Below are 115,343 nucleotides of genomic sequence, written 5' to 3' on the forward strand. Positions count from 1 at the left end.
CTGTTGGGGTAAAGGTGGCTGTCCATGTCGTACCTCCATCTGCTGAACTTACTGCGCTCAATGTGCCGTTCGCAATCGTTAAGTCTGCGTTCGTAAAGCCTGTTACGGCTTCTGAAAAAGTAATTGTTACTGTTGCGGTTTCGCCTGCTATCAATAAAGCGTCAGAGATTGCAACTGTAGCAGTTGGAGCAGAAGTATCAATAGTAATACTCAAGGCACCAGATGATGAACTGGTATTCCCCGCTGCATCTTGGGCAGTGGCAGTTATGGAATGGGAGCCTGCTGATAGCGCATTTGTTGTTATTGAATAGCTTCCCCCAGTGGCGGTACCTGTTCCAACTGATCCATCTACTGATGAGATAAGGGTTACAGTAGAACCAGACTCTGCCGTTCCTGCGATTGTAGGTGTATTATCATTTGTTAAATTATCCGAAGAAGAAGCACCTGTATCTGAGCCTGCAGACAAATCTGGAACGCTAGGTGCTGCAGGCGTATTTGCATCTATCACATCGGCATTCTGACTTATGGCAGTAGTAAAGGTATTTCCTGCTTTACCTCCCGAATCGGTTAAGGTTACACTAATTGGAATATTGCTGCCTGCCGCCACATCTGTACCTCCTTCAGTTACGGTAAAGGTTGCTGTATAGGTGGTATTGTTAGTCTTTGATAAGTTACTTAAAGTAAAGCCTCCAATGGTTCCACTTAAGCCTCCTGAGCCAGAGGTGTAATTGTCAGCATCTGCGGTTACTGTTATTGTAGCTGTTACTACGCTACCTACTTTCATTGTAGTATTGGGAATACTAACTGCTGTGATTGCTGGACCTACTGCACTAGAGATTACAGTTGTTGTATTGTTTGTGGCATCTACAGTGCCATCATTCACAACGACAGTAAATGTGGTTGTTTCTGATGTTGATGTTCTATTGTCAGTTGGGTTAAATACTAAGGCTCTCAGTGCTGTTTGCATTGCAGCTACTGTTTTGCTAGTCATTGTATAGGGGCCAGTTCCACCATTAGCTCCTGTAATCACTCCTTTGGCATTATTATCCAAGGTAATGGTAGCAGTAACATTATCACCATCGGCATCGGTTATGGTAATTGTTGAAAATGGAGAAATGGTCGCATTGTCATTTACGTTCTCACCTGCTGAAGCACCTCCAATAGTAGGGGCGGTGTTGGATGAAGGAGTCGCGATCATGGTTGCCCCCACACCGTCAAAAGCACTATTAGCAATAACTGCAGTATATGGCCCAGCATTAAAGGTTTGACCAGCAGTATAGTTTCCTGGCAAATTTTGAATAACAGTACCTGCGGGAATGGTCAACGTTTCTCCTGATGCAATAGTAGTAGAAGGAGCTAGGGAGAATGCAATCACCTCATCAGTTGTATGGATAAAAGGACCATATGTTGCAGCGTAAGTCCCCATGGCGTTTGCACTGCCCGATTTCCCTCCAGAAGTAGTGTAGGTAAGCCCAGTGGCTCCTCCAAATCCGCCTGAAGGAACAGAGTTGTACACATTTTTAATGATAACACTAAAGGCATTTTGAACATTTGAATAGTTTCCAGAAAACTGAAATGTAGCTGGTTGGTTTAAAACCATTTTCAATCGAAAATTTCCAAGGTCTCCTGGTTCAACACTAAATGTAGCATCCAACTGCTGTGCAGAGAGTTGAAACTGTGTAAAAATTAATAAGAAAAAAAACGCTGATAGATTAAGGAAGAATTGACAGAAACGAACTTTTAGCATGGTCTACTTGCATTAAAAACTATCCAATCACCATGACCGGAAAGAGTAAATGCTAAGAACATAGGTTATTGGAGAAGAACACCAAACTAAGGGCGGACAATAGGCGGACTACAAAACAGGACAAATAGCAGACTAAGCCAATTTTGAAAGGAAAACGAGCATTTCCTTAGCATCCTGAAACCCAAGCTTTTGTTTGAGTCGGTATTTTGCTCTGATTACGCTATCACTTGATATATTCAATAAAGCGGCTATTTCTTTGTTAGATAGATTAATTTTAAGGAGCGCCAGTAATCTCTGCTCGTTGGTAGACAATTTCACCTGTTTATCGGTTTCAATCAACGAGAAAAATTGAGGGAAAACAGCTTCAAAATAGAGAACAAATGCCGCCCAGTCTCTATCTCCCCTTACCGCATTATGCATCTTTTCAATCAGGCTATTAATGTCAGGATTATTACTCTGACCTTCATCGATTTTGATTTCTAACTCACCTGCCCTTTTCTCTAAGGTTTCATTCTTGGATAACAACTCCTCGGTATAGTTAGCAAACTTTTCTTTTTCCGATTCATAGTCAAGTAACTTCAGGGTCATTTCTTGTTGAGCAATAAGCTGGTCTTTTTCCTTTATTAAGAGCTTCGTTTTCAATTTATTTCGATTCCACATTGCCCAAAAAACCACCATCAGTAATACTACTGAAACAACTAAAATCACCTGTCTACTTTGGGATATCTTCAGGTTTTCTATCTCAAGTTGCTGTAATTCTATCTCTTGGTCACTTTTCATTTTCTCGAATTCAAATTCCTTTGTCATTCGTTCGTTATTCTTTTGATTTGTTTTAATCGAAATCGAGTCTTTCAAAGCGACATGTAGCTTGTAGTACTTTAATGCATTGTCATGATTTAAAAGAGACTCGTATGCATTGGATAGCAAAGCATACATTTCACTCAAAAGCGCATCATCCAAAAATGCTTTCTTCTCAAGGCCTCTGTTTAAATAAGTAATGGCTGACCTAAAATTAGAATCATCAATCATTAACTCACCTCTATTCTTTAAGACAACAGCCTGACTACGTTGGTTATTAAGTTCAGTCCATAACTGTTCTGCTCGGTCATAGTATTTGATTGCGTTCGGCAAATCCTTCAACTTGGCATAGGCATGCCCAATATTCATTACTAGGTTAGCCACTTGAGCCTTAGAGTCCAAACTCTCAAAAGTATTTAAGGCCTTTTGGAAGTATTCCAAGGCACTGCCATAATCCAATTTGAATGCACTAATGATACCTAAATTACCATTGATTTGGCCTATCCTGATTTTAGAAACTTCTGGGTTACCCTCAGCTAAACTTCTTGCCTCCAATAGAAATTTTTTTGCACTAGTGTAGTCTTCCAAAATTTGCTTAACTGAAGCAATATTGATAAGGTTAGATACTTCTAAGTCAATACTATTGATTTTTCTAGCGGCAGTGATTCCTGCAAAAGAAAGCTCTATCGCTTTGTCATAATTATTCTCTCTTATGTTGATAGCCACTAAACTTAAATTAGAATAAGCCAATCCATATTGAAAATCAATAGATTGTGAAACCTCTTTTGCTTGGTTTAGAATATCCTTGGCCTCTTGAAATAAAGACCTCTGGTTGAAAATTACTCCTTGATTGATCCAAGCCATTACTTTCCCTTCAGAATAACCTGTTTCTTCGGACAACTGGATTGCTTCAATCGACAATTCCATTGCTTCATCTGGGGTATTATACATCAAGCCCCGTGTTAGACCATTTATGGCATCGATCTTTTCATTACCATCAAGTAACGGAATTTGCCTTCTAATACTATCAATTCTAGCCTGTTGTGAAAAAAGGGTTAGAGATAGAAATGAAAAGATTATTATCCAATATATAGTTGTTCTTGACATGCTTTAAAGATTCCGAAATTAACAATAAGTCTACCGCAGTCAAAATAATTTGACAGAAGTAACATTTTCCATTTCCATATCAAAACTAGAATATTTGCACGCCTTTTATTCTTAGCGATATATAAGAAAGCCCCATTACTCAGCTTAGCAATGGGGCTTTCTCTATATGAAATAATAAGTTACTGACCTACAAAGAAAATTGAGTTGGCAACCAATAGTTTTCCGTTTTGCCAGAAGGCACGGAAAAGTGGGTTATCGGCCATGTATACAATAGCGCCTCTTCCGTAGCCTTCAACACCGAATACTACAGATTTGGCTAATCTTTCTTTGGCTTTATCACCAGCTACTCCACTTACGTAAGAATCTACTCCTTCAATAATTCCAACATTACCTCCATTAGCCAAATAAGCATAGCGGCTACTGTTGTTCTTCAGGGTGAAATAGTAATCAGGGTATCCAAATCCTAATGGGTGCGTATTGTCCATTTTTAACTTAAAGATTGCCCCTGGTAAACGAGAGCTCGCAAAAAGATCACTTCTATCGGCATAAGAGGTGAGTGCCTCCTTCTCTTTTTGCTCATCTGTTTTCTTATTTGCTTCCTTTTCGTCAGCATCGGTGGCGTAAGTTTTTAAGCTGAAGCCATCTTTGCCAGCAAAAGTATTTATAGATCTTTCGATCGCAATGATTTTTCCGCCTCCACGGACCCAACTTTTCACATCATCCATTCTGTTGCCGCTCAAAGCACTTCCGTAAGAACCGCTTGGCAATACTAAAGTGTTATACTTGCTGAGATCGATACGCCCAAAGTCGCTAACATCAACCATCGTGATTGGATAGTTTAGCTCTTGTTCCATGAAATACCAGAATTCGCCAAAACCAAGTGAAGAAACACCATCTCCCCTTAATACTAGAATTTTTGGAGCATTTAAGAACGGCACACCATTCGACCCAAAGTCTTTACCTGTTTCTACAAAAGTAGTTGGGGTAGAGGTAAGGTTTCTGTCATATTTTTTAGCTGCATCTTTAACAATGTCGTCAAACTTGCTGCCCATGTGGGTATTGCCCTTTCTGGTAATGATTAGCGTTCCAGGCGCATAAGAATTCCCTGCTACAGAGAAAGGCTGCTCTGCAAATCTTAACTTAATGTCGTTCTTAAGCAAATGGCCTAAAAACTTAGCATCTTCCAATGTTTCCCATTTCAACAAGTAAGCAGCTGGCTTACTCCCTACATTAATTTGACCTTGTGGCTTAGTGTATTTAGCTAGCTTTACATCCATTTTGGTTTCCGTGGCATAAGCATCTAACCCCATCATATAAGGAACAGCCCAAGCTGTTATGTCATAGGTATCGGAAGTACTGGCAAAAGTATTTGGTTCAAAGAAAGCCTGAACCAAAACCGCCTTAGGCTGAAAAGTACTAATGATGATATCACCGTTCTGAACACCAGCATTTTCATTTTTGCCTGTGAGGTAATTAAATGAAGACACTGCTTTACTTGATGAACCAATACCGTAAACAATTTTTTGGTTGTCTAAAAAGTCGGTTAAGTTTTTAAGTTTATCTGGATGATTTGTTCCCCTTACGATATAGGTTTTGTACTTCGCTTTAGGGTTGCTTACCGCTTTGTTAAAGAAGTTTCCGAATTCATCTACCATCTTTTCGCTATACTTTGAAGCTGTTTCTACAGTAGACATACCTGTGGTATAATGATGTGCAATGGCATCTTCTAACTTTAAAGTATCACCTTCTGCCGTCAAAATAGCCAAGTCACTACTTCCCTGCTCGTAGGTCATTCCTATTGCTCCGTTGTACATAGGGTAAGAATCTCCGTAGCTTGGATACAAAAGATCGAAGCTTTCTTTGGTGAAGAACAACCAGCCATTCTCGTCAAAATACTTAGCGTGGTTTTTACCAATAATCTCCTGAAAATCTCTTTGCCATTGAGTTACCTGGTCGTGAATTGGTTCTGCTGCTGGCGCGAAATAATATGGACTGTTGCTGCCCTGCTCATGGAAATCTACATGAATATGTGGCATTACAGTATTGTAGAATTTCATACGTTGTTGAGACTCTACTTGTGTTTGCCAAGCCCAATCTCTATTTAAATCGAACAAATAATGGTTTGCTCGTCCACCTGGCCAAGGCTCATTATGCTCAACGGCCTCTGGGTTTGGGTTGGCTGTTGTACCTGCTACTTGGTTGATCCAGTTAGAGTAACGATCGCGACCATCAGGGTTGATGCAAGGGTCAAAAATCACCACCGTATTTTTCAACCATTCTCTTGAAGTTGAGTTATCAGGCCTGGCAATTTCATAGAGCGTTTTCATGGCTGTTTCTGTAGAATTGGCCTCGTTACCATGTACATTATAACTTAACCAAACTATACCGATCTTCTTTCCAGAAGGCTCACCTTCCATCAACTTTGCTCTTTTCAAGTTATCGGTGCGAATGGTTTCCCAGTTATCAATATTTTCTTGAGAAGAAACAATAGCGGCCACTAATGGACGTAGCTCATTGGTTTGGCCGTACTGATGAATCTTGGCATTGCTTAATTGGTTAGTAACGTACTCATAATAGTCTACTACCTTATAATTAGGAGTAAACCGTGTACCTAATTTATATCCCAAAAATTCGTCTGGGCTTTTAAGCGATTGCGCTTGGGTTTGAAAAAGCGTGAATGCCAAAAGGCACAAACAAAGGAGTGTTTTTTTCATAAGTTGTAGAGTTAACAGCGAGGAATTTACGGCTATTTAGTTTGTACACAAAGCTGAATTTGGTAGTTGGTATCAAAAAATATTTAGTATCTCTCAAAATCATACTTTAGTAAAAGCATAGACACAATGGAACCCTATTCAATTCCGTTTAAAGTTGAGAATTGGCAAAACCAATAATATTTAGTATCTTATTTTTGTTTTAAAGAAATTATTATGAAAAGGCTTTTCTCTTTTACCCTCGTTTGTCTTTGCTTGAGTTATGAGTTGGATGGACAAAGCTCACTCAATATTGGAAGAGTAAACCCTTCTGGTGGGGTTGCTTCCACAACCCTTTTAGTTGGAGGTCATGAAAGTGAAGCAATCTCAAAAATTGAAGGCAATCCTTATCTTATTGATGAATTTTTGAGTACCGATATGGTGATAGAAGTAAATGGAAAGCAACAAAACACCAACTTCTATGCAAAGTTCAATATCTTTAATAACAATTTTGAAGTAAAGCACGAAGAAGAAATCAAGTATTTAGATGCCTCAATAGTTCGGGAATTCGAACATATGAAAGGGGATAAAAAGATTAAATTTATTCATGCTGGACAATTTCAAAAAGCTGGGTTTGATGGCGATGGATTTCTTCAATTGCTCTCAGAAGGTAAAGCTCAATTACTTTCTCAGGAGGCCGTTACCGTTACACAGGTGAGTAGAGGAGGGTTTGGCGTACCTGACGAAATAAGTGAAAAATTCTACCGAGAGAAATCCTACTTCATTTTAGTTTCCGATCAGTTCTACGAATTCAAATCCTTTACAAATAGTTCATTAAAAATCTTTGAAGACAAAACTGATCAAGTTAAAGAGTTTGTCAAGGCCAAAAAGCTAAAATTCAAAAATGAAGAGGACATTAAAAACATAGTAGATTATTTCAATAGCTTGTAAAATTTGAATATTGGGTCTAGTCAGAGTCAAATTATGCTTTGCATTCAAGTCTCATCTACGTTGCACTTTGAGCTTAGAGGATAAGTTAAAACATAGTTTAATGCAGGTTCTTGTTTTCGAATCAATTCCATAAGAATGAAACCTAGCTAATGAGTTTGTAAAAGTATTTTGGTTAAGATGTACTCTGTTTCATAAATAAAAAACAAATTTTTTAAGGAACAACCTACGATGTAGGAGCTGTCAATTAAACAGATCGCATACAGGGAACTCATCGTTTTTTGGAGATGCTCATTGGGCAGGTGTTCATTTCACCTCAACTACTTTAAGTTTGTAAAAAGTTATCAAGTCGGGTTCTTCTTCTAGTTTACTAATGTCTTGATGTGCCCAAAGAAAGCCCTCATTATCTGCCATATCGAAATAAGTTATTTTTTCAGGAAGACTCAGGTTGGAATTCATTCTGACTCCATTTTTCAAGATTAAGTGTTTTTGAGGATTGGCTTTTGAAATCTTTTCTCTAAAGTCGGGCGAATCAGGATCAAGGGCTTGAACATCTTTTAACTTTATTCCAGAAGAATAAATCAGTACTTCAAAATCACCAACCTTATAGAGTTTACTAATTTTCCCACTCCAATCTCTAGGCTCCATTTGCTCTTTAAAGCCTGCTTCCCCCATGGTATAGCCTTCAAACAAAATAAAGTTATCAAACGGAATGCGGATTTTCTCTACCAACTCTCCACTCGGAAGTGAGACTGTAAATAAGGAAGTATCATCTTCATAGGCATAGTAAAGCATATTTTCCCTTACATCAATCACAGGTTTCATAAAGTAGAAAGCCTTTCCTGTTGAAACATACCTACTATCGTCCGTAAGTCCACCAATCGGTTTGTACACTTCTTTATCTAAGTTCTCAGGAGTCAAGTTTTCTTCTCCAGCCAAATGAGGATCGACAATAGTCGCTACTTTGAATTCTTTATAAAACTCTGGCAAATGAGCTCCTAAATCTGTTTCTGGCCCCATATAAGCCAGTAATCTATTATGATCCTTTCCTTTGATTTCAAAAACCTGATTCAGACCCATATGAATCATACCTGAATAGTTTATGTGAGCTTTTGTTGACTTTCTGAAGTTGAAATCCATGTCGTAGGTTTTCACTTGTGTACGCCCCATTAAAGCAATTCCATCCTCATAAAATTCACCAGAGAGTAAGTAATCTCCCACGGCTTGTGGGTCGGCTGATGGCCGGTCCATAGTTTTAAGCACTTTACCTTCTGGGTTAAGTATGTACGCTACTGGAGGCCTAGTTTGATAGGCCAAAATTTCACCTGTTTCGTCCTTTACATCGGCAATATTTAAGCCTGAAGACAGGAGGTTAACTTGGACGGAATCGACAATTTTCAATTCGTAAGCAGCTAATACATCAGAAGCTCTTTCGCTTGACTCACTGCAGCTGACAGAAATTCCTAATATGAATAAGAGAAAAAAGTAAAGAGAGTATTTTTTCATAAAGTCAATTTCAACTTCGGAAATTACTTTATTTTCTTTCTAAAGAAAATAAAAGAAAGCACCTCTTATTCTATTAGCTCAAGTACTATCACTCTGGAGTACTTTCCTTTATCTCCTGAACCAAAAAACAAACGGGTTTCCGACATCTCTTCGAGTTCTAACAAATAATATTGAGATGCAAAATGATTGCCGCTAGTTTCACCTCTTCCGTGTTCTAAAATAAATTTGCCTGTGGTTTCGTCATAAAAATACTTTACAGTGGCTACTTGCTCGTCTGGCTCAGGCCAATAACAGCCCAAATCACCCAAAGTCACCTCTACTTCTTCTGAGTCGGCCTTAAAGGTGTAAACATCGTCCTTATAACAATCATTGAAATCACTCAATTGATTATGGCTGTAGTTTGCATAGTAAGCTGTAACTCGCCATGATTTCTCAGAATCGCCAAACACCATTTTTAATTGCTCGGCTGTAAACTTGATTTTTGGAGAATCATCATCGCTCTTACAAGCAGTAAAAACAATAATTGAAAATATGATCGCCAAGAAATATTTAGGTGCTTGCATAAAGGGTTCAAATTTAGGCAGTGGTTACCAAAGGTTATGCCATAAATCTTTCAATTGTAGCTTATCGCCTCCATCAGGAAACTGTTTTGCTTAAAAGGCCAAAATGAATTTCTCGATCTATAAAACACTTGTTCAAAAAAGTAACCCTAATTTTGATTACTAAAACCCACAACCGTGAACCGCTATTTCATTGCTATTCTTCCCTCTGAGCCTTTGGCTTCGGAGATCATGAAAGTCAAACAGTACTTTGTGGAAAAATATGGAAGTAAGGGTGCATTGCGGTCGCCAGCGCACCTTACCTTGCACATGCCCTTTCTATGGAAAGAGAAGAAGGAGGCTAAATTGATTGATTTACTTGCACAGACAACTAATGTAAATTCATTTAAAATTGAACTGGATGGTTTTGGTGCCTTTCCTCCTAAAGCAATCTTTATTAAAAATAAACCTTGTGCCGAACTAAGCTCATTTCAAGAACAACTTACTCGTTTTACTTGGCGTGAAATGAAGCTCTTTAATCCTACTCATAATCGAGGATTTCACCCGCACATTACTGTGGCTTTTCGGGATTTAAAGAAGGAAGGTTTTTATGAAGCTTGGCCAGCCTTTGAACACAAAAGTTTTGATGGCGAAATCGAAGTCAATTCTTTCTGGCTACTGAAACATGATGGCAAAGAGTGGCATCCATTTCAAGAGTTTGTTTTCAAACCTGAAGGTTAATTTCCGTAAGGAAGCACATATAAATAGACGGCTGCAAAGTGTAAGGCCGTTCCGCCCATTACAAAAATGTGCCAAATGGCATGATGATATTTTAGTTTGCGCATTAAATAAAAAACCACGCCTCCTGTGTAGCACAATCCGCCATAGAGCATCAGATTTACGGCATCTGGCGAAATCAACTCTGATAAACGTGAGAACAGGGTAAAGCCTAACCAGCCCATTCCCAAATAAGAGATTAGAGAAAGTGCTTCGAGTTTTCCAGTAAAGAAAATTTTGAAAATTGCCCCAGCAAAGGCAATTGCCCAAACCGCGATTAACACATTAATGCCCAGGGCTTCTTCGCGAAGCACCACCCAGCAAAACGGAGTAAAAGTCCCTGCGATTAGAACGTAAATGGCAATGTGATCTAACTTCTTGTATAATGATTTTCTATGTTGTGATTTAACGCTGTGATAAGCCGTTGAAGCGGTATAGAGCAGAATCATGCTGAGGCCAAATACAAAAAAGCTAACTAGCTTTTCTTCTGAGCTAGAAGGGGTTTTTAGTAATAAAAGTACAGTTCCAACAAGGGCTAATAGGGCTGCAATACCATGCGTCCAAGCATTTGCAAGTTCTTCTTCTGGCGAATACGCTTCTACATTACTTTTTGGTTCCATCGGGAAATTCTAGCGCTGTACCACAAAACTTACAGAATCGAGAAACTGCATCATGACCAGCTACATGGCAATTCGGGCACTTAATTTTCTTCATTTCTGCATTGTCTTTGGTAAGTTCTGCTGTTACAATACCAGTAGGCACAGCGATAATGGCATAACCCATAATCATAATGAATGAAGCAAGTGATTGGCCAATAACGGTTTGAGGGGCAATATCGCCATACCCCACAGTAGTGAGTGTTACTATGGCCCAATACATACTGACTGGAATACTAGTGAAGCCGTTTTCACCTCCTTCAATCATATACATGGCCGTTCCAGTAATCATTACTACTGTAATTACGGAACCCAAAAACACTGTGATTTTATGGCGACTGGCTTTTAAGGCACGTGCCAATTGTTCGCCCTCTCCTACGAACCGCCCTAGTTTTAAGATTCTAAAAACTCTTAACAATCTTAATGCTCGAATGATAAGTAGGTATTGCGTTCCTGTAAATACTAAACTGATATAGGCAGGTAATACAGCCAAAAGGTCAATAATGCCATAAAAGCTGAAAGCGTACTTTCTAGGGGTTTCGGAAACATATAACCTCAGAATAAACTCAATGGAAAAACCTATGGTAAGTACCCATTCCACGATTTTGAAAAGCGTGCCGTAATGCTGATTAAGTGACTTTACACTCTCTAAAATCACTGCTAGAACACTGATTACAATGGCCCAAAGTAAGGCCACATCAAAGGCTTTTCCAGCAGGAGTATCTGCTTCAAAAATTATGATATAGAGTCGTTGCCGAATACTTTTGGTCATACTCAAAAGTAGCAATTATTTGTAGATTCAAATATTCGACATCAGTTATTATAATGATGTGGTGTTATAATAAAAAAACCCTCTTGTCCCAATTCTTGATATAAAGGCATAAGAACTCTTCCGTCCAAATGAGATGTAACATCCTTCTCTTGCTCGACAGCCAAATGCTCTCCCTTTTTTATTTTCTGAAAATTGACATAACCCGGGTTCATCACAAAATCGTCTCGATTTATCAGTTTATGATGATACTGAATTTGAAACAAGCTTGCTCCATCGGGAGCGTATTTAGCCAAATTGCTTCTGCACTCGTCTTTATCCTCTAAATCATCTGGATCAATAAGCCCTGATTTGCACAGAAAAAGCCAAATCATGGCTTCATGGTTTTCTAACGATGTAAATGCATGGTGATGCCCAGCTTCAAAAGTAAAACCAGTAAAACCTTCATCCATGAAAAAATCGTTGAGCGACCAAGCAACGTGATTTGAAAAACCTACTACAGTGTGTACTGGAAATTGTTGCGCAAACCGATAGCTTTCGGCTTCGTCTGCCGCACTTATGTAAGGCATTGTTTGAGATGAGGTGGTATGACAATCCAAAAAGAACTTTTCCGAATATCTATCTAAATACGGTTCAATAGACTCGTACATTTCTTTGGCTTCCTTTTCCTCAGAAGTTTTTGGTTCTTTAATTAAAGAACGAATCCGTTTTTCTTCCCAAAGTCTGTTCAAATCTTCGTCTATAAAACGGACATCTGCCTGCAACGCTTTTATATTTCCTGTTAAAATCAAAAGAGTGCCTTTCAATTTGAGTTTAGCAAGTTCTATTTTTCGAAGTACTTTCTTGGCAGCGAAAACACTACTTGGTTCATTACCGTGAACGCCTGTGGTAATTACCGCCAACCTACTCGATTCTTTGTTTTCAATTTTACCTATTATTCTCTCCAACTTAATGTCTTCTATAAGTGGAGCAAAATGTACCCTTTGTTCTGTGTCGTTCATAACTCATTAGTTTTATGAGGACTCAAATTCACTTATCTTTTTTATGTCCTCTTCTAAAATAATCCCTGCTAACACACCTTTAACCATTACAGGCAAACAGTGGATAGCATTCTTCTTCATTAACTTTTTCACTTCATGAAAAGAGGTTTCTGGGCATACGCTAATAAAGTCCTTAAGCATTGCTTCTTCTACAGAACACTCTTTATCTAGTTTTTCTGAAATACTCGGTTTTGCTAAAATTCCGCACAATTTCCCTTTTTCATCCTCTACTGGTACATGGGTTAAATTCTTCCATTCCATTACCTGAAGTCCAAAGTCTAGCAAGTCGTGTTTCCTTATTGTCACAATATCAGAATCCATAATATCTTCAGCAGTTTTACTTTTAATCGGGCTAAAGTAAGCGTACTTCTTTGTGAGTATTGGCCATTCGTGTACGGGGCTTTCTAGCAAACAATTTTCTTTACAGAAAGAAGTAATGGTAAGTGATGCATCTGATACTGAAGCATTTTTCCTCAAGCTTCTAAAGCTGTTCAGCATCCAAATTGATCCTGTTTGCACCTTAGATACGCGAAGTTCTATTATGTTCAAGTACTTATCAATCGCATCTTTAGATACTCCTTTTTGTTGAAGTCCCGCTTTTGCCATAGGCAGTAAATGATCTAAAATTAGATCCTGAGCTGATATTAGTTTTCCTTCGAACCAACGAAACTGTGCTTCTAAGCCCCATTGTGCTGCCTTTGAAAAATTGGCGTGTACATCGTCAAAATCTAAAAGCTTCGAAAAGTTTTTAACATCTTTAGGACGACCTTCCATTAGTCCAATCCAAAAAGCAGCATTGGCAATCTCATCCACTAAAGTAGGCCCAGCAGGAATGTATCTGTTTTCAATCCTCAGGTGAGGTTTTCTTCCTTCTGTACCCAAACATGGGCGGTTCCAACGATAAACGGTTCCGTTATGAAATTTTAGAGATTCTAAAGAAGGCACCTCTCCGTTCTTCACAGTCTCCATTGAGTTAGTATCTGAACTGGTCATAACGAAAGCCTTGTAATTGGTAATATCACGCTTAAACAAATCAACAATTCCTTTGGTCACATAATTATCTCCAAAGGCGGCTCTTGGTCTTTCATTGATTAGATTTTTATAGGGCTTTCGGGTATCGGTGGTTTGGCCAAACAGGGCAATCCGGGTTTCGTGCCACAAGCGCTTTCCTAAAAAAATAGGGCTGTTTGTACAAGCCGCCATTACCGGCCCAGAAATTAACTGTGCCCAATTGTAAGCATTGGCAAAGTCTGGCGAAGGAATCTGTAAGTGGATTTGAAAGCTAGTAAAGGATCCTCCGTAAACTGTTGGGTTTTCTCTACTGATCAGCTGATCAATTCCTTCAATATGAAATTCATAGTTTACTCCTCTGCGCTGATTAATCAATTTCAGCATGGTTTTGTATCGCAAACTGGGAGATAGCGCACCCAAGCTCAAATCCGAATTTCGAAGAGTGGGCAAAATACCTGTCAGTAACACAGCGGTTTTTCGCTCTTGAGCTTTGGCCTGAATTACGTGTAATTTATCTTTTAACTGGCGGTGTAGCTGATCGAAACAACCGCCATGCAACTCAATAGGGTCGCTATTAATTTCTAGGTTAAAGCGTGCGTATTCCTCCACTACATCACTCCGATTCAGTTCATTGGCAATATCATTTCCTACCAATGCAGGACGGCATAACTCATTTACAATATCCAATTCTTGCTCGGAGCCAATACGCTGAATATCGTTTTCGAACCAATCTTCTCGCAGCATAAATTTCAATGCTTCAATGTCGTCAAGCACGCTTTTTTCAAAAGCCATATGCTGCTCCTGTGTTTTTATTTCTTGTAGGTGGTGCTTGTCCATAGTCGATGATTTTACTCTTTTAAAGAAAAATCCGTTCCAAGTCTCAGCTATTAAACTGAACTACCTACTTATCTTAATTTGAAATGAAATAGCCTAGTTTTAGTAGAAATGTATGTGACTATACTACAACATCTAGTTTGTGGAACGAGCGGAACAAAGTGTAGGGGATTGGGTAGTTTTTCTACATGAAAGACTTCCTTCCGATAAGCCATATACACTCTTTTAAGCCTTCTGGAGGTCAAATGAGCTACTTTTAAAGCAGCAATTCAAAACAAAAAAAGCCAAACCCGATTAAGGTTTGGCTTTGAAGCTTAATAAGAATTTATTCTTACCAAGTGATTCTATAATACTCTTTAGTTCCGTTTGGATACTTCCCCATCACAAAGAAATCCTTCGTTTTAGTGTCTATAATTTTCTGAAACTGCTCTAAGCTTGTAATGTCATCATCACCAACCTTGGTAACAACAAACCCTTCTTTTACCCCACTTGCTTTCCAAGCGCCTTCATTTAGTTTTGATACCTGAACACCGCTTTCAATTTTCAAGGTTCTTTTTAACTCCTTGGTCAAATCTTTAAATTCAGCTCCAGCTATTTCATAGGCTAGGGTATTTTCTGGAAAGTCTCTTTCATCTTCAAAAACCAACTCTGGCTCTGTTATATCTATTGCCGCCAAAGTTTCTTTATTCTGAAGTTTAAGGGAGGTTTCTTTATCATTACCTTTTCTCTTAAAACTGATAGAAACGGCATCACCCGGACGTTTTCTAGCAATTAATTCCTGTAACTGGCTCGTTGTTTTTACAAGCTTTCCGTCTACTCCTGTAATCACATCTTCTTCTTTCAGCCCAGCCTTATCTGCCGCGCCACCAGGGGAAACTCCCATAATACGAACACCCGAAAGCTCTACGGTACCAACACCATCTGCATCGCGAATAGTAACTCCTAACAAGCCTCTTCGTACCTCACCAAACTCCAATAAATCATCCATTACTTTTTTCACCAAAATGGACGGAACGGCAAAAGAATAGCCGCTAAATGTGCCGGTATTTGTAGCAATGGCCGTATTAATTCCAATTAGTTCGCCTTGAAGATTAACCAACGCGCCTCCACTATTTCCACGATTTACAACGGCATCTGTTTGTAAGAAAGACTCAATGCCGTAACGGTTATCGACACTACCTGCAATTAAGTTGATGTTTCTTGCCTTAGCGCTCACTATGCCAGCTGTAACTGTATTATTCAAATCGAAGGGATTTCCTACTGCCAAAACCCATTCTCCTATCTCCACCAGATCTGAATTACCAAAATCAATGTAGGGCATTGCTTGCGCCTTTATTTTAATTAATGCCAAATCAGTATCCGGATCGGCCCCTATAACTTCAGCTTTAAGCCTTCTGTTATCGTCCAACCTCACTTCAAGCTCATCGGCTCCATCTACAACATGGAAATTGGTGGCAATGTACCCGTCTTCTGAAATCAAAACTCCAGAGCCAGTCGACTCCCTAAATTTCATCCCATTTCGAAGCATTCTTCTCAATCGGCTGGAAGTTCCTTTTATCTCTTCTCTATTTGTAATATGGACTACGGCTGGAACGATTTTTCTGGAAGCTTCTATAAAATTCACTCCTTCTGGTACCGAATAATCGTGAGGTTCATCGCTAATTGGACCAAAACTAGTGGCTACGGAGTTAGATCGATTCAGAGAGAAAGAACCATTCACACCGTCTTCACCTCCCAAAAAACCAATCCCCAACAACACAACCAAGCCACCTAGCAGCGAAGAAGCTAACATACCTAGAATAAACTGTCTCTTACTCATAAAATCATGACTTTAACGTTTACCATTTCCGAAATCACTAACGCAATCTGAATACAGGTGTTCTAATTTATTCAATTTAAAGCAGTAATTAACTCCATTTAACAAAAAAAGAGCCCCGAAAACTCAGGGCTCTTCAATTACCAAAACCAAACTCAAACTACTTTACAGCTATTTTAGATTCTAGCTTCTTAGTCTCATCCTTTGGTATTCTCAACGATAAGATACCATTCTCATATGCTGCTTCAATTCCCTTTTCATCAATATTTTCTGGCAACTGGAAGCTCTTAAAGAATCTTCCGTATTCAGTTTGAATTGAAATGAAATTTCTCTCTTTATTTTCCTTTTCTAGTTTGCGTTCACCAGCAATGCTCAATTTGCCATCCTTTAAATCGATATTGAAATCGCTTTTACTAAAACCAGGTACTGCTACCTGAATCTCAAATTCTTTTGCTGTTTCAGCAATGTCTACTTTAGGTGAAAAGCCACTCTGACCTTTTTGAATAGATTCATTAAAGAATCGGTCAAAAAAAGCATCTACCGAGGTTGAACCAAACCATTCTGGATTTCTCTTAACTACGTTCATATCATTTATATTTTTAAGTTTCTGTTTCATTTCCATCCTTATAATTCAAAATTGTACCAACTCACTTTTTGATCAAAATCACGCCACTATGTCTTGTTTTGTGTTATAAATCTTTATTTTAAAGACATTGTGTCCGAAAAACAAAGTTTTTTGAGCGGTTATGCTGATAAGAAAAGAATCTCTATTTTTAACTTTTATGAGTTTATGAAAGCATCGCTTAGTAACAAGCTAAAGGCCTTTGGCCCAGGAATACTTTTTGCCAGTACTTGCATTGGGGTTTCACATTTGGTTCAGTCAACTAGAGCAGGTGCCGACTTTGGTTTTCAGCTGGTTGCCTTTATTCTGTTAGCCAATCTTTTTAAATACCCCTTCTTCGAATTTGGTTCTCGCTTTGCCGCAGCTACCAAAAAGAATTTACTTGAAGGCTATTTAACAGAAGGAAAATGGGTGCTGTGGATATACTTTCTATTGAGTTTAGCCTCTATGTTTACAGTTACCGCTGCCGTTACTTTTGTTACTGCTGGCATGTTCAACAACCTTACTGGAGTCACTTTAAACCCGGCTTACGTTTCGGGAATAATCTTGGTGTTTTGCACTTTAATTTTAGCGCTAGGAAAATACAGCATACTCGATACCCTACTGAAAGTAATAGGTTCAGTACTATTAATTTCAACTCTAGTTGCTTTTTTTGGAGCGCTTTCCAAGGGACAAGTAACACCCATGGAGAATTTTGTTCCGAAAGGCATGTTCGAGCGTGACAGCATCATTTTCATCATTGCCCTTATGGGATGGATGCCCACCGCTGTCGACCTTTCAACATGGAATAGCCTCTGGACTATTGAAAGAATGAAGCAAACTGGCTACACTCCCAAGTTAAAAGAAGTACTTGCCGATTTCAACTTTGGATATATCGTTACCGCAGTCTTAGCTGTTTGTTTTCTCACCTTAGGCGCAAAAGTAATGTTTGGAACAGGCATAGAGTTATCTGATAACTCAACTGTTTTCTCAGATCAAGTAGTAACGCTATACACTTCGGCACTCGGCAATTGGGCATATTTTATTATTGCAACCGCGGCATTCAGTGTTATGTTCAGCACCACCATCACAGTTGTTGATGGTTTTGGAAGAGCCATGGGAGAAACAACCCGATTATTGTTCTTCAAAAAGGCCGACTCAAAGAAAACTTATACATGGATGATGGTTATTGTATCAGCCATTTCGTTCCTTTTTATTCTACTACTTTCTGCCAACTTAAAAGACTTAGTCGATTTAGCCACCACTTTATCTTTTGTTATCGCCCCTGTTATTGCAATCATCAACTATAGAGTAATTACCTCTAAGCAGATTCCGGAAGAATATAAACCTGGAAAAAAACTGCTTCTGCTAGCTAAAAGCGGCATTGTCTTCCTTACAGTTTTCGCTATCATTTATATTGTAGTGTACTTCTTTTTATAATCTGTAAAAAATTTCAAGAAAGGTATTGGAATATATTTAACCAACCACTAATATTGCACTCCGTTTCGCAAGAAGAGCGAAAAGAAAACAGAAATTCCTCCTTAGCTCAGTTGGTTAGAGCATCTGACTGTTAATCAGAGGGTCCTTGGTTCGAGCCCAAGAGGAGGAGCTTAATTTAGAAGGGTCAGCGTTGCTGCTGACCCTTTTCTTTTATGGATACATTTAGCGTATATATTCTCTTTTCGCCATCCATAGACAAGTTCTATACTGGTTACTCTTCTAACATTGAAGAGAGAGTTCGTTTTCATAATGACATCAATAAAAACAGAATATGGACCAAAAGAGGCCAACCTTGGGAAAAGTTTCTTGTCATTGAAGGCCTAACTAAAAGCCAAGCACTCAAGATAGAAAAGTACATCAAACGAATGAAGTCCAAGAAATACTTACAAGAACTGCCAAACAACCTCAGTCTTGTAGAAGAATTAAAAGCTAAGTTCGGTTAGCGCATCTGATCCCGAGAACCGGGAAGGCACCTGGTTCGAGCCCAAGAGGAGGAGCTTAATTTAGAAGGGTCAGCAGCAATGTTGACCCTTTTCTTTTGTGGATAAATTAGAGAAGCTACTCATCGTTCTTTTACCCTTAAAGAAATACTCCCATATTTTTTTCGTTATTTTTGGGCAATGCAAAAATTCGTGCTCTTCATATTGTTAATTGTTGCTCCAGTATTCCTTGTTGCGCAAAACAAAAAGGAAAAAAAGGCCGAGAAAGCTAAGACTGAGGAAATTGACAAGCCCGACATTTCCATTGACCTAGATCCTGAAGACACCTTAGCCGATGTAGACCTGAAAGTCAAAAAGAATACTTTTTATGGTGAAAAAACTAAAAGGAGATGGACTGTCACTGAAGTTCAAGGCCGAAATCAAATTGAAGATTTTTATACCCTAAAAGAAGCCGTTGAAGTAGATGTGTATGCACCTATTGTATATGTTTATGATCATGACAAAAGACAAATAGCAAATGCAAAAACAAGGGCTGGATTGATTGAAAATGTGTTACATGGCCCTTACAAGAGATTAATTAATGATGTAGTGGTAGAAGAAGGCATGTACTTTCATGGTGTTAAACACGAAAGATGGTTAAACCTTGAAAGGGACCAAACCTTGAAAGACAAAGAGCATTTTTCAAAAGGCTGGTATAGAGATTCCGAAATCACCTATTACGATCCTGAAAAAACCAAAGTGAAAGAGGTAATCCCAATTCAATATGGAAAGAAAGAAGGCATGTACTACTACTTCTATGAAAACGGCAGAGTAGCGGTGCGCGGCTTCTATGAGTTTGATAAAAAAATTGGCATCTGGACAGAATACTATAACACAACCCGTGTAATTGCCAAACGCGAAATCCAGTTTCCACCAGATCCGTATCAAAAGCGTTTTCGAACTTATGTTAGAAAAGAATGGGACAGGTTTGCAAATCAGCTTTACGAATCGCCAAAGATAAAGTAAGAACTCTAGTAAAAAGCGTCTTGAAAATGCTCAATCTCTTCAAACTCTCCTTTCTTGTATATGGCTATAATATCAAAACGAATATCTCCTTGCCAGTTATCTTCGATCATATAAGCTTCCGCAGCTTGTAAAATAGATTGCTCTTGGCTTTTTGACACAAAAGTTTCTGGTTGCCCAAAGGCTTTGCTTGATCTAGATTTTACTTCCACAAAAATCAACAATCCTTCTCGTGAACAAATAATATCAATTTCAGACCTCTTGTATCTAAAATTCCTGTCTAATATCAGATACCCAGCACGCTCTAAAAACTCTACCGCTAAATCTTCTCCTTTTTTTCCAAACGATTGCATTGAATCAAAACAAGTCCTCCTTAATTTAGGCATTATAAAGATGATGTCAACACAAAACAGCAATGATGCTTCAATCCATTAATCCCACACAAACCAAATCATGGAGTCAACTCTCCGCGCATTTTGGAGAGATGACCAATAAGCACATGAAGCAGTTGTTTTTTGAAGACCCTGATCGCTTCCAAAAATTCTCAATTCAGTTCAACGACATTTTAATTGACTATTCAAAAAACCGTATTACCGATGAAACATTAGGTTTACTATTAAAACTAGCTGAAGAATGTCAGTTAAAGAATGCCATTGACTCTATGTTTTCTGGAGAAACTATTAACCAAACCGAAGGCAGGTCGGTACTTCATACTGCACTCAGAAATCAGTCTAACAAGCCAATAAATGTTGACAACAAAGACGTGATGCCTGAGGTTAGAAATGCTTTAGCCAAAATGAAGGCTTTTTCTGACAAAGTAACAGCGGGCAAGTGGCTGGGTTATACCGGGAAGCCAGTCAAGTACATTGTAAACATCGGTATTGGCGGCTCAGATTTAGGCCCCGTAATGGTCACAGAAGCGCTAAAGAATTATAACGTATTTGGTATTGAAACGCATTTTGTATCAAACATAGATAGCGTCAATATTTCGGAAGTTTTAACAAAGGTAAAAGCAGAAGAAACCCTCTTTATGATTGCCTCTAAAACTTTCACTACTCAAGAAACCATGACCAACGCCAATACAGCCAAAGCATGGTTTTTGAGTCAAGGAGGAAGTCGAGCCGACATCGCTAAGCACTTTATTGCAATTTCTACCAACTCAGAGTCTGTGGTAGAATTTGGCATAGACCCCAATAACATGTTTGTTTTTTGGGACTGGGTGGGTGGACGATACTCCCTTTGGTCGTCTATTGGGCTTTCCATAGCCTGTACTATAGGGTATAATAACTTTGAACAATTGCTGATTGGAGCATACGAAATGGATGAACACTTCCAGCAAACACCCTTCGATCAAAACGCACCCGTTATCCTTGCCTTGTTAGGCATTTGGTATACAAACTTCTTTGGAGCCGAAACAGAAGCAGTTCTCCCATACGACCAATACATGCATCGCTTTGCTGCATACCTTCAACAAGCGAATATGGAAAGTAATGGGAAGTCAGTAGATAGATCAGGTAAGAAAGTTAAATACCAAACCGGACCTGTTGTTTGGGGCGAACCTGGCACAAACGGTCAGCACGCCTTTTACCAACTTATTCATCAAGGCACTAAGCTAATTCCTTGTGACTTTGTTGCTCCTGCCATGAGCCATAAACCTATAGGTAATCACCATTCCATTTTACTTTCAAACTTCTTTGCGCAAACTGAAGCGCTTATGAATGGAAAATCTTACGATGAAGTCGTTGCCGAATTAGCTAAAACCGGAAAATCGGAAGCTGAGATTCAAGCAATAGCTCCATTCAAAGTTTTTGAAGGAAACAGCCCTACTAACTCTATATTAGTTAAACAGCTTACTCCAAAAACATTAGGTTCGTTGATTGCTCTTTACGAGCACAAAATCTTTGTTCAAGGTATCATCTGGAACATCTATAGTTTCGACCAATGGGGTGTAGAACTAGGCAAAGTATTAGCAGCAAAGATTCTTCCTGAACTAGATGAACAAACCAATGTACAAAGTCATGACAGCTCGACCAATGGCTTGATCAACACGTATAAAAAAATGATTCAAAATAATGACTGACAAAAAATACCTCTATCCGTTAAAATTTGACACCATTTTCAAAGAAAAAATATGGGGAGGAACAAAGATCAATGATGTTTTGGGCAAAGATTTTTCACCTCTCAAAAACTGTGGTGAAACATGGGAAATATCAGGGGTAGAAGGAAATCTCTCAAGAGTAAGCGATGGCCCACTTCAGGGAATGACAATTCCAGAAATTACCTCCATTTTTAAGGAAGACTTTGTTGGCAAAAAAGTCTATGAGAAATATGGAAACGACTTCCCATTGTTGATCAAGTTTATTGATGCCGCTCAAGACTTAAGTATTCAAGTCCATCCCAATGACCAACTGGCCAAAGAAAGACATAATTCACTGGGAAAAACTGAAATGTGGTATGTACTTCAAGCTGACAAAGGTGCCAAACTCATCAGTGGTTTCAACAAAGACACTTCTAAAGAGGAATATTTAGAATACTTAAATAACGGTAAATTATCAGAGCTACTAAACGAAGAGTCTGTTAAAGCCGGAGATGCTTTTTTCTTGCCTGCTGGCAGGGTTCATACCATTGGTAAAGGATTACTAATTGCAGAAATTCAGCAGTCATCAGACATCACCTATCGAATATATGATTTCGACAGAACAGATGAGGAGGGCAATAAGCGAGAATTACATACAGAAGAAGCCCTCGATGCACTTGACTACAATGTTTATCCTGATTATAAAATTCAAATACAAAAGAGCCTGAATGAAGTAGTGCCATTAGCAGAGTCTGAATACTTCCAAACCAACCTATTAGAGTTCTCTACTGGTATTATCCGCGAGCATTACAACAAAGACTCGTTCGTAATCTATGTATGTATTGAAGGAGAAGCAGAAATTACAACTTTGGGTCATACAGCAAAAATTAGTATGGGAAATACAGTTTTAGTGCCACAAAAGTTTCCAGAAGTACACATTAAAACAAATTCGGGCTTCAAAATGTTGGAAACTTACTTGCCTTAACCTATTTTTGAAAATGGCTGGAAAAAAGAATATGAAAAATTTCGAAGCCACCTTCTTAAACCTAAAGGATGAGACTGTGGCGAAGAAAGAGTTTCTGGCGCGAAATCATACTTCAGCCCTTAGAAAGGCCAACCGATTGATCACGAAAAACGTACGTGTATTATCTGTTGACCAAGTAGAGGCTTCTGAAGTATCAGCTTAAAAGTGTGTGTGTATAGCTGGATCGCGTAAGACATGAATATTCTAACAAATAAGGCTGTTGAGGTAATCAATCTGGGTGCAGAGGATTATCAACGTGTATGGGATTACCAGGAAACTGTTTTTAAGAAAACGGTCGATAGGAAAATTGAAAATAGAAAGCTTGAAAAAGCTGAATTACAGACTCTTACAGACAACTATCTTATTCTGTGTGAACATCCTCATGTCTATACTCTTGGCAAAAGTGGGTCTATGGAAAACCTGCTCTTAGATGAGCATGGATTAAAAAAGCATTTCGCGACATTTTATCGGATCAATAGGGGTGGTGATATTACCTATCATGGCCCGGGGCAACTCGTTGTTTATCCGATAATTGACCTCGAAAATTTCTTCACCGATATCCATAAATACTTGAGATATCTGGAGGAAGCAGTAATCCTCACTTTACGGGAATACGGCCTAAATACTGGTCGTATTGATGGGCTTACAGGTGTATGGGTAGATTTTGAAGAAAGCGCCCAAAACCCGCGTAAGATATGTGCAATGGGGGTAAAAACAAGCCGGTGGGTAACCATGCACGGCTTGGCCCTCAATGTTAACACTGATTTAAGCTACTTTGGGCATATAGTACCCTGTGGCATAGACGACAAAGAAGTCACCTCCTTAAACAAAGAATTAGGCCATAACGTAGACATGGCAGAGGTTCAGCAAAAATTAATTCACCATATTGCTGAAGTATTCCAAATGGATATTCTTTGAGAAAGCACTATAAAAAACTTGGCATTACCGTTATACCTGTCTTTTTGGTTGCACTACTCTATTTCATTTTCTCAACCTCCTATTCTACTCCAAAGTCATTAATTAATATCGCTAGTCATGAAAAACACCGTGGTGTTTGTTGGGTAGCTGGGTCAAGAGAAATTACCGAATCCGAAATAAAAGCATTGGTTGGAAAAAATGTCAATTGGATTTCGCAAACTCCATTTGGTTGGCAAAGTGGATATGATAACCCAGAGGTTAGAGGAAACCATAGACAAGTAGAGCAAAATGGCTGGTGGGGAGAAAGAGACGAAGGACTTAAATTAACCACCCATTATGCTAAAGAAAATGGCATTAAAACCATTCTGAAACCGCACATTTGGCTTCGCGATCAGGAAGGGAAATGGCGCGGTGAAATCAAAATGAAATCGGAAGAAGATTGGCAAAAATGGTTTTCAGATTACGAAGAATTCATGCTCCACTACGCTCAGGTAGCTGAAGACGCTAAAATGGAAATGCTATGTATTGGAACAGAATTACACCAAACCTGTATTGACAGAGAAGCTGACTGGCGAAGGCTTATCGCCAAAATAAGAGCTATATATTCAGGCCAACTTACCTATGCTGCAAATTTTGCCGATGAATATCAGGACGTTAAATTTTGGGATGCTTTAGACTACATTGGTGTACAAGCTTATTTTCCTCTAACTGACAAAGAGGATCCCACTGTGGAAGACCTTAGAGCAGGCTGGGCAAAACCACTCAAGGATTTGGAAGAGTTTTCAATTCAATACAATAAACCTATTCTATTTACAGAGGTAGGTTATAAGAGCACTAAGGATGCTGGAATAGATCCTTGGGAATGGCCACAAAGGATAGGCGCTGAAGAACGAGAAAAGATATTTTCAGAAGAGACACAGGCCAATGCTTATCAGGCACTTTTTGATGAAGTAATGGATGAACCTTGGTTTGCTGGTGTACACATCTGGAAATGGTATCCAAACTATGCCAATAGAAGAGGCTCGCGCGAATTCGATATAGATTTTACTCCCCAAGAAAAACAGGCCGAGCAGGTAATTATTGATGCCTTTGCTAAAATCAAATAAGCCAAGGGTTTTACCTCCACATTAGTAGTTTTGCATTCTCAAAAAGAGAGCTGCTTAATAATTTGTTATGAAAAAAGACATCTCGTTTCCAGAAGTAACTGGTGTTAAAATAGCTATTGCAAAAAGCACCAATAATTTAGGTGAAAGTGAATGGCATGCTTACCTCATCAATAAAAATTTGATTGAGTTAGACGATGTTCTTATCGTTTCGAAAGGTCTAGAAAAGGCCAATGGTGAAGGAAGAAAAACATCAACGCTAAGACATATTTTAGGAACAGTAAATGCTCAGAGTTCTGCGCCAATCGAAGCGATAAGTCCAGAAGTATTTTCTTTTCAAAACGAGTTTTGGTTAAGCTACTATATTGTTGGCGAGCTATTCGATAAGAAATTTATAGTTGCTCCCTTTAGCGAATTTGAACTACAGGACATTGAAGATCTGGGTCTTAAAGGGGTTTACGCTCAATAAACAGGTAGCCAAATTTTAAGTAGGGTATTGCCATCAATAAGCGTATCAGCTTAGTAGTGTTCGTAAGCAAACCCTCCTTTTTAACTGATCAAAGATAGTAAAGTACTTTTGTCAGTAAAGTTTGTTTACCGCTTCCAATTGCATACTTTCGACTGAGACTCGACTAGATAAGTTTGTTAAATTTTAAACAGTAGTTAAAAAAGAACTAATGGAACAATTTAGCCCGAACCGAAAAGAAAATGAGTCTGGTAGAGAGCAAATCAAAACCACCCCGCAAAAGCACAGCTCTACTTTACATGTAGAAGAAGCCAATCGTAAACGTGTATCTGTTAGAAGTATAATAGACGATCACTACAGACGAAATAGATAGTTGCTCGCTTTTCTATTTACAGTCTTCCTTTCTTCTTGTATCTACAATGTAGATGATCTTCCAACCCTTTTCTCCTTTAAAAAGCTGAAAAGAGTTTACACCGCAGTGCGAAAAGTTATCACCAAGGTAAAACTCGTAGGGTGTCCAAACGGAAGCCATTGGGCCATCAATTAAGATGTTACCAAATTCAATCCTTTCATCCCAAACCTGATCATGCGGAGTTCCAACTGCATTCAGAAATCCCTTCAGACCACCATCTCTGACCGCCATTTTTCCAGCCCTATCTTTGTCAATACTTTGCATAATAGCCTTATCCGCAAAAGCTGAGTGCACCATAGTGCTATCCCCTTTTCTCATTCCATTAAACATGGTCATAATCGTTTCCTTAATCATGACTTCGTCTGACTGCGCTTTAAGCGTTGTAGTTTGAGTTAAAGCCAGCATAATGAAGCTAACTCCTAGCGTAAATATCTTTTTCATTTTCTTCCTTTTCCAACAAGTTAAACATTCTATCAAAAATCCGTAACCGTCAGTAACCAATTAGGCCGCTTTCTTAGCATAATATTTAGGTCGAAAACGTTTTCGGTTTACCTTTGCACAAACAAGTGAAATGGCTGATCCTTACATAAAAGCGTTACACATTATTTTTATAGTCACCTGGTTTGCAGGGCTGTTTTATATTGTAAGGCTCTTTATTTACCAAGTAGAAGCTGCTGAAAAACCAGAGCCTGACCGATCCATTCTAGGTGCTCAATTAAAGTTAATGGCAAATCGCTTATGGTACATTATCACTTGGCCTTCAGCAGTACTTACTTTATTTCTTGGAAGCTGGATGATCATCAGCAATCCCGCAATGCTTTCGCTCCCATTTATGCAGATCAAACTCAGTTTTGTTTTGCTGCTTTATGTGTATCATTTCGCTTGCCATAAGCTATACAAGCAACTGCAAAACGACATTGTAAAATACACTTCTACCCAACTGCGTATTTTCAATGAAATAGCAACCATTATATTAATCTCAGTTGTATTTCTAATCGTATTGAAGAATGAACTCAACTGGATTAAAGGAACTATTGGCTTTATACTAGTAGCTATACTTTTAATGTTGGGTATAAGAATTTACAAAAGGATAAGGAATCAGAACGAAGAAAAGAAGTAGGCATGAAAAATCAATTGGCAGTTATCGTTTTAGTATTTGTATTCGGGCTTTCTGCCTGCAACGCGCAAAAAAAATCTAAACTCCCTATTTTAGGAAGAACCGATTATGTAGAAACCAACGGAACAATAGATACTGTTTATCATACCATTCCAAACTATAGCTTTGTTGATCAAGATAGCGTTGAGGTGACTCCTAAGACTTTCGAAAACAAAGTTTATGTGGCCGATTTTTTCTTCGGCACTTGCCCTACCATTTGCCCAATTATGAAACAACAAATGCTCCGTGTGTATGACCGATTTGGCGCAAATCCTGAGTTTGGAATTATATCTCACACCATAGATCCTGACCACGATACCGTAGCTTACCTAAAAGATTATTCTGAACGCATTGGTATTATGGATAACAAAGTATGGCACTTTGTAACCGGCAAAAAAGATGAAATTTATGAGTTGGGAACTGCGGCAGGATACATGGTTCAAGTAGGTGAAGATGAATCAGCTGATGGTGGCTACATTCATAGTGGTGCGTTTATTCTTGTAGATAAGGAGAGACGAATTAGAGGTTTTTATGATGGCACAGTGCCTGCAAAAGTCGATATACTAATGAATGACATCGACAGATTATTAAAAGAATACGAGGACGAATGAAAAAGCAACTATTCATCTTTGTAGTTTTTATAGGCTTAGCCACTGGCTGTTCAGGTAATAAAAAGGCTGATAGTGAAACGGCTAACGACACACTGGACAACTTTGACCAAAAGGAAACCCAATATTACTCCAACGGACGAAGGTTATACAAAACAATTTGTCAGAATTGCCACATGGAAAATGGGGAGGGGCTTGGAAAACTGATTCCTCCCTTGGCCAAGTCTGACTATATGAAAAACAATAGAGCAAACCTACCCAGAATAGTAAAGTATGGATTAAATGGCCCCATCACTGTAAATGGAATTGAGTTCAACCAACCAATGCCAGCTAACCCAAAATTAACGGATATCGAAGTAGCTGAAATTCTTACTTATGTAGGAAATACTTGGGGGAATGGGCTCGGCAGTTTTACTACCGAAGAGGTGATCAAAAGTATTTCAGAAGAGCAGTAAACTTAGTTTTTCAGAATTTCTTTAGCCTCTGCAATACTGCTATTAATATCTTCCTTCACCTTTTTTACTCTTTCGATTTCAGCATTAATAAAGGTCATTTTCTCCTCCTCAGTAGATTCATTATTCACATGAGGTGTAGAATTTGCACTCCATTCATTCATCCATTTCATCATCCCCTCTTGTGCTTTTTCTAAGTTCAAAGCAGCATCTCTGAGTTCATCTGGGTTTGTGCCACTAGCTACTTTTTCAAGTACTTTCTTTTTAAGAGTCATCAACTCCCCCATTTTGGGCATTACCTCATCGTGAATGGCAAAGACTTCAGTTTTCAGAGTTTCGAATTTGTCTTCCTTTTTAGCACACGCAAAAACAAATAAGACAATTACTAGCAACGAAATGGCTTTTTTCATAACAGTCATTAATATTGGGTAAAGCTAACTTCTGTAGTAATAAGCCCCAAGAAATTTCACAAAGAATGCTTAATAACTATCGTAAGCTAAACCAGCAAAAACGCCATCTTTCAAGATGTACATCAGTTTGTCTGGATCTTTCTTGTTCAAGGCCAGTTTGCCTCTAATTCTTATTCGTTTTGTAGTGTACTTGATTTGCTCCTTCATGGTAACTTCCATTACTGTTTCTGGCCCGCCAGATCCGCAAAAGAAACACTCACTAATAGGTAGTGAAGAAATAATCAATTGAGTAGGCTTAAACATTCCTTCGAAGGGAATGATATAGCCATCGACTTCTACCTCTTGACCTTCTACGGCTTGAATTTCCTTGCTGAAAACAGGGAGATAAACATCACCATATTCATCTTTAGAAATTTCATAGGTCACCTCTGTTAAGGTTTTCCATAATTTTGCTCCTGAAATTTTAGGCTCTTGGGCATTAAGCCCAGCAGAAACAACCGTCACTAATAATATTGTTAAAAATCTTTTCATATCATTCTTGTGCTAATACTTTCGAAATATCTGTTCTATACGCATTAAAGGCTGGTAAAATCGAAGCCAAAACGCCAACTCCTACACTTATAAGCAATACGTAAAACTCCCCCTTCACCAAAACCATTCCTGAAATACCAATCGCTTCAGATTTCTCATAAAGCCCAGTTAAGAATTCTACCAAACCATGGCCGAGTACAAAACCCAATGCGCCACCAATTGTAGTAATAATGATGCCTTCAAAAATTACATGAACAAACAATTTGGTTTTTGAAGCACCCAGCGATCGCATAATGGCCAAGTCATACTTCCGGTCTTTCAGGGCATTGTAAAGAGAAATAAAAATGCTTAATCCTGCAATTACGATTATAATATACGCAAAGCTTTTGATCATGTTTACACCAATACCCATAAGCGAAAATAACCTTTGGGTTTCAAAAGCTGGAGAGGCCGCCTGCATATTAGTATTGCTGTTAATCATTCTGGGCATGGTAACCGCCCCCATTGCCGATCTATACTGAATAAGCATTGATGTGATTTCATCCTCTGGGCCGCCTTCAGGTAAACCCGTTTCATATGCAGAGCCCAAAACTGGTTCGTTATCATGATCGTGATCCGCTTCCTCCTCTCCTTCTTCAGCACTATGATCATGTACTTGCCAGATACTTTCAATATTGGTCAAAATGAGGTTATCTAAAGCCGAGTTACTAGGTTCTAAAATCCCCACTATTTTATAGCTGGCTTCATCATGATCAAGATCGGTGTCACTCAAACCGTGTGCTCCAAAAAATTCATCGCCAATCTTCAGACCTAATTGCATGGCTACATTTGTACCAATGGTGCATTCTAAATTATATTTCCATAAGCCGCCAGATGCCAGGCTTCCTTCATAAAGCTTTACGTAGTCATGGTTAGTACCTACAATTCTAAAGCCTTGGTAGTTATCGCCTAAAGCCAAAGGAATTGCCGATTTTACCTGACGGTTTCGAGTCAAGGCTTTTGCCTCGTCTAATTTTATATTACCCGTAGGGAAATCGATGTGATACACATTCGCTAAAATCAACTGCAGCGGACTACCTTTCGCTCCTACCACCAAATCAATTCCTCTTTTATTCTTGGCTAGGTTTTCTTCCAACTGAGAATTGAGAATCATCAGCACCAAAATGATGGCGATTCCTAACCCCATCAACAACACATTCAAAAAGGTATTGAGGGGCTTATCCTTTATATATTTCCAACTAAGTAAAAACAGGTTCATTGCTCGTTCAGGTTTAGTTGTAAATCAAAAGCATCTTTCACACGTTGATCATGTGTGGCAATTATCAATGAAGCATTATTACTCTCAGCCTGCTCTTTCAGCAACTGAATTACACTATTTGCATTATCATCATCTAAGCTTGCGGTAGGTTCATCGGCCAAGATCACACGTGGTTTATTCAGCAAAGCCCTAGCAATGGTCACTCTTTGTTGCTCTCCTTGGCTCAACTGTCTCACTTTAGAATTCAGTTTTTCACCCAAATTTAAGGTCTCTAAAACTTCCTTAATCCGCGCTTTATCTTGGGGAATTCCAGAAAAATACTGCGCCAGCAAAAGGTTGTCTTTTACGGTAAGTGCTGAAACCAAATGTGCCTTTTGAAAAACAAGACCAATATTCTGCCCCCTGTACTTATCCATTTCGCTTCCAGAAAGTTGGTATAAGTTAGTTTCATCAATGATCACTTTACCTTCAACTGGTTTTAGGAGCCCGCCAAGAATGTGGAGCAAGGTGGTTTTTCCACTTCCCGACTTACCCAGTATCATCAGATGTTGCTTCTCCTTAATTTCCATGTGCGGAACAGTAAGAATTCGCTTTTCTGAATATCCGAAATTTAGGTTTTCAATGGTTATCATATCCCTTTCAAAAATTCAGTCGCAAGTAACCAACTTGTGTTTAAAAATGGCAACCGATGGTGTAGTTTTGGGCAGAATAACCATTATATCAATCTCCCGTTTCATTCAAAGTCATTCCATCTTTTGAATGCCTCGAATTTTTAATAATAAATAATACCTTTACGGCTTACTCAAAATTGAAGATTAATATGTTGGATTTCTTTAAAAAGAAAAAAGACAAGGCACCAAAACAGAAGAAAGGTTTCTTTAGAGAACTTTTTAATGATGTGCTTTTCGCCTTAATAGCGGTCACTATTATCCGCGGTTTATTTATTGAAGCCTATGCCATTCCAACTGGCTCAATGGAAAACTCCATGCTTATTGGCGATCACCTTTTTGTTAGCAAATTGCATTATGGCGCCCGAACGCCAAAAACACCTATAAAATTTCCTTTGGCGCATCAAGATTTTTGGGGATCAGGAATTCCATCTTATTGGGACGGCATCCAACTTCCGCAATACAGATTGCCTGGTTTTAGAAAAGTAAGAAGAGGTGAGCCTGTAGTTTTCAACTATCCTCCAGATTTAAAATTCCCAACTGATATTAAGACATTCTATGTAAAACGTTGTGTCGCAATCCCTGGTGATGTGCTAGAAGTTCGCGACCAACAAGTATACATCAACGGAGAACCAATGGAGAATCCTCCACACATGCAAACAAGCTATTTTGTAGAAACTCAAAACGGAATTCATCCGAGATACATGCGAGAATTAGGTATAACGGACTACACTGATGATAGCCCAATGCAAGATTATGCCACTACAGCTTCTCCAAATTATCAGTACAACGGAAAGCTCGGTTTCTATATGAACACCAGCCAAGAACAGGCAGACGAACTAGCTAAGTTGAGTTTCGTTACCAGTGTTGAGAAAGTAGTTTACAGAAAAGGTGAGGGACATAAAGCTTTCCCCGAAGCACAACAATACTTAGGAGCGGAATACACTGCCTACAACCCTGTAACGGATTTTGGTTGGACAACCGATTTCTTTGGCCCTTTGACCATGCCTGAAAAAGGGAAAACTATTCAACTGACACCGGAGAACGTTGACTTATACAGAACTCCAATTGAGCATTATGAAGGGAATGATGATGTAGAAATTAGAGGAAGTGAAGTATTTATTGAAGGACAAAAAATTACAGAGTACACCTTCAAGCAAGGGTACTACTTTATGATGGGCGACAACCGTCATAACTCTGAGGATTCGCGCTCATGGGGTTTTGTGCCTGCAGATCATATTGTAGGTAAACCATTGTTCATTTTCTGGTCCATAGATAGAACCGATCCAGAAGCTGGATTCTTCTCTAGAATTCGTTGGAATAGAATATTTGATTTAATAAAGTAATGCGTAAAAGACTGATTCTCATATTATTCATTTTAAGCACTTCGATAGCAAGTTTTGCTCAAGAGCAGAACATGTGGAAGACGCTTTCCAATGTAACTGTTGAAAAGAGTTTTGATGAGGTATTAAGCATTGATGTTGAGCATTACAATTTTGCCAGCCAGGTAAAAGCCCTTAACGGGAAAAAAATCAGCCTTGAGGGTTGGATGATTCCTCTGGATGAACTGAGGGGTGAAAACTACTTTGTGTTATCTTCTTTGCCATTTGCCAATTGTTTTTTTTGCGGTGGTGCTGGGCCAGAAACCGTGGCTGAAGTCTTTAGTAAAAAGGAAGTAAAGTTTACGGAAAAGAAAGTTAAAGTAACAGGAGTGCTCACCCTAAATTCAGATGACCCTCTGCGCTTAATGTACATACTCAACGATGTTGAAGTAGACGAAGCGAAAGACTAAAGTTCTCTTTCACCCTTAAGTCAAGGTTAAGTTAGCCTCCAAGAAATGATGAAACTTCTTTTAGAGGAATATAATGGGAAGGGTCAAAAGTAACGGCTAATATGAATGTTCTTTTTGGCTTGGCGTGCATTGCTGTCGGAATGACTCTCTTGATAAGGGTATGGATAAAGCCATATGAAAAGTCATCTTGGCTATTTAATACCCAGGCGGTAGCTATTGCTATTGGGTTAATAATTATTGGAGTCATGTATCTATCAGAATAACCTCTTAACGCTCACTGGCCTGCTGCTGTAACTGGTGCTTGCCTATCTTATTTTCCGCTTGCAGCGCATTACTTCTATTGGGAAAAGACCATTGTGAACTAGTGTAGAGAGTTAAGAGTAACTGATTTTTCATTCATAGCTAAAATCCTCCCCCAAGCCCCTCCAATTATCTTCATTGCCCAATTCTAATGTTTTCGGTTGAGGGGGACAGTGGTTACCGATAGTAAGTATTAAGCCAATTCACACTCCTGTTTTCTAGTTATTTACATTTGAGATCACTACCTTGTATAAAAAGGTACTAGTTAACACAACATATTTGACGCTCATTACGTTGTTCTCCAACAACCTAAAACGGACGGTCAAATAGTCCAAAGGTCACCAACACAAACGACATGCAACAACTCAAAGAATTTTTCTGGTTCTGTGCGGGGGTCAACCGCTCATTATTGAACCGATGCCCCACCGATGCTTCAAAATACACTGGAATAGGCGCTGCCGTTTTCTTCACTGGTGTTTTAGCCGCACTTTCTGGCGGATATGCCTTTCATACCGTTTTCGAAAATGTTTGGTGGGCACTCGCTTTTGGTTTGCTCTGGGGAACGATCATTTTCAATCTCGATCGCTTTATTGTTTCCACCATGCGAAAAAACAAGAAGGGTTTTGGTAGAGAACTTCTTACTGCTTCCCCTCGAATATTATTGGCCATTATGTTGGCTATTGTGATTTCGAAACCGCTCGAACTTCGAATTTTCTCAAAAGAAATTGATCGAAAACTGATTACACTGGAAGAGGAAATTTATCAGAAAGAGATTATTGATCTAGAACGAAGATACGCTACCCAACTGGCCACAATCGATGGTCAAATTAGTAGTCTAAAAACTGAAATAGTAGCCAAAACTGAAAAGCGTGATGAGCTAGCAAAAGCCGCTCAGCAAGAAGCCGATGGCACTGGTGGTTCGGGAAAAAGGAATGCTGGCCCTATTTACCAAATCAAAAAAGCAGATGCCGATCAGGCACAAAAGGAGTTGACTGAATTACAAGCTATTAACTTACCACTGATTACGGATAAACAACAAGAATGGAATACCCTTTTCCAAGCCAAGCAAACGGAGATTACCAACCTAAAACGCAATCCATGGAATGGTATGGCTGCTCAATTACAGGCCTTAAGAATTTTGGGGGAAGAAAACACTGCAATTCATTTTGCTAATATCTTCATTATGCTGCTTTTCATTTTATTGGAGTGCACCCCAATTGTAGCCAAACTCATTTCTGGCCGTGGACCTTATGATGAAATGCTGGAAATCAGAGAGCACTTCTACAAAAACCATAACATAGAAAAACTAGCAGAAATGGACCATAATACCTATGAAAAGGTAAAGGGGTATTCTACTTTTCCTGGGAATTAATAAATAATTAAGAAGGTCAAGTTAGATAAAGGGTAATAAACTATGAACTTATGTCTTTAACTTTTGGCTCATGCACAGGATATTAATACTCTCAATCAGTTTTATACTCCTGAGTAGTTTTCAATGCTCAAAATGGGCGAAGTATGCGGAAACAGTAAATATTGAATTGCAGCCAGTAGAACCCAGAGTTATTAATGATTCGATTGCTTTGACAGTTCAGATAACTACAGTTGAAGAGCTGAACAAAAAGGCCGGCTTAGTTGAATTAGATTTTTACTATTTACCGAGCTCGTTTGAAAAATCAAATTTTGACCTCCCAGTGACTAATTCTCAAAAGGTAACAAGCATACAACTAGAAAATGATGTTTCAAGTCAAACAGAAGTTAACCTAAAGTTTAAATGGCTGGAAGGACATAGCCTTTATGTTCAACAATTGATAACCAAAAAGAAGAGGAAAACACACTCTCCTTTGCTCATCATAATGGAGAGTATAGAAAATAATACACCCCAACAGTAAGTGCGGTCTAGAAAGCTGAAGGGAAAAGTGGTTACTTATGATTTGGCACATTAATTTAACGGACTCTTACGGTCTTGCTAAAACGGCAAGACCGTAAGAGTGACGGATCATTTTGTCGTCATTCTGAGTGAGAGTATTTCTCTACCGAGAAATACTCGACCGAAAGAATCTGTCTGTTATTGGCACTTAACTTTCAAGAGTTATCTATTTTATCTACTTAAAGTGTATTTTAGTAGCAGGGCAGAAAGGTTCGTTCACCCCATACCCTAGGCTGAAAAAAGCCATTATAAAGATGATTAAGAACTTAATTAAAGTGGATTACATACTATCGAGTTGGTTTTCGAATACTCATAACAAGTTGATTCCTGGTACAGCTTTCCTTTTTTTAAATAAAGTTGTTTTCCTGTGGGTAAGCATTTTCTTTTTCTCCACAAGCTTCTCACAAAAAGAAATCAATATTGAGATATATGTGAGTGTTCGGCTTATAGGTGCAGCAATAATTTTGTATGGTTTTCAAAATAGAACAAAGAGGTATATTGAAAAGCTTAAAATGAATGAAGTATACTCCAAGCTTTCTTAAGCCGAGATAAGAGCAAATAGGTTTTTTGGTATCCTAATTTTCTCCGTGAGCTTCTTTTCAATATTTATAATTGTTGCTTTGTTCAATCAATAAGTACTTCTTCAAGGGGCTGGAAAATTCGTTTGCAAAGCACAAACAAGAAGATAAATAGAATGATTAAGGAATTTGAAAACGGAATATTAACAGCGAATGGGGCAGCCTTAGGTAAACTCAAGAATGTTAGCTTAAATGATAAGTTGTATTCTTGTGATATAGAAAACCTTAATTTATCTCAAGTTCCTGATTTAGAGGCCTTGCTAAAATCATATAATAGTGCTTTCCTTGATATATCTTTGATGCTTTTAGATCCAATCCAGGATGAGATTATGTCCAAATATGAATTGCAACTTAATAACGAATACACCATTTGTTATATACATCTCACTGAAGTAAGTCATATGAGCTTTGAGGTGAGTAATGTTCCTCAGAAAAGCAAAAAGCCACTCAAATGAGTGGCTTTAATATTATCAGCCTGAGTATGTAATATCTATCTTCTACTGTAGTTAGGTGCTTCGCGTGTAATCATAATATCATGCGGATGGCTTTCGCTCATACCCGCATTGGTGATTTTCACGAACTGCGCTTTTTGCAAATCTTCAATAGTACCAGCACCACAGTAGCCCATCCCTGCTTTCAAACCACCTGTTAACTGGTAAAGCATTTCCTGAACTGTTCCCTTATAAGGTACACGCCCTACAATTCCTTCTGGCACTAATTTCTTAATGTCATCTTCGGCATCTTGGAAATAACGGTCTTTCGATCCATCTTCCATGGCCTCTACAGAACCCATACCTCTATACGATTTGAATTTTCTTCCTTCGTAAAGAATTACTTCACCCGGAGCCTCTTCAGTTCCTGCAAGCAACGAACCAATCATAATCGTACTAGCCCCACCAGCAATGGCCTTTACCAAGTCGCCAGAGTAACGAATACCGCCATCAGCAATAATCGGAACACCTGAGCCTTGAATGGCTTTAGCCGACTCATATACAGCCGAGAGCTGTGGCATGCCCACGCCCGCAATTACTCGCGTTGTACAGATACTACCTGGGCCAACACCTACTTTAATGGCGTCTGCACCTGCATCTACCAAAGCTTTGGCAGCCGCAGCAGTAGCAATGTTTCCTACAATTAATTCTAAATCAGGATAAGTAGCTTTAACACGTTTTGCCATATCAATCACTCCTTTGGAATGACCATGTGCTGTGTCAATAGAGATCACATCCACGCCTGCATTTCTCAATGCATCAATTCTTTCGATAATATCTGGCGTAACCCCAACAGCAGCCCCTACTCTTAAACGACCGTATTCATCTTTACAAGCGTTCGGTCTGTCTCTGTTTTTCAGAATATCTTTGTAGGTAATTAGGCCACTTAGTTTGCCGTGTTCGTCAATAATTGGAAGTTTCTCGATTTTATATTCTTGAAGAATGCCCTCGGCCTCATCTAAACCAATTCCCATTTTCGCGGTAATCAAGTTCTCGATGGTCATGATTTCGCGCACCGGCTTGGTCATGTCTTTAATAAAGCGCATGTCGCGGTTGGTTACAATACCAACCAAGTTTTGATCTTTATCAACTACTGGAATACCACCAATTTTATTCTCGCGCATGATTTTCTCCGCATCCCTTGCTGTGCTTTCTACATTCAGGGTAATTGGGTCTAAAATCATTCCACTTTGCGAACGTTTTACTTTTCGCACTTGCTGGGCTTGTTCATCGGCTTTCATGTTTTTATGAATAAAACCTAAGCCACCTTCCAGCGCCATTGCAATGGCCAATTCGTATTCAGTAACGGTATCCATAGCGGCCGAAACCAATGGAATATTCAACTGAATGTTTCTGGTAAGTAATGTTTTTGTATTGGTATCTCTGGGTAAAATCTCAGAGTAAGCAGGAAGAAGCAGGACATCATCGTAGGTCAGTGCTTCAAAAAGGAATTTGTTTGTATCGAGAGCCATGGCAAATAAAAACAGGGTTTATTTGCCGGACAAAATTACAAAAATTGTCCGATTTAAAAACATTAGCAGAATAATAAATCTAGTTGGATCTTTTTAAAGGGCATTATCTCGGAGAGACAGTAAAACTACTTAGAGTTCAGAAAATAAGCTTCCTCAAAAAGAGTAAAATCCGTAACTCTACTGCTGCTCATTTTAAGTGTATATGGGTAACTAGATCGCACCTCCCTTTTCATTAAAAAATTATTAGAATCGATGAAAACATTTTCCTTATTGAGAAACTCATCCCCTATTTGATTCTTGAGTAATTTAGTGTCTTGAACACCAGTAAATACGATTGCAACATCTCGAAGACTTTCATAATTTTCGGTTACAAAATAGGTGGCAGAACTTATACAGCCTCCACACCCTTCTCCAGGGATTACTATTATGTCATTATAAGGCTTTTCCATTAGGTTACCAATAACTTTGTTAATCTGAATTTCATTGTCCTCAAATTTATTTGAACAGGAATTAATGAGTATTAAAAGAAATAAAGTGAATATTATATAGTAATTTTTTCTAATCATTACGGTCAATTAATTTAGGGCTATAAATATCAAATGTTAGAAAATCCTCATCCTTAGCATACTCATCTAAATTGGCAAAATGAATCCCTTCCTTGTTTATAAAGTAAAAGTTATACCTATACTTTCCTTTCGGCATTGTTGTTTCTCCTATTTTCTTAAAATCATTGTCTAAAATAATGTACGTTAACTCCATCCCCTTAGCTCTCAATTCATACTGTTCCTCTGACCTTGGTAGAACCATAGACCTTAAGTAAATATCGCTATATTTATCATAATCGAGTGAGAGAAATAAAGCTTCTCTATTGACCTTAGGAGCCAGTTCACTATAGCCATGCCCATACAATGGGGGCTTAGATCTTTTTTTAGGTTGTTCAGTGAAATTATTAACATACTTCGATCCTACCACATAAGAATTAATCTTACCTCGCTTATCTAAACTCTCTATTGAATAAACATCTATTTCAGGGTTTTTAGCAAAGCTTGTGATTAGTTTTTTTGAATTACTATTATAAGCTAGGGAAAACTTATATGGTGTTAGAGGCCCCCAAAAAAAATTATCTAAGAACTCGGGTTCATCAAAGTAGTAATTGACAGTAGAGTCTATTAAATTAACCTTAATCATGTATTTGCAATTTAATAAAGTGTTACCAGAACTCTCTGCTGATATAAGAACGTCATTCCCAACCTTAAAAATTCTTGAGCTCGAGTTATTCATTAAATAAAATTGAGCATCCGAGTTATCCTGTTTCAAATCGTATTTAGAAATCACTTCATTATTCTTGTCAATTAGATATAATCTACCTTCCCAGTGATTAGTGAGATAAATTGTATCTTCGTTGTTCATGTGGTGACCCATATTTCCGAAATCTCCGACCCCGTTTGGACCTTCTCTTTCTAGACTTAATACCTTGATCTGTTCCCCAGTATTGTAATCGAAGATGTGTATATTTCCATTCTGAGAATTGAATATACTTAAACGCGGACTAGGGTCTTCATAGTAAATAACGGATTGACTTATGATGCCCAAAGTGGAGTCAAGTTCAAATCGTTTGACTCCAATGTTTTTAAGCTCCATTTTCTCATCAAACAACGTAGTGGCGTCCTCTGGGAACTCAAATACAAATGGATCATCCGCACAGGACATTGCGGTTAAGCAAGATGTGATAAATATAATTGCTAGTAATTTGTTAGTTATACTCATCATTCAGCTTCAGGAACCCAAATAGTCTTCATGCATTTGGGAGGGTCACCTTCGCCAGCCCAACTTGGTAAGCATACGCTTTCTCCATCAACATTTTCTACACATACATTTATATTGTCTCCTGAATTAGTGGACGTAGCACAGCTGGTACCGTAAACGTTCTGAACACTAAACAAAACGAACAATACTATGGGCATTATTTTTTTCATAGGGTTATAATTTTTCTACTTCGATTATATTTCCAATACAAGGTGTTTGCCCAACCTGCTGCTTAATACACAGCGTACCTCCTTCAACGCCAGCTATACACCAGCCTGTGTTCTTCTCAGAATTAGCATCTACTATACACGCTTCCGCATAGGCTGTGTAGAATACGACAGAAACTGAAAACAGTAATATTTTTAAATATTTATTTCTCATGAAGTAAATTTATTATAATAATATAGTTTTAAAAAGATACAATTATTTTTTCTTAAAAAAAACAACAGTTAAGAGTGGCGCTGTTAAAACAGACGAGTCATTCTTTCTTTGCGAAAAGCTGTCTGTAAGCTAGATGCAAAAACAACTTTTTAACATAAGTCATGTACCTTTTTACTCCCATATGATTACGGTTGATGAGCATTTGGGAGGATTGGGAACACCACTACCCATTGCGGCAGGCAAACACGTGCTTGATCCAAAAATATCCTCCAAACACACCTTTGTATTATCCTCCGGATCAGTTGATGTAGCGCAAGCAAAACCAAAAGCATTCGATACACTAAACAATATTAACATTAACACAACTACTAACTTCTTCATAATATTATAAATTAAATTCTAGGCTTACTTACTTAAGTCGTAAGATTGAGTAAGCTTGGTTTGAAAATCCTTTTCTACTTAGCTTATAGCTACTTTTTTACTGATCAACCTATTGCTGAGTTATTTTCTTAAGCCCCTAATTTTCAATAGATAAAGGGCTAAATAAGTAAGCCTATTGAATTATTCTAATTCTGGCAAATCTTCTGGTTGACTTCCAATGCAAGGCTGTGCATTTGTTAAGTGTATAACTATACATTTTCCTCGCCCGTCCACTCCTTCCACGCACCACCCTGTGTTATCCTCCCCAACCTGAATGCAATAGCCAGCATTTAGATAGGGAGAACAGAAAATGAGCAAAAGCATGGTAATTGAAATAGTTTTTAATTTAGTTCTCATAATTTCTACGGATTAAATATACATTCCCTTTATTCTGGCTGTGTATTGTCTTTACTACACTTGCCTGCATTTTCTACTTCCAACTCGATACAAGCCGCGGGCCCCTCAACGGTTTCTACACACCAACCTCTGTTCTTGACAGGGTTAGTATCTACTAAACATGTTCCTGCGTACGCTACAGAACTACCAACAAGTAGAAGAAGAAAGAAGAAAGTTTTTAAAATCTTGTTTTTCATAATTTAAAAGAATTAAAAATTAATGACAGTTTTTTTTTGAATATGCCATATCACATTTACAATCTACAAATAAAATTTAATTAATAAATATATTTATAAAATGGAATAGTAAATATACTTAGTCATGACAATTCTACTTAATAATCAACAAAAAACAAACTGATTCACTTATTAATTTTTTTGTCATAAATTAGACATAGGAAGGAAACGATTTTTAGTATGCACACTTGAAGTGGATTAAAATTGTCTATAACCAAATTATAAAGTGAAGTCTCAGTCGATATCGACTTGTGTAGTCTGAGTGAGTATTATACAATACGTTCTTCATAAACAGCCTAATTTATAAGTTCAGCTGCTTCTTGTAAGATTGATCGATGCTCGATTTGTAGAATCTTCAAAGTGATTGACCTAGACTTTTTGTCTGTTTTTTTAGACTTACTAATCGCAGAGCATTTGGAGATCAAGCAAGGTTCAATTTCGAATTTTCTTCAATGGTCAGTGCATTGGGTTCTTTTGACAAAATGTTTAGAACAAGGAAAGTCAGGTTAAACCTATTTCAAGTAGATAAAGGCACTCAGCCCACGGCTTTACGCTGGCCTTAATGAATGTAGCAAACTCCCAAAATCTTCTTTGGTATTATAAACATGGGGCGATAACCGTATGGAATTTCCTCGTACCGAAACAAAAACTTTATCGGCAACCAGACGGTTTTTCACCTTTTCTAAATCAAGGCCCTTTGGCAATCTGATTCCAAAAAGGTGTTCGCTCCGATAATCAGCAGATTCAATTTGATAACCCATGCTCGCTAACTCTTGCTGCGCTTCACTGGCAATCGACTTACAATAGGCTTGGATGTTTTCTGGCCTCCAGGCATTTACTTGGCGAAGCGCCTCGGTAAGCATTGGTGTAAGTATAAAATTGGCGCTTTCGCCTACTTCGTAGCGGATAGCTCCTGGCTGATATTCATCTTGATAGTTTACCAAGTTGGCAAAATTCTGACTGTCTAATCGGTTCATCCAATTGTTTTCAATGGGTTTTCCGTTATGGAAATATTCGCCAAAGTAAGCAATACCTGTTGCGTAAGGCCCCATCAGCCATTTGTAACCAGAGGCCACTACAGCATCGGGCTGAAATTCTTGCACATCAAAAGGCAAAGCACCAATGGATTGTGTTCCATCAATCACCAAAAGTGCACCTACTTCTCTGGTACGCTCTCTAATTTTTTTAAGGTCGAATTTGGTACCGTCTGCCCAATGGATATGGCCAATGGCTACCATTTTGGTTTTACTGTCGATGGCCTCTAGAATATGTTCGTTCCAAAGCTTGCCACGATTTTCAGCAGTTTCCGGAGCTTTTATAATACGCAATGTCACGCCTTTCTCTTTCTCTAACTCCTTCCAAGCATAAACATTACTCGGAAATTGCCCTTCGGGAATGATGATGTTATCGCCTTTTTCTACCTGAAGGTTTTTGGCCACATTGGCCATGCCATAAGAAGCTGAGGGCGTTATGGCACAAAGGTTTTCGTTTTTTACGTTGATCAGTTTGGCAAATTCTGCCCTGAGCAGTTCGCCATTCCTAAAAAAAACTTCAGGCTTAATCGTGGTCGGATCCTCCTTTCCGTACACTGCCCTAACGCCTACTTCTGCCACCGACTTGAGCATAGGTGACATATAACCGCAGTTGAGATAAGTAATGTCTTGCGGTAAGTTAAAAAGGTGACTTTGGTTTTGGAGCATAACTATTTTAGAATACGGACCAACTCCTCTTCAAAAGAACCTTCTGGCTCTTCAATCACACGCTTTACTTCCTCTCCATTCAGGTAAAAAATAATGGTGGGGGTGTTCTTAATGTCATAGCCTTTTTCCTTCCCTTTCAAACTTGTTTTATCTACATCCAGCGCATATAATTCTAGTTGGTCTGCAATCCCCATATCGTCCATAATTCGCATTAAACGGGGTATTTCGCGATTACTATCATGACACCAAGTGCCCATAAAGGCGAGTATTTTCAGGTCTTTTATATTCTTTTTCTTAGCATCCCTAAGTACGTCAGTATTCACCCTATAAGTCTTATAATTGGAGTTGAACCAAAGTTTATATGGCATCTGTTTGAGCCCTTCTTTGGTGATAGGGCCATTCAAAATTTTATCTACATGAGTCGACACACTCTCCGTTTCAACATTGTATTCCGTCTCTTGCCCATTCATTACCAAAGGGAAGGCAACGAGAATAACCATTAACATAATAATCGCTTTCATGATCTCCATTCTTATTTAAAATCAAAGAACGAAATATACCACAAAATTATATCTTTGGCCCAATGCACCTCAACGACATTTGGCAAGATATTCTCTCTTACGCACAAGAAATAAGTGCGTGGGAACTCTCAGGGCTGATTTTCGGAATTTTGGCAGTGCTCTTTTTAATTAAGGAAAGTATTTGGACATGGCCAGCCGGAATTGCTTATGTCATTGTTTCTTTTGTTGTTTTCTGGAATGCCAGGTTATATGGTGATTTCATTCTTCATATCTTTTTCTTGGTATTAAACATTTACGGTTGGTATTATTGGGTAAGAGGAAAAAAGGATGAAAATCCTTCGGTAATCATTACACATAGCAGTGTAAAACAGAGCATTATCTTTCTTTCGTTTACCATTATTGGAATTTTCGCCTTCGGCCAATTTCTAATCAATATTCCTTCAATGTTTGAAGGTGTAGAACCAGCCGCATTACCTTATTGGGACAGTACCACCTCTATTCTGAGTGTTACAGGAATGTGGCTCACTGCCAGAAAAAAGATTGATAATTGGTATTATTGGTTCGCGGTTGATATTATTGCCACGGGAGTTTACTTCTACAAAGAACTTTATTTTTACTCTTTTCTATACTTTTTATATATCGGGATGGCCATTGCAGGGTATTTGGCTTGGAAAAAAACCATGATGAAACAAACACATATTACAGTATGATTAAAGTAGCGATTATTGGCCCAGAAAGTACGGGAAAAACTACTTTAACAAAGGCATTAGCAGAACAATACAACACCGTTTGGGTACCAGAATATTGTAGAGATTATTTAAATAACCTCGGTCGCCCTTATTTGCAATCCGACCTTCTGGAAATAGCCAAAGGTCAAATGGACAGTCAGAAGCAAAAGAGAAAAGAAGCCAGAGAGGTGCTTTTCTGCGACACCGATCTGCATGTGATCAAGGTATGGAGCGAGCATAAATATGGAGAATGCGACCAGTGGATTCTCAATCAGCTCGAAATGCAGTACTTCGACTTATACATTATTACCGATTACGACATTCCTTATGAGGATGACCCTTTACGAGAACATCCTGAAATGAGATCTTACTTTTTCGATATTTACTACAACTTGATGAAAGACAGTGGTAAAGCTTTTATTGTAGTAAGTGGCGATTTTCAAACACGATTAAATCAGGCGAAGAAAGCAGTTGGTGCCTTGCTATAATTAAAAACTGTTCTACCTTTGTCGCGAATTAAGGGGTGCCCTATAACAACGGGCTGAGATTATACCCATTGAACCTGATGCAGATAATGCTGCCGAAGGGAGGTATGGTAAACACTAAAAAAGGGAGGGCTTCCCCTGGCTCTTCGTTTGTGAACCATTTAAAATTACAAAATGCAAAAATTAATTTTGACGTTGGCTTTAATGCTGACAGCAACGGGTGTGTTTGCGCAACACTCCCTGAAAGGAACAGTTGTAGACGAAGCAACTGGGTCGCCAATTTTTGGTGCCAATGTAATAATTGAATCAATCCAAAAAGGCACTTCCACAAATGAAGAAGGTAAGTTTGACTTGAGCAATATTCCTTCTGGCACTTACAATGTTAAGGTAAGCATGGTCAGCTACATCACCTTAAACAGAACAGTTGAGGTAACTAAAAACCTAACAATTGATTTCAAATTGAAATCAGATTTAACCAAACTAGAATCAGTAGTAGTAACTGGTACTAGAGCAAACGAAAACACCCCAACTACTTTCTCTGAAGTATCGAAGGAAGAAATCGAGCAGCAGAATTTAGGGCAAGACTTGCCTTTTTTACTGAATTGGACACCATCTGTAGTGGTAACCTCTGATGCGGGTGCGGGTGTAGGTTATACTGGTATTCGAATTCGAGGTAGTGATGGTGCCAGAATTAACGTGACCATCAACGGTATTCCAGTAAACGACTCTGAATCGCAGGGTACTTTTTGGGTGAACATGCCCGATTTGGCTACTTCAACCGACAATGTGCAAGTGCAACGCGGTGTAGGAACATCAACGAATGGTGCAGGTGCTTTTGGTGGCTCTATTAACATTGCTACAAACAACCTAAGCCAAGAACCAGAAGCGAGCATCAACACTTCAATAGGCTCATTCAACACCCAAAAATACAATGGAGTATTCAAAACTGGTTTGTTAGAAAACAACTTTGCTTTCGAAGGTAGATTGTCCAATATTTCATCGGATGGATATATTGACAGAGCATCGTCAGACCTGAGTTCTTACTACTTGTCGGGCGGTTATTATGGCAAAAAATCAATTTTGAAATTGATCACCTTTGCAGGTAAAGAGCGTACCTACCAAAGTTGGTACGGAACACCAGAAGCAAAAATCAATAACGATGCAGCAGGTATAGATGCGGTAATTGCCAACAATGGTTTTTCAGCACAGCAAGCAGCTAATCTTCGTAACTCTGGCAGAACTTATAATTTCTATGAGTACCAAAACCAAGTAGACGATTACAAGCAAGCACATTATCAAGCCCATTTTTCACATCAGATTAACGAGCCATTGAGCTTTAACACCTCTTTACACTACACCAAGGGTGCTGGTTTTTTTGAGGAGTACAAAGACGATGAAGATTTTGCAGACTATGGTTTGAACAATGTATCTGTAGGGGCAACTACCATAGAATCGACAGATTTGATCAGAAGACGCTGGTTGGACAATGACTTTTACGGAGTGACTTACGGTTTAAACTACGAAACCGAAAACTTACAAGCGAATTTTGGTGGCGCCTATAATGAATATAAAGGCGATCATTTTGGAGAAATCATTTGGGCCGAATATGCGAGCAACAGCCGCATTGGAGACAGGTATTATGAAAGTACTTCTGAGAAATTCGACTTCAACAATTTTGTGAAGGTGAACTATCAAGCCAACGATAAGATTAACCTATATGGAGACTTACAGGTGAGAACAGTAAACTATGCCAGCAGGGGCAACGATAACGATTTAAAGGCCTTCGATTTCGATAACCATTATTCGTTCTTCAACCCTAAATTTGGTTTGACTTACCAATTGAGCACAAGTGCAAACGCCTACATTTCTTTTGCTCGCGCGAACAAAGAACCGAATCGTTCGGATATTATTGATGCGCCAACGGGAGCCGAACCTAAAGCGGAACAATTGAACAATCTTGAAGTGGGCTATAGAGTGAACAAATCGAAATTTGCATTTGAAGCAAACTACTATTTGATGGACTACAAAGATCAGCTAGTATTGACTGGTGAGGTAAATGATGTTGGGTCGAACATTAGAACTAATGTAGCCAACAGTTACAGAATGGGGATTGAACTTCAGGCTGGAGTAGAGTTGACCAGAGGTTTGGAATTGAACGCTAACCTAACCTTAAGTGAGAATAAGATTAAGAATTTTGAAGAAGTGTTATACGATTACGGAGCAGCTTTTGACGAATACAACGAAGTTAGAAACAATTACTCTGATACCGACATCTCATTCTCTCCAAGTGTGATTGCAGGCGGTCAGTTAACTTATAAGCCTACTTCTGGCCTGTCTTTGAGCCTTCTTTCTAAATATGTAGGAGATCAGTATTTAGACAATACTTCAAACGAGAATCGTCAGATTGATGCATTCTTCATCAATGATTTTAGAGTGAACTACAGTATTAAACCGAGTTTCGTAAAAGAGCTTACGCTGAATTTATTGGTCAACAATATTTTCAATGTTGAATACGAATCGAACGGATACACTTTCGGCTACTTTGGTGGTGCTAATTACGAGGTAAGGGAAAATTACCTTTACCCTCAAGCGGGCACTAACTTCTTGTTATCCTTAGGGCTGAAGTTTTAAAGATAGATTAGTTTAGTATTTCGAAAAGCCTTCGGCATTAATTTGCTGAGGGTTTTTTGTTTTAGGGCTCAACCTATTTCAGGACGATACACCACACTACTTGATCAAAATTCTCTTATCAATCGTTTCCTATTCTTTAAAAATGCTGCAATTTTGAACACCGTATTTAACCAAGGAAACCAGCCGCATGTCATCACACCACATTGTTAGAGACGAACAAGAACCCGCTTTACTCATTGACGATCCAAAAGCTTTAACAATTGAAGATGTAGATCAGCTATTGGAGTGGAGCCCCACAGTTATTGTTACTGAGAAAGCCCTTAGCGAAGTGCTAAAATGGGGAATTAAAATTGATGTGGTGGTGGCTAATGTAGCCAACCTTCAAAGCCTCAAGCCAAGACTTGCCGAGCAATCTCCAGTACAGCTTTTGGGCTTTGAAGATGATAATTTACTTGCCTGTGCTTATATCTTTCTGCTCGATCATAAATACCCTGCGGTAAATGTAATGGCCGATATTTACCAGTCCACAGTGCTCGATACGGTAAGAGAATTCTCAAAACAGATTGACAGTATTGTTTTTGCCACTCACCAAAAATGGACTTACGTTGCGAGTGGGCATTTTGAAAAATGGGTGATGGTAAGCCATCATTTCGGAATTCACCCCGTAGCGCAAAACACCTTTTTTACTTCCGAAGGATTTTATGGTGATTATGAGAATGAAATGCTTTTAGAACCGATTGAGCTTACTGCCGAAATCACAGGGAAAATCAAACTCAAAACCAACGAAAAACCCCTTTGGATAGTAGAGGCCGTTACTACCGACAGCTATAAATAGAAGTTTGATATGTAGGAAAACCCTCCAAAAGTTAAGATGATTGGTTTTCCAGCGCTCAATGATCCCATTAAGGTATAATTAAGAACTTTTGGAGGGGTTCTTTCAAATAGAAACAGCCGTCAATTGCCGGCTGAATCTTATGAAGTGTAACAAAACTAGAACTACAAAAGTGATTTTGGTATTTCGATTTTATACTTGCTCGAAACAAATTCATTGTCTTTCAAAGCGGGCTTCCAGCCATAAACTCTAGACACACTTTGAATATTATCATTCAATTGGCGCAGTAGGTGATAGATTTTATCTTGCGTTTCTTCGTCACCTTTTACTTTGCTCAATAGGTCTACTTGAGTAACATGGCCTTGGCTATTCACTAAAAATTCAAATTCAATGGTTTTGGGCATGTCTTCGATGGAAAGACCTTGTTCCTTTTTAGTATTCAGTGCTACATTATTCAGGAATCGGTCAATTCCACCAACGGGTTCAGCAATTTCATCGACTTGCTTCGAGGTGAAAATATCAGTCCTTTTATATTTAGAATCAACCTCTCTTCTTGTATAAGATTTTATAATCAGGTACTTCTGTTCTATAAAATCCATTTCACTAATAATCTTATAGTCAGGATAAATAGATTTAATATTTTCTTCAGCCCATTTTTTTGAAAGCTCATAGAGTTCAATTCGGTCTTCAACGCTCAATTCTGCTATGAACTCTGTTTTCATTTGATCAAAGCCAAGTGGCCTTGTTAATTCATCATAATATGATTTTTGGCTATCACTGAGCTCAAGCCTGAAAGTAGTTTTCTGATCCTTATCATCGCTGTAATAAGTTTGCTTAATCCGTTCTATTAGCTCCTTATACCTTGGGGTAAGTATATAGGGTATCATTGACATCAATCTTCCATTTCTAACCCAGTAATCTGGAGATTTTCCCGTCCTTTTAAAAATCTCAGCAGAACTAAACGTAATAATTCCAGCTTCTGAGGTAATGGAGATAGACATACTTTCAGTTTCTTTCTTTTCACCTTTTTCCTGCCCATAACTCACCGTTTGGCTGGCGATAACCAGTGCCAACACAGCAAAGGAAATGATTGAAGCATAGCTGCTTCGTTTAGATGTTTTTTTGAGTTTCATAACTTTAAGTCGTTTAGAAAGTGAAGAAATCAATGCGAAGGAATGCCCAAGTGTAACTGAACTGGTTCTTAAACTAAGGGCCAGTAAAATTTCAGTATAGCGTCCAAAATTGGTAGACATTAATACAGCGGAATCTGCCAAAGCTTCGTGGTTGGACTTCATCCCTTTTTGAAAAAGATAAATGGCCGGATGATACCAAAGTGTACATTGAGCCAAGGCAGCGCAAAGAATATCAATAGTATGCTTTTGTTTTAAATGTAGGTTTTCATGTTCCTGAATAATGGTCCATTCTGATTCAGAATAATCGACTGATTCGGGAATGAAAATCCATTTCCAGAAAGAAAAAGGGTACTTCACTGAAGGGTGACTGATCACGTTCTTACCCAAATCTCTCATTTCCGTACCTGTTAATCGCCAATAGGTGAGTTTTGCTAATTCACTAAAGAAGACTAAAAGACTTATGGCCACGCCTGTTAAATACACCCTCCATATAACTTGAGAACCACCATAAGAAGGTGTAGATGTTAGTTTTTCTGGTGTACCGGTTTCTATAATGGGCGAAGTGTTTTCATCCATTGATAGCGTTAATGATTCATCCAGTTTTTGAAAAACATGTGTGCCCGGAGTCGACACTTGTTTCAGTTCTATCTTGACCAAAGGCCAGGCCAAAGCAGTCGCTAACACAGATAACAACAATAACCGCTTAAGCTGAAACTGGGTGTTACCCCGGAATAGGAAGTGATAGGCCGCATATAAGAAGCTTAACAATAAACCAGATTTGAGGCTCCAAATTAAAATTTCATTTTTCACGCGAGTCGATTCAAAAGTGAGAACTACAAAAGTGACTTTGGTATTTCAATGGTTACCCAAGAGGATACTTCCTTTCCTTTTTCAAGGCTTGGATCCCAGCTGTAAAGATTGGATACCGCAATTATGTTATCATGAAGCTGTCTTAATAATGCATATACATCATCTTCATGGCGGTTTTGCTTCACTTTACTTTCAAGGGACAGTTGAGAAATATAGCCCGTACGACTCACCTGAAACTTAAATTCAATCTTGTCTGGCAAATCCTCCTTCTTCAAAGATTCAGTTCCTTTAACATCGGTTACTACATTTTTCAAAAATCTGTCTAGGCCTCCAACAGGCTGAGCTTCTCTTGTAATAGCATTGGCTACCACAACATCTTTCTTGCTTCCAACTGTATCAGCAGGGTTAAAAGTATAAGGCCTAACCACCAAGTATTTATTTGTAACAAACTGCATTTCTGATGGCATAGGGTAATCCGGATATACTTGATGCACATTTTCCTTTACCCAAGCCTTTGTTAGCTCGAACATGGCCAAACGATCTTCCACGGTAAGCTCAATATTCAATTCGGACCTGTTAGGCGCTGGCTCATAATGTTCATACACATTCTCAAACTTCAGGGTTTTCTCAGTATTCATGGCAATTTGTAGCCTAACCTCGTTATCTGGATTTTCATTCTGAATTGAGGTTAAGAAGGTATCTATTAACTTCTGATGCTTATCCAGAAATATTACTGGAAAGATGAAATAGTGAGGTTTTAATGACACCCAAGTATCCGGTGATTTACCACTTTTTTCAACGATCTCTTTCCCAGAATGTGATTTAGTACCACCAAATGAAAACCACATATCAGACATTTTGAGTGCTGAGATATCACTGTTATTCTTTTCTTGCCCATAACTCACCGTTTGGCTGGCGATAACCAGTGCCACCACAGCAAAGGAAATGATTGAAGCATAGCTGCTTCGTTTAGATGTTTTTTTGAGTTTCATAACTTTAAGTCGTTTAGAAAGTGAAGAAATCAATGCGAAGGAATGCCCAAGTGTAACTGAACTGGTTCTTAAACTAAGGGCCAGTAAAATTTCAGTATAGCGTCCAAAATTGGTAGACATTAATACAGCGGAATCTGCCAAAGCTTCGTGGTTGGACTTCATCCCTTTTTGAAAAAGATAAATGGCCGGATGATACCAAAGTGTACATTGAGCCAAGGCAGCGCAAAGAATATCAATAGTATGCTTTTGTTTTAAATGTAGGTTTTCATGTTCCTGAATAATGGTCCATTCTGATTCAGAATAATCGACTGATTCGGGAATGAAAATCCATTTCCAGAAAGAAAAAGGGTACTTCACTGAAGGGTGACTGATCACGTTCTTACCCAAATCTCTCATTTCCGTACCTGTTAATCGCCAATAGGTGAGTTTTGCTAACTCGCTAAAGAAGACTAAAAAACTTATGGCCACGCCAGTTAAATACACCCACCAAATAATATCTGAAGTGCTCATAGTGGTGGAGTTTTCTGTCTTTTGGGCTTCACCAACTTGGGCTATTTTAGTCTTAGCTTCGGTCACAGGAGAAATCAATGATTCATCTAACTTTTGGAACACCTGAGTGGTGGAAGCGGGCCTTTCGCTTGCGCTGAACTTTATAACTGGCCAAAGTAATGCTGCCGCTAAGACGGATAAGAGCAATACTCGTTTCAAATGAAACTGTGTATTGTTTCGGAACAACATGAAATAAAGGCCATATAAGAGACTTAATAACAAGCCCACTTTTAGGCTCCATATAAGAATAGGGCTCCACATCATTTCTGTTCTTTATTTTTCTCAATTACATCAATGATCTCATCGAGCTCATTTAAGTCGATGTTCTTCTTTTCGGTAAAGAAGGAAACGAGCTTGCTTAAAGAGCCTTCGAAATATTTTCCGACAACATTGCTCAAAGCAAATTCACTGTAAGCCTCTTTACTGACAAGGGGATAGTAACGCTTGCTATTGCCGAGCTTCTCAAAATCGACAAATCCTTTTTGTTCGAGTACGGTGAGTACGGTAGCCACGGTAGTGTAGCTTGGTGGTGTACCTTCAAATTGATCCAGAATTTCGCGAGTAAAGGCCTTTTCTAGCTGCCAAAGCAACTGCATAACCTTTTCTTCGGCCTTAGTAAGTTCTTTCATACTATAAATATAGTAAATAAACTAAATAAATAGTAGTACTTCTATAAAAATAGTAGAAAGAACTTTTGGAGGGTTCTATTTTAGCTTGGCAATCATAACAACAGGGTTGTCTTCGGGCTCAATGTTCTGGAGCGCCTGTAGGTTTTCAGGAAGAGAAGCGATTTTGTCAGGGTTATTCTGGAACCATTCGTAGACTTCTTCAGCCGTAATTAGGCCCAACATCTCACCCTCTTCATTGATTGAAGTGGGGTAAAAAGACACAAAATTATCAATATCGTTTGTATAGCCAGTCTTCTTATCACTGGTTGAAGGGTCGGAAAGAAAAGCCTCTTTCGTTTTTCGATTGTAATAACCGTAAGCCTGCTTTTCCTTAAAGGCCACATTATAGAATACAAAGTCTGGGCTTTGTAACGTAGTATAAATAATCATATACTCATTTCTTTTTTCTCTGCTCATACTTTCTTGTTCGGCATAAGGAGGGCTAAATTCTCCCAATTCATAAAGTAGGGCAGGCATTAGAGTATCAATACCTACACTAAAAACAGTATCGTTAAAATTCTCTTTGAAAAATAAGGCGTTGTTGTAGTTATGGAAATCAGAACTTTCAATACGAATCGCATTTTTATTCTTCTCATAACTTTGGTGATTTGGGTGTATCTTAAGTACCTCGCCATTAAAATCATAAACCACTAGCCTAAGCGGTTCATTACCTTTAATATTCATGAAATAACCTACAGCAAACTTATCTTGGAGAATGCCTTGTGAAGTAATGAAAGTTGCATCCATAATCGAACCAACAGAAAATGAACTCTTAAGTTCATCCATTTTAGGGCCCGAAATTGTATTTACCAGAAGCCCTTTATCTAATGAGTACTCATACAAATCAAAACGTTTGCCTTTGGCGTAAACTGTTTTGTTTCTTGAGTTGATACCAATGCTTGACATGGCATTAGAAAAACCTTCTGGATCATCACCCTTATGGCCAATGTCTCGGATGTAAGCTCCAGTTTCTCTATCAAATAAGGAGATTCGATCATTTGATTTCATAAGAATTGCAGAGTCTCCCAACGTAGTCTTGAGGTAAATGAATCTATAAAAAACCTCTTCGCTCGTCTCTAATCGAACGTATTCAATATCTGAGGCAAAGTCACTCATATTTACTGGTGCAGCGTTATTATATGCGTCTACCAAGTTAATAGTGGTGAGGCCTGTTTCTAGCTCCTTTTCATCACCACAAGAATAGGAAATGAACAAGACTAGAAAAATAGCGAGAAAGGAAAAAGCAGAATGGATTGATATGGGACGAGACATGTACAGCTTATATCTAGATTAGAAATAAACTCTAAATATATAAGTTAATTTCTAATTCATCACTTAGATCAAAATACTCTTTAAATTTTCACATAAAATACCCATATCTAGCTTCTCTAAAGGGTGCGGCATATTGGGAATAGAGATAAACTTTCCGTTGGTAAGAATTGTAGCCACATTTTCGCTTTCTTCTTTGCTCACCATAATATCATCAGCACCTAGAAGAATAGTAACTTCATTGGTGACTAAAGGAAGGTTTTCCATGGTGAGCAAAGGTTCATCACCTAATTCTAACATCATGCCTGCGGTTTGCCAAATCACCTGCTTCCATTGCTTTTTCCCGTGTCGTTCTTTCAAAAGTGCAGCATATTTTGGTACTTTCTCTTTTATTAGCTCTGGGTTCAAACGAGCAGTTTCTTCTTCTGCGCCTTCGGCTGTCCATGCCAATTTGGTACCAAGGGTTACTATTTTGCCTATCAAGTTCGGCTGAGAAGCAGCCAAGTAAAGCGCCACATAGCCGCCCATGCTGTACCCAAAAATATCAGCCTTTTCTAGTTTATTATTTATAATAAAGGCTTTAAGCTCTTCAGCAAAGACTTCAATTCCAAAGCCCTCTTCATTTATGGGTCCACCACCATGCCCAGAAAAATTGAACGCGTACACCTCAAAGTTTCCTTTTAGCTTCTCTGTTAGGCCATCAAACATTGAAGCGCTACCTAGCGCACCGTGTAATAGAATCAATTTTTTCATATGTAGTATTTTTGCGCTTGTAGCATTCTGTCTTTTCCTTGCAAATCCTTTTTAAGAAAAACGTTTGTAAAACCCATGTCCTCAACTAGTTTGACCATTTCTTCTCCAAATCTTTCGTGAATTTCGAAATAAAGCATTCCCCCAATCTTCAAATGCTGTAATGCCAACTCGGTTATTCTCTTGTAGAAAATAAAAGGGTCGTTATTCGCCACAAAAAGTGCCAAATGCGGTTCAAATGATAATACATTCGAGCTCATTTCTGGTTTATCGCTTTCTGGAATGTAGGGCGGGTTACTCACTACTAAATCCAGCATATCAAAAGGAAAAGCTTCATTCAAAATATCTAGATGCTGGAAATCTACTTCAGTGTTATTTTGTTTTGCATTCTCTCTGGCCAAAGCAAGAGCTTCTTCACTTACATCCACTGCCGCTACTCTGGCTTTTGGTATGGCGTTTTTTAATGCTATTGGAATACAACCTGTTCCGGTACCAACATCAAGAATATAAGGGTCCTCAATTATATTTTCTGTTACAATCCAATCCACCAATTCTTCGGTTTCTGGACGAGGAATCAAAGCCCTTTCATCTACCTTGAATTCGCAGCCATAAAATTCTACACTTCCTAAAATATGCTGAATAGGTTTGTGTTGATTCAACTCATCAATTGCTTTGTTCAGTACGATTTCAGCGTTTTCAACCAACAAAAGTTCATCATTCAAAACCACTTTCATTCGATCTAAACCATAAAAGTGTGTTAGAAGCAAATGAGCCATATTCATCGCCTCGCGCTCATCATATACGCCACTTAGCTTTTTGGCAATGGCTAGAATTTTAGCTTTGGGTTTTTCAAAAGGCATAAACAAAAGTAGTTAGAAGGATTTGTATGTAAATCAGATAACTCAGTTTTTAGATTTAACCACAGCAAGAGGTGAATGTTATCCTTTGTAAGGAATAGTATAGCGCATTCGCTAAATTGCGCGGGTGAATAATGAGCAACATTTAAAATGGATGCAACGCGCATTGGACTTAGCCGAAATGGGGCGAGGCCATGTTAGCCCAAACCCAATGGTGGGCTGCGTTATTGTTCATAATGATAAGATTATTGGTGAAGGTTATCATCAAAAGTATGGCGGCCCACATGCCGAAGTCAATGCTATTAATTCCGTAACCGCCCCTAACCTTCTTCCTGAAAGCACTTGCTACGTTACTCTTGAACCTTGTGCGCACTTTGGTAAAACTCCGCCCTGTGCCGATTTACTGGTAGCAAAAAAGGTGAAGAGAGTGGTCATTGCTTCGATGGACACCAACCCACTTGTTGGGGGTAAAGGTGTTCAAAAACTTAAAGATGCTGGAATAGAAGTCAGCACTGGAGTTTTAGAACAACATGCCAGAAACCTGAACCGCAGGTTTTTCACCATGATTGAAAAGAAGCGCCCCTATATTTTGCTTAAATGGGCGCAAACGGCTGATGGTTTTATTGCTCGCAATAATTTTGACAGCAAATGGATCAGCACCGAGCAATCGAGAATGATGGTGCACCAATGGCGAGCGGAAGAAGATGCTATTTTAGTAGGCACGAATACCGCATTACACGATAATCCCAAATTAGATGTTCGCGATTGGCATGGCAAATCACCGCTTCGTTTGGTTATCGACAGGCATCTGCGCTTACCCACTGATCTCAACTTATTTGACGGAAGTTTGCCGACCATTGTTTACAATACAGTAAAGACTGAGGAGAAAGAGCATCTCAACTTTGTTGAAATTGGAGAAAAAGACTTCCTTCAAAATATGCTCGCAGATTTGAATGAACGCAAAGTGCAATCTGTTTTGGTGGAAGGAGGGAGTTTCCTACTCAATTCTTTAATTGCCTTAGGCTTATGGGACGAAGCGCGTGTGTTTGAGTGCCCCATATTATTTAATGAAGGCATTATGGCGCCAAGCCTAAAAGATGCTCCTGCAGAAACCATTCAACTGCAAACCGATGTGCTTAAAATTTACCGACATTAAGGAACCAACATTCACGCAATTCTCTTTTAAATTCGCATTTCAGAAATAAAATTATGGCCGAAGAATTAATCATCTCGAACGATTTAAGCAAAGCAGAAAAATATGAGTCGCTTATTCCACAAATTGAAGCGTTGGTTACTGGCGAACCTGATCAAACAGCCAATTTGGCCAATATTGCTTCGGCCTTAAAATACGGAATGGGTTTCTTTTGGGTAGGTTTCTACTTGGTTAAAGAAGACGAATTAGTTTTAGGCCCCTTCCAAGGTCCAATTGCTTGTACTCGTATTCGTAAAGGAAAAGGTGTTTGTGGAACCAGTTGGGAAAAGGCTCAAACTATTCTTGTTCCGAATGTAGATGAATTCCCCGGCCATATTGCCTGCAGTTCTGCTTCCAAATCGGAAATTGTATTGCCTGCTATAAAGAACGGGGAAGTCAGTTTAATTCTTGATGTAGACTCAGATCAGCTCAACGATTTTGATGAGATAGATCAGGTACATTTAGAGAAGTTAATGCAGATAATTGAAGGCTTAATTTAAGCCAATTCCGCAATTACAGTCTGGCCGCCTTTGGTGATTTGCCCAATCTCTACTTTTACCTCTGTACCCAGTGGCAAGAAAAGATCGACTCGTGAGCCAAATTTGATAAACCCGAATTCCTTGCCTTGAATTACAGACTGATTCTCCTTTACGTAGCATTTAATTCTACGGGCAGCTGCACCAGCAATTTGACGAATTAGAATTTCTACTCCTTTGTGAATTTCATACACCAAGGTAGTTCTCTCGTTTTCGGTGCTTGATTTTGGATGCCAAGCTACTAGGTATTTGCCTTCATGGTATCTGAAATACTTGATAAGGCCAGTAACTGGATTTCTATTTACGTGCACATTAATTGGCGACATAAATATGGATACCTGAATTCTTTCCTTTCCCTTAAAGTATTCGTCTTCAGTGGTTTTTTCAATTACCACCACTTTTCCATCGGCAGGGGCTAGAATTTGTTTTTCGTTGATCTCAATTTTTCGAGATGGGTTACGAAAAAATTGAAGGAAAAACAGGAACAGAATCAAGCTTACAGCTCCAATAATTCCGATCCAAGGTGAAGGCAAGTTCAATAAAAAGAACAAACCTAAATTCAAACCTAATAATATGGAAAAGAGCACTGCTAACAGTGCTCTTCCTTCTTTATGAATATTCATTAACTAATTTTCAAATTAGAAACCACCTCTGTATTTATAGGTAGAAGCAACTTTGTCTATCGCTACAATGTAAGCTGCAATACGCATTGGTACATTATACTTAAGTGATGTTTCATGCACTTTGTCGAAAGCATCTTTCATGATCCTATCAGATCTTCTGTTTACTCTCTCGCGAGTCCATTTGTAACCCAAACGGTTTTGTACCCACTCAAAGTATGATACTGTTACACCACCTGCATTCGCTAAAATGTCTGGCGCAACCATGATCCCCTTTTCGTTGATAATTTTATCCGCTTCTGCAGAAGTTGGGCCATTGGCACCTTCTACAATAAGTTTTGCTTGTACTCTTTCTACGTTTCCTGAATGAATAACATCCTCAACTGCAGCAGGAACAAGTACATCTACTTTCTGAACTAATAAATCAGAAGCGTTATCCATTAGTTCAGCTCCTTTAAAGCCTTCTAATGTGCCATTGTTACCATCACGGTAAGCAACAGCAGCCTTAATATTAATTCCTTTTTCGTTATAGTAGGCTCCAGAAATATCGCTTACTGCAATAATTGTTGCTCCTCTTTCTTCAAGAAGTAAAGCAGCATGAGATCCTACGTTACCAAAACCTTGTACTGCTACGGTAGCATGGTATGGGTTGATATTCAATTTTTCCATCGCGGCTAAAGCAGAAACCATCACTCCACGACCTGTAGCCTCAGTTCTACCTAATGAACCACCAAGTACTAATGGCTTTCCTGTTACCATGGCATTTACTGTCATACCATGCGCTCTAGAAAATTCATCCATCATCCAAGCCATTTCTCTTGGTCCTGTTCCCATGTCTGGTGCAGGAATATCTCGGTCTGGACCGAATACGTCAAGCATAGCGTTTGTGTATGCTCTTGTCAATCTTTCGATTTCTCCAGCAGACATCTCTCTCGGATTACATTTGATGCCACCTTTGGCACCACCATACGGGATGTCTACAACAGCACACTTCCATGTCATCCATGCAGCGAGTGCCTTTACTTCGTCAATGTGTACGTCCATGGCGTATCTAACACCGCCTTTTGATGGGCCTAGGATATTCGAGTGAATTACCCTGTGACCTTCAAAAACACGAATAGAGCCATCATCCATAGTGATTGGGAGTGACACAGAGACTTGTTTTGAGGGAGATTTGAGCACGTTATATACTTGCTCGTCCAATCCGAGTGCTTCAGCAGCAATGTTGAATCTGGACATCATTGACTCGAAAGGATTAGCCTTATCCTTAATCGGAGCCGGTTCAATGTAACCCATAGAGAAATCTATCTTTGTTTAAAAACTTGGTCAAAATTAAGGAAATTTTAAAGTAATACGCCCTAAACTTTAATGGTTATTTGAGATATTATGTGACGACCATCAAGTATAGTGTAACGAACGGAAGGGCAAACAGTAGTCCATCAAATCTATCGAGAAAGCCGCCATGCCCTGGAAGTACGCTCCCAGAATCTTTAATGGCCAAATGGCGCTTAAATAAAGACTCAATCAAGTCGCCATAACTACCAAAAACACTCACAATTATTGAAAGTCCTAGCCACTCAATTGTGGTAAGGTCGGTAAAATATAAACTCCATATATAGATAATACCTAAGGAAATCAGTACTCCGCCAATGGTTCCTTCCCAAGTTTTGTTAGGAGAAACACTTTCAAATAGCTTTGTTTTGCCCATGCTTTTGCCTACAAAGTAAGCCCCAGAATCATTTGCCCATTGCGCAATTAACACTCCAATGATTAAAGCATATTGATAAGACTCATTCTTGAATACAATCAGGTTTGACATACTTAGCGGAAAAGCAATGTATATCACACCAAATAAAGTGAGCCCCAAAGAAATAATAGGTTGATGTGTTTTTTGCCTGTACAGAGCAAACATAAAGCAGATAACAAGCAAGGAGGGCAATACCCAAAGGTACTTGGTATCAATAATTCCTGCTGAAGAAAGGTGGACTAAAACAAAAAGACAAACGCTAAAAAAAGAACCCCAAATTTTAAATGGAGTATTGCCCGAGGCTACAATTAGGCCATAAAACTCTCTGAGCGTAAGAATCATAATTCCCAAAAAAATCAAAGCAAACGTCCATGAGCTAAATACTATACCTGCTATAATCAAAGCAACTCCGACTATACCAGTGATAATTCTTAATAAGAGATTGCTCATAATTAGAAATTCAAGTCGCCAATAATTTTTAGCGCTTTGATCACATTTGATTGCTCGACTTTCACCTCCATACTACCAAAATGATAAGATGAATCCTTTTGATTAAGTAGTACGGCTTCAATATCGTTATCAAGTAAAACAGCTTTCACTATCTCAGCTTGGTGCTGCATATTGGTTTTAAAGACAGAGTTCCAATTGCTCACGTTAATGATTTTGGTTTAAGATAGTTATTTCTGAATACGTATGACATAATTACCACTACAACTAAGGCCGCTACCCCTACAATTGCAGGTGTAGACTCTGTGTCGTCTGGGTTTATTTCAATTATTCCTGTCTGATACAAATAGGTTACAATAAGCGCAAAGCCATTATTGGTTATGTGTGCAATTATAGGATACCACAAATTGCCAGACCATACATATAGGTAACCAAATAGTGCCCCAAGCACCATTCGCGGAAAGAGCCCATAAAATTGCATATGAATGGCCGAAAATAAGAATGCAGACACCCAAATGGCGATATGTGCATTTTTAGACCATCGGTGCAGCGAGTTTTGCAATAGGCCTCTGAAAAGAAGCTCTTCGCCTATTCCAGGAAGAATAGCAACTACCACAAAGGCCAAAAGGAAAGTACCGAAGTTGTCGAAAGTAGTAAACATCTCAGTGGTTTCTTTCATAGAATCCTCCATCTGACGGGCAAGCCTCTCGAAGCCTGCCATAAATTCTGGCAATTGAATATTTTCATTCCATTCAATGATAAAACCATTTACGAAAACAAAAGCAATGGTAATGAGAACAGCTAAACTCAAAGGTTTATAAGATACTTTACGCTCATCAAAAAAAGTATTCATCGGTTTTCGCGCTAGGTTCTTCATATAAAACCAAGGCACCAAAAAGGTGAAAACAACAGTATAAAGCGATTGAGAAATCAAGAGTTGTGATTGGCCAATCAGTTCAAACATGGCAGCGGGACTTGTTAAGGCATCCATTGCGCCCCCATTAGCCACCACAAAAACCAATAATACCATAGTGGCTACAAACTGACCGACAAAAAAGCCTGCAAACAATAGCCCCAATACTACCCAAAAAGTCATTTTCGGGTTCTCGCTATAGGTAGTTACGGTTACAATTTCACCGTCTTCGAGTTCCCTAATAACGTCTTCTCTATCCCCTCTCAAGGAAATGTTAATCCCATTGTCGATTCTCGCCATAATGACGTAAATTTACGCGATTTTTCGAAATGGGCATGGTTAAAATTGGGAACATAGAAGTTGGGGAATTTCCGTTGCTATTGGCACCGATGGAAGATGTAAGTGATCCTCCTTTCAGGGCTGTGTGCAAAGAAAATGGGGCGGATTTAATGTACACTGAATTTATTTCTTCGGAAGGACTTATTCGGAACGCTGAAAAAAGTGTGCAGAAATTGGATATCTACGATTATGAGCGCCCTATTGGAATTCAGATATTTGGTGACAAGATTGAGTCGATGCGCGAGGCTGCTTCAATTGCCGAGGCTGCTCAGCCTGAAATCGTAGATATTAATTATGGTTGCCCAGTAAAAAAAGTGGCTTGCAAAGGAGCAGGCGCTGGCATTTTGCTCGACATTCCTAAAATGCAGGAAATGACTGCTGAAATTGTGAAGCAAGTGAGCCTGCCAGTTACCGTTAAAACCCGCTTGGGTTGGGATGATTCTACCATTAGAATTTTAGAAGTAGCCAAAAGGCTGCAAGATGTAGGCATTCAAGCCCTGACCATTCATGGCCGAACCCGTGCTCAGATGTACAAAGGCGAGGCAGATTGGACTAAAATAGCCGAAGTAAAACACCATCCCGACATTCATATTCCTATTTTCGGAAATGGAGATATTGACTCTCCAGAAAAAGCGTTAGACTATAAAAACCGCTATCAGCTAGATGGCATTATGATTGGCCGAGCAGCCATTGGCTACCCTTGGATTTTCAACGAAATCAAGCATTTCATAAAAACTGGTGAGCACTTACCCGTGCCTGATATGAAAACAAGAGTGGCCACTGCCAAAAAGCATTTACAGTTTTCGCTGGAATGGAAAAATGAGCTTCAAGGTATCTTTGAAATGCGAAGACATTACACCAATTATTTCAGGGGAATCCCTAACTTCAAGCCGTACAGAGCACGCTTGGTTGAATCCGAAAATCCGGAAGAGTTATTCAATATTCTGGATGAGATTTCTACCGTGTTCGAAGATGCTTATGCTTTGGTTTAATGAAAAATACGAACGTTTTAGCGTGGACGCTACTCATCCTTCTTGCCCTGATTTGGGGAAGCTCCTTTATTCTGATCAAAAGAGGTCTTGCGGTTTTTAATGCTGGCGAAGTTGGTGCTTTGCGCATTTTAGCTGCTTGTATGTTTCTAATTCCAATCTCAATTCCGAAAGTTCGCAAGCTCTCGTTCAAACACCTTAAGCTGCTTTTTATTATTGGTTTAGTAGGAAGCTTTATTCCTGCCTTCCTTTTTGCCATAGGCCAAACTCAATTGCCAAGCGGAGTTACAGGTGTTTTAAATGCACTTACTCCAATCTTTGTTTTGATTATGGGTGTTCTTTTTTTCAAGCAAGAAATTACCAGACGAAAAACATTTGGGCTCATTATCGCCTTTGTAGGAACGGCCATTTTGCTGGCGGCTGGTAGTGATGGAGGACTTCGAGGCATTAATTTTTATGCCCTGTTCATTGTTTTAGCTACCATTTGTTATGGTATCAACTTGAATGTAATAAAGTATTATTTGGCAGACTTAAAGCCTCTTGTAATCACATCGGTAAGCTTGCTGTTCATGGGGCCATTGGCTGGTATTTACTTGCTCACTCTTACCGATTTTTCTGTAACCCTAGCAACTAAAGAGGGTGCTTTGGAGGCTTTTGGCTATGTTTCACTTTTAGGAGTAATGGGCACAGCTATAGCATTGATACTTTTCAATAAGCTTGTACAAATTACCAATCCGCTGTTTACAAGTACCGTAACTTATCTTATTCCGATTGTAGCCTTAATTTGGGGTTTTTGGGATAACGAAGCACTTGGCTTAGGTCAGGTAATAGGAATGCTGGCAATTTTTGCTGGTGTTTATGTTACCAACAAAAAGAAAAAGGCTATTTCAAAATAAACTTAGCGTGGATCAAGTAGTGGTCTGAGGTAAACAGCCTGTTTCTTTCAAAACGATCTATGCCCGAGTTAGTCATTTCGAAACCATCAGAGTTTCGATAAAAAATATAGTCGATTCTGGGGCAGTTTTTCCCTCCATGAAAGCTATGGTAAGTGCATCCTTCAAAAGGTCCACCAGTATAGGTGTCGCTATACTCTTCTGTAATTCTCTTGGCCACGGGATCCTCTGAGAGCACATTGAAATCGCCCACTAATAAGGTTGGGTATTGGTCTTTATAATCTTCTAGTTTTGAGAGAATCATTTCAATGCTATTCAGTCTTGATGACTCAGACCTATGATCTAGTAAGGTATTTAAAACTCTGATTCGTTTGTCATCGGTTTTACTCTCCAAAACCACAACTGTAGCAATTCTTGGTAATGTGTTTCCCCAGCTTTTAGATTCTGGTTTAGTGGGCGTATCTGAAAGCCAAAAAGTTTCTTCCTCAATCAACTTCCATTTTTTCTTATTAAAGAAAATAGCATTGGCCTTTCCATCTCCATTGTTCAGCCCTTGTGTTCTATAGACTACATCTAAACCAGAAACTCCTTTAGAAATGTCCTTGATCTGGGTTTCGTTCACTTCCTGCAAACAGATAATACCATCTTTGTATTGCTGAAGATTGGCTATGGCTCTTGATTTCCGCTTCTTCCATGTATTTTCAAGATCTGCAGGGGTACCATAAAGCAAATTCAAAGATGCGATCTGAATCTCATTGACAGGGTTTTGCTCATGTGCTGTGGTATTTGATACTACAGCCAAAAAAGCGACAAGGGAAATGAGAAACTTCATACTCTAAAGTAGTACGAATTCCACGAGGAGAAAAAGTTTTGACGATAAAAAGCGTGGTGAACAGCAATCAATAGAGTGTAAACAGGTGATTGTATGGTTTAATTTTGACTTAGATTTACTTTACTCTATTACTAAAATCAAACATCAAATGATAAATGTCTAAAGGGTCACCGTCCTTATCTAGGTGAGAAGAGGAGTAATGGTATTCAAAACCATCAATGAAATTCTCTTGTGTTATTTCCTTACTTGTATCGGCCTCAGAGAAAGATGTTTTCAATAAGGTATTTATGCACTTAGTGTTAGCATGAATATCTAAAGGAGTTACAATAAAACCGATCATGCCATTTACCCTATAGTATGATGAATATTGATTTGTGACAAACCGAATTATGCCGTTTTCTATATACTGTGCATTCAACCCGCTTATACCTGTGGTGTTTATGTTATTAAGGCGCTTACATTCAATGATATAATATGCTTCGTGGTCAATGAACGGATTTAAGGGTTTTACCTTAATGTCAGTTCTACCAATTGTAGTGCTTTCTGGTACCTCTCTATCAAAGTTCCACCAAATCATGTCCAAGTTCTTCCGTATGTGATTGTTTTGAAGGTAATTGAGTAATATAATGTCTCTTATTCCATTTTCATCATTTGGAACTTTAACATCATCAGAAATCATCAACAGGTAACAGTAAGTGATTTTTTCTAGAATTATTTCAAACTCTCCTTTGTAAAAGGAGGCTGAACCACTGAAACTGGATGCATCTAGCCTACCGAACATTAGGAGAACTGTTTTTTCTGGAGGAGAGCATGGCATCGGCAAATTCATTTATGTCAAGATGACCGATTGCCTTATGCCAAAGTCTTTTTTCGTTGGGCTTTACAATGTAGAATCCGTCCTTTTCAAACCCACGAATATCTTTTTGGATAAAGAGCCTATCTGTAATTTTCTCAGTACCTATTGCGGCTAGCTTGTTAAGGATTGAGGCATTATTTGAGTCAATCCATTTTATTGATGGCGCATTGGCCTCAATACTCACCAGCATAAAAAACATGCCTACAATCTGCCTTGTCAATACTACCTCAACAACAATCTTTTTCCGCTTTTTCTCGAAGGCGGGATTCAGTCTTTCTGTGAAGAGGTTAACGTAGTCAACTAATACTTGACCTTTTGAAGTAAGAGGCTTAAAAAGAGCGCCATGGTTCTGATGCCTCATTTGAATCGGGATAGTAATGTCAATTGAGTATTTAACAACATCCCTTTCTTGAGACGATAGCGAAAATGCATCTAGAATTGCATTGTCAAGTTCAGAAACTTTTGTTTCAATTTCGCTTTCAGTATTTTGGGATGCTAGGAAGTTCTCCGATGAGTATGCACTTTCTTTTAGTTGGTGAATAGCAGATGCAAGTTCTGCCACCTGTTCAGAATGGGTATAGGGGACACCTAATTTTTCTTCATCGTGAGATTGCTCCCTTTCAACCCCAGATGAGCTAAAAGACTGCAAACACATGTAAGAGAAGTATTCTGAGTTCAGTATTCCAGAAATTGAATACAATGCAGAAGTAAGTTCTCTCCTTGCCTTTACAGCAGTTAACGAACTTCTAAAAACTATATCTGAGAGACTAACTGCTGAGACTGATCTAAAGTCTTTAGTCACACCCTCTGTAATCAGTAGCATGGGAGCCTGGTATAATTCTTCGTTTCTTGGACGGTGGACAGTCGCAAAATCCCAAACCCTTACTGGGGCTGGATTAATCCAATAGGAGGTAATATCTTTTCTAGTATCTAGAAAAGGTCTTCCTATCAAATGAGTTGCATCATTTTCATCTCCTCCTCCCACCATAGCACCTTGTCCAATCAAAAACTCATTTTCATCAGAGATTAACTCACCAATAGATTGAAATGATTCCTTCAACCTCCGAATCAAATTGAAATCCAAATAACTTCCATAAACAAGAACCTTCCACAAGTAGTCAAAGTCTTTGAGTTGCCGTTGATTGATCTGTTTGTAGTCATTGCGTTGAACAGTAAACACCTTAAACAAGGAAAAGAATCTGCTCGGTTTTAAAGCAATATGCTCGACCACATTGGAGTCCGTTTCTAACTCTCCGCTTAATTGATAAAACAGAACGGCAGCAGGCCCCACGGCCTTATCGTTCGATCGGTCAAAGACTTCCTTCCGAACAGGTGCGAGTTCAAAGACCTTATTTATAATAAAACGATCGAGCAGGTATTGGCGAAATCCTTTTGCATTCAAGTTGTATAGTATCTTACTGGTTGCAATGAGCGCTATTTTTGTAGCATTGGAACAAAAATCACTGACGCGGAAAACAAAGGCTTGTGCTATTTCTCGGTTGCTGATTTCAATTTCAATTTCTCTCTCGCCCTTTTCTTTCCGTTTTCGGTTGGAGATGTATTGAACAAACAGAGGTTTATTCCCCTCACCTTGGCCCCGCTTCCAAGGCGGGTTGCCCAGAATAAAGTCAAATTCAAACTGACTAAACAGAGCATTGTAATTGGCTTCTTCATCAAAAAAATCGGCAGCAAAGAAGTTTTTCTCTAAGAGTGGTGGAAACTTAAACGTTTCAATATCAGAGGGATTTTGGTAATCGAGCAAGGTGAGGTAGATGGAAAAAATAGCCACGTTTACGGCACTGGGGTCTTTATCTACACCGTATATATTCTCGCAAACCAGCGTTCTTAAATTCTCCTTGTACGATTCAGAATGGGTATTAAAACCAGGATTGTTTTTCTGAAACTGCTCGATGATCTTACGCAGTGTTTCTACCAAGAAAATTCCCGAACCACACGCAGGGTCGAGCACTTTGCAGGAGTGGGCTTGTGGGAGTTGGCGAAATCTTTTTTCTACCGTTTCAGCCAATATGTAATCGACCAAAAACAACGGAGTGTAGTATGCTCCCTGTTCTTCTTGCTCATTTTGGCCGATGAAAAGCTCGTACACATTGCTGATAAACTCTACCGGGATGATGGAGAAATCGTACAGGTCGAAAAGTGAGCGTTGCCCTGACCCAACCTCATTTCCAGAAAGTAGATTGATGATGAACGAAAGATAACTATTGGGAATCAGGTCAAATTCATCATCGCTGATGGGGAAAAGGTCTCCGTTAAACTTGTCTTTCAGGTAACGGAAGAATGCCTTAACTTTTGCTTTTTTAGTCAAAAGCGTACAGAACTCATCGTTCGTCCAGTGTCTTGAGTCGCCATTTTGCTCAAAATCGATTTTTACTTTTCGGTCGATTAGGTAACGAACAAAAATTACTTTCCCCAAAAGTGAATTGGCCAGTTCTTTTGTTATTCCACTTGAATTAGAAATAAGGAGGTTTCGAGCCGATTTTATATTCTCTAAGAGGTGGAAGTCGATACGTTTATCATAGCTGAAGTCAGCTTGATGCCTTTCCCAAGTTTTTCCCGTTACTAGTTCAAAATAGCTAAAATCGGTTAGCCGATCTTCTGCTCCAAATAACTGAAGCGCTTTGTTCTCAGTAATGTAGTTGTAGCCGTTGTATATCTCAACGGTATGGGGCTCAACAATAATGATAACTGGAGATTCATTGAAGTTCCAAATTTCCTTCAGTTTTCCCTCCTTATCCTGAATACCCTCGAAAAATAGTATAAAAGGCTTTTTGTCTATGCAGAAAAGCGCATCGGGCTGAATCGTCTCTTTTATCAGTCGTTCTACCCGATTTGAAAAAAGACCTTCCCACTCACCATCAACGGTAATATAGAGGCCGTTTTCTTTGGTCAGTCCAAGCCTTTCAAATATTTGAGATAAATGACTCAACTGTGAGTTGGTTTATATTTGGGTGTTACTCTTCGGTATATAGCAAGTTAGACCTTTCCTCCAAAAAATACACATGAATTTCTTGAGAAGAAGAAGCCAATTATAAAGATAGAAATTTAGTAATTATCCTTACCTAAACATTTCTATAATTGGTGTACCTGTAGCACCATTCGGTAGTCTCATATTTAATAGCATACTTACAGAAGGCGCAATATCAGTAATATGAATTTCGCGAACGGAATTTCCTTTCTTAATTCCCCAACCGTAAAACAAAATGGGTACGTGCGTATCATAAGTCCATGAATTTCCATGACCTGTACCTTTGCTACCCCCAGTTTGCCATCCCGGATCCATTACTACCAATACATCACCTGATTCTTTAGTGTGATACGCATTTTGCAATAAGTTCTTAATGTTTTTAGTGTAGTTGTTGGTCACTAAATCACGAGCAGTGAGAGCGATGTAAATACCATTTTGCTCCATCATTTTAGCGGCAACAAAGTTTTGCATTTCATATAGGTCAATACCTTCAGCTTCGATCAATTTATGATTCAAATGGATGTTATTAGAAAAAGATTCAATCCAAGCTTTTGCTCCGTATTTTGCACTCAAAGCAGCTGAAACGGCTTTTCTCGCATTACTATTACTGAAGTTGTCAGTTTTAAAGCCATCATCTTTCATTTGGATTGAGTTTTCGGCCACTGCGTGGTCAGCAGTTAAGAAAACGCTGTAATTACCTTTACCTACTTTTTGATCGAGCGCATCAAATAATTTGGCGAGTTCACGATCTAATCGGATATAAGTGTCTTGAACCTCTTTAGATTGAGGGCCAAAGTTATGACCTATATAATCGGTACTAGAGTAACTCACAGCTAAGAAATCAGGAGTGTTGTCTTGCCCTAACTTTTCAGCATCAACAGCCGAAATGGCAAACTCGGTTAAAAGGCTATTTCCGAACGGAGTACTTGAAATCAATGAGAAATTTCCATTGTCTTTTCTTAACTCTTTTAAGTTATAAGGAAATGTGGGGGTGTCTTTTCCCCTAAATCCCGACTCATATTGAGAATTGTCTGGGCCGCTAATCTTATAATTTTCGATGGGCAAAAAAGTGTCCCATGTCATATTTAAATACTTGTCTACATGCTGAGCTGAGTTGAATGATTTCACCCAATTTGGTAAATCTTTCATGTAATAAGTAGAAGTCATGAATTCACCAGTACTTGAATCGTACCAATAAGAACCATCTGATAAGTGACCTCCTGGAAGGGCTGACCCTCTGTCTTTGATTGACATTGCAATCACTTTTCCTTGCTTCTGCGTGTATAGTTTAAGTTCGTCTGTAATTGTAGTGGAGTAAAGATTCATAGGAGAAATAAGCCCGTTTTTGGCGGTCCCTCCTACTGCCACTACGGTGGTGTCTTCTGCGCAGTAAACGCTTCTACCTAAACTACGGCTATACCAACTATTATTTACAATCCCGTGTACTGCTGGGGTTGTGCCGGTATACACCGATGCATGACCAGGGCCCGTATTTGTTGAAGAGTAATTGTAATGTCCATTTCTGGCCATAAACCCTTCTTCTACAAATCTTTTAAAACCGTCTTCTCCAAAATTTCCGTAGAATCGGGTCAAATATTCTTGTTTCATTTGATCGACAACAATACCGACTACTAATTTTGGTTTTTCGTTTACATTTTGCGCCTTTGATTGCATAGACGTTAGCAACGCAAGCATTAGAATTAAATAAGAAGACTTCTTCATTTGTAGTTTTTTTCAATTTTTAGGGCAAGCTATTTTAAAATACTCATCCTGTTTAAAAGTTTGTGTAAACAGTTTATTACCATTCTTGTCGAAGTAGATTACCACATAAATGTTGGCTTCTCTTACAATCTTCACTGCAAAGTAAATAGGATCATCTACTGTGCCTAGTACTTTTATTTCATCGTAAGTTGCCTCAATCATCTCTCCTTGGGTATTGCTATAAATTCCCTTTCCTTTTTCTGTAGCAATTAAGAGCTTTTTCTCTGCAGAATTATCCTGAACTACCTCAAAGTTTAAAATGCCTTCATAGGGAAGTGACTCATCTCTGATATCGTGCAAAAACCATTCGTTCTCAATTCTCGCCAAAGCAACTGTATCTGTGAAATACTTTACTTCGTCATAATCAAAAGCACTCAACTCTTTGCCTTTGGTAGAAATAAAGCCCTTTCGTTTTCCTTTAGTGGCCACCATAACGGTATCTGAATAAGGCTCAATAAGCTTATCGTAAGCTGGTGATATCTTAATCTGTTTTTCAATATTAATTACCCCAACTTTTCCCCTGTCTAAAATACTTACATAGCCGTTTGAGTTGGAGCCTATTCCATCATAAATAAAGTTCAAAACGTAGTTTCCTGTACTATCTGTAAGTGCTGCATTTTTTTTCTGTAAACGGATTAAATTAGGGCCAAGTGCCACGGCATCTTCCAAAGTGGTATTCAAAATTTCGCGACCAAAACTGTTGTAGATCTTCCTTACTCTATTTGGCCCTGTAAGCATCAAAAAATCAAAATCGGCCTTTGCTCCTGTACTGATATAATTCTGAGGAACTAACAATTTCGGCTCCCACCCTTTCTTAATCTCCAGTTGTTTTCCATTGGCAAATAATGCTGTAGTTTGTGCCTCCTTTTTCAGCATCACTATATTTTCGCCCCAAAGCCCTAGCGAATCATAATTATACTTGGGCTGAAATTTTCCAGCTTGATCTAATAAAGTCCATTTGCCCTCTTTCTTTAAACCAAGCCAACGATCGTTCTCTACTACTCTTTCATAATAGAGGTCTTTTAAGGATAAGTGTTTGTTGTGTATAAGCTGAATTCCTTTGGTTGATTTTAACTGCCAACCATACAGTTTGGGGTAAATTTTATAAGCTCCGAAAGGTATTTTTGTTTTCAAACTAGCATCCAAAATGGCTTCTTGTCCGTTTTTTACTACCCAGAAATTCTCATTATCCAAAAGTTCTACCTCTTCATACTTAAAATCCAGATCGACTTTCTGACTATCTACCGCTGGAAATAATAATTCGGGCTTCACCAAAGCAATCCCTTCTTCCTTTTGCAGCCAAATAAAATTGCCAATGGTATCAATTTCTATAAACTCATGATTAAATATTCTTTTCTTATTGATCGTAGTTAGGCCGTAAAAACCATTTTGCTCTGTTTTAATGAAGTGCGAGTTCAGTAAGGATATAGAAGTCATAGGCTCCTCAACAATCACCTCTCCTGATTTATGAATAAGCTTAAAGCCAGATTCATTTTCTACTAGAATATAGCCAAAGCCAGCATTGGAGGCTTTAACAAAATCACCCTGATAAATTAAGGCTCCATTTCGGGCAATGATTTGTTGCTGTCCGTCCTTTTCTCCAACCACAAAGTCGGTGAGCTGAGGTGTACAAAGACAGTCAGTATCCACTTTGTCGAAACCTGACTTAAGCATTACACTTGCCGTGGCATTTATAAAGTTAATTTTGCCTTCTTCAATTTTAGGAAGCCAGAAACCTCCTTCCAGTTTTACTGCTTTTTCGATTGAATCTTTCGCAGTTTGAAATTTAAAGTATTTGAAGAAGTCTTGATTTGGATATTCTTCTTTAAACAGGTGATAAAGCCGTGGAATACTCTTTTTGATTAATTTCTCGTTCGGGTATTTTCTTAAAAAATCGGTATAGTCTTTTATAGAGTTGGTGGCTGTGGCAATTTCGTAAATGTCTTTTTCTACCGATTCATGATATGGCGTTTCAGGGTGTTCTTCTAAAAAGCTTGTCAAGCTTTCCAATTTGCCATCAGCAGTTTTATCTTCAAAAAGCAGTTTTTCATAGAGCGGCATCGCCTTTTCAAAGTCTTCCGCCTTTGGGTATTCGGTCATAAAAGCCAAGTAAGTCTGCCAAGTATTCTGTTCCAAAGCATCCACAAAAGCAATATGATCTCTCAGCTGAATGGCCTCTGCTTTTTGTATTGCATCACTATGTTTTTTCAGAAACCAATTGTAGTCCGTAATGGTGTGTTTTGCCTTTATTACCTTAAACTTCAAATCGTCAATTTTATCCTTCTGTTTTTCTAAAGCAACAGAATCGACACCAACCTCCTTTAGTTTTCCTAAGTCTTTGGCATCCTTCACCTCCTTAAAATTGGAGATGGCTTTGTTTACAAAATAATAAGCTGAGTCGATGCTATAGCCATTGTATAGGCTGTCCACAAAAATCATGGAATACAAAAAATTACCTGCTGGATTTAGGCTGTCTTTTTCCAAAGATTTACTCAGCACTTCTATGGCCTTTTCAGTATCTCCCTTTTCGTATAAACGAAAAGCACGGGTAGGAATCTCCAGAGTGAATAGAGAAACGAAGAAAATACCAATAAAAAGCTGAATCCCTTTTGACATAGTAATCAATGAAAAGCAAAAATAGCAAACCTCAGTTCAATACGGTAAGTTACCTCACCATCAATTCGATATTATTCACTTCTGTTTTAAGGTTTGCGAACCTAGCAAGTATAATATAAGCCACCAAATGGCGCAATGTGAAAGGCCGTAAAAAACAGATTACATAAAATGAAGCGGAGATTGCCTTCAAAAGCCAATTTTTAATATTGCATTGGTTTTCAACATCTTAAAATTTAGAAAGCAATTAAACCGATAGTCACTTTTTGTCGGAAATTTGTTTTCATACGAAATGTCAAAATAACCGTTCCAAACATGGTTGATCTTTACAAAAAGCACTCTTTCTCTTATCAGCCAAGGTTCAAGTTCTAATTTTAAACAAGATTTATATAAAAGTATTGAGGAATTAACGTTAACAGTTAGCAAATTGCGTATGGAATTCTCTGAGTTCCAAAAAACCTCAATCAAATGAATAAGATAAAAGCCGTTCTTCGGGAGCAAGGCCGTACACAGGCGTGGCTATCCGACAAAATCGAGAAAAGTTATGTAGTAACTACCAACTACGTAAATAACAAGACACAACCAAGCTTACATATTCTATACAGAATAGCTGACGTGTTGGATATAGATGTAAGAGACCTGTTGGTTCCGTCAAAGCCCTAGCGCTCGGCAACTTTGTTCTTTAACTAATCTGTCGTTATTTTTGCAGCAAATATTTATATCATGAAAAAAGTTAGCGCACTAATACTTGCCACCCTTTTTGTTTTTGCCTGCTCTGGAAATAAAGACCAAGCTAAGTGGGATGAAGCTTCTGTAGTTGGGTATTACGGAGAGAAAATCAACCATGAAAACATTGTGTCGGTTGAAGAAATGATGAATCAGTTGAATGAGAGTGATTCTATTATGGTGAAAGTGGAAGGCGAAATTACCGCTACTTGTGCAATGAAAGGCTGCTGGATGAATCTTGTTCTCCCTTCTGGTGAAGAAATGAGAGTTACTTTTAAAGACTATGCGTTCTTTGTTCCTAAAGAAGGAATGGAAGGTAACAGGGCCATAATTGAAGGCAAAGTAAAGAAATCGATGACCGATGTAGCAACCTTAAAGCATTATGCTGAAGATGCTGGCAAAAGCGTTGAAGAAATTGCCGCTATTACTGAAGATAAAAACGAATTGGCGTTTGAAGCCTCTGGCGTTGTAATTCTAAACACGGAAGAGAAGAGTCTTTAGGGTCTTTAGGGATTAAAGCTCCAAAAATATTAGACGCCAACTACTGAAAAGTGGTTGGCTTTTTTGTGAGGTTGTACTGAAACTCAATTCCCATTCAAACCAATAACTCTTTTGGTTCGAAAAACCACATGCCGTGACGCAACCCTTCGTTCCTTTTCGGCATCTGTTAAAAGTACTGTAACCTATTCTTGGTTTAACAGTCTATATTAAAAGGTCAAAACTTAAAACAACATGAAAACACAACAAAACACACTCAAACTTACCTTTATCGCTTTTCTTCTTGTTTCATTATTTTCGCTAAATGCCCAAGCCCAAACTACGGTAAAGGCTTCGAATATTATGAAAGCAATAAAAAACAGGGAGGATATTAAGTATTCCAATGTTACTGTTTCGGGAACGCTAGACTTCACCTATATGGATGAAAAAGCCCCAGATTTACCTCGCAGAAGAAGTTGGTGGAGAAATGGCGGAGACAACACTGTTAACGAATTGATCAAAAGCAAAATCACTTTCGAGAATGTAGTTTTTGAGAATGATGTGATCGCTTACTTTCACGATGACAGATCTGAATACACTTTTACAGCTGATTTTGAAGAGGATGTAGTTTTCAAAAATTGTAAATTTGAACGTGACGCTATGTTCAAATATTCAGAATTTGAGCGTGAAGCCTCATTTGCAGGTTCTATCTTTAAAGACGAATCAACTTTCAAGTATGCTGAGTTTTCAAGACTAGCCGATTTCTCAAATACTCAATTTGACGAAAATGCCATTTTCAAGTACACAGAGTTTAGAGATGGAGTAAACCTTGCTTCAGCGCGTTTCGAAAGATCGTTGGACATTAAATACACTAAAGTAAGGGGGGATTTCGATATCAGCGATTTATACGTACGCTGGGATATTGACTCTAAATACACAGACATTAATGGTCGAAAGTTCTCAAAAAATATGCTAGACAACTGATTGGTCACAGTAGTTTAACAGCATAAAAAAGGCAGCCCAACGGCTGCCTTTTTTATGCTCCATTCTTTCTTATTCTCTCGACTGCTTAATAAAGGCATTCGCCAGCATTCGTAATTGCATTCGGTGCGGAATTACCCTACCCAAGGTTCTGTAAAACTTAGGGAAAACGCCTGGTATCGACACGGGTTTTCTATTGAACATTCGGCTCAAGGCATATTCTGCTACTTGCTCAGCAGTTTGCCTTGTTATTTTCGAAACAAAGCCCATGTTTGCATCGCGCTTAATTACGTCAGGATTAGTAAGCACAGCCGCAGGACAAAGGATGGAAACAAAAACGTTGGAATCTTTCAGTTCATAACGAAGTGAATGAGAAAACGAGCTTACGAACTTCTTACTGGCCGCATAGATCCCCTTGAATGGGATATCATAATATGAGGCCATACTGGCTACATTCAAAATATAGGCCTTATCAAGTTTTTGCATTTCGGGTAAAAAATGATGGGTAAGCATTACCATGGCCACCATATTCAGCTGCATTTGCCCAAAATAGAACTCCGCCTTTTTGGAGAGAAAATCGCCTGAATTACCCAAGCCAGCATTGTTTGCCAAAATATCAACGACAAAACCATTACTTTGGCACCACTGAAAAACCTCTTGAGGCGCTCCAGCATCCATTAGGTTTACTCCTAAATAATGGAATTCTTGATTTGGGTATTGAGTAATTAGAGCATTAGTTACTTCTTCAAGCTTAGGTTCAGGAAGCGCTACCAAGAGAACATTAAGCCCTCTAGCAGCACAGTTTTCTGCAATAGCACGACCAATGCCATTACTAGAACCTGTTACCAATGCGAATTTTTTCGAGTTTGTCATTTATTGTCTGTTCTTAACCAATCTACCGTCTGCTGAATTCCGCTCATCAATGGGGTAATTTGGTAGCCAAGTTCTTTTTGAGCCTTTTCACTAGAAACGCTCCATTTATACAGGTACTTTCTTACCCATCCTGGAGTAATCATAGGTTGTCTACCAAAATTGTCAGCTAAAAATAACTGAACTTTACCGAAGGTAAGCATAACTCCCAGCGGCATTTTATATAACTTATATTTTTTACCGCCTACTATAGCGATCATATCAAAGAGTTCATGATACGTGGCATCTTCACCCCCAAGAAGATAACGTTCTCCCGATTTTCCATTTTCCATGGCGAGCATGTGTCCTCGAATCACATCTTCTACATACACATAGTTACCCGTGCTCAGCCCATCTCCTGGCATAAATTTCCACTTACCGTCAATGTATTGTTTTACTAATTTGGTAACAGAATTACTCACATTGAGAGGTCCGGGACCATATACCCTAGTTGGATTTACAATAACGATATGTTGCCCATTGGCAGCCCGTTGGCGCATCTGCTCTTCCGATTCGTACTTGGTACTTTCGTAATCGGTAAAAAAATCCACTTGTCGTGGTGTATTTTCATTTACTGGTCCGTCAATGGCTGGGCCAATTACGCCTGCGGTAGAGGTAACTACTACCTTAGAAACCCCTTGTTTTTTGGCAGCATCTAAAATATTTGTGGTGCCATCAATATTCACTCTTTTAAAGGTGTCGTCTTTAGCCCAAACGCTGGCAAAAGCAGCCAAATGATAAACTTCATCGCAGTTTTCCATCCCTCTTTCTAAGGCATCGGTATGAAACAAATCTCCTTCTACCGTTTCAATATTTGGGTGAACCAAGGTTTGTGCTTTTGCTTTTGACCGAACCAGAGCGGTTACACTGTGCCCTTGATCTGCCAAAGCACGTGTCAGTTTTTGGCCTATAAAACCTGTACTTCCGGTGATAAATATTTTTTTGCTCATTAAATAACTTTCATGTCAGGGTGATGCCTTAGCGAAAAGAAAAAGTTGGACAGCGCCAAAGTGATATGAACGAAAAAGGCCACCCAAATCGTTCCTGTTGTTAAGGTAATGAGGCAGAGCAATACGCCCAATGGAACAGCCCCAATAGTTTCTTCTAAATTTTTTGGAACATGAACTAATGCATATAGCGCAGCATTCAATACAATGGCAGGCCATTCGCCCAACAAAGGAACTGTAGCAAAAAGTAAGAGTCCTCTGAACATCAATTCATAACCAAATAGGTAAGAGACCCAAGTGAAGGCATTTTTCGCCACCATCGCTTTTGTCCATTCCTTTTCTCTTACATTAGGGTAAAAGGCCAAGTTTTTTTCTTTCTTAGAGTTGAAGAAATTCATGGGGATAATAACGGCTGCTAAACCCAAAATCCAATAAAGAGACGTGGCGTGATTCTTAAATGCTACTCCGTATTCGGCTGGAGTTTTGCCTAAAATTGCCATCATTAAAATAGCTGGAATTATACCGATAGTCATGGCGCCTAAATAACGGAAATACCACTGTGCTTTGGTGTTACCTCTTACTTCCCCATATTTATTAGTAAACCTCTGTTTTACTTTAGGGGAAATTGAAACGAAGTGATAAATGCTGAACCCTAGTGTTAACAAGCCAATTGCTAAAATCGGTTCTAAAAATGAAGGGTCCCAAATTGGAATTTGCATGCTGTTGCTACCGTTGAGTCAGGTTGCAAAAATAAGAACATCTCTTACATTTACGTGTAGAACCGTTTAAATTCAACATCATTTAACATTATGGGCCGCTACTTTACATCAATCATTCTTCTACTTTTATCTTCTTTGGTACTGAATGCCCAAGAAGAGCAAATTTCTGGTCAAGAGCTGCTTAGCCGAAGCATTGCTTTTCACGATCCAAGCGGGCAATGGCAAAGTATAAAAATGGAATTGGTACTTGATCAAGAAATGCCAAACGGCTCTGTTCGCCCTTCACATGTAATTATCGATAATCAAAAAGGAGTTTTTGAACTATCGTTTGTAAAGAACAACCACCTATTTACTTGGAAAGTAGATGGAAAAGACTCTACCGAATCATTTATGGACTATAGAATAATTACCGATTCTATACGAGTTGATACATTACAACTAAGCCCTGACAGGGCCAGAAGATGGAGAAATTACTATAGCTATTTGTATGGCTTACCTATGAAATTAACCGATAAAGGGACAAACATTGACCCCACTATTCAGAGTACTACTTTTAATGGAAAGCCCGTTTTAGCCCTAAAGGTTACTTATGATAAAAGTGTGGGTTCAGACACTTGGTATTTTTATTTCAACCCAAATACTTATGCGCTGGAGGGTTACCGCTTTTACCACAAAGAAGCCGAGAACGATGGAGAGTATATTCTTATAGAAGGCTTGGAAATTCAGAACGGAATGAGAGTTCCGATGCACAGAGCTTGGTATACTAATAAAGAAAATCGCTGGTTGGGCACAGATAGGTTTATTAGCCTTAAACTAACTAGGAACTAAAGACTACTTCTTCTTTTTAAGCGAATTGATAAATTTAGCCCAAGCAAAAGGGTTCAGAAGGGGATTTGATGTCGGTCCCGAACGGTATTGCATTTGGTTATACTGTTGATTCATCATATACCGATAATTGGCATCTGGGCTACCACCAACTGGCATTGTTAACACCATTCGCTGAACAGCATCAGGTGCAAATGCATTCAATACACTTTCTTGTTCATCACTCAAATTCATTGCTAGAAATGCTTCTTTAAACATTTCCTCAGTTGGAAAACGGTTTACCTCCACATCGGCCAACTGGGTTACCTCTTCTTCCATGGCCACTATAATTGTATATTGATCACCCACCGAATCGGGAACAACTATTTTTCTATCCTTAAAACCAATAGATGTGAAAATCAAAGTATCGCCAGCATAAAACGCTTTACTAAACCAGCCTCTATAATCTGACACTGTTCCTCGGCCTCTTTCTAAGTCAAAAATATGAACTCCAAAAACCGTTTCAGTGCTATCAGCATTCATTACAAGTCCTGAAAGCTGAACTACATTAGAGCTATTGTTTTGTGCAAAACTCTTTTGTGTACCACAAAAAAGAAAAGCACAGAGCACAATGGCGCGTAGAGAATATGTGATTACAGTTTGTTTCAATATACTTGTGCTTTTGATTTTGTTCTACGTGAACTCAGACTTAAAGATAAGAAGATAGAACTTATTATTTTTCCGCTTCGCAATATTAACAATCAAAAAGGGGAATTGTGTTGGCTTAAACCAATTATTCTTCCCAATTTAACAATAATTAACCCCTAACTTCCTTTGGGAAAACCCCTTAGCAATAAGTATTTCAAACCAGCGGAAGCAAAGTCAATTTCATGAAACTCAAAAATTTTAGTCTGCCATTTGGGGCGCAAATTTTCAAATCTTTATCGGATGAAGCCCGGGTAAGAATTTTACATTTGCTATTAAAAAATGGAGAAATGACCATTTCTGATTTAGAGCATATTTTGGACTACACCCAGACCAAAACTTCTAGACACGTTACCTATCTTAAAAATTCGAACATAGTGAATGCCCGAAAGCACGACCAGTGGGTTTTTTATAGTATAAGAGAAGAAGTGGAGCTTGTAATGGTTCAGATTTTCAATTTTTTGAATAAGGATACTCGTCTCCAAAAAGATCAGGAGACTTATGAAATACTTAAATCGAATAGAGAACTGGCCGAAAACAGAATTTCTAAACAAGGGTGGTCTATTTAACTCTCTTTAATTTCTTGTCACTATTTTGGAACGCTACCAACATATTTTCTTTGATTTAGATCATACCCTTTGGGATTATGACACCAATGCCATGACGGCCCTACACGAGCTCTATGACCACTATAGATTCGAGCACATTACCAATTTCGATAAGCAAAGCTTTGTTCAGCACTTTTTCGATGTAAACAATGAGCTTTGGAGCCTTTTTAATAAACATCAAATTCAACGCGAGCAAATTAGAGAAAGAAGGTTTGCTACTATTTTTGAAAGATTAGAAGCCAAGCTCGACATTGTTCCGCAACAGCTGGATTTTGAATATGTAGAGCTTTGCCCCACTAAAGAAGCTGTATTTGAGGGAGCCCACGATATTTTAGAATATCTAAAAGAGCGATATCAGTTACACATTATTACCAATGGTTTTGATGATGTGCAAACCATAAAAATGAAAAGCGCCAAATTAGACCACTATTTTGATGTAATTGTTACCTCTGAAAACTCGAATTCAAGAAAGCCCTCGGCACCTATTTTCGAACAGGCACTACAAAGAACAGGCGCTACCCTAAATGAAAGCATAATGATTGGCGACAACCTTGAATCAGATATTCAGGGAGCTCGAGATTTTGGGATGGACCATGTTTGGTTTAACCCTTCCAAACAAACGAGCCACTTTCCGCCCACATACGAGATTCAAATGCTTAGCCAATTAAGGAACTTACTCTAGCCAATCGGGTTTTTAATCCATAAGCGAAACCTTATATTTGCCCAAGTCAATTTAAGGCCCTCAAACGTTTTGAGGAAAAACACAAAACATATTCAAAAAAATTAAATTATGGCAACAGGATTCTTCAATGTACCCACCGCTAAGAACGAACCAATAAAAAACTATGCTCCGGGTTCTCCAGAGCGTAAAAGCTTGCAAGCAGCTCTTGCCGAAGCGCGTTCAAAACAAGTGGACATCCCGATGTTTATTGCGGGAAAAGAAGTGAGAACTGACGACAAATCTCCACTAAGCCCTCCGCATGATCATCAACATATTTTAGGACATTTTTCTAACGGAAATGCCTCGCATGTTTCAGCCGCAATTGACGCTGCCATGGCAGCAAAAAAAGATTGGGCCAACGCAAGCTGGGAAAACAGAGCAAGTATTTTCTTGAAAGCTGCTGAGCTTATCGCAGGACCTTACAGAGACAAATTAAACGCAGCAACCATGCTGGGTCAGTCTAAAAATGCTTACCAAGCGGAAATTGATTCGGCTTGCGAAATCGTAGATTTCTTAAGGTTTAATGTGCAGTACATGACCGAAATTTACAAGCAGCAGCCAGATTCTGCACCAGGCATTTGGAACAGAGTAGAACAAAGACCACTAGAAGGTTTTGTGTTTGCCTTAACTCCATTCAATTTTACAGCCATAGCAGGTAACCTTCCTGCGGCACCAGCCATGATGGGTAACACTGTAGTTTGGAAGCCTTCAAACACACAGATTTACTCTGCTCATGTATTGATGGAAGTGTTCCGCGAAGCGGGTGTTCCTGATGGGGTAATCAACCTTTTCTTTGTAGACGGCCCAACGGCTGGAAGCGTGATTTTCGAACACAAAGATTTTGGTGGAATTCACTTTACTGGTAGTACAGGAGTATTCCAAAACATATGGAAAACCATAGGAAACAACATTCATAAGTACCGTTCTTACCCAAGAATTGTAGGCGAAACTGGTGGTAAAGATTTTATCATGGTTCATCATTCGTCTAAAGCAAAAGAAGTGGCGACTGCTATTTCTAGAGGCGCATTCGAATTCCAAGGCCAGAAATGTTCTGCTGCGTCACGTGCGTACATTCCTTCTAACCTTTGGGAAGATGTGAAGAACTATGTAATTGAAGATTTGAAGTCGTTCAAAATGGGTGGTACCGAAGATTTCAGCAACTTCATTAACGCTGTTATTGACGAAAGATCATTCGATAAAATTGCTAAGTACATTGACGATGCAAAAGCAAGCGATAAAGTAGAAGTAATCACTGGTGGTGGTTACGACAAATCGAAAGGTTACTTTATTGAGCCAACTGTATTGTTAACTACAGACCCTAAGTACACTACCATGTGCGAAGAGATCTTCGGCCCAGTAATTACAATTTATGTTTACGAGCCAAATGATTACGAAGCTACTTTAGAATTGGTAGATAACACTTCGCCTTATGCTTTAACGGGTGCGCTTTTCTCTGCCGACAGATATGCACTTGAGGTAGGTATTAATGCCTTAGAAAACTCTGCAGGTAACTTCTACATTAATGATAAACCAACAGGTGCTGTTGTAGGACAGCAGCCATTTGGTGGCGCTAGAGGTTCTGGTACAAACGACAAAGCAGGATCAATGATCAACTTGTTGCGTTGGGTTTCTCCGCGTTTGATCAAAGAAACTTTTGTAACGCCAACAGATTACAGATACCCGTTCTTGGGAGAGTAATTCTTAAATAACTAACTAAAAAGGCCTCAAATGAGGCCTTTTTAGTTTTTAGGGTGTGCGATTTGTAACACATTCTTTATAGGTACGACCGAAATATTCTCTCCGATTTTTAATAAATACCATTTGAAAAGAAATTAGTTAATAAATTGAGAGTTGAACGAATTAAACGATCGAGTTATACTTGATAGCAGCTTTTAAAATGGAATTAAGTAGTCACTTGTTTTGGGATGTAGATCAGAAAACGGTTTCATACGACCAGCATAAATCGTTTATTATTCCTCGAGTATTTATGAAGGGCACAATGGATGATTTTTGGGCTGTAGTTACTTATTATGGAAAAGAAGTTTGCCAAGAACAGCTCGTCAATACGCGTTACCTCGATAATAAAACCCTTTCGTTCTGCTGTGTTTATTTTAATCTAGACCAAGAGCAATTCAGATGCTTCAAAGAAAAACAGTCGACACCGCAACACTGGAATTACTAATTGACCTGCAAGGGATTGATTCACTTCAAGACTTTTCATTAGGTGGTGGTACGGCCCTAGCCTTAAAATTTGGTCACAGAATTTCTGTCGACCTTGATTTATTTACTAGGCAGCCTTTCGATACAGAAGAAGTAATTTCAGTCATCCGCCACCAACTTAAAGATGTATCTGTTTTAAACATGAACAGAAACTCCTTAAGTCTGTCCATTCAAGGGGTCAAGGTTGATGTTCTTTCACATCAATACGCGTTATTGGAACCGCCTGAAATTATAGAATCCGTCCGTTTTCTGAGTACCCAAGATATTGCAGCCATGAGGCTTTCCGCAGTAGCACAGCGGGGAAGTAAAAAAGATTTCTTTGACTTGATTGAGTTATTGAATCATTACTCACTCTCCCAGCTTCTCGCTTTTTATGGCCAAAAGTATAGCGAAGACAATTACTTCTATGTACTCAAATCCATGACCTATTTTCAAGATGCGGAAGAGGAACCGAGTCCTGTGATATTGAATGATACGTCTTGGGAAAATGTGAAAGATGGAATTAGTCAGACGGTTGAAAATCAAACGAAAACAAAAGAGTAAAACAACCTTATGGAACAAAACAGAAAAGAAGTAGAAACTTACTTGAGCACCACGGTACCTAAACGTTTAGCACAACTCACCGCTGAGCAAAAACCCCTTTGGGGAATGATGACACCTCAACATATGGTAGAGCACCTAATTGTGGTGTATAAACTATCAATGGGTCGATTTAGCGTTCCTATAGTTTCAAAAGAAGAAGATTGGCCTAAGCTGAAAGAATACTTAATGAAGGACAGCCCCATGCGTAGAAATGTGCTAGCACCCAATGGTAAAAGCGACCTTCAGCCACTAAGATTCGCTGACCTTGAAGAGGCCAAACAGAAGTTCTTTGCAGAAACAGAAACCTTCTTGAAATTTTGTGAAGCCCAGCCCGAGTTTATGGCTAATCATCCATATGGCGGCCCTTTAACGGCTCAGGAATGGCTGCTCTGCCATAAAAAGCACATCAAACATCATCTTATTCAGTTCGAGCTTATTCCAGATTATGAATGACCTAGAACACTATAGGCGATTAGAACGACTATTTGATTCTGCCCCTTTAAACCAAGGGATTTTCGCTGGTTCCGAATTGAAGGTGATTGACCGTGAAGCTACTTTGGAACTCACCATTGGCAGCCAATATTTTCATGCGGCCAATGCCATGCATGGCGCCATCTACTTCAAACTGCTAGATGACTCCGCCTATTTTGCTTCGGCTTCTGTAGAGAAAACCTTCTTTCTACTTACAAAATCCTACACCATCCACTTCAGACGCCCTGTTTTCGAAGACCGCTTAACGGCCATTGGAAAAGTGATTTCCGTTAACGAAAAGGAAATTATCAGCAGTTCTGAAATCTATAACCAAGAAGGAAAACTTGTTGCCCATGGCGAAGGTGTTTTTGTGAGGGGGCCGAAGAGGTTGGAAGAGTTGCCTGGCTGAGATTTATAGTTCATTTTTTCAAGTTGAGTTCATATAAAAGTAATTCGCTTTGCTTTTAGCAGTGATGTCCGCCCTCGGGGGCGGTTGGTGGGGGATTTTCTCTTCAATTATTTGCCTTTAGCATCTGTGAATTCCTCCCCCTAGCCCCCTCCAGTAGTCCTTCGTATTTTTATTTGACTTCTTTCGGTTGAGGGGGAAAGCTGTTACCAATAGTATGGCTCATAAAAAGGACAGACTCTTTCGCTTTCTTCCTTCAGTCGAAAACTCAGAGTGACGGTATTTTTTAGTCATTCCACTCCCGAGGATTTTCTTCCGCTCCCTTAAATGTCTTCAAAAAGGGCATGTAGCCCATGTACTTTTGGGCACAACAAAATTTAGAAGACATGAGAAAATTCAAAACAACAATTCTGGTCACCTTATTAAGCATTATCAGTTTTCATCTGAAATCACAAGAGCTGGGCTTAAACATTCGCGTAGTGGGCAAAGGTCAGCCTGTCGTGCTTATTCCTGGGCTTACTTGCTCTGGCGAAGTATGGGATTCTACCATCGAAGCCTTAGATGCAAACTTCGAGTACCACATCATTACGCTACCGGGCTTTGCTGGCAATGCACCCCTTGCTGATCATGAAGGAAAGTACTTGGCCAAAATGAAAGACGAAGTAGTTAAATACATCCAGAAAGAAAAGTTGAAAAAGCCCATCATTATTGGTCATAGCTTGGGTGGCTTTTTAGCATTGAACATCGGAATAGCCAATCCTGATCTTCCTTCAAAACTAGTAATTGTAGATGCGCTACCTTTTATGACAGGCGTAATGATGCCCGGCATGACAGCAGAGGAGGCCAAGCCCATGGCGAAATCTATGAAAACTCAAGTTGTAGCTTCTGCCAATCAACCACTTGAAGGAAGAAAAGCCTACCAGCGCCAAATGCTCACAAGTATGATTAATGATCCTGCGCAAATTGAAATTGCTACACAATGGGCCATTGACAGCGATCAAGAAACTGTAGGCGAGTCGATGTATGAAATGTACACCACAGATATAAGAGGCGAGCTTGACAAAATCAAAGTACCAACATTAGTACTGGGGGCTTGGGTAGCTTACAAATCATTTGGTTCAACCCGAGAAAGCACTTTAAAACTTTACACAGACCAATACGCTAACTTAAAAGGAGTGAAAGTAGATATGACCGACATTGGAAATCATTTTATCATGTGGGATGATCCTGAATTCTTTCAAAATTGGTTGAAAAAGTTCTTATAAATTAGCTTAGCAGAATGGTATAAGAGCCAGTGACTCTTATACCATTCTTTCAATTGAAAAAAAATGAAGCAATCGACACTCTATTGGCTCTGCCAATCTTTTGGCTGGGCCATTTACACTTTGTTTTCTGTAGGCATGATGTATGTTTTTGGCGGAACAGAGAGCATAACCCCCGACACATTAAAGCTACAGCTGATTATTGGAGTTTGTTTGATCTCTTTCTCTCACTTATTCCGAACGTTTATAAAAAAGAATGATTGGACACGATTAGCACTGAAATCCTTAATCCCAAAATTGATTTTAGGTGTTATCGTAGTGGCTTTTTTAGCCCAATCTTTCATCCATTTACTTATTTACTATTTACTCCCCTTAAATAATATTGCCGCTTTCAGTTGGGTAAATTTTGTTGGTTATGCAGGAAGTGTCACCATTGTAATGGCCAGCTGGGCAACCCTCTATTTTGCTTACCACTTTATTCAACGCAACCGAAGAAGCGAGATTGAAAAACTTGAACTTACTACAGCTTTGCAAGAAGCGGAACTGGCCATTTTAAAAAATCAGATCAACCCTCATTTTCTGTTTAATGCGCTGAACAACATCAGATCACTTATTCTTTCCGACCCTGAAAAGGCGCGTTCTATGGTTACCCACATTTCGGAACTCTTGCGTTATTCCATCCAATTTAACGCAGCCGAAAAAGTAACGCTGGGGCAGGAAGTGGCTATTGTGAAAGATTATTTGCAATTGGAATCCATTCAGTTTAACGACCGATTGACTTATGCTTTTGAAATAGATGACAGCAGTTTGGATATCAAAATTCCTCCAATGGCCATTCAGCTTTTGGTTGAAAATGCCATTAAACATGGGGTTTCTCAAATGACAACCGGGGGAAATATTTTGATCAGGTCGGTACTTGAAAATGACCACTTGAGAATTGAAGTTTGCAATAACGGCCAGCTCAAGGAAAAAAGTAAACGCGAGGGAATTGGGCTGAAAAACCTGATCGAACGTTTAAAAATTCTGTTTGGCCATTTTGCCGAACTCAAAGTTGAAAACTCATCTGAAAATACCGTAACCGCATCGCTCAAAATTCCATTGTCATGAAAGCTCTAATTATAGATGATTCAAATTTGGCAAGACAAGAACTTAAGCACTTGCTCAAACACAGAGATGATGTTCAAGTAATTGGCGAAGCCGAAAATGCTGATGAAGCAATAGAAAAAATTCTTGACCTAAAACCTGAATTGCTTTTTCTAGACATCCAAATGCCAGGAAAAGATGGTTTTGAACTGCTTCAGGAATTGGAAGATTCCCCAGAGGTTATTTTCACCACAGCCTTCGATCATTATGCCATGAAGGCTTTTGATCATAACGCACTCGATTACCTTCAGAAACCCATCAAAGACGACCGTTTGGCCTTGGCATTAGAAAAGGCCGCTTCAAAAATTAGAAAGCGGGCATCAGATGCAAAAGACAAAAATGTATTGAGCTTGAACAATCAGGTTTTTGTAAAGGATGGCGAAACCTGTTGGTTTGTAGATTTAGCGGAAATTCGAATCCTTGAAATCATGGGCAGCTATACCCGTATTTTCTTTAAAGACCAAAAACCAATGATTCCGCGGTCGCTCAATTATATGGAATCTCGGTTAGACCCAGAGGTTTTCTTTAGGGCCAATCGTCAACAAATCATCAATCTAAAATACATTCAGCGTATTGAGCCTTGGTTTAGCGGTACACTCAAAGTCTATTTAAAGGATGGGGAAGAGATTGAAGTTTCTCGCAGACAAAGCATCAAGTTTAGGGAGGTAATGAGCTTTTAGTAATCTTTCAAGGTTGAGCACCACTGGTGAAGGCGAAGAGTTGATCAAAATATATTTCAAATTGAGTTGAAAAATTTTGATATTCAATGACTTAAACCTTAAAACTCCTAAACCATGAAAAAGAAAATACTTCTCGTTCTCTGCATACTCTTTGGGTTAATGTTTATTAATGCCGGCTTAAACAAGTTTTTCAATTACATGCCTGTACCAGATGACCTACCCGAAAACATGATAAAAATAATGGGTGCCATGATGGAGATAAGTTGGCTAATGCCGCTTGTTGCCGTTGTTGAAATATTAGGCGGAATCCTCTTTATAATTCCAAAGTATAGAGCTTTAGGTGCAATAGTCATTTTTCCAGTAATGGTCGGGATTATGTTAACCCATATTATTGATGCCCCATCTGGATTACCAATGGCCCTTGCCTTCTTGGTTGTAAACCTTTGGGTGATTTTTGAAAACAGAGCGAAGTATATGCCAATGATTAAATAAATCGCATCTGACTTGCTCAAATCGTCAATATATTTAATCAGTTAAATTGAGATTTAGATTTATGGAAGCTAGAGGGATCATTCACTCACAAAACATCACACTTCTAGCAGTTATTGTTTTGTCCATAATGATTGCATTGATGGTCACTACTCCTGATTTTTTATCTAAAAAAAGAGATTCGGAAGTCATCTATACCAATATTGGAAATCGGTGGCATAAAATTGATTTGGGGGCTTTCTCAATAGAGACCCCCTCTGAATTTAAATATATTAAAGAGCAAGGCATAGACTCTTATGTTGGTCTGATTACTAACAAAATCGACACATTCTATTTTGATTATGGCTGGTATTCTAATGAGCTTGATGAACAAGGTTTTATCCGTAGTTATGACACAATTAATGGAGTTCCTGCAATTACCGTATTTTCTAAAACAGGTGGAGCAGGTGTTCATATTCCCAAAGCTAACGAAGATAACAAATTAACCGTTTTCTCTTCTACCTTACATAAAGAACTAGCTTTTGATATTTTCAGCACTCTGAAAATCTCTGGGCGAAATGGCAGAACAACGAAGCCACTTGGAGAGAAATTCATACAAGGTTTTTCTAAGGGTAAACAACTTTTTAATACAAACTGTAATGTCTGTCATGCCTTGGATATCAAACTGGTAGGCCCTCACCTCAGAAATATTGTACAAAGAACTAATAGAGAATGGTTTGTTGGCTGGATTCAAAACCCTACTCAATTGATTAAAACAAACGAAAAGGCAGCCAAGCTATTTTATGAATACTCTGAGATGAAACATCCTGTTTATCAGTATTCAAAAGAAGAAATTGAAGACCTAATCATATTCACAGAGGCTTTAGAGAAGTAAATCAGCTAGTACATTAAATGATTAGCATTTCTTTAGTTTAGCTCAATCATTACTTCAGCCTTATTTAACCTCGATTAACTCTATTGTTAATTGAAAGAGAAAATAAATTTTCCCTCCCCCTAAATCCAGTCGTACATGGGTCCCCGTATGTATGACCATAATCAAAAACAAACACCTAATGAAAAAGAAAATCACACAATTACTGATGATCGCGTTTTTCGCAATAGGAGCAAATTCTATTCAAGCCCAAAGCACCGTAATGGTGGGGGGAGAAAAGATGTACCCTATGAAGAACATTATTGAAAACGCGGTTAACTCAAAAGACCACACCACCCTAGTTGCCGCAGTGAAAGCAGCAGGTTTGGTAGAAACTTTGCAAGGTGCAGGCCCATTTACGGTTTTTGCTCCAACCAACGCAGCATTCAACAAATTACCAGAAGGAACAGTAGCAACGCTATTGAAACCTGAAAACAAGCAAATGCTGACTCAAGTACTTACTTACCATGTAGTGGCAGGTAAAATGGATTCTAAGGCCATTATGAAAGCCATTAAAAAAGGCAATGGCATGGCAGAATTAAAAACTGTAAGTGGAGGCGTATTAGTTGCCAAAATGAACGGTGAAAAGAACATTACATTAACCGATGAGAAAGGAAACTCATCCAATATTTCCCTGTACGATGTGTACCAGTCCAATGGAGTTATCCATGTAATCGACTCGGTCGTACTTCCTAAGTAAACCATCAAATTTAACATAACTATTTAAAAATCAGATTGATAAAATATCAATCCGGGATTCTTATTGTCAAAAATTATTAACATTATGAAAAGAAAAGCAGTAATCACCCTCGGTAGTTTGGCGCTAATTGCCACAGTCTACCTTTTCGCAGCGGATCATATTGATGCCCCTGGCGTTGCAAGTACATCTTCGGATATCACAGACTTTTATGCATTCCAAAGCCCTGAAACTAGCTCGAACGTAGTGTTCGTAGCCAACCTTCAAGGTTTGTTATCTCCATCAGCTTCTGCATCAGCAAATTTTGATGAAAACGTAATGATTGAGTTTAATATTGACAACACTGGCGATGCGGTTGAAGACCTTGTAATTCAGTGTACTTTCAAAGACGGTAAAGTTTATGTTTATGGCCCTATGGCGCCTTCAAGAACAGGAACTACCTCTACAATTGTTTCTTCAATGACTGCAACAGCCACAGCTAACATCACCGCTTACGGTGCCAATGCTACAGTTGGAACAGCTGGTGGAATGAAAGTTTTCGCTGGCCCAAGAGATGATCCATTCTTTATGGACTTTGCTCAGTATGGTGAAATTATCGCAGGAAACGCAACAAGTTTCAACAACCCAGGATCAGATACTTTTGCAGGCACAAATGTAATGTCTGTTGTGGTTGAAGTTCCAAAATCTACAGTAGGTGGATCGGGAACCATCAATACTTGGGTAACCAGTAACAGAAAGCAATAATTTTTAACCAGAAAAAGATACTAAGATGAAAAAGACATATTTAAACAAATTTTGGGCAGTAGCCGCAGTATGCACGCTCGCCCTAGGAACTTTATCATGTGGTGACGATGACGGAGGAATGACTCCAGAAACTTCAACTACATATGTACAAGAAGATCAAATGGGTAGACCTGCAATCAATACGGTATTTGTATCGGCTGATAAGAAGGATGAATTCAATACTACCATTCCTTCTATGCAAGGCGCTGCATTTCAGTCGGCATTTCAAGCTAAGCTTTTGGCTTTAAACCCAGATTACACTACAAACTTGTTAACCTTTAGTGCTGCTGCTTTTACAGGTGCTTTAGCTACAGATGTATTGAGTGTATCATTAGACGGAACAACAACTTTCTATGATGGCACGAACGTGTTAACTGGTAGAGCTTTGGCCGATGACGTTATCACAGTAGAATTGATTTTGATCTTTGGTGGCCCAGATGCTACTGAAAAGCCAGGTCTTACTGATGATAATGTTAGTTCAAACGACAAAGCATTCTTGTCTACTTTCCCTTACTTGGCCACACCTTGGTAAGCAATAAATAAATAGCAGCAGTCTTGAATGTTAGCATTATAAGCAGCATAAGCAGCCCCTCATTCCTAATTATTGGAACAGGGTGACTTTCAAGACTGCTCTTTTTCTCACCTCAAAAGCTACAATCATGAAAAATCTAATTTGGCTATTCCTTAGCTTCGCTGTTCTTTCTTGTCAAAGCAAAGTGTCAGAACAAAAAATTGCCGATTCGGCAGATTACAATCAGTTTCTACAAGAGCAACCATCACAACAATCTTTAGAAACTTTGAATGAAGAAATTAAATTCTGGGAAAATAAACTTTCCAGTTCTCCCAAAAACGTGACTTACATCAGTAAACTAGCAGGCTTAAAAAGCCGACAGTTTAGACTCGATGGCTCAGTGGAAAATATCCACATTTCGGATAGTCTTTATAAAAAAGCTACTGAATTAAACCCTTTTAGCAATGCAGGTCTATACCAAGCACTAAGCGGAAACTCCATAACGAAACATGAGTTTGCCGATGCAAAAAAATATGCTGAAATGGCATTGAAAGAAGGCGATAAAAAAACAAGTACCTATTATTTACTCTTTGATGCACTCATGGAATTGGGTGAATACCAAAGAGCAACGGGTATCCTGAACATGCAGGAAAACAAATCATCTTTTGATTACCTAGTACGTGCTTCAAAATTGGCCGATCACAACGGAGATTTAGATCAGGCCATTGCACTTATGGAACAAGCTTTTGACAGAGTAAAGGCAGATAACTCACTTTTCAGCTGGGCAAAATCTAACCTTGGCGACATGTATGGACATGCAGGAAGAATTCAGGACTCTTACAATGCCTACCTAGAAGTATTGAACAAGAATCCAGAACACTGGCATTCATTACAGGGCATTGCTTGGATTAACTTTGCTCATGACAAAAATACGAGTGAAGCCAAAAGAATTTTAAACAAGGTGAAATCCCATGTAAATGATCCTCAGATCAATTTTATTCTAGCGGAAATTGCCGAATACGAAAACAATGAAGCGCTTTCTACAGAATTGAAAAAAGCATACTACGCACAAGCGTCTTCTCCAGAATATTTAGGTATGTATAACAAATACCTTATTCTCTTAGAGGCCGAAGATTTAAGAATGCCAGACGCAGCCTTAACAAGAGCAACTGCCGAACAAGAAAAGAGGCCAACTCCTGAAATGTATGACTTGCTTGCCTGGTCTTACTTTCAGAAAGGCGACAACAAAAAAGCATTAGAACTGGCTACTGCCCATATTGAAAATAAGACTTCTCACCCTGAAGTACTTTATCACTTGGGAGTCATCTTCAAAATGAACAATTTTGAGAAAAAAGGTAATACTTACTTAAAAGAAGCACTAGAAAGCACTTTTGAGCTAGGCCCTTTAACTACTGCCAAAATCGAAAAAGCACTAAAAAGCTAAATGACCAAATCTGTCGCCACCGGACTTCTAATCACCTACGTGATCATACTCTTTGGGTATGGGGCAGCGACAGCAAGCCATAGTTTTTTACATGCAATTGAAAATCCATTTCATAGCCATGGTCATGCTCATGAACACGAGCAAGGCCATGGACATGAAGAGGAAAAAGACGAAGATCATCATCATGAACACGGTGCCACTGCTGAAAATAAAAACCATCATGCAGTAGACAATGATCACGATCACATTGAAGCCCAAGCCAATAACAATAAGCACAACATTGAAGATCATACACTTGGGTTTAACAAACTGAATAGTCAGGACCAAGATGTTTCACCAACCGAAACTTTAAATCCCCTTTTCATTTTTGTTTATACACAGTCCAGTAATTCAACTGAGCATGTTACTACCCACTTCAAGCTTTCAGAAACAGAGCATCATTATTTAAGTCTATACAAAAGTTTAGACACAGAGCCGGTTACTCCTCCGCCTCCAAACCCATGTTAACCCTCGAATGTCAACCCATCTGTTGGCTACTAAATCAAATCATTAATTGAGCACAGAACCCTCCATGTCCTGAACAGGATACGAATGTCTAATGAAATCAATCTGTCGCTCATGAGGCTTTAACAATAACAACATGAAATTTAAATTCATCATAGGATTGCTGTGTCTAATTACCAGCAGTCTGGCTGCCCAAACAGGAGAAATCAAGGGCACAATTATAGATCAAGATTCTGGCGAACCCTTAGTAGGTGCCAGCGTTGCCATATCACAAACCAATGTAGGAGCGGCAGCAAATAGTTATGGAAAATTTTCCATTCAAAACCTTAAAAGTGGAGAGTACGAATTGGAAATCAGTTTTGTTGGTTTTGAAAAACTCAGCAAAAAAGTAATGGTAACAGAAGGTAGCGCAACTCAAGTAGAGCTCTCACTTAAGCCCTCTGCCCTTTCACTTGGCGATGTTCAAGTAACTCAAAACTTACCACAAAATGCTTCCATTATTTCCGCATTGGACATTGAACTTAGACCCATTAGTACTTCACAAGATGTGCTGAAAATTGTACCAGGTCTTTTTATTGCCCAGCATGCCGGAGGAGGAAAAGCAGAACAAATTTTTCTTCGCGGTTTTGATATAGACCACGGAACCGACATTGCCCTTTCCGTAGATGGGATGCCCGTAAATATGGTTTCACATGCGCATGGTCAAGGCTATTCAGATTTACACTTTGTAATTCCAGAAACCATAGAGCGAGTTGCTTTTGATAAAGGGCCATATTATGCCAACAAAGGAGATTTTAACACTGCGGGCTTTGCTGCCTTCAGTACTAGAAAACGATTGGAGTCAAACCTATTTAAAGTAGAAGGCGGTCAGTTCGGTACTTTCAGAACAGTTGGCCTATTCAATTTATTAGAACCAAAAACTACCAAAGACCCAAGCCTCTATTTGGCAACTGAGTACTTTCGTACCGATGGTTACTTTGAAAGTTCGCAGAATTTTAACCGATTCAACACGCTTTTAAAATACCACCAACGACTTTCAGATAACAAGACCATAGAACTATCTACCTCTGCCTTTACCAGCAGCTGGGATGCTTCGGGACAAATACCTTTAAGAGCAATTGAGAGTGGACAGATTTCAAGGTTTGGAGCCATTGACGATACCGAAGGTGGAAATACCAGTCGCGTGAATTTGAACGCTAAACTCACAACCGATTTATCAGATGGGGGAATTATTGAAAATCAGGTTTTTATGTCGAAGTATGATTTTAAACTTGTTTCTAATTTCACCTTTTTCTTAAACGACCCAATCAATGGTGATCAAATTACACAAAGCGAAGACCGCCAGATTTATGGTAGCAACAACAGCTACTGGAATAACTGGAGCTTGTTTGGATTAAAAGCCTCTACCGAGTTTGGAACTGGTTTTAGATACGATCAGGTGGATGATATTCGCCTATCAAGAACATTGAACAGAAGAGAAGTATTATCGGATTTGGCCCGAGGAGACATTAGGGAATCAAGCGTTTACCTCTATGCCGAAGAGCAATTGGATCTAACAAAAAGGCTCTCACTAACCGCGGGTTTAAGGTACGATTATTTCACTTTTGACTACGTAGATGCGCTTACCCCTACATATAACAGGCAAGTAGAAAACAAAGGAATACTAACTCCAAAGTTTAAACTAGGTTATCAAGCCGCTACCGACCTGAATTTTTATGTAAAAGCTGGTATGGGCTATCACTCGAATGATACACGTGTGGTTGTAGCTCAAAACGGCAGCGATATTCTGCCAAAAGCATATGGCGTTGACCTGGGTACACTTTGGAAACCAACAGAAAACCTTTTGGTGAACGTAGCCTTGTGGCGACTGGATTTGGCCCAAGAGTTTGTGTATGTAGGAGACGAAGGAGTAGTTGAAGCTGGAGGTAAAACTCAGCGACAGGGAGTAGACTTAACTGTTCGTTATCAGCTTACACCTTCTTTGTACGCCAATATGGATTTGAATTATACAGACCCGAAATCGGTAGATGAAGCGGAAGGGCAAGATTATATTCCATTAGCCCCTACTTTCACTAGCATTGGTGGGTTGAATTATGAAGGGAAAAAAGGATTTAGAGGTAGTTTACGCTACCGTTATTTAGATGACAGAGCAGCCAATGAAGACAATAGTGTAGTTGCCAAAGGGTATTTCCTTATGGATGCTGTTTTGAACTATGAAGTTGGCGCATTCGACTTTGGAATTGCTATAGAAAACGTTTTAAACACCGAATGGAGAGAAGCGCAATTCGATACAGAATCGAGATTGCGAAATGAGGCCCAGTCCGTAAGTGAAATACACTTTACACCAGGCACACCATTTCAAGCCAGATTATCTGTTGCTGTTAAATTCTAAATGGACTTGATCTTTGACAAGGGAATTCAAGCAATTGATTTTCTGATGGGAGTCTCACCGTAAGGTGAGGCTCTTTTTTTTAAAACTCTTGGAGGGTTAAAGTCGATATTCACATTAAAGTGAAGCCCACTAACAAGCCCTCCAAGAGTTAAATATTGTTTACCCTTTCTTTTTCCCAGCCACCAGTACAATCGCACCAATTACGGCCAATACGCCACCAGTAATTGGTGACCAATAAATAGGGTTATTTTCCTTCTTGTTGATTTCGACAACGCCTAGATCAACTACCTCCTCTTTGGTAACTAAGTTAACCCCAGTGAAAATGGTCATTAAAATTCCGCCTACGAGTAATATGATTCCTATGGTTTTCATTTTTCTTTGATTTGGTAATGAAAACTGATTGGCAATTAGTGCTCCAATGCATTTAAAGCATTTTTAAGCGGCTTTTACCCTAGTCCGTTGTAGATATTATTACCCAGATGTATTCAGATTTCTCACTTATTCCAGAGAAAGGCCTTCGAAGCCTTGGAGTAGGTGGCGGAGTATATTAACGCTCAAGGATAATTCATTAAGTCACCCTGTAAGGGTCCTTTTCAGAAACACAGACCTCAACTATAGATCCTTCGTTCCTCAGGAAAAGAAAGCGGTAAGGTTAGCCTATCGGTCATCACGCAAACGACAAGTCAAGGAGTCAGGGGGGAATGGAGATACGAATACCACAAAGCGGACATAAAAAAACCACCCTAAGGTGGTTTCAATTTTTTTTTGGTAAAAGCTTTTAAGGCTTAAACAGCTCCGGCCACTTGCATCAGGTCAAGTGTTGGGTTTTCACTTCCGCCTTTAGGCTCAATGGTTACCGCAAACATAGAGGCATTCTGAACATTCTTCATTTTCATCAGTCCTTCCACGTCAAAATCAAACACGCCCATATCTACTGGTACTCCATCTACAATGGCCCAAAGCTGATATTGCTGTTCTTCGGTTAATGTTTTTAACTGCTTAATATTCAAGTAAGCTTCATCGGTTTTAGCATTCCAGTAAACACTTGCCGCATATGATTGGGTTGGGTCTACCGCACCCATATTCACTCTTTTAAAGTCGGTGTCACTAATAATATCAATATCTGCTACCAGATCGTCCAAGCGGTTATTTACTTGGTTATACTGTTCTGCCATTTGCATATTCTGAGCTTGCAGCTGAGCAAAGGCATCGGAAGAAGACTTCCATTTTCCGTGATAATCATAAGCTAAGTATGAAGTTACCAGTGCTATGGTTACTGAGGCGGCCACCATATATTTCCACATTCCACTATTGGTTTGTGGCATAGGAATCACCTTTGGTTCTTCCTTTTGTTTCGTATTCTCTTCTTTCAACCCCACCTCACTATCGCCCAAAGCCGACATAATATTTGCTTTCAGATCAGTAGGTGGTTGGATTGCAGTAGCCATGGCGATGCCCTCTAAGCTATCCTCAATGGCGTTTAATTCTTCACGCAATTCAGGATACTCAGCTAGGCGCAACTCTACATCTATACGCTCTTGTGGGGAGAGCGTATCGAAGATGTATTCTTCGAGTATGCCAGACGCTATGTATTCTTTAATATCCAATTACAACTGTACTTTATTTCTTAAATGTTTTAAAGCCGATCGCAAACGAGATTTGACTGTACCCAAGGGTATATCATATTCATCGGCTATTTCTGAATGAGAAAAGCCTTCGAAGTATACCTTTAACAGAACGAACCTTTGTTCTTCAACTAGGTCGTCCATCAATTCTCTTACACCAATTCCATCAACTGAGGTCTCTGTGCTATTCTGTCGGTCGATGGTATATACGTTGGCATCTATCGAATCAGTTTTAGCACTACGCTTAATTTCTTTGGAGCGGATTTTATCAATGGCAGAGTTTCTCGTCAAATTGAGCATCCAAGTGAATAGACGCCCTTTTTTGGCGTCATACATCCCAATCTTATTCCAAATTTTTAAGAAGATATCTTGAACAACTTCAGCGGTCACGTCCTCATCTTGTACAATGCGCTGAGCAGCTCCATACAAAGCAGCCCCATACTTGTCATACAAATATGATAATGCATCCTTGTCCTGATTTTTCAATCTCAGAATCAAGTCATGCTCTTCAATATGATCTAGGGTACGTGCTATGGTTAGTTTATTGTTCGTGGTAAAAGTAAAGGACTTGATTAACAAGCCCTTTACCTTCTAAATATATTATTATAAACCGTGGTTTACAAATGAATTACCTCATCATATGCGGCTGCGGCTGCTTCCATAATGGCCTCAGACATGGTTGGGTGCGGGTGAACCGTCTTAATGATCTCATGGCCAGTGGTTTCCAACTTTCTTACTGAAACCATTTCGGCAATCATTTCTGTTACATTCGCTCCAATCATGTGAGCTCCTAATACCTCACCGTATTTCGCATCGAAGATTAGTTTTACGAAACCATCGCTAGCACCACCAGCTTTTGCTTTTCCTGAAGCTGAGAATGGGAATTTACCTACTTTAATCTCGTAACCTGCTTCTTTTGCTGCAGCTTCGGTATAACCTACTGATGCTACTTCTGGCTGGCAATAAGTACAGCCTGGGATATTTCCGTAATCTAATGCTTCTGGGTTTTCACCCGCAATTTTCTCAACACAAATAATACCTTCAGCAGATGCTACGTGGGCCAAAGCAGGGCCATGAACGATATCGCCAATGGCATAAATACCATCTACATTTGTTTTGTAGAAATCATCTACAATTACTTTTCCCTTTTCGGTTTTCACCTTTAGGTCTTCAAGGCCAATTCCTTCTAAGTTGGTAGAAACACCTACTGCTGAAAGCACTACATCGGCTTCTAGTTTTTCTTCGCCCTTCTTAGTTTTTACTGAAACCTTACAAGTTTTACCTTTAGTATCTACAGAAGTCACTTCAGCGTTGGTCATGATTTTCATACCTGCCTTTTTGAAGCTTCTTTCCAGTTGTTTAGACACCTCAGCATCTTCAACAGGAACAATTCTGTCCATGTATTCAACAATAGTTACTTCTGTTCCAATTGAGTTGTAGAAGTAAGCGAACTCTACTCCAATAGCTCCAGAACCAACAATCACCATAGATTTTGGCTGCTTATCGAGCACCATGGCTTGTCTGTAACCAATAATTTTCTTTCCGTCAATTGGCAAGTTTGGCAATTCTCTAGAACGGCCACCAGTCGCTAAAATAATGCTATCAGCAGAATAGTCTACTTTCTTACCATCTGCGTCAGTTACTTCAACTTTTTTACCAGCCTTAAGCTTACCAAAGCCTTCAATATGATCGATTTTGTTCTTCCTAAACAAGAACTGAACTCCTTTGCTCATTCCACCCGCAACATCACGGCTACGTTTCACCATTCCGTCAAAATCAGCAGAAAATTTTCCGTCAATCTTAATTCCGTAATCTTGTGCGTGTTGAACATACTCATATACCTGAGCACTTTTAAGCAATGCCTTGGTTGGGATACAACCCCAGTTCAGGCATATTCCGCCTATTTCTGAGCGCTCTACCACGCCAACTTTCATACCCAATTGAGAAGCTCTGATCGCTGCCACATATCCACCGGGTCCACTGCCTATTACTATTAAATCGTATTTAGTAGCCATATTTTATGAGGTTTTTTCTGTTCAATGCGGCAAAGTTAAGCCAAATGTTCGCAAATAAAATAGTCGAATTGGAGGTATTGATCCTTTTCGTTTTCTTTGGACAGGATTAAAAACAACTGACGCTTGTTGAGCTAACCGCAAGCAGATTTAATTGTTAAAAAGAAATATGGGTTTATTAACAGGAAAAACAGCACTCGTTACTGGTGCATCGAAAGGAATTGGTAGAGCAATCGCCACCAAAATGGCCCAAGAAGGAGCCAATGTAGCTTTCACTTATTTGTCGAGTGTTGAAAAAGGTGAAGCCTTGGAAAAAGAGCTTGCTGCTTTTGGCATTAAGGCAAAAGGGTTTAGATCGAATGCCGCTGAATTTGCTGCTGCCGAAGAATTAGTAACTGCTGTAGTTGCTGAATTTGGAAGTCTAGATATTTTGGTAAACAACGCAGGCATTACCCGCGACAATCTTTTAATGAGAATGTCGGAAGAAATGTGGGACGATGTAATCAACGTCAACCTCAAGTCTTGTTTCAATACCGTGAAGGCAGCTACCAGAACCATGATGAAGCAAAGAGCAGGTTCTATCATCAACATTACTTCTGTAGTCGGTTTAAAAGGAAATGCAGGCCAAGCCAATTATGCAGCCTCTAAAGCCGGAATCATTGGTTTCACCAAGTCTGTAGCTTTAGAATTAGGCTCAAGAGGAATCCGTTCAAATGCGGTTGCTCCTGGTTTTATTGAAACTGAAATGACAGATGCCTTAGACGAAAAGACAGTACAAAGCTGGAGAGATGCTATTCCTTTGAGAAGAGGTGGCTCGCCAGAAGATGTAGCCAACGTTTGCCTTTTCTTGGCTTCAGATATGTCGGCTTATGTTACTGGCCAAACGCTTCAGGTAGATGGCGGAATGCTTACCTGATTTTAAATATTGTTAATAGTTAGCGCTTTTGTGGTATAAAACGTGCCCGTACTTTCCCTTAAAACAGGATTTTGCACGTTGAAATAAAGGCGCTAACTATTTAATTACCTTCTCGTATCTTACCTAGCTTAAATGGATTTGTTGTAAATCTAGTTCAGAATTCACCCCATAATCGTTTTTGTCAATTGATATTCGCTAGCCTTCTTCTTAAAACAGACGTCCCTTCGTGGTTTATTCTATTCTGTTTGTTGGCTGGGGCACTCTATGCATTTCTACTTTATTCTAAAAAAACACCTTGGTCTAAAAATACGAACCGCGCCTTGGCTGGGCTGCGTTTTATACTCGTTACTCTGCTTTGTTTTTTACTCATGGGGCCACTGCTCAATCAGGTGACTTTTTTTGAAGAGAAACCTGTGGTTGTTATTGCAGTGGACAATTCTGCTTCTATGCCTGCCACTTATGAAGCGGAAGAATTTGAGTCATTGAAAACCCAACTTGCAGAAGTTTCAGAGGAAATTAGTGATGCAGGTTATGAAGTAAAAGTTAAAAGTTTACAAGATTATGTAGTCAGTGTTGACGCAGTTAACTACGACCAAAATGCTACTAATCTTGAATCCTTACTTAAAGGAATTGCCAGTGATTACGAGCAGCAAAATTTGGCGGGTGTTGTTCTGGCCAGCGATGGTATTCATAATTACGGCATTTCACCTCAGTTTACTCAACTCAATTTCCCCGTAGTCACTATCGGTTTGGGCGATACCATTCCAGCCAAAGACTTAAGTATCAAAAGCCTGAATTATAACAAGATTGTTTACGAAGGCAACCGATTCCCACTCGTGGTTGAAGTGTTTAACAATGGCTTTGTAAATGAAAGTGTGAAGGTTCAAGTGTTGAAAAAAGGGACGGTGATTGAAGAGAAATCTTTCAGCCCAAAAGGAGATGAACAAATAAACTCACTTGAGTTTATTCTGAATGCAGAAACCAAAGGCATCGAAACTTACCAAATACAGATTCTTCCTTTAGAAGGAGAAAATTCAACCTTAAACAATACGCAACAGGCTTTTCTAGAAATAGTTGATAGCAAGCAAAAAATATTGATTACCGCGCGTGCGCCTCACCCAGACATCAAAGCGCTAAGAAATGTAATCGATCAAAATGAGGGTACCGAAATGCAAGTATTTATTGAGGGAATCAACACCGATATTCCTGAAGGGCCTTTCGACCTGATTGTTTTACATCAGCTACCTGCCATAGAAAGTTTACCCGTTTGGTTAGACAATGCGCTCAAAACAACGAACAGCTTTTACATTACTGGAACAAGTTCTTTGAGTGCCATGAACGAAAAAAACCCTGTGCTGTCTTATAACAATGCAGGGCAATCGGACAATGCGGGGCCTCATTTCAACCCAAACTTTGAGCTCTTTAAAATTGATGAAGTCTTGGCCCAACGCCTAGCTGAGTACCCTCCTATTTCTGTTCCTTACGGTCAGTTTGAGTTTAAAACGCAAGCGGATATTTTGCTTTATCAACGTATAGGCTCAGTTCCTACACAGAGACCTCTCCTGAGTATTTATAATGGAGACGATATAAAATCTGCAGTGTTCTCAGGTTCTGATTTCTGGAAATGGTCGCTTCAGGAATATGCGCTGAACAATGATCAGAAAATGTTTAATAATTTGATGGGTAAGCTGATTCAGTATTTGGCCACCAAAGATGACAAACGTAATTTCAGGGTAAACACGGAGCGAAATCAATATTACGACAGTGAAGCAATAGAGTTTAATACAGAGGTGTACAATCAGCTCTATGAAAAAGTATTCGATCACAACATTGACCTGACGATAACCAACGAACAAGGCAATAAGCAAGAATTGAATTATGTAAACAGTGCTGGCAGCAATTATAGAGTGACTGGATTAGCCTCTGGTGTTTATAGTTTTGAAGCTTCCGCAACTGTAAGTGGAAAGCGAGAAACTGCTCAAGGGACTTTCTCTGTTCAAAAATTGGATTTGGAGAATATCAATCTGACAGCCAATCACCAATTATTAAAGAATATAGCCAATAATTCAGGCGGAGAGTTTATTCCTCAAAACAGAATTGGAGAAGCTGTAAATTATTTCCAGAACCTATCTGCCAAACCCATTACACGGTCAGACGAAAAGCTGCAATCCATTATTAATAACCCTTGGTTGCTGCTTCTTTTCTTGGCCCTGGTTTCAACAGAATGGTTTATTCGAAAATACAACGGTAGTTACTAATTCTCACAACAAGGTTAAGCCTAATCTTTTCGCAAAAAATTCATTGATTAAACTAAAATATTAGTTTAATTAGAAGCATGAATTCTCTCAAATCTCTTTTCTGTCTCGTGGTCTTTATGGCTTTAAGCGCCTGTAGCATGGAAGCCACGCAAGAAGAAGCTGATATTCTTTTTGCAGAAGGCAAGTATGAAGCAGCTGCGGTAAAATATTCCAATGTCATAAAATTTGAGCCTACCAATCACAATGCTGTTTTTAATCGAGGCCTTTCTCGCATGGAGGTTGAGGATTATCAGGGCGCATATACCGATTTTTCTCAGCTGATTAGAGAGAAAAAATACATGAGAAAGTCATTTCTTGCGCGCGCAAAATGCTCTTTCGAACTGCAAAACTATAAAGGCGTATTAATTGACATGAATGCGCTTTTGGCCGGTGACCCAGAAAACCTAGAAGCTTTAGAGCTTAGGGGAAATGCATATGTAAAGCTTTTCGAAAATAATAAAGCAGTTGACGACCTAAACAAGGTAATCAGAGCCAACCCAAACAATGTTCAAGCGCTCGTGAATAGAGGAGCAGCCTTTGCTCGCGGAAAAGCTGTCATGTCAGCATTAGGTGATTTTGAGAGTGCAATCAGGATCAATCCCAACTTACCCGTAGCCTATTTTAATAAAGGAGTGGTGTTTTTTATGAGCGAATATTGGGATGGTGCTATTGAAAACTACAACAAAGCTTTAGAGCTTGATCCAGAATATGCAGATGCCATTACGAGAAGGGGGATGGCCAAACAAAACTCACCTAAATATAGCTTGTCTGACGCATGTTCAGACTTTAAAAAAGCCGAAAAATTAGGCGATGAACTTGCTGCCGAATACATAAAAGAATTTTGCAAAAACTAGTTTATTTTCCACCTTAGAGGAATAAACTATCGCCATGTTCAAAAAACTTCTCGCTACCGGAAATCACAGTTCATCTACAAGTTTTGGTTTATTGCTTTTAAGGGTTGGTGTAGGTCTTATGATGCTTACCCATGGCTACCCTAAGTTTTTGAAACTCATAGAAGGTAATTTTCAGTTTGGCGACCCCATAGGTTTAGGGGTAGAAGTTTCGCTCACCTTAGCCGTTTTAGCTGAGTTTGTTTGCTCGATTTTATTGATACTGGGCTTGTTTAGTCGCTTTGCTCTTGTTCCTTTGTTGGTTACTATGGCAGTAGCACTCTTTGTTGTTCATATTTCCGACCCATTCGGCACTCAAGAAAAAGCAGCAATGTACCTGCTAATTTTCTTCTTCTTATTTATTGCTGGTCCAGGAAAGTACTCGCTCGATAAAAAATTATTCGGGAAACGAACTTTCTAGCCTAAAGAAACTGATCTGGGATTTGGGTAGAATGCTTGATTTCAGACATTACAAATGAGCTTTGTACGGTTCCTATATTATCTAAGTCTGCAAGTTTCTTAGAAATAAATCGCTGATAAGCATCCATATCTGGCACTAAAACCTTCAATAGGTAATCGAACATACCTCCAATGTGATAACAGTCGATCACTTCATCAAGCAATTGAATGTCCTCTTCAAACTTCTCGATAAAAGAGCGTTCATGATTTTTTAATGAAACGCTACAGAAAGCCATCATCATTAAGCCTACTTTCTTCCTGTCAATACGAATGGAGTATTGTTGAATATATCCTTCTCTTTCAAGTTTCTTAATTCGCTCATGCACAGGTGTAGTTGTAAGACCTAACTCCCCAGCAATTTCTTTTGTCGTCTTTTTGGCATCTAGCTGTAGTAGCCTGAGTACCTGTTTATCTATTTTATCTATCATAACGTAGCATAATTTTCTATATCGCCCGTAACAATCAGGCTGCTTTAGAATCTAATTCTGAATATATGAAAAATATAGATTCCTTTTCTAAATTATTAGTCATTGAAAGAATAGAAGCTAATCATATTTAGATTTGTAAAAATCTACTTCATGAAAAACCCGCAACTTCACCCAGAGAGTTTAATGATGTCTTACGGCTACAAGCCTGAGCTTTCAGAAGGTTCATTAAAGTGTCCGATCTTTCAAACCAGCACTTTTGTTTTTAAAACTGCCGAAGAAGGAAAAGCTTTTTTTGAAGTAGCCTATGGTTTACGCGAAAAGGGCGAAACCGAAGAGCTTGGCTTAATTTACAGTCGACTGAACAACCCCGACCTCGAAATCCTCGAAAATAGATTGACACTTTGGGACAAGGCCGAAGACTGCGCTGTTTTTGAAAGTGGAATGTCTGCCATTACTACTGTATTAATGGAGTTTCTAAGCCCAGGAGATGTACTGCTTTATAGCCAACCTGTATACGGTGGAACAAGTCATTTTATTGAGCAAATTATTACCCGATTTGGCATTAATGTTATCTCATTTGATGCTAAAGATTCAGAACAAGACCTTATTAACAGAATCGAAAAAAGTGGTTTTGGGAATAAAGTGCATATGGTATACATAGAAACACCCGCCAACCCCACAAACCAACTGATAGATATGGTGATGTGTAAGCGATTGGCCAACCGCTATAGTACAGAAGAACGCCAAACCTTAGTGGCGGTAGATAACACTTACATGGGGCCTCTTTGGCAACATCCATTAAAACATGGTGCCGATCTGGTACTTTATTCTGCCACAAAATACATTGGCGGCCATAGCGATGTAATTGCTGGAGCCTGTTTGGGGTCCAAAGAACTAATGGGACGTGTAAAAGGAATGCGAACATTCTTAGGCAACATGGCTGGGCCATGGACGGGTTGGTTGTTAATGCGCAGCTTAGAAACCCTAAAAGCACGAATGAATATTCAGGAAAAGAATGCCCAGAACGTTGCTGAGTTTCTAATCAATCACCCAAAAGTGGGCGAAGTATTCTATTTGGGAAATATCAAAGACGAAAATCAGCAACGAATTTTTAACCAACAATGCGAAGGCACTGGCGCCATGGTTTCTTTTGAAATAAAGGGAGACAAAACTGAAGCCTCTGCTTTCAAATTCTTAAATAACCTTAAACTGATGAAGCTGGCCGTGAGCCTTGGCAGTACAGAATCACTTGCAGAGCACCCAGCTTCAATGACACACGCAGGAGTTTCACCAGAAGACAGAGAAAAATACGGCATCAGCCCCCAGCTTATCCGTCTTTCCATTGGAGTAGAACATCAAGATGATATTATCTGGGATATTGAGCAGGCTTTAGAAAAACTATAAAAACAGATCACATACCAAATTAGTTAAACAGGAAGTTCTCAATTGAGCCGTTATAAATTTCCCGTTTAACTTTGGGTATGAAAAAGCTATTCCGAATTCTCGCAGTAACCTTACTTATGCTCATACTCGGGCTTTTTGTTTTCTACTTAATTAAAAACGAAAGCCTTCCTCAAGGAACAGATGGGCCGGAAGCCGACAACTTAACTCTTGAAATGATGGAATCTCTCAACAAATCTGCTTGGGATACTACCTCTGAAGTTTCATGGACTTTCAAGGGGATTCACCATTATGAATGGAATAGAACAGAAAACTCAGTTCTTGTAAAATGGGATGAAAATGAGGTTTTACTCAATACTGTTAACCAAACCGGTGTAGTCATTCACCCTGAAAAAATAAGAGAAGAAGGAAAAGAAAAATTGATCAAACAAGCATTTGGCTACTTCAACAATGATAGTTTCTGGCTCTGTGCCCCTTTCAAAGCTTTCGACCCAGGAACGGAAAGAAGCCTTGTTACTTTTAAAGATGGAAGAGAAGGTTTAAAAATCACCTATACCTCAGGCGGTTCAACTCCGGGTGATTCCTATGTTTGGATTCTGGACGATAATCATAAACCGAAATCTGTAAAAATGTGGGTATCCATTTTACCCCTTGGCGGAATGGAGTTCACTTGGGAGAGTTACTTAACTCTTAAGTCTGGAGCAATGATAGCCCAAGACCATATACTTTATAATGGAGTGAATATTGATTTGAGCCAAATCAATTGACTATCTATAAGGAGTCCCAGAAACCCAACCAACAATTGATTGTCGAGTACCCTTTGTAATGGGGGTAACCCTATGCATTATAAAGGAAGGGAAAACTATGGCCGTTCCTTTACTTCTAGGAGCACTCACAATTTTATGGTTAATCATAAATTGCAAATCCCCACCCTCATATTCGTCAGGGTCTGAAAGCTGCACAGTAATGCTGAGTTTACGCATAGAGCTTTGACCTGCCCCAAAATCTAAATGCCAATCAAAAAAATCACCTGTTGAATAGCGTGTCAGCTGTAGGTTCTCATGAAAACCGAGTAAATCAAACCAGTACCTTTCATTATTGGTTTGTATTGAAGCACTTGCAAGTCTATCATAAACCCATTTATATTCAGACTCACTTCCAATACTCATAACCGAACTCTTTCTTAGCTCGTCATTGTATTTTTCATCTCCAGATAAGGTTGCCTTTACGGTTTCTTGATCTTTCCATAGCGATCGTACTCCCTTTATTTCGTGCGGTAAAAAGAGCCCATTTAAGTAAACATATTCAACAAAATTGTGCTTTAAGGGGAGGCCAAAAAAATAGTTTGAATCCATGCAGTGTAACGTTTAAGGAAACAATATAACGTAATAGTTAAAAAACATGAAAACACTATGCAGTAAAAATCAAAAAAGCCTCTCTGATTTCTCAAAGAGGCTTTAATTCTGTTTAGCTATTTAATTACTCTATAACCTCAAAATCTACCCTCAAATTTATCTCATCTGCCACGTAACGTTTGCGCTCAGAATCAAAATATTCAAACGTTTTTTTGATAGTAGTAAAATAATCACCTACTTCAAGGGGCTCACCTTCGCTGTATCCGCAAAAAACATGTCTTCCGGAATCATACCATGGAATAGCAGGGAATTTGGCAATTGATTTTTTTTCAATTTTATATTCTATATACTTCTGTTCACAAAATGATGTGAATTTTGTAGCAATCAAATCACTGTCATCTATGCCCTTTTTATGAAAGACATCCATAAATTTACGAACTTCTGGTCGGACCAAATCATAGTCAATGTTGCCTTTATTCTCTACCCAGAAACTAAAATAAATCTCCTCATCCTTTTTAAATGAGGTAGAAGCTTCGCCTTCAACATTGAAAAGACCGTAGTGAAAAACAATGTCCCTATCTACTACGCTTGCCTGATGACCACCATTGATCTCTGGTAAAACCCCTTCAGGCAATGGGTTGTCCGAATCACAAGACGTAAGAAAAACAGTCAAGAGAACACTCAGAAGTAATTTTATTTTTAAATATTTCATGATTCAAATTTTTAATTAATTATCAATCATTAGTTTTTTTGTGAAAGTTCCTGCATCTGTTAATACCACTATAGTGTAAATACCTAATTCGAGTTTCGATACACTAATGTCGGTTTTTTTAACACCCTTCTTATAAAATCTTACAATTCTCTCAGTCATTTGAGAATCTAAGACGCGTATTCCCAAAATTTGGGTCGGAGCTAATCCGTTCGAAATAGTGCTCCCCTCTGCTGTCAATTCAATGGTCGTGCTTGTTGTAGCGGGATTAGGGTATACCAAAATTCCATCATCCGTTGTTATAGATCGCTGCTGCTGCCCTCCGCCTCCAGGCCCTCCCAAAATACCCGAGTGATCTACCCATAGAATCTTGGCTCCCCCATAACCACAACTATTGAGCCCTCTTAACTGGACATATCCATCATTCTCATCCATACCCGTATAAGCCAGTAATTGTTGATAAGTAGTTGTCAATTCCATTTGCCAATTGTCAGCCGTACTTAAATAGGACACCACCTGAAAAGGATACGGCAATGCCCAATCATAAGATGTTGCGCCATCTGCTTTACTTCCATTATAAATAACAACGCTACTGCCATCGACACTTATAGGGCCGAGAATATCATCTATAGGAGCACTCGGCTTACCCACCCAAATGGATTTGCTCCTTTCTACTGTTCCATCAGTATCCGTTATGGCTACGCTAACTTCTCCTAACCCAGAATATCCAGAATTAACTGCTTTTACAGCAATGCTATTTGTTCCTTGACCAGAGACTATACTAAGATTTGAATCCACGGACCAATTAATCGTAGCTCCCGTAGGGTTGCTGGTCAAAGAAAATGTTGTGGGACTACTTGCGCTGATGTCACAAACAAGTGGATTTGCCACTTGAATATCAATTAATTTTCTCATTCCTTTGGTCAATTGCCCTGTATTGATAGGATCAAGCCAATTACTTAAACGTGTATCTGCCGTTCCACCCCCAAGCCAAGATATATCAATTTTACCATAGGCACTTCGTCTTCGTGGTTCACCACAGGCAGCCGGTTTCCCTCCAAGTAGTTGGCCAACAATCAAACCATCTTGATTGAATAATGCGCTGCCAGATGACCCAGGTTCAGTTCTACCCAACTCCCATGTAGTCTGCCAAAAATTCAAATCTGGACCAAGCGCAGTTTCAGCTACACTCGTAGCCGCCTGAAAGTCTTTTGCAAGTTTCATCACATTTCCTCTGGGGTGATGGAGGCCTACTGAAGATGATGCTGGCAGTGTGCCACGACTCCAACCAGCGTAGTTAACATGTATGTTTGGTACTTGATCCATCTCAACAAGGAGAAAATCTGTATACGCCCAACCTGACCTAAAAGTAGAACCATTATATGTAATAAAATTGAAATCATCTCCTCCATCACAACTAGGGCTTTTGTATTGAAACCTAAAGACCCAATCTTCAGCCGCATCCTTTTCTGCTTGACTCAGAAGAAGATCGCGTGGAATTACTTTTGTCCCCTCATCCATATTATGAAATGCTGTAAGAATATAAGGTTTTAATGTGCTTCCCGTATTGTTGATTAAAGTGCCTGTGCCAAACCTTTCCCCATATCCAGTTAATATCATGGCAACGGCATCAGATTGATCCTTAAATGGGTCACCTTCCGGGCAATTAACATCAATATGACAGGTATCTATAACACCAGGAGAGCCAGATTGCTCAAACATGTTTACATAGCCATGCACAACCCTTTCTACACTTATCTTTGTTTGTCCCTGAACTTCTGTTGGTTCAAATAACTCCAGTGTTATACTAGCACCTTTAATCAAGTCCGTTGAAAGTCTACCATTTTTTCTATTATCTGAAAATGTATAAGGCCCGTAAAGCATTGTGTTTTCATCGTTATACATATAAAATTCCGCACCCTTTGGAAGGTAGAATTCATTGAAAATTAGATTTATTGAGTATGCATTTTCAGATGAAATTCCTAATGTCCAGAGCCTACCTCCTTCCACATTTTCCCATTGTCCATCTTTGAGTTTCAAATCCACCTTAAAGCCCTTGCCAAATCTAGGTGCTACGCTTGATAAATTATCTTGTTCTTCTTGAAGGACCTGAGCCAAATTGAATTTGGGCATTCGTGTAATCTTTTTATCCTTCTTAGGAGTGCGTACTTTCAATTTCTTGAATTCAGAGGGATTGGTTCTGTAACCCCTAACTTGAGCTTCGGTAGTATAAGAGAAAACTAGAAAGAGAAATAAAAATAAAAAAGAGCTTGATTTTATGACTAACCTGTCCATCATATGAAAAAATATAACATTGGACTATCCAAGTTAACCAAAAATATTAATTAAGAAAGTGTTAACTAGATAATCTTAGCTCATTTTTTTATTAAATTTGCCTGTCCTTTATAGAATAACCACATCTACATACTTAAAAAGTCCGACTCACTTTCAGTTATAGCTTTGTTCCAGTTTGTTGTTCTGCTAGCCTCAATAAACACCAAGAGAACCTCGTTTTAAACTTCAAACCTAATTGGTGACCACTCAAGGTATCTATTGCTAACTACCTGGTTTATTACCTTTGGAACAAGTCGTGGAGATTGTCCTACTTAATTACTACCGTCAAGCAAAATCTGACTCTAACGATAACTGACCTTATCAAGTTAAAGGTAAAAATTAATTACATTTCAGAGGCAATCAGATATAAAATCAAAAAAGCCTCTCTGATTTCTCAAAGAGGCTTTTCAAATATTCTTAAAGGCTGTTTAACCTTCTATAACAGATTCTGCTAGTACGATTACGTTGTTATTCAAAACCTCAACAACACCACCGTCAATAATCAAGTTCTCTACTTTACCTGAGGCAGTAATACTTACTCGGCCTTTGCCTAAAGCACTGATCATTGGGGCGTGATTCGACAATACTTGGAATTCGCCTTCTGCACCAGTGAAAGTAGCAGAACTCACTTCGCCTTCAAATACTTTTTTATCTGGTGTTACGATTTCGAGTAACATAGTCATTATGATTTAGAAGCCTCAGCCATCAATTTCTCACCTTTCGCTCTTGCTTCTTCAATAGTTCCTACAAGGTTGAAAGCTGCTTCTGGAAGATCGTCATGCTTACCATCCATGATTTCGTTGAAACCTTTGATGGTGTCTTTAATGTCTACTAAAACTCCTTTTAGACCAGTAAACTGCTCTGCCACGTGGAATGGCTGTGAAAGGAATCTTTGTACACGTCTTGCACGCGATACGATCAATTTATCTTCGTCAGACAATTCGTCCATACCAAGGATGGCGATAATGTCTTGAAGTTCTTTATAACGCTGAAGCGTTTCTTTTACACGCTGTGCACAATCATAGTGCTCATCGCCAAGAATGTCAGCAGTCAAAATTCTTGAAGTTGAATCCAAAGGATCTACCGCAGGGTAAATACCTAGCTCAGCAATTTTTCTTGAAAGTACAGTAGTAGCATCCAAGTGAGCAAATGTTGTAGCTGGAGCAGGGTCAGTTAAATCATCCGCAGGTACATAAACAGCCTGTACTGAAGTAATTGAACCATTTTTAGTTGATGTAATTCTTTCTTGCATCGCTCCCATTTCGGTAGCCAATGTTGGCTGGTAACCTACCGCAGATGGCATACGACCTAATAGAGCCGACACCTCAGAACCTGCTTGGGTAAATCGGAAGATGTTATCAATAAAGAATAGAATGTCTTTCCCTTGTCCTTCGCCATCACCATCACGGAAGTACTCAGCAATAGTAAGACCTGAAAGCGCTACTCTTGCTCTTGCACCTGGAGGCTCGTTCATTTGACCGAACACGAAAGTTGCTTTAGACTCGGCTAATTTTTCTTGGTCTACTTTTGAAAGATCCCAACCGCCTTCTTCCATTGAATGCAAGAAATCGTCACCATAGGTTACAATTCCTGACTCAATCATTTCGCGAAGCAAGTCATTTCCTTCTCTAGTTCTTTCACCTACACCAGCAAATACAGAAAGTCCACCATGGCCTTTTGCAATGTTGTTAATAAGCTCTTGAATCAATACTGTTTTTCCAACACCTGCTCCACCGAACAAACCAATCTTACCACCCTTTGCATAAGGCTCAATAAGGTCGATTACTTTAATTCCAGTGAATAATACTTCGGTTGAAGTAGATAAATCTTCGAATTTAGGAGCAGCCCTATGAATAGGTAATCTTCTGTCTCCTTTTGGTTGTGGAATACCATCAATGGCCTCACCTACTACATTGAACAAACGACCTTTGATGTCGTCTCCAATTGGCATAGCGATCGGTTTGCCAGTATCTAAAACATCAGTACCTCTTGTTAGACCTTCAGAAGAATCCATAGCAATGGTTCTTACACGGTTTTCACCTAAATGTTGCTGACATTCTAAAACAATTTTTTGACCGTTTTCTTTGGTCACTTCCAATGCATCAAGGATGTTTGGTAATTTTGATCCTTCAGCATCGAAGCTAACGTCCACTACTGGCCCAATAACCTGGGTGATCTTTCCAATATTTGCCATTCTTAATTTTTTTATCTAGATAGGAAAAATGCGGTTTACTTTTCTTGGCGCAAAGGTAGGTCTAATCTCGATTAAACCAAAGGCTTATGAAGAAAATGGAAGTCAAAATATTGACACATACTCTATTTAAAACAAGATAGCCGCAATTACTCTTTAAACAAGATAATACGCGTGTTAATCTTTAAGTACAATTCTGAATACCGTACCCACATCGGCACTAGAGGCCTTTACAAATATTTTTCCCATGTGGTAGTTTTCAATTATTCGTTTCACCAATGTTAAGCCCAAGCCCCAGCCACGCTTTTTGGTGGTAAACCCTGGTTTAAACACTTCCTTTATCTTGCCTTTCGCTATTCCTTTTCCGTCATCGGCAATATCTATAAACACCATTCCTTCTGACTCTTGACCAATGGTAATGGTGATTTTTCCAATACCACTCATTGCATCGACTCCGTTCTTTACAATATTTTCTACTACCCACTCAAAGAGAGGGCGGTTCATTTTAGCCGAAAGGTGTGGTGCATCGGCATCAATAACAAAAGCAACCTTGGAAGAAACCCTGGGCTTTAAGTATGCAATTGTTTCCTCTATTACCTCCGACACTTCTTCATTTTTCAACACTGGATTTGAGCCTATATTAGAAAAACGAGAGGTAATCATTTCTAGGCGCTGAACATCTTTATTAAGTTCGATAATAATGTCATGCCTATCTTCCATCTGCGGAAGTTCTCTTAAATATTCTACCCAAGCCATCAGCGATGAAAGTGGGGTTCCTAATTGATGTGCTGTTTCTTTGGCCAAGCCCACCCAAACACGGTTTTGCTCAGCTTTACGAGAATAGCTGAAAGCTAAATAAGCAATGAATGCAAAGACGGCAATTACCGAAAGCTGGATATAAGGATAAGCACTGAGCTGTCGTAAAAGCCGAGAATTTCTGAAGTACACATACTGAACGCTCACAATTTTACTTCCAGGCCGGTCTCTGATTAAAATGGGTTGCGGATCATTTTCGGCCTTCATTTGATTGAGTACTTTATTCAGGTAGTCATCAATTTGATCTTGATTTAAGGAACTATCAAACTGAACATTTCTGGTAGTTAGAATCTCACTGGTAGCTGAATCAAGTATTATAACGGGCAGTGAGTTATCTGGGCGAATAATATTATCAGTAATGAAGTTGAGAGAGCCACCGTCTGCTACGGTAGAGAACTCAACCGCCTTGGCCCAAAGTTTAATGTTCTCTCTTTCTCTTTCTTTTAAAACATTTACAAGCTGCGTGGTATAAATAATTGAGCCTACACCAATTATAGCTGCTACAACCAATACAATATATTTTATTGTGGATTGGTTAGTGTAAAAGTCTATACCTAAAGAACCCTTGAACGGATTTTGCATATGGGAAGTAACGAAAATTAGACGAATCAATGTATAATCACAGCCCCATTCTTTATTTAGAAGTGTTGTTTCTAACTGGGCTTCAACTCGGCATCTAAATCGTTTAAAAAGCTATCGATCACTCCTTGTCTTACGTGATCCATCACTACAATTTTCCACCATTTCACATTCTCATTGTGGACGTCTGGCACAAGCATATATTTTTTAGCCAAAGCAGCCGATACATACTTATCTCGAATGGTGACAATGTTCATTTTAGGATTACGGAAATATTCAATTCCACGTTCGTCAAGGTTTCCACAAAGGCGATCGGTTTTAGATAGCAGCTGCTTGATTTTGGCCTTCCACCCTTCGGCACCATAAGTACGCATAATCATCCAAACGGCTATGGCGTTGGCACCAGAGCGACTGCCCACTAAAGTATAATCTTTCCCTTTTACGTAATTGGCTTCTTCTGTAAGTGCGTATTCCATAAAGCCTTTTCGGGTCAAATAAATGCCCGTACCATAAGGCGACTGAAGCATTTTATGGCCATCTAAGGTAAAGGAATTGATTTTCGAGTTTTGAAAAGTATAGTCTAAGTTATCGGTAGCGAATGGATAGATATATCCACCAAAAGCGCCATCAATATGCACCATATAGTTTGTATCTAAATCATCTAGCCAGCCTGTAATTTCATTGATGTCATCTACCGAGCCAAACATGGTGGTTGACATGTTCATAATAACAATGAAGTGTTTTACTCCATCTTTTCTGGCATTTTCAACACAAGTTTCAATACTTGACTTAGTTACCCTTCTGGTTACATCATCCACTTTAGACACATATGAATTCAAGCTCAACAGGTTACACGCCTTGGGCATTGAATAGTGAGCATCTTCTGAAAAAATGACACCAATTTCATTGGGGGTTGCCTTAAATTCTGTTTCGAAGTAACGCTTCAAAATCCATATGGCTTGAATATTTGCTTCTGTGCCTCCAGATGCTACATAGCCATCAAACTCTTCGCTTCCACCTTCAAAAACCTGCTGCGCACAAAGGTCAATCAGTTCCTTTTCAATTTTATGAGTGCCTTCAAAAGCCGCTTCCGACTCATTCAAAGTGTGGCAACCAATGTGATTAGGGTTGGCAATGAGTGCTGTAAGGAAAGGCGCATCTTTCAAAAAAGGAGCATCGTTGTAAAAAACCTCAGTATCTAAATAAGAGGCAGGCAAACCCAAAACTGGCTTCTCTCTGTAGTCCAAATTCTGCTCTAAAGCGCCAAATACGATTTCCTTAATTTTCTGATGTGAGTAACTTTCCCAATACATAAGCTTTATTTATTCGAAGGTGCAAATTTCTCTTTTTTTATAGAATTGGCACAATCAATTTGTCAAAACAAAAAAGCCCGACTGCTATACAGTCAGGCTTTGATAGATCCATAAGTCTTCGTTCTACACTTTCATGGTAAACCATTTGGCAATGGTCTTCCAATTTACTTTTGCACCGTACATTAATATACCTACACGATAGATTCTTCCAGCAATCCAAATAGTAGCGATAAAACCTAACACGAGCAACGCCATTGAAAGCAGCAGCTGCCAAGTAGGAACTCCAAAAGGCAATCGAGCCATCATTACAATAGGCGATGTAAACGGAATCATAGACAATGTGACGGCCATAGTACTATGTGGGTCTTGTAGCACAAATGTTAACGAGACAATACCCGCGATAATAGGTAGCATAATTGGTAACATAAATTGCTGAGCATCTTGAATACTATCTACAGCTGAACCTATGGCAGCATATAATGCACCATAAAGGAAGTAAGCACCTAAGAAGTAAAACAAGAAAGAGACAACAATCTGAGCTACTGGAATGGTATTAAGCATTCCCTGAATATTAGCGGCCATTTCTTGGTTCTGAGTCATATCAACATCTGCTGGCATTTGACCCGCCATAGCTTCCATACCTCCTCCTAACGCTGAAATGCCTACTGAAAAAAGCGTAACCATTAGTACAATCCAGATAAGAAGCTGTGTAACCCCAACAGCACCAACACCCAAAACCTTACCCATCATCAGTTGGAAAGGACGCACAGAGGATACAATTACCTCTACAATTCTACTCGTTTTCTCATCTAATACAGACTGCATAATTTGGCTACCATAGATGAAAATAAACATGTAGATCAAGAAGCCGAACACATACCCAACAGCGGAACTCAAGTCTGTGTTGCTCTCTTTGGCCTCTCCAGATTCAGTTAAATTAAAGGAGTTTAGATTGACGTTAACTTTAAGCGAGTTGATTACCGCAGGGTCTAAACCTGACCTATCTAATTTAACTGCTTCCAACTCTCGTTTTATCTCAGATTCGAAACCCTTCATGGCCTGATTACCAGGGTTGGTTTCTGAGTAAAATGAAAAATCGCTGTAGCGTGTTTTGGAAGCATCGTCAAGGTCTATTTCAGGAATATGAATTAATCCATAGACGTTATTTTCTTGAAGCTTTTCTTTTGCTTCATCCAGATTACCAGATAAATAGGTATATGTATACCCAGTATTACTGAATGAGTCTTGAAAATAGCCGCTTTCATCGAGCACATACACTTCTTTTGAACTGGAGTCACTGTCGCTCGTAGCAAAGTATACAATTCCGAAAATAACGGCTGGAAAAATTAGAGGAATAAGAATGGTAGCTAGTAAAAAAGACTTTTTCTTTACCCTTGTACTGTATTCTCTTTTGAGTACTAAAAATATCTGCTTCATTTTTTGTTCCCTCCTTCCACAATTGAAATAAAAATATCGTTTACCGAAGGAATGACTTCTACAAACGAATGCACTTCGGTTTTAGCAATTAGTTGACTTAATAAATGGTTCGGGTTATGTCCATTTTTCGATTGAATAACGGCTTCATAAAAACCATCTTCTAGATGCTTGGTGTCTAATAGCTCATACTCTGCACCCAAACCAGAAAAATCACCCTTATACTCTACTTTGTATTTATCTGATCGGAATGAGTTCTTGATTTCCTTTTTAGTGCCATCAAGAATTTTTTCAGATTTATGGATCATCGCAATGTGCTCACAAAGCTGCTCTACAGACTCCATTCTGTGGGTAGAAAAAATGACCGTAGCTCCTTTTTCTCTCAACTCAAGAATTTCATCTTTAATCAAGTTTGCATTTACAGGATCAAAACCTGAAAAAGGCTCATCAAGAATTAGTAGTTGCGGTTCGTGAATTACAGTGGCTATAAACTGGATTTTCTGAGCCATGCCCTTCGAAAGATCTTCTACTTTTTGGCCTGCCCATTCTGTAAGGTTAAGCTTTTCTAACCATTTTTTGATTTTGGCTTTTGCTTCAGATTTTGACATGCCTTTGAGCTGCGCCAAATACATAAGCTGTTCGCCTACTTTCATTTTTTTGTACAGACCTCGCTCTTCGGGCAAATAACCGATAATTTCTACATGACGGGGGTGAAGCTTTTCTCCATTAATGAGAACTTCGCCTTCATCTGCCATGATGATTTGGTTGATGATTCTGATGAGTGTGGTTTTTCCCGCTCCATTTGGCCCTAAAAGGCCAAAAATAGATTGCTTGGGAATGCTTATGCTCACATCGTTCAAAGCTCTATGCTCGGCATAGCTTTTCGAGATGTGATTGGCTTCGAGTATATTCAAGGTTTTCAGGTTTTGTGAATACTTTAAAGTTAATCGGTACTATGCACCTTTAAAAGTAACACAAGATTAAAATTGAAATCCTAATTCTAGTTAAGAACCTGCTGAACGGAAGATGTGATCGATTTGTGGATTTTTGAGACTTCGGTCTTTTTAGTTCTTGGCAAAAACCACGTTGCCCATTGATAGGTCGATATTAAAAGTCAGAAGGTTAGGAGAATCTTCTTTGTAAGCAGAGTTGACAAATACATTGTCGCGGATTGACACAAA

At 39.0% G+C, this 115,343-nt stretch carries 119 protein-coding genes, 1 tRNA gene and 1 riboswitch (1 of these 121 running past the window's edge); of the genes, 58 read left to right on the forward strand and 62 right to left on the reverse strand.

Annotated features, from left to right (window positions below; all coding sequences use genetic code 11):
• From AAC026_RS00005 to AAC026_RS00015, 3 genes are all read right to left on the reverse strand, one after another.
• The coding region (locus AAC026_RS00005) for an Ig-like domain-containing protein (protein WP_339693837.1) at positions 1 to 1,600 on the reverse strand (1,600 nt) is incomplete at its 3' end.
• 279 nt (positions 1,601 to 1,879) lie between these two features.
• Positions 1,880 to 3,652 carry a tetratricopeptide repeat protein gene (locus AAC026_RS00010; protein ID WP_339693840.1) on the reverse strand — a complete coding sequence of 591 codons (1,773 nt, stop codon included), beginning with the start codon at positions 3,650 to 3,652 and terminating at the stop codon, positions 1,880 to 1,882.
• A 179-nt stretch (positions 3,653 to 3,831) separates the two neighbouring features.
• Positions 3,832 to 6,366: a M14 family metallopeptidase gene (locus tag AAC026_RS00015; RefSeq protein ID WP_339693842.1), complete on the reverse strand. Its 2,535-nt coding sequence runs from the start codon at positions 6,364 to 6,366 to the stop codon at positions 3,832 to 3,834.
• A gap of 213 nt (positions 6,367 to 6,579) precedes the next feature.
• Here AAC026_RS00015 and AAC026_RS00020 point away from each other — a divergent pair, with 213 nt between their 5' ends.
• The gene (locus AAC026_RS00020) at positions 6,580 to 7,293 is read left to right on the forward strand and encodes a hypothetical protein (RefSeq protein WP_339693844.1); all 714 of its coding nucleotides are present in this window, start codon (positions 6,580 to 6,582) and stop codon (positions 7,291 to 7,293) included.
• A 303-nt stretch (positions 7,294 to 7,596) separates the two neighbouring features.
• Here AAC026_RS00020 and AAC026_RS00025 read toward each other — a convergent pair whose 3' ends face one another.
• Together AAC026_RS00025 and AAC026_RS00030 are read right to left on the reverse strand one after the other, a co-directional pair.
• Complete coding sequence (locus tag AAC026_RS00025) at positions 7,597 to 8,796, reverse strand: hypothetical protein (RefSeq protein ID WP_339693847.1); 1,200 nt, start codon at positions 8,794 to 8,796, stop codon at positions 7,597 to 7,599.
• Between the two features lie 65 nt (positions 8,797 to 8,861).
• The gene (locus AAC026_RS00030; RefSeq protein WP_339693850.1) at positions 8,862 to 9,359 is read right to left on the reverse strand and encodes a hypothetical protein; all 498 of its coding nucleotides are present in this window, start codon (positions 9,357 to 9,359) and stop codon (positions 8,862 to 8,864) included.
• Between the two features lie 174 nt (positions 9,360 to 9,533).
• On the opposite strand from AAC026_RS00030, the gene AAC026_RS00035 reads away from it, so the two are divergent.
• Positions 9,534 to 10,076, forward strand: coding sequence for a 2'-5' RNA ligase family protein (locus AAC026_RS00035; protein ID WP_339693852.1), 543 nt, complete (start codon positions 9,534 to 9,536; stop codon positions 10,074 to 10,076).
• On the opposite strand, the gene AAC026_RS00040 is transcribed toward AAC026_RS00035, so the two are convergent.
• The 6 genes from AAC026_RS00040 to AAC026_RS00065 form a co-directional block, all read right to left on the reverse strand.
• Positions 10,073 to 10,732 (reverse strand): hemolysin III family protein, encoded by a 660-nt coding sequence (locus AAC026_RS00040; protein WP_339693854.1) that lies wholly within the window; start codon positions 10,730 to 10,732, stop codon positions 10,073 to 10,075. The two genes, AAC026_RS00035 and AAC026_RS00040, sit on opposite strands and share 4 nt — an antisense overlap.
• Positions 10,716 to 11,540 carry an ion transporter gene (locus tag AAC026_RS00045; protein ID WP_339607983.1) on the reverse strand — a complete coding sequence of 275 codons (825 nt, stop codon included), beginning with the start codon at positions 11,538 to 11,540 and terminating at the stop codon, positions 10,716 to 10,718. The genes AAC026_RS00040 and AAC026_RS00045 overlap by 17 nt, the downstream gene beginning before the upstream one ends.
• Before the next feature lie 41 nt (positions 11,541 to 11,581).
• On the reverse strand, positions 11,582 to 12,538 hold the full coding sequence (locus tag AAC026_RS00050; protein WP_339693857.1) for a succinylglutamate desuccinylase/aspartoacylase family protein: 957 nt from the start codon (positions 12,536 to 12,538) through the stop codon (positions 11,582 to 11,584).
• A 12-nt stretch (positions 12,539 to 12,550) separates the two neighbouring features.
• Positions 12,551 to 14,425 carry a CBS domain-containing protein gene (locus AAC026_RS00055; protein ID WP_339693861.1) on the reverse strand — a complete coding sequence of 625 codons (1,875 nt, stop codon included), beginning with the start codon at positions 14,423 to 14,425 and terminating at the stop codon, positions 12,551 to 12,553.
• A 328-nt stretch (positions 14,426 to 14,753) separates the two neighbouring features.
• Positions 14,754 to 16,241 carry a trypsin-like peptidase domain-containing protein gene (locus AAC026_RS00060; protein WP_339693864.1) on the reverse strand — a complete coding sequence of 496 codons (1,488 nt, stop codon included), beginning with the start codon at positions 16,239 to 16,241 and terminating at the stop codon, positions 14,754 to 14,756.
• Positions 16,242 to 16,398: 157 nt separating this feature from the next.
• Positions 16,399 to 16,824 (reverse strand): Hsp20/alpha crystallin family protein, encoded by a 426-nt coding sequence (locus AAC026_RS00065; protein ID WP_339607978.1) that lies wholly within the window; start codon positions 16,822 to 16,824, stop codon positions 16,399 to 16,401.
• Positions 16,825 to 17,028: 204 nt separating this feature from the next.
• Between AAC026_RS00065 and AAC026_RS00070 the strand changes: the two genes are divergently transcribed.
• The 4 genes from AAC026_RS00070 to AAC026_RS00085 all read left to right on the forward strand — a co-directional run bounded on the left by AAC026_RS00070 (position 17,029) and on the right by AAC026_RS00085 (position 19,784).
• Positions 17,029 to 18,279: a divalent metal cation transporter gene (locus AAC026_RS00070; protein ID WP_339693867.1), complete on the forward strand. Its 1,251-nt coding sequence runs from the start codon at positions 17,029 to 17,031 to the stop codon at positions 18,277 to 18,279.
• A gap of 95 nt (positions 18,280 to 18,374) precedes the next feature.
• Positions 18,375 to 18,448, forward strand: a tRNA-Asn gene (locus AAC026_RS00075).
• Between the two features lie 43 nt (positions 18,449 to 18,491).
• Positions 18,492 to 18,782 (forward strand): GIY-YIG nuclease family protein, encoded by a 291-nt coding sequence (locus AAC026_RS00080; protein ID WP_339693870.1) that lies wholly within the window; start codon positions 18,492 to 18,494, stop codon positions 18,780 to 18,782.
• A 189-nt stretch (positions 18,783 to 18,971) separates the two neighbouring features.
• Positions 18,972 to 19,784: a hypothetical protein gene (locus AAC026_RS00085; protein ID WP_339693873.1), complete on the forward strand. Its 813-nt coding sequence runs from the start codon at positions 18,972 to 18,974 to the stop codon at positions 19,782 to 19,784.
• 5 nt (positions 19,785 to 19,789) lie between these two features.
• Here AAC026_RS00085 and AAC026_RS00090 read toward each other — a convergent pair whose 3' ends face one another.
• Positions 19,790 to 20,134, reverse strand: a complete 345-nt coding sequence (locus AAC026_RS00090; RefSeq protein WP_339693876.1) for a YraN family protein — start codon at positions 20,132 to 20,134, stop codon at positions 19,790 to 19,792.
• Between the two features lie 65 nt (positions 20,135 to 20,199).
• On the opposite strand from AAC026_RS00090, the gene pgi reads away from it, so the two are divergent.
• The 7 genes from pgi (at position 20,200) to AAC026_RS00125 (ending at position 25,742) form a co-directional block, all read left to right on the forward strand.
• Positions 20,200 to 21,861, forward strand: coding sequence for a glucose-6-phosphate isomerase (gene pgi / locus AAC026_RS00095; protein ID WP_339695302.1), 1,662 nt, complete (start codon positions 20,200 to 20,202; stop codon positions 21,859 to 21,861).
• Positions 21,854 to 22,843: a type I phosphomannose isomerase catalytic subunit gene (locus AAC026_RS00100; protein ID WP_339608626.1), complete on the forward strand. Its 990-nt coding sequence runs from the start codon at positions 21,854 to 21,856 to the stop codon at positions 22,841 to 22,843. Before pgi ends, AAC026_RS00100 begins: the two co-directional genes overlap by 8 nt.
• 31 nt (positions 22,844 to 22,874) lie before the next feature.
• A complete protein-coding gene (locus AAC026_RS00105; protein ID WP_339608627.1) occupies positions 22,875 to 23,045 on the forward strand; it encodes a hypothetical protein in 171 nt (56 codons plus the stop codon).
• A gap of 32 nt (positions 23,046 to 23,077) precedes the next feature.
• Positions 23,078 to 23,800: a lipoyl(octanoyl) transferase LipB gene (gene lipB / locus AAC026_RS00110; protein WP_339608628.1), complete on the forward strand. Its 723-nt coding sequence runs from the start codon at positions 23,078 to 23,080 to the stop codon at positions 23,798 to 23,800.
• Positions 23,797 to 24,906, forward strand: a complete 1,110-nt coding sequence (locus tag AAC026_RS00115; RefSeq protein ID WP_339693879.1) for a hypothetical protein — start codon at positions 23,797 to 23,799, stop codon at positions 24,904 to 24,906. Before lipB ends, AAC026_RS00115 begins: the two co-directional genes overlap by 4 nt.
• Before the next feature lie 67 nt (positions 24,907 to 24,973).
• Entirely contained in the window at positions 24,974 to 25,372 is a 399-nt protein-coding gene (locus tag AAC026_RS00120) for a hypothetical protein (RefSeq protein WP_339693882.1), read from the forward strand.
• A 208-nt stretch (positions 25,373 to 25,580) separates the two neighbouring features.
• Positions 25,581 to 25,742: a hypothetical protein gene (locus AAC026_RS00125; protein ID WP_339608631.1), complete on the forward strand. Its 162-nt coding sequence runs from the start codon at positions 25,581 to 25,583 to the stop codon at positions 25,740 to 25,742.
• A gap of 12 nt (positions 25,743 to 25,754) precedes the next feature.
• Here the strand turns inward: AAC026_RS00125 and AAC026_RS00130 are convergent, their stop codons facing one another.
• Positions 25,755 to 26,222, reverse strand: coding sequence for a nuclear transport factor 2 family protein (locus AAC026_RS00130; RefSeq protein WP_339693885.1), 468 nt, complete (start codon positions 26,220 to 26,222; stop codon positions 25,755 to 25,757).
• 130 nt (positions 26,223 to 26,352) lie between these two features.
• Between AAC026_RS00130 and AAC026_RS00135 the strand changes: the two genes are divergently transcribed.
• The 3 genes from AAC026_RS00135 to AAC026_RS00145 are packed head-to-tail and all read left to right on the forward strand — an operon-like array spanning position 26,353 to position 28,000.
• Positions 26,353 to 26,901 (forward strand): CopD family protein, encoded by a 549-nt coding sequence (locus AAC026_RS00135; RefSeq protein ID WP_339693888.1) that lies wholly within the window; start codon positions 26,353 to 26,355, stop codon positions 26,899 to 26,901.
• Between the two features lie 2 nt (positions 26,902 to 26,903).
• On the forward strand, positions 26,904 to 27,548 hold the full coding sequence (locus AAC026_RS00140; protein ID WP_339693891.1) for an SCO family protein: 645 nt from the start codon (positions 26,904 to 26,906) through the stop codon (positions 27,546 to 27,548).
• On the forward strand, positions 27,545 to 28,000 hold the full coding sequence (locus tag AAC026_RS00145) for a cytochrome c (RefSeq protein ID WP_339608635.1): 456 nt from the start codon (positions 27,545 to 27,547) through the stop codon (positions 27,998 to 28,000). Before AAC026_RS00140 ends, AAC026_RS00145 begins: the two co-directional genes overlap by 4 nt.
• A gap of 2 nt (positions 28,001 to 28,002) precedes the next feature.
• Here AAC026_RS00145 and AAC026_RS00150 read toward each other — a convergent pair whose 3' ends face one another.
• The 4 genes from AAC026_RS00150 to AAC026_RS00165 all read right to left on the reverse strand — a co-directional run bounded on the left by AAC026_RS00150 (position 28,003) and on the right by AAC026_RS00165 (position 30,828).
• Positions 28,003 to 28,407: a hypothetical protein gene (locus AAC026_RS00150; protein WP_339608636.1), complete on the reverse strand. Its 405-nt coding sequence runs from the start codon at positions 28,405 to 28,407 to the stop codon at positions 28,003 to 28,005.
• A gap of 69 nt (positions 28,408 to 28,476) precedes the next feature.
• Entirely contained in the window at positions 28,477 to 28,938 is a 462-nt protein-coding gene (locus tag AAC026_RS00155; RefSeq protein WP_339608637.1) for a hypothetical protein, read from the reverse strand.
• A gap of 1 nt (position 28,939) precedes the next feature.
• Positions 28,940 to 30,196 (reverse strand): FtsX-like permease family protein, encoded by a 1,257-nt coding sequence (locus tag AAC026_RS00160; protein ID WP_339693894.1) that lies wholly within the window; start codon positions 30,194 to 30,196, stop codon positions 28,940 to 28,942.
• Entirely contained in the window at positions 30,193 to 30,828 is a 636-nt protein-coding gene (locus AAC026_RS00165; protein WP_339693897.1) for an ABC transporter ATP-binding protein, read from the reverse strand. The genes AAC026_RS00160 and AAC026_RS00165 overlap by 4 nt, the downstream gene beginning before the upstream one ends.
• Positions 30,829 to 31,004: 176 nt before the next feature.
• Here AAC026_RS00165 and lepB point away from each other — a divergent pair, with 176 nt between their 5' ends.
• Both lepB and AAC026_RS00175 read left to right on the forward strand, forming a co-directional pair.
• Positions 31,005 to 32,210, forward strand: coding sequence for a signal peptidase I (gene lepB / locus AAC026_RS00170; protein ID WP_339693900.1), 1,206 nt, complete (start codon positions 31,005 to 31,007; stop codon positions 32,208 to 32,210).
• Entirely contained in the window at positions 32,210 to 32,656 is a 447-nt protein-coding gene (locus AAC026_RS00175) for a hypothetical protein (protein WP_339606828.1), read from the forward strand. Before lepB ends, AAC026_RS00175 begins: the two co-directional genes overlap by 1 nt.
• Before the next feature lie 31 nt (positions 32,657 to 32,687).
• Here AAC026_RS00175 and AAC026_RS00180 read toward each other — a convergent pair whose 3' ends face one another.
• Positions 32,688 to 32,903: a hypothetical protein gene (locus AAC026_RS00180; protein WP_339606829.1), complete on the reverse strand. Its 216-nt coding sequence runs from the start codon at positions 32,901 to 32,903 to the stop codon at positions 32,688 to 32,690.
• 408 nt (positions 32,904 to 33,311) lie between these two features.
• Between AAC026_RS00180 and AAC026_RS00185 the strand changes: the two genes are divergently transcribed.
• The 3 genes from AAC026_RS00185 (at position 33,312) to AAC026_RS00195 (ending at position 35,916) form a co-directional block, all read left to right on the forward strand.
• Positions 33,312 to 34,328, forward strand: coding sequence for a DUF4407 domain-containing protein (locus AAC026_RS00185; protein WP_339693903.1), 1,017 nt, complete (start codon positions 33,312 to 33,314; stop codon positions 34,326 to 34,328).
• Positions 34,329 to 34,494: 166 nt separating this feature from the next.
• A complete protein-coding gene (locus AAC026_RS00190) occupies positions 34,495 to 34,845 on the forward strand; it encodes a hypothetical protein (RefSeq protein ID WP_339606831.1) in 351 nt (116 codons plus the stop codon).
• 732 nt (positions 34,846 to 35,577) lie between these two features.
• Positions 35,578 to 35,916, forward strand: coding sequence for a hypothetical protein (locus AAC026_RS00195; protein ID WP_339606834.1), 339 nt, complete (start codon positions 35,578 to 35,580; stop codon positions 35,914 to 35,916).
• 35 nt (positions 35,917 to 35,951) lie between these two features.
• Here the strand turns inward: AAC026_RS00195 and guaB are convergent, their stop codons facing one another.
• The 5 genes from guaB to AAC026_RS00220 all read right to left on the reverse strand — a co-directional run bounded on the left by guaB (position 35,952) and on the right by AAC026_RS00220 (position 39,611).
• Positions 35,952 to 37,424: an IMP dehydrogenase gene (guaB, locus tag AAC026_RS00200; RefSeq protein WP_339606835.1), complete on the reverse strand. Its 1,473-nt coding sequence runs from the start codon at positions 37,422 to 37,424 to the stop codon at positions 35,952 to 35,954.
• Between the two features lie 125 nt (positions 37,425 to 37,549).
• Positions 37,550 to 37,873, reverse strand: a complete 324-nt coding sequence (locus AAC026_RS00205; RefSeq protein ID WP_339693905.1) for a hypothetical protein — start codon at positions 37,871 to 37,873, stop codon at positions 37,550 to 37,552.
• A gap of 109 nt (positions 37,874 to 37,982) precedes the next feature.
• The gene (locus AAC026_RS00210) at positions 37,983 to 39,194 is read right to left on the reverse strand and encodes a DUF4221 family protein (RefSeq protein WP_339693907.1); all 1,212 of its coding nucleotides are present in this window, start codon (positions 39,192 to 39,194) and stop codon (positions 37,983 to 37,985) included.
• Positions 39,191 to 39,400, reverse strand: coding sequence for a hypothetical protein (locus tag AAC026_RS00215; protein WP_339693910.1), 210 nt, complete (start codon positions 39,398 to 39,400; stop codon positions 39,191 to 39,193). The genes AAC026_RS00210 and AAC026_RS00215 overlap by 4 nt, the downstream gene beginning before the upstream one ends.
• A gap of 4 nt (positions 39,401 to 39,404) precedes the next feature.
• Positions 39,405 to 39,611: a hypothetical protein gene (locus tag AAC026_RS00220; RefSeq protein WP_339693913.1), complete on the reverse strand. Its 207-nt coding sequence runs from the start codon at positions 39,609 to 39,611 to the stop codon at positions 39,405 to 39,407.
• A 133-nt stretch (positions 39,612 to 39,744) separates the two neighbouring features.
• Between AAC026_RS00220 and AAC026_RS00225 the strand changes: the two genes are divergently transcribed.
• Entirely contained in the window at positions 39,745 to 40,002 is a 258-nt protein-coding gene (locus tag AAC026_RS00225; protein ID WP_339693915.1) for a hypothetical protein, read from the forward strand.
• 170 nt (positions 40,003 to 40,172) lie between these two features.
• Here AAC026_RS00225 and AAC026_RS00230 read toward each other — a convergent pair whose 3' ends face one another.
• The 4 genes from AAC026_RS00230 to AAC026_RS00245 all read right to left on the reverse strand — a co-directional run bounded on the left by AAC026_RS00230 (position 40,173) and on the right by AAC026_RS00245 (position 42,884).
• Complete coding sequence (locus AAC026_RS00230) at positions 40,173 to 40,388, reverse strand: hypothetical protein (RefSeq protein ID WP_339693917.1); 216 nt, start codon at positions 40,386 to 40,388, stop codon at positions 40,173 to 40,175.
• Positions 40,389 to 40,417: 29 nt separating this feature from the next.
• On the reverse strand, positions 40,418 to 40,624 hold the full coding sequence (locus tag AAC026_RS00235) for a hypothetical protein (protein ID WP_339693920.1): 207 nt from the start codon (positions 40,622 to 40,624) through the stop codon (positions 40,418 to 40,420).
• 587 nt (positions 40,625 to 41,211) lie between these two features.
• Positions 41,212 to 42,363, reverse strand: a complete 1,152-nt coding sequence (locus AAC026_RS00240) for an aminotransferase class V-fold PLP-dependent enzyme (RefSeq protein WP_339693922.1) — start codon at positions 42,361 to 42,363, stop codon at positions 41,212 to 41,214.
• Between the two features lie 2 nt (positions 42,364 to 42,365).
• Positions 42,366 to 42,884 carry a thioredoxin family protein gene (locus AAC026_RS00245; RefSeq protein ID WP_339693925.1) on the reverse strand — a complete coding sequence of 173 codons (519 nt, stop codon included), beginning with the start codon at positions 42,882 to 42,884 and terminating at the stop codon, positions 42,366 to 42,368.
• Between the two features lie 62 nt (positions 42,885 to 42,946).
• Between AAC026_RS00245 and pnuC the strand changes: the two genes are divergently transcribed.
• The 4 genes from pnuC (at position 42,947) to AAC026_RS00265 (ending at position 47,563) form a co-directional block, all read left to right on the forward strand.
• Positions 42,947 to 43,594: a nicotinamide riboside transporter PnuC gene (gene pnuC / locus AAC026_RS00250; protein ID WP_339693928.1), complete on the forward strand. Its 648-nt coding sequence runs from the start codon at positions 42,947 to 42,949 to the stop codon at positions 43,592 to 43,594.
• Positions 43,591 to 44,100, forward strand: coding sequence for an ATP-binding protein (locus AAC026_RS00255; RefSeq protein WP_339606839.1), 510 nt, complete (start codon positions 43,591 to 43,593; stop codon positions 44,098 to 44,100). Before pnuC ends, AAC026_RS00255 begins: the two co-directional genes overlap by 4 nt.
• Positions 44,101 to 44,121: 21 nt before the next feature.
• A riboswitch (TPP riboswitch) is annotated at positions 44,122 to 44,219 on the forward strand.
• Positions 44,220 to 44,271: 52 nt separating this feature from the next.
• Positions 44,272 to 46,728, forward strand: coding sequence for a TonB-dependent receptor (locus AAC026_RS00260; RefSeq protein WP_339693930.1), 2,457 nt, complete (start codon positions 44,272 to 44,274; stop codon positions 46,726 to 46,728).
• 187 nt (positions 46,729 to 46,915) lie between these two features.
• Positions 46,916 to 47,563 (forward strand): hypothetical protein, encoded by a 648-nt coding sequence (locus tag AAC026_RS00265; RefSeq protein WP_339693933.1) that lies wholly within the window; start codon positions 46,916 to 46,918, stop codon positions 47,561 to 47,563.
• A 161-nt stretch (positions 47,564 to 47,724) separates the two neighbouring features.
• Here AAC026_RS00265 and AAC026_RS00270 read toward each other — a convergent pair whose 3' ends face one another.
• From AAC026_RS00270 to prmC, 6 genes are all read right to left on the reverse strand, one after another.
• The gene (locus AAC026_RS00270; protein ID WP_339695303.1) at positions 47,725 to 49,377 is read right to left on the reverse strand and encodes a M56 family metallopeptidase; all 1,653 of its coding nucleotides are present in this window, start codon (positions 49,375 to 49,377) and stop codon (positions 47,725 to 47,727) included.
• A 149-nt stretch (positions 49,378 to 49,526) separates the two neighbouring features.
• Entirely contained in the window at positions 49,527 to 51,308 is a 1,782-nt protein-coding gene (locus AAC026_RS00275; protein ID WP_339693936.1) for a M56 family metallopeptidase, read from the reverse strand.
• A complete protein-coding gene (locus AAC026_RS00280) occupies positions 51,305 to 51,673 on the reverse strand; it encodes a BlaI/MecI/CopY family transcriptional regulator (protein WP_339693939.1) in 369 nt (122 codons plus the stop codon). Before AAC026_RS00280 ends, AAC026_RS00275 begins: the two co-directional genes overlap by 4 nt.
• A 75-nt stretch (positions 51,674 to 51,748) precedes the next feature.
• Entirely contained in the window at positions 51,749 to 52,984 is a 1,236-nt protein-coding gene (locus AAC026_RS00285) for a DUF4934 domain-containing protein (protein ID WP_339693942.1), read from the reverse strand.
• A gap of 63 nt (positions 52,985 to 53,047) precedes the next feature.
• Entirely contained in the window at positions 53,048 to 53,734 is a 687-nt protein-coding gene (locus AAC026_RS00290; protein WP_339693945.1) for an alpha/beta hydrolase, read from the reverse strand.
• Positions 53,731 to 54,591, reverse strand: a complete 861-nt coding sequence (gene prmC / locus AAC026_RS00295; protein ID WP_339693948.1) for a peptide chain release factor N(5)-glutamine methyltransferase — start codon at positions 54,589 to 54,591, stop codon at positions 53,731 to 53,733. The genes AAC026_RS00290 and prmC overlap by 4 nt, the downstream gene beginning before the upstream one ends.
• A 115-nt stretch (positions 54,592 to 54,706) precedes the next feature.
• Here prmC and ribD point away from each other — a divergent pair, with 115 nt between their 5' ends.
• Together ribD and AAC026_RS00305 are read left to right on the forward strand one after the other, a co-directional pair.
• A complete protein-coding gene (gene ribD, locus AAC026_RS00300) occupies positions 54,707 to 55,744 on the forward strand; it encodes a bifunctional diaminohydroxyphosphoribosylaminopyrimidine deaminase/5-amino-6-(5-phosphoribosylamino)uracil reductase RibD (RefSeq protein ID WP_339695305.1) in 1,038 nt (345 codons plus the stop codon).
• Between the two features lie 53 nt (positions 55,745 to 55,797).
• On the forward strand, positions 55,798 to 56,280 hold the full coding sequence (locus AAC026_RS00305; protein ID WP_339693951.1) for a GAF domain-containing protein: 483 nt from the start codon (positions 55,798 to 55,800) through the stop codon (positions 56,278 to 56,280).
• Here the strand turns inward: AAC026_RS00305 and AAC026_RS00310 are convergent.
• The 5 genes from AAC026_RS00310 to AAC026_RS00330 form a co-directional block, all read right to left on the reverse strand.
• Complete coding sequence (locus AAC026_RS00310; protein WP_339606848.1) at positions 56,277 to 56,939, reverse strand: phosphatidylserine decarboxylase family protein; 663 nt, start codon at positions 56,937 to 56,939, stop codon at positions 56,277 to 56,279. The two genes, AAC026_RS00305 and AAC026_RS00310, sit on opposite strands and share 4 nt — an antisense overlap.
• 15 nt (positions 56,940 to 56,954) lie before the next feature.
• The gene (locus AAC026_RS00315) at positions 56,955 to 58,232 is read right to left on the reverse strand and encodes a Glu/Leu/Phe/Val dehydrogenase (RefSeq protein ID WP_339606849.1); all 1,278 of its coding nucleotides are present in this window, start codon (positions 58,230 to 58,232) and stop codon (positions 56,955 to 56,957) included.
• 88 nt (positions 58,233 to 58,320) lie between these two features.
• Positions 58,321 to 59,133, reverse strand: coding sequence for a phosphatidate cytidylyltransferase (locus AAC026_RS00320; RefSeq protein WP_339606850.1), 813 nt, complete (start codon positions 59,131 to 59,133; stop codon positions 58,321 to 58,323).
• 2 nt (positions 59,134 to 59,135) lie between these two features.
• Complete coding sequence (locus AAC026_RS00325) at positions 59,136 to 59,336, reverse strand: DUF2007 domain-containing protein (protein ID WP_339693953.1); 201 nt, start codon at positions 59,334 to 59,336, stop codon at positions 59,136 to 59,138.
• Positions 59,333 to 60,343 (reverse strand): CPBP family intramembrane glutamic endopeptidase, encoded by a 1,011-nt coding sequence (locus tag AAC026_RS00330; RefSeq protein WP_339693956.1) that lies wholly within the window; start codon positions 60,341 to 60,343, stop codon positions 59,333 to 59,335. The genes AAC026_RS00325 and AAC026_RS00330 overlap by 4 nt, the downstream gene beginning before the upstream one ends.
• Positions 60,344 to 60,378: 35 nt before the next feature.
• On the opposite strand from AAC026_RS00330, the gene dusB reads away from it, so the two are divergent.
• On the forward strand, positions 60,379 to 61,374 hold the full coding sequence (gene dusB / locus AAC026_RS00335; RefSeq protein ID WP_339606853.1) for a tRNA dihydrouridine synthase DusB: 996 nt from the start codon (positions 60,379 to 60,381) through the stop codon (positions 61,372 to 61,374).
• Positions 61,374 to 62,267 (forward strand): DMT family transporter, encoded by an 894-nt coding sequence (locus tag AAC026_RS00340; protein WP_339693959.1) that lies wholly within the window; start codon positions 61,374 to 61,376, stop codon positions 62,265 to 62,267. Before dusB ends, AAC026_RS00340 begins: the two co-directional genes overlap by 1 nt.
• Here AAC026_RS00340 and AAC026_RS00345 read toward each other — a convergent pair.
• From AAC026_RS00345 to AAC026_RS00365, 5 genes are all read right to left on the reverse strand, one after another.
• Positions 62,254 to 63,096 carry an endonuclease/exonuclease/phosphatase family protein gene (locus AAC026_RS00345; protein ID WP_339606855.1) on the reverse strand — a complete coding sequence of 281 codons (843 nt, stop codon included), beginning with the start codon at positions 63,094 to 63,096 and terminating at the stop codon, positions 62,254 to 62,256. The genes AAC026_RS00340 and AAC026_RS00345 overlap by 14 nt on opposite strands.
• A gap of 115 nt (positions 63,097 to 63,211) precedes the next feature.
• Complete coding sequence (locus tag AAC026_RS00350; RefSeq protein WP_339693962.1) at positions 63,212 to 63,877, reverse strand: hypothetical protein; 666 nt, start codon at positions 63,875 to 63,877, stop codon at positions 63,212 to 63,214.
• Positions 63,867 to 66,899, reverse strand: coding sequence for an N-6 DNA methylase (locus AAC026_RS00355; RefSeq protein WP_339693965.1), 3,033 nt, complete (start codon positions 66,897 to 66,899; stop codon positions 63,867 to 63,869). The genes AAC026_RS00350 and AAC026_RS00355 overlap by 11 nt, the downstream gene beginning before the upstream one ends.
• A 129-nt stretch (positions 66,900 to 67,028) precedes the next feature.
• Complete coding sequence (gene pafA / locus AAC026_RS00360) at positions 67,029 to 68,660, reverse strand: alkaline phosphatase PafA (protein ID WP_339693968.1); 1,632 nt, start codon at positions 68,658 to 68,660, stop codon at positions 67,029 to 67,031.
• A 12-nt stretch (positions 68,661 to 68,672) separates the two neighbouring features.
• The gene (locus tag AAC026_RS00365) at positions 68,673 to 71,315 is read right to left on the reverse strand and encodes a WG repeat-containing protein (protein WP_339693970.1); all 2,643 of its coding nucleotides are present in this window, start codon (positions 71,313 to 71,315) and stop codon (positions 68,673 to 68,675) included.
• A gap of 465 nt (positions 71,316 to 71,780) precedes the next feature.
• Between AAC026_RS00365 and AAC026_RS00370 the strand changes: the two genes are divergently transcribed.
• The 3 genes from AAC026_RS00370 (at position 71,781) to AAC026_RS00380 (ending at position 73,499) form a co-directional block, all read left to right on the forward strand.
• Positions 71,781 to 71,975, forward strand: coding sequence for a helix-turn-helix transcriptional regulator (locus AAC026_RS00370; protein ID WP_339606858.1), 195 nt, complete (start codon positions 71,781 to 71,783; stop codon positions 71,973 to 71,975).
• Positions 71,976 to 72,035: 60 nt separating this feature from the next.
• Positions 72,036 to 72,539 (forward strand): DUF4920 domain-containing protein, encoded by a 504-nt coding sequence (locus AAC026_RS00375; RefSeq protein ID WP_339693972.1) that lies wholly within the window; start codon positions 72,036 to 72,038, stop codon positions 72,537 to 72,539.
• A 231-nt stretch (positions 72,540 to 72,770) separates the two neighbouring features.
• Positions 72,771 to 73,499 (forward strand): pentapeptide repeat-containing protein, encoded by a 729-nt coding sequence (locus AAC026_RS00380; protein WP_339693975.1) that lies wholly within the window; start codon positions 72,771 to 72,773, stop codon positions 73,497 to 73,499.
• 69 nt (positions 73,500 to 73,568) lie between these two features.
• Here AAC026_RS00380 and AAC026_RS00385 read toward each other — a convergent pair whose 3' ends face one another.
• The 3 genes from AAC026_RS00385 to AAC026_RS00395 are packed head-to-tail and all read right to left on the reverse strand — an operon-like array spanning position 73,569 to position 76,071.
• On the reverse strand, positions 73,569 to 74,369 hold the full coding sequence (locus tag AAC026_RS00385; protein WP_339693978.1) for an SDR family NAD(P)-dependent oxidoreductase: 801 nt from the start codon (positions 74,367 to 74,369) through the stop codon (positions 73,569 to 73,571).
• Positions 74,366 to 75,355, reverse strand: coding sequence for an SDR family oxidoreductase (locus AAC026_RS00390; protein ID WP_339693981.1), 990 nt, complete (start codon positions 75,353 to 75,355; stop codon positions 74,366 to 74,368). The genes AAC026_RS00385 and AAC026_RS00390 overlap by 4 nt, the downstream gene beginning before the upstream one ends.
• Positions 75,355 to 76,071 carry a type II CAAX endopeptidase family protein gene (locus AAC026_RS00395; protein ID WP_339606999.1) on the reverse strand — a complete coding sequence of 239 codons (717 nt, stop codon included), beginning with the start codon at positions 76,069 to 76,071 and terminating at the stop codon, positions 75,355 to 75,357. The genes AAC026_RS00390 and AAC026_RS00395 overlap by 1 nt, the downstream gene beginning before the upstream one ends.
• Positions 76,072 to 76,161: 90 nt before the next feature.
• Between AAC026_RS00395 and AAC026_RS00400 the strand changes: the two genes are divergently transcribed.
• The gene (locus tag AAC026_RS00400) at positions 76,162 to 76,899 is read left to right on the forward strand and encodes a DUF6503 family protein (RefSeq protein WP_339693983.1); all 738 of its coding nucleotides are present in this window, start codon (positions 76,162 to 76,164) and stop codon (positions 76,897 to 76,899) included.
• 3 nt (positions 76,900 to 76,902) lie between these two features.
• On the opposite strand, the gene AAC026_RS00405 is transcribed toward AAC026_RS00400, so the two are convergent.
• A complete protein-coding gene (locus AAC026_RS00405; RefSeq protein WP_339607001.1) occupies positions 76,903 to 77,544 on the reverse strand; it encodes a carboxypeptidase-like regulatory domain-containing protein in 642 nt (213 codons plus the stop codon).
• A gap of 221 nt (positions 77,545 to 77,765) precedes the next feature.
• Between AAC026_RS00405 and AAC026_RS00410 the strand changes: the two genes are divergently transcribed.
• From AAC026_RS00410 to AAC026_RS00495, 18 genes are all read left to right on the forward strand, one after another.
• Positions 77,766 to 78,149 (forward strand): metalloregulator ArsR/SmtB family transcription factor, encoded by a 384-nt coding sequence (locus AAC026_RS00410; RefSeq protein WP_068409838.1) that lies wholly within the window; start codon positions 77,766 to 77,768, stop codon positions 78,147 to 78,149.
• 25 nt (positions 78,150 to 78,174) lie between these two features.
• Positions 78,175 to 78,870, forward strand: coding sequence for a YjjG family noncanonical pyrimidine nucleotidase (locus tag AAC026_RS00415; RefSeq protein WP_339693985.1), 696 nt, complete (start codon positions 78,175 to 78,177; stop codon positions 78,868 to 78,870).
• A gap of 108 nt (positions 78,871 to 78,978) precedes the next feature.
• Positions 78,979 to 80,607, forward strand: coding sequence for an L-glutamate gamma-semialdehyde dehydrogenase (gene pruA, locus AAC026_RS00420; RefSeq protein ID WP_339693987.1), 1,629 nt, complete (start codon positions 78,979 to 78,981; stop codon positions 80,605 to 80,607).
• Between the two features lie 199 nt (positions 80,608 to 80,806).
• Positions 80,807 to 81,091: a hypothetical protein gene (locus AAC026_RS00425; protein WP_339607004.1), complete on the forward strand. Its 285-nt coding sequence runs from the start codon at positions 80,807 to 80,809 to the stop codon at positions 81,089 to 81,091.
• Positions 81,046 to 81,672 (forward strand): nucleotidyl transferase AbiEii/AbiGii toxin family protein, encoded by a 627-nt coding sequence (locus AAC026_RS00430; protein WP_339693989.1) that lies wholly within the window; start codon positions 81,046 to 81,048, stop codon positions 81,670 to 81,672. The genes AAC026_RS00425 and AAC026_RS00430 overlap by 46 nt, the downstream gene beginning before the upstream one ends.
• A gap of 9 nt (positions 81,673 to 81,681) precedes the next feature.
• The gene (locus AAC026_RS00435; RefSeq protein ID WP_339693992.1) at positions 81,682 to 82,164 is read left to right on the forward strand and encodes a hypothetical protein; all 483 of its coding nucleotides are present in this window, start codon (positions 81,682 to 81,684) and stop codon (positions 82,162 to 82,164) included.
• A complete protein-coding gene (locus AAC026_RS00440) occupies positions 82,157 to 82,591 on the forward strand; it encodes a PaaI family thioesterase (RefSeq protein ID WP_339693995.1) in 435 nt (144 codons plus the stop codon). The genes AAC026_RS00435 and AAC026_RS00440 overlap by 8 nt, the downstream gene beginning before the upstream one ends.
• Before the next feature lie 383 nt (positions 82,592 to 82,974).
• Complete coding sequence (locus AAC026_RS00445; protein ID WP_339693998.1) at positions 82,975 to 83,853, forward strand: alpha/beta hydrolase; 879 nt, start codon at positions 82,975 to 82,977, stop codon at positions 83,851 to 83,853.
• 63 nt (positions 83,854 to 83,916) lie between these two features.
• The gene (locus tag AAC026_RS00450) at positions 83,917 to 84,957 is read left to right on the forward strand and encodes a histidine kinase (protein ID WP_339694001.1); all 1,041 of its coding nucleotides are present in this window, start codon (positions 83,917 to 83,919) and stop codon (positions 84,955 to 84,957) included.
• A complete protein-coding gene (locus tag AAC026_RS00455) occupies positions 84,954 to 85,673 on the forward strand; it encodes a LytTR family DNA-binding domain-containing protein (protein ID WP_339694004.1) in 720 nt (239 codons plus the stop codon). Before AAC026_RS00450 ends, AAC026_RS00455 begins: the two co-directional genes overlap by 4 nt.
• A gap of 114 nt (positions 85,674 to 85,787) precedes the next feature.
• A complete protein-coding gene (locus AAC026_RS00460; RefSeq protein ID WP_339694007.1) occupies positions 85,788 to 86,165 on the forward strand; it encodes a DoxX family protein in 378 nt (125 codons plus the stop codon).
• Positions 86,166 to 86,226: 61 nt separating this feature from the next.
• The gene (locus AAC026_RS00465) at positions 86,227 to 87,036 is read left to right on the forward strand and encodes a cytochrome c (protein WP_339694009.1); all 810 of its coding nucleotides are present in this window, start codon (positions 86,227 to 86,229) and stop codon (positions 87,034 to 87,036) included.
• 205 nt (positions 87,037 to 87,241) lie between these two features.
• A complete protein-coding gene (locus AAC026_RS00470) occupies positions 87,242 to 87,772 on the forward strand; it encodes a fasciclin domain-containing protein (RefSeq protein WP_260311528.1) in 531 nt (176 codons plus the stop codon).
• 84 nt (positions 87,773 to 87,856) lie between these two features.
• Positions 87,857 to 88,513, forward strand: a complete 657-nt coding sequence (locus tag AAC026_RS00475; RefSeq protein WP_339607012.1) for a DUF4331 family protein — start codon at positions 87,857 to 87,859, stop codon at positions 88,511 to 88,513.
• 25 nt (positions 88,514 to 88,538) lie between these two features.
• Positions 88,539 to 89,084 (forward strand): DUF4331 family protein, encoded by a 546-nt coding sequence (locus AAC026_RS00480; RefSeq protein WP_339607013.1) that lies wholly within the window; start codon positions 88,539 to 88,541, stop codon positions 89,082 to 89,084.
• Positions 89,085 to 89,211: 127 nt separating this feature from the next.
• Positions 89,212 to 90,507: a hypothetical protein gene (locus tag AAC026_RS00485; protein ID WP_339694012.1), complete on the forward strand. Its 1,296-nt coding sequence runs from the start codon at positions 89,212 to 89,214 to the stop codon at positions 90,505 to 90,507.
• Positions 90,508 to 91,014, forward strand: a complete 507-nt coding sequence (locus AAC026_RS00490; RefSeq protein WP_339694014.1) for a hypothetical protein — start codon at positions 90,508 to 90,510, stop codon at positions 91,012 to 91,014. It begins immediately after the preceding gene.
• 133 nt (positions 91,015 to 91,147) lie between these two features.
• Complete coding sequence (locus AAC026_RS00495) at positions 91,148 to 93,403, forward strand: TonB-dependent receptor (protein ID WP_339694016.1); 2,256 nt, start codon at positions 91,148 to 91,150, stop codon at positions 93,401 to 93,403.
• A gap of 159 nt (positions 93,404 to 93,562) precedes the next feature.
• On the opposite strand, the gene AAC026_RS00500 is transcribed toward AAC026_RS00495, so the two are convergent.
• From AAC026_RS00500 to lpdA, 4 genes are all read right to left on the reverse strand, one after another.
• Positions 93,563 to 93,775, reverse strand: a complete 213-nt coding sequence (locus AAC026_RS00500; protein WP_053222443.1) for a hypothetical protein — start codon at positions 93,773 to 93,775, stop codon at positions 93,563 to 93,565.
• A 413-nt stretch (positions 93,776 to 94,188) separates the two neighbouring features.
• Positions 94,189 to 95,010 carry an anti-sigma factor gene (locus AAC026_RS00505; protein ID WP_339694019.1) on the reverse strand — a complete coding sequence of 274 codons (822 nt, stop codon included), beginning with the start codon at positions 95,008 to 95,010 and terminating at the stop codon, positions 94,189 to 94,191.
• On the reverse strand, positions 95,011 to 95,607 hold the full coding sequence (locus tag AAC026_RS00510; protein WP_339607019.1) for a sigma-70 family RNA polymerase sigma factor: 597 nt from the start codon (positions 95,605 to 95,607) through the stop codon (positions 95,011 to 95,013).
• 38 nt (positions 95,608 to 95,645) lie between these two features.
• On the reverse strand, positions 95,646 to 97,043 hold the full coding sequence (gene lpdA / locus AAC026_RS00515; RefSeq protein WP_339694021.1) for a dihydrolipoyl dehydrogenase: 1,398 nt from the start codon (positions 97,041 to 97,043) through the stop codon (positions 95,646 to 95,648).
• Between the two features lie 166 nt (positions 97,044 to 97,209).
• Here lpdA and fabG point away from each other — a divergent pair, with 166 nt between their 5' ends.
• From fabG to AAC026_RS00535, 4 genes are all read left to right on the forward strand, one after another.
• Positions 97,210 to 97,956 carry a 3-oxoacyl-[acyl-carrier-protein] reductase gene (gene fabG, locus AAC026_RS00520; RefSeq protein ID WP_323755189.1) on the forward strand — a complete coding sequence of 249 codons (747 nt, stop codon included), beginning with the start codon at positions 97,210 to 97,212 and terminating at the stop codon, positions 97,954 to 97,956.
• 185 nt (positions 97,957 to 98,141) lie between these two features.
• Entirely contained in the window at positions 98,142 to 100,214 is a 2,073-nt protein-coding gene (locus AAC026_RS00525; RefSeq protein WP_339694025.1) for a hypothetical protein, read from the forward strand.
• 77 nt (positions 100,215 to 100,291) lie between these two features.
• On the forward strand, positions 100,292 to 101,107 hold the full coding sequence (locus tag AAC026_RS00530; protein ID WP_339694028.1) for a tetratricopeptide repeat protein: 816 nt from the start codon (positions 100,292 to 100,294) through the stop codon (positions 101,105 to 101,107).
• Positions 101,108 to 101,141: 34 nt separating this feature from the next.
• Positions 101,142 to 101,564 (forward strand): DoxX family protein, encoded by a 423-nt coding sequence (locus AAC026_RS00535; protein ID WP_339607024.1) that lies wholly within the window; start codon positions 101,142 to 101,144, stop codon positions 101,562 to 101,564.
• Position 101,565: 1 nt separating this feature from the next.
• Here the strand turns inward: AAC026_RS00535 and AAC026_RS00540 are convergent, their stop codons facing one another.
• The gene (locus AAC026_RS00540; RefSeq protein WP_339607025.1) at positions 101,566 to 102,030 is read right to left on the reverse strand and encodes an Lrp/AsnC family transcriptional regulator; all 465 of its coding nucleotides are present in this window, start codon (positions 102,028 to 102,030) and stop codon (positions 101,566 to 101,568) included.
• Between the two features lie 150 nt (positions 102,031 to 102,180).
• On the opposite strand from AAC026_RS00540, the gene AAC026_RS00545 reads away from it, so the two are divergent.
• Positions 102,181 to 103,434 (forward strand): cystathionine gamma-synthase family protein, encoded by a 1,254-nt coding sequence (locus AAC026_RS00545; protein WP_339694031.1) that lies wholly within the window; start codon positions 102,181 to 102,183, stop codon positions 103,432 to 103,434.
• A 77-nt stretch (positions 103,435 to 103,511) separates the two neighbouring features.
• Positions 103,512 to 104,198 carry a hypothetical protein gene (locus AAC026_RS00550; protein ID WP_339694034.1) on the forward strand — a complete coding sequence of 229 codons (687 nt, stop codon included), beginning with the start codon at positions 103,512 to 103,514 and terminating at the stop codon, positions 104,196 to 104,198.
• On the opposite strand, the gene AAC026_RS00555 is transcribed toward AAC026_RS00550, so the two are convergent.
• From AAC026_RS00555 to AAC026_RS00600, 10 genes are all read right to left on the reverse strand, one after another.
• A complete protein-coding gene (locus AAC026_RS00555; protein WP_339694037.1) occupies positions 104,199 to 104,786 on the reverse strand; it encodes a 2OG-Fe(II) oxygenase in 588 nt (195 codons plus the stop codon). It lies immediately after the preceding gene.
• 124 nt (positions 104,787 to 104,910) lie between these two features.
• Positions 104,911 to 105,498, reverse strand: coding sequence for a hypothetical protein (locus AAC026_RS00560; RefSeq protein WP_339694039.1), 588 nt, complete (start codon positions 105,496 to 105,498; stop codon positions 104,911 to 104,913).
• Positions 105,499 to 105,513: 15 nt separating this feature from the next.
• Positions 105,514 to 107,628: a T9SS type A sorting domain-containing protein gene (locus AAC026_RS00565; RefSeq protein WP_339694042.1), complete on the reverse strand. Its 2,115-nt coding sequence runs from the start codon at positions 107,626 to 107,628 to the stop codon at positions 105,514 to 105,516.
• A 629-nt stretch (positions 107,629 to 108,257) separates the two neighbouring features.
• Entirely contained in the window at positions 108,258 to 108,506 is a 249-nt protein-coding gene (gene atpC / locus AAC026_RS00570) for an ATP synthase F1 subunit epsilon (protein ID WP_053223906.1), read from the reverse strand.
• A gap of 5 nt (positions 108,507 to 108,511) precedes the next feature.
• A complete protein-coding gene (gene atpD, locus AAC026_RS00575) occupies positions 108,512 to 110,023 on the reverse strand; it encodes a F0F1 ATP synthase subunit beta (protein ID WP_339694045.1) in 1,512 nt (503 codons plus the stop codon).
• A 174-nt stretch (positions 110,024 to 110,197) separates the two neighbouring features.
• Positions 110,198 to 111,418 carry an ATP-binding protein gene (locus tag AAC026_RS00580; protein WP_339694048.1) on the reverse strand — a complete coding sequence of 407 codons (1,221 nt, stop codon included), beginning with the start codon at positions 111,416 to 111,418 and terminating at the stop codon, positions 110,198 to 110,200.
• 71 nt (positions 111,419 to 111,489) lie between these two features.
• Entirely contained in the window at positions 111,490 to 112,728 is a 1,239-nt protein-coding gene (locus tag AAC026_RS00585; protein ID WP_339694051.1) for a pyridoxal-dependent decarboxylase, read from the reverse strand.
• A gap of 123 nt (positions 112,729 to 112,851) precedes the next feature.
• Positions 112,852 to 114,165, reverse strand: a complete 1,314-nt coding sequence (locus AAC026_RS00590) for an ABC transporter permease (RefSeq protein ID WP_339694054.1) — start codon at positions 114,163 to 114,165, stop codon at positions 112,852 to 112,854.
• Complete coding sequence (locus AAC026_RS00595; RefSeq protein ID WP_339606933.1) at positions 114,162 to 115,076, reverse strand: ABC transporter ATP-binding protein; 915 nt, start codon at positions 115,074 to 115,076, stop codon at positions 114,162 to 114,164. The genes AAC026_RS00590 and AAC026_RS00595 overlap by 4 nt, the downstream gene beginning before the upstream one ends.
• Before the next feature lie 150 nt (positions 115,077 to 115,226).
• On the reverse strand, positions 115,227 to 115,343 hold the end of the coding sequence (locus AAC026_RS00600; protein WP_339606934.1) for a hypothetical protein. 774 nt of this gene lie beyond the right edge of the window; 117 of the gene's 891 nt are visible here — the last part of the coding sequence; its start codon lies beyond the right edge, outside the window; it ends in the stop codon at positions 115,227 to 115,229.

This window comes from uncultured Roseivirga sp., from assembly GCF_963973945.1.
Taxonomy (GTDB): domain Bacteria; phylum Bacteroidota; class Bacteroidia; order Cytophagales; family Cyclobacteriaceae; genus Roseivirga.

Excerpts from the sequence above, each read along its gene's own strand:
- AAC026_RS00565 (WP_339694042.1), bottom strand. The coding sequence starts at position 107,628 with ATGCCCAAATTCAATTTGGCTCAGGTCCTTCAAGAAGAACAAGATAAT.
- AAC026_RS00435 (WP_339693992.1), top strand. The coding sequence starts at position 81,682 with ATGGAACAAAACAGAAAAGAAGTAGAAACTTACTTGAGCACCACGGTA.
- pgi (WP_339695302.1), top strand. The coding sequence starts at position 20,200 with ATGCTTCAATCCATTAATCCCACACAAACCAAATCATGGAGTCAACTC.
- AAC026_RS00450 (WP_339694001.1), top strand. The coding sequence starts at position 83,917 with ATGAAGCAATCGACACTCTATTGGCTCTGCCAATCTTTTGGCTGGGCC.
- AAC026_RS00100 (WP_339608626.1), top strand. The coding sequence starts at position 21,854 with ATGACTGACAAAAAATACCTCTATCCGTTAAAATTTGACACCATTTTC.
- AAC026_RS00585 (WP_339694051.1), bottom strand. The coding sequence starts at position 112,728 with ATGTATTGGGAAAGTTACTCACATCAGAAAATTAAGGAAATCGTATTT.
- pruA (WP_339693987.1), top strand. The coding sequence starts at position 78,979 with ATGGCAACAGGATTCTTCAATGTACCCACCGCTAAGAACGAACCAATA.
- AAC026_RS00320 (WP_339606850.1), bottom strand. The coding sequence starts at position 59,133 with ATGAGCAATCTCTTATTAAGAATTATCACTGGTATAGTCGGAGTTGCT.
- AAC026_RS00205 (WP_339693905.1), bottom strand. The coding sequence starts at position 37,873 with ATGGAAAAGCCTTATAATGACATAATAGTAATCCCTGGAGAAGGGTGT.
- AAC026_RS00480 (WP_339607013.1), top strand. The coding sequence starts at position 88,539 with ATGAAAAAGACATATTTAAACAAATTTTGGGCAGTAGCCGCAGTATGC.
- AAC026_RS00195 (WP_339606834.1), top strand. The coding sequence starts at position 35,578 with ATGATTAAGGAATTTGAAAACGGAATATTAACAGCGAATGGGGCAGCC.
- AAC026_RS00235 (WP_339693920.1), bottom strand. The coding sequence starts at position 40,624 with ATGAAAAACAAGATTTTAAAAACTTTCTTCTTTCTTCTTCTACTTGTT.
- atpC (WP_053223906.1), bottom strand. The coding sequence starts at position 108,506 with ATGTTACTCGAAATCGTAACACCAGATAAAAAAGTATTTGAAGGCGAA.
- AAC026_RS00255 (WP_339606839.1), top strand. The coding sequence starts at position 43,591 with ATGATTAAAGTAGCGATTATTGGCCCAGAAAGTACGGGAAAAACTACT.
- AAC026_RS00395 (WP_339606999.1), bottom strand. The coding sequence starts at position 76,071 with ATGCAAATTCCAATTTGGGACCCTTCATTTTTAGAACCGATTTTAGCA.
- AAC026_RS00065 (WP_339607978.1), bottom strand. The coding sequence starts at position 16,824 with ATGAACGTAGTTAAGAGAAATCCAGAATGGTTTGGTTCAACCTCGGTA.
- AAC026_RS00280 (WP_339693939.1), bottom strand. The coding sequence starts at position 51,673 with ATGAAAGAACTTACTAAGGCCGAAGAAAAGGTTATGCAGTTGCTTTGG.
- AAC026_RS00145 (WP_339608635.1), top strand. The coding sequence starts at position 27,545 with ATGAAAAAGCAACTATTCATCTTTGTAGTTTTTATAGGCTTAGCCACT.
- AAC026_RS00260 (WP_339693930.1), top strand. The coding sequence starts at position 44,272 with ATGCAAAAATTAATTTTGACGTTGGCTTTAATGCTGACAGCAACGGGT.
- AAC026_RS00125 (WP_339608631.1), top strand. The coding sequence starts at position 25,581 with ATGGAACAATTTAGCCCGAACCGAAAAGAAAATGAGTCTGGTAGAGAG.
- AAC026_RS00410 (WP_068409838.1), top strand. The coding sequence starts at position 77,766 with ATGAAACTCAAAAATTTTAGTCTGCCATTTGGGGCGCAAATTTTCAAA.
- AAC026_RS00285 (WP_339693942.1), bottom strand. The coding sequence starts at position 52,984 with ATGTCTCGTCCCATATCAATCCATTCTGCTTTTTCCTTTCTCGCTATT.
- AAC026_RS00105 (WP_339608627.1), top strand. The coding sequence starts at position 22,875 with ATGAAAAATTTCGAAGCCACCTTCTTAAACCTAAAGGATGAGACTGTG.
- AAC026_RS00275 (WP_339693936.1), bottom strand. The coding sequence starts at position 51,308 with ATGATGTGGAGCCCTATTCTTATATGGAGCCTAAAAGTGGGCTTGTTA.
- AAC026_RS00080 (WP_339693870.1), top strand. The coding sequence starts at position 18,492 with ATGGATACATTTAGCGTATATATTCTCTTTTCGCCATCCATAGACAAG.
- AAC026_RS00130 (WP_339693885.1), bottom strand. The coding sequence starts at position 26,222 with ATGAAAAAGATATTTACGCTAGGAGTTAGCTTCATTATGCTGGCTTTA.
- AAC026_RS00050 (WP_339693857.1), bottom strand. The coding sequence starts at position 12,538 with ATGAACGACACAGAACAAAGGGTACATTTTGCTCCACTTATAGAAGAC.
- AAC026_RS00055 (WP_339693861.1), bottom strand. The coding sequence starts at position 14,425 with ATGGACAAGCACCACCTACAAGAAATAAAAACACAGGAGCAGCATATG.
- AAC026_RS00210 (WP_339693907.1), bottom strand. The coding sequence starts at position 39,194 with ATGATGAGTATAACTAACAAATTACTAGCAATTATATTTATCACATCT.
- AAC026_RS00540 (WP_339607025.1), bottom strand. The coding sequence starts at position 102,030 with ATGATAGATAAAATAGATAAACAGGTACTCAGGCTACTACAGCTAGAT.
- AAC026_RS00340 (WP_339693959.1), top strand. The coding sequence starts at position 61,374 with ATGAAAAATACGAACGTTTTAGCGTGGACGCTACTCATCCTTCTTGCC.
- AAC026_RS00545 (WP_339694031.1), top strand. The coding sequence starts at position 102,181 with ATGAAAAACCCGCAACTTCACCCAGAGAGTTTAATGATGTCTTACGGC.
- fabG (WP_323755189.1), top strand. The coding sequence starts at position 97,210 with ATGGGTTTATTAACAGGAAAAACAGCACTCGTTACTGGTGCATCGAAA.
- AAC026_RS00350 (WP_339693962.1), bottom strand. The coding sequence starts at position 63,877 with ATGTTCGGTAGGCTAGATGCATCCAGTTTCAGTGGTTCAGCCTCCTTT.
- AAC026_RS00590 (WP_339694054.1), bottom strand. The coding sequence starts at position 114,165 with ATGAAGCAGATATTTTTAGTACTCAAAAGAGAATACAGTACAAGGGTA.
- AAC026_RS00310 (WP_339606848.1), bottom strand. The coding sequence starts at position 56,939 with ATGAATATTCATAAAGAAGGAAGAGCACTGTTAGCAGTGCTCTTTTCC.
- AAC026_RS00390 (WP_339693981.1), bottom strand. The coding sequence starts at position 75,355 with ATGAGCAAAAAAATATTTATCACCGGAAGTACAGGTTTTATAGGCCAA.
- pafA (WP_339693968.1), bottom strand. The coding sequence starts at position 68,660 with ATGAAGAAGTCTTCTTATTTAATTCTAATGCTTGCGTTGCTAACGTCT.
- AAC026_RS00060 (WP_339693864.1), bottom strand. The coding sequence starts at position 16,241 with ATGAGTAAGAGACAGTTTATTCTAGGTATGTTAGCTTCTTCGCTGCTA.
- AAC026_RS00475 (WP_339607012.1), top strand. The coding sequence starts at position 87,857 with ATGAAAAGAAAAGCAGTAATCACCCTCGGTAGTTTGGCGCTAATTGCC.
- AAC026_RS00500 (WP_053222443.1), bottom strand. The coding sequence starts at position 93,775 with ATGAAAACCATAGGAATCATATTACTCGTAGGCGGAATTTTAATGACC.
- AAC026_RS00385 (WP_339693978.1), bottom strand. The coding sequence starts at position 74,369 with ATGACAAACTCGAAAAAATTCGCATTGGTAACAGGTTCTAGTAATGGC.
- AAC026_RS00245 (WP_339693925.1), bottom strand. The coding sequence starts at position 42,884 with ATGAAAGCGATTATTATGTTAATGGTTATTCTCGTTGCCTTCCCTTTG.
- AAC026_RS00185 (WP_339693903.1), top strand. The coding sequence starts at position 33,312 with ATGCAACAACTCAAAGAATTTTTCTGGTTCTGTGCGGGGGTCAACCGC.
- AAC026_RS00535 (WP_339607024.1), top strand. The coding sequence starts at position 101,142 with ATGTTCAAAAAACTTCTCGCTACCGGAAATCACAGTTCATCTACAAGT.
- pnuC (WP_339693928.1), top strand. The coding sequence starts at position 42,947 with ATGCACCTCAACGACATTTGGCAAGATATTCTCTCTTACGCACAAGAA.
- AAC026_RS00240 (WP_339693922.1), bottom strand. The coding sequence starts at position 42,363 with ATGCTCCAAAACCAAAGTCACCTTTTTAACTTACCGCAAGACATTACT.
- AAC026_RS00455 (WP_339694004.1), top strand. The coding sequence starts at position 84,954 with ATGAAAGCTCTAATTATAGATGATTCAAATTTGGCAAGACAAGAACTT.
- AAC026_RS00015 (WP_339693842.1), bottom strand. The coding sequence starts at position 6,366 with ATGAAAAAAACACTCCTTTGTTTGTGCCTTTTGGCATTCACGCTTTTT.
- AAC026_RS00485 (WP_339694012.1), top strand. The coding sequence starts at position 89,212 with ATGAAAAATCTAATTTGGCTATTCCTTAGCTTCGCTGTTCTTTCTTGT.
- AAC026_RS00040 (WP_339693854.1), bottom strand. The coding sequence starts at position 10,732 with ATGGAACCAAAAAGTAATGTAGAAGCGTATTCGCCAGAAGAAGAACTT.
- AAC026_RS00165 (WP_339693897.1), bottom strand. The coding sequence starts at position 30,828 with ATGATAACCATTGAAAACCTAAATTTCGGATATTCAGAAAAGCGAATT.
- AAC026_RS00030 (WP_339693850.1), bottom strand. The coding sequence starts at position 9,359 with ATGCAAGCACCTAAATATTTCTTGGCGATCATATTTTCAATTATTGTT.
- AAC026_RS00470 (WP_260311528.1), top strand. The coding sequence starts at position 87,242 with ATGATCGCGTTTTTCGCAATAGGAGCAAATTCTATTCAAGCCCAAAGC.
- AAC026_RS00220 (WP_339693913.1), bottom strand. The coding sequence starts at position 39,611 with ATGAGAAATAAATATTTAAAAATATTACTGTTTTCAGTTTCTGTCGTA.
- AAC026_RS00550 (WP_339694034.1), top strand. The coding sequence starts at position 103,512 with ATGAAAAAGCTATTCCGAATTCTCGCAGTAACCTTACTTATGCTCATA.
- AAC026_RS00225 (WP_339693915.1), top strand. The coding sequence starts at position 39,745 with ATGCAAAAACAACTTTTTAACATAAGTCATGTACCTTTTTACTCCCAT.
- AAC026_RS00430 (WP_339693989.1), top strand. The coding sequence starts at position 81,046 with ATGCTTCAAAGAAAAACAGTCGACACCGCAACACTGGAATTACTAATT.
- AAC026_RS00370 (WP_339606858.1), top strand. The coding sequence starts at position 71,781 with ATGAATAAGATAAAAGCCGTTCTTCGGGAGCAAGGCCGTACACAGGCG.
- AAC026_RS00460 (WP_339694007.1), top strand. The coding sequence starts at position 85,788 with ATGAAAAAGAAAATACTTCTCGTTCTCTGCATACTCTTTGGGTTAATG.
- AAC026_RS00425 (WP_339607004.1), top strand. The coding sequence starts at position 80,807 with ATGGAATTAAGTAGTCACTTGTTTTGGGATGTAGATCAGAAAACGGTT.
- atpD (WP_339694045.1), bottom strand. The coding sequence starts at position 110,023 with ATGGCAAATATTGGAAAGATCACCCAGGTTATTGGGCCAGTAGTGGAC.
- AAC026_RS00495 (WP_339694016.1), top strand. The coding sequence starts at position 91,148 with ATGAAATTTAAATTCATCATAGGATTGCTGTGTCTAATTACCAGCAGT.
- AAC026_RS00445 (WP_339693998.1), top strand. The coding sequence starts at position 82,975 with ATGAGAAAATTCAAAACAACAATTCTGGTCACCTTATTAAGCATTATC.
- AAC026_RS00315 (WP_339606849.1), bottom strand. The coding sequence starts at position 58,232 with ATGGGTTACATTGAACCGGCTCCGATTAAGGATAAGGCTAATCCTTTC.
- AAC026_RS00555 (WP_339694037.1), bottom strand. The coding sequence starts at position 104,786 with ATGGATTCAAACTATTTTTTTGGCCTCCCCTTAAAGCACAATTTTGTT.
- AAC026_RS00380 (WP_339693975.1), top strand. The coding sequence starts at position 72,771 with ATGAAAACACAACAAAACACACTCAAACTTACCTTTATCGCTTTTCTT.
- AAC026_RS00070 (WP_339693867.1), top strand. The coding sequence starts at position 17,029 with ATGAAAGCATCGCTTAGTAACAAGCTAAAGGCCTTTGGCCCAGGAATA.
- dusB (WP_339606853.1), top strand. The coding sequence starts at position 60,379 with ATGGTTAAAATTGGGAACATAGAAGTTGGGGAATTTCCGTTGCTATTG.
- AAC026_RS00215 (WP_339693910.1), bottom strand. The coding sequence starts at position 39,400 with ATGAAAAAAATAATGCCCATAGTATTGTTCGTTTTGTTTAGTGTTCAG.
- AAC026_RS00150 (WP_339608636.1), bottom strand. The coding sequence starts at position 28,407 with ATGAAAAAAGCCATTTCGTTGCTAGTAATTGTCTTATTTGTTTTTGCG.
- AAC026_RS00400 (WP_339693983.1), top strand. The coding sequence starts at position 76,162 with ATGGGCCGCTACTTTACATCAATCATTCTTCTACTTTTATCTTCTTTG.
- AAC026_RS00020 (WP_339693844.1), top strand. The coding sequence starts at position 6,580 with ATGAAAAGGCTTTTCTCTTTTACCCTCGTTTGTCTTTGCTTGAGTTAT.
- AAC026_RS00045 (WP_339607983.1), bottom strand. The coding sequence starts at position 11,540 with ATGACCAAAAGTATTCGGCAACGACTCTATATCATAATTTTTGAAGCA.
- AAC026_RS00375 (WP_339693972.1), top strand. The coding sequence starts at position 72,036 with ATGAAAAAAGTTAGCGCACTAATACTTGCCACCCTTTTTGTTTTTGCC.
- AAC026_RS00440 (WP_339693995.1), top strand. The coding sequence starts at position 82,157 with ATGAATGACCTAGAACACTATAGGCGATTAGAACGACTATTTGATTCT.
- AAC026_RS00010 (WP_339693840.1), bottom strand. The coding sequence starts at position 3,652 with ATGTCAAGAACAACTATATATTGGATAATAATCTTTTCATTTCTATCT.
- AAC026_RS00090 (WP_339693876.1), bottom strand. The coding sequence starts at position 20,134 with ATGCAATCGTTTGGAAAAAAAGGAGAAGATTTAGCGGTAGAGTTTTTA.
- AAC026_RS00530 (WP_339694028.1), top strand. The coding sequence starts at position 100,292 with ATGAATTCTCTCAAATCTCTTTTCTGTCTCGTGGTCTTTATGGCTTTA.
- AAC026_RS00345 (WP_339606855.1), bottom strand. The coding sequence starts at position 63,096 with ATGAAGTTTCTCATTTCCCTTGTCGCTTTTTTGGCTGTAGTATCAAAT.
- guaB (WP_339606835.1), bottom strand. The coding sequence starts at position 37,424 with ATGGCTCTCGATACAAACAAATTCCTTTTTGAAGCACTGACCTACGAT.
- AAC026_RS00230 (WP_339693917.1), bottom strand. The coding sequence starts at position 40,388 with ATGAGAACTAAATTAAAAACTATTTCAATTACCATGCTTTTGCTCATT.
- AAC026_RS00140 (WP_339693891.1), top strand. The coding sequence starts at position 26,904 with ATGAAAAATCAATTGGCAGTTATCGTTTTAGTATTTGTATTCGGGCTT.
- AAC026_RS00290 (WP_339693945.1), bottom strand. The coding sequence starts at position 53,734 with ATGAAAAAATTGATTCTATTACACGGTGCGCTAGGTAGCGCTTCAATG.
- AAC026_RS00330 (WP_339693956.1), bottom strand. The coding sequence starts at position 60,343 with ATGGCGAGAATCGACAATGGGATTAACATTTCCTTGAGAGGGGATAGA.
- AAC026_RS00175 (WP_339606828.1), top strand. The coding sequence starts at position 32,210 with ATGCGTAAAAGACTGATTCTCATATTATTCATTTTAAGCACTTCGATA.
- AAC026_RS00135 (WP_339693888.1), top strand. The coding sequence starts at position 26,353 with ATGGCTGATCCTTACATAAAAGCGTTACACATTATTTTTATAGTCACC.
- AAC026_RS00465 (WP_339694009.1), top strand. The coding sequence starts at position 86,227 with ATGGAAGCTAGAGGGATCATTCACTCACAAAACATCACACTTCTAGCA.
- AAC026_RS00265 (WP_339693933.1), top strand. The coding sequence starts at position 46,916 with ATGTCATCACACCACATTGTTAGAGACGAACAAGAACCCGCTTTACTC.
- lpdA (WP_339694021.1), bottom strand. The coding sequence starts at position 97,043 with ATGGCTACTAAATACGATTTAATAGTAATAGGCAGTGGACCCGGTGGA.
- AAC026_RS00560 (WP_339694039.1), bottom strand. The coding sequence starts at position 105,498 with ATGAAATATTTAAAAATAAAATTACTTCTGAGTGTTCTCTTGACTGTT.
- AAC026_RS00490 (WP_339694014.1), top strand. The coding sequence starts at position 90,508 with ATGACCAAATCTGTCGCCACCGGACTTCTAATCACCTACGTGATCATA.
- lipB (WP_339608628.1), top strand. The coding sequence starts at position 23,078 with ATGAATATTCTAACAAATAAGGCTGTTGAGGTAATCAATCTGGGTGCA.
- prmC (WP_339693948.1), bottom strand. The coding sequence starts at position 54,591 with ATGCCTTTTGAAAAACCCAAAGCTAAAATTCTAGCCATTGCCAAAAAG.
- AAC026_RS00025 (WP_339693847.1), bottom strand. The coding sequence starts at position 8,796 with ATGAAAAAATACTCTCTTTACTTTTTTCTCTTATTCATATTAGGAATT.
- AAC026_RS00120 (WP_339693882.1), top strand. The coding sequence starts at position 24,974 with ATGAAAAAAGACATCTCGTTTCCAGAAGTAACTGGTGTTAAAATAGCT.
- AAC026_RS00155 (WP_339608637.1), bottom strand. The coding sequence starts at position 28,938 with ATGAAAAGATTTTTAACAATATTATTAGTGACGGTTGTTTCTGCTGGG.
- AAC026_RS00365 (WP_339693970.1), bottom strand. The coding sequence starts at position 71,315 with ATGTCAAAAGGGATTCAGCTTTTTATTGGTATTTTCTTCGTTTCTCTA.
- AAC026_RS00305 (WP_339693951.1), top strand. The coding sequence starts at position 55,798 with ATGGCCGAAGAATTAATCATCTCGAACGATTTAAGCAAAGCAGAAAAA.
- AAC026_RS00180 (WP_339606829.1), bottom strand. The coding sequence starts at position 32,903 with ATGACTCCAATAATTATTAACCCAATAGCAATAGCTACCGCCTGGGTA.
- AAC026_RS00580 (WP_339694048.1), bottom strand. The coding sequence starts at position 111,418 with ATGCAAAATCCGTTCAAGGGTTCTTTAGGTATAGACTTTTACACTAAC.
- AAC026_RS00160 (WP_339693894.1), bottom strand. The coding sequence starts at position 30,196 with ATGAACCTGTTTTTACTTAGTTGGAAATATATAAAGGATAAGCCCCTC.